General features: G+C 32.1%; 115 protein-coding genes (1 of these 115 running past the window's edge). 33 read left to right on the top strand and 82 right to left on the bottom strand.

Annotated elements, in window-relative coordinates:
* The 35 genes from IU405_RS15140 to rpsL form a co-directional block, all read right to left on the bottom strand.
* Positions 1–1005: the 5' portion of a citrate synthase gene (locus IU405_RS15140; protein WP_197439453.1), read on the bottom strand. It extends 282 nt beyond the left edge of the window; the window shows 1005 of its 1287 coding nt (coding positions 1–1005); its start codon is at positions 1003–1005; its stop codon lies off the left edge, out of view.
* Between the two features lie 184 nt (positions 1006–1189).
* Positions 1190–2479: a phosphopyruvate hydratase gene (gene eno, locus IU405_RS15135; protein WP_197439452.1), complete on the bottom strand. Its 1290-nt coding sequence runs from the start codon at positions 2477–2479 to the stop codon at positions 1190–1192.
* Between the two features lie 193 nt (positions 2480–2672).
* Entirely contained in the window at positions 2673–3788 is a 1116-nt protein-coding gene (gene carA, locus IU405_RS15130) for a glutamine-hydrolyzing carbamoyl-phosphate synthase small subunit (protein ID WP_197439451.1), read from the bottom strand.
* An 88-nt stretch (positions 3789–3876) separates the two neighbouring features.
* On the bottom strand, positions 3877–4350 hold the full coding sequence (rplQ, locus tag IU405_RS15125; protein ID WP_197439450.1) for a 50S ribosomal protein L17: 474 nt from the start codon (positions 4348–4350) through the stop codon (positions 3877–3879).
* 59 nt (positions 4351–4409) lie between these two features.
* A complete protein-coding gene (locus IU405_RS15120) occupies positions 4410–5402 on the bottom strand; it encodes a DNA-directed RNA polymerase subunit alpha (RefSeq protein ID WP_197439449.1) in 993 nt (330 codons plus the stop codon).
* Positions 5403–5500: 98 nt separating this feature from the next.
* The gene (gene rpsD / locus IU405_RS15115; protein ID WP_197439448.1) at positions 5501–6109 is read right to left on the bottom strand and encodes a 30S ribosomal protein S4; all 609 of its coding nucleotides are present in this window, start codon (positions 6107–6109) and stop codon (positions 5501–5503) included.
* A gap of 82 nt (positions 6110–6191) precedes the next feature.
* Positions 6192–6575, bottom strand: coding sequence for a 30S ribosomal protein S11 (rpsK, locus tag IU405_RS15110; protein WP_197439447.1), 384 nt, complete (start codon positions 6573–6575; stop codon positions 6192–6194).
* An 88-nt stretch (positions 6576–6663) separates the two neighbouring features.
* The gene (rpsM, locus tag IU405_RS15105) at positions 6664–7029 is read right to left on the bottom strand and encodes a 30S ribosomal protein S13 (RefSeq protein ID WP_197439446.1); all 366 of its coding nucleotides are present in this window, start codon (positions 7027–7029) and stop codon (positions 6664–6666) included.
* Positions 7029–7145, bottom strand: coding sequence for a type B 50S ribosomal protein L36 (gene ykgO / locus IU405_RS15100; RefSeq protein WP_004568720.1), 117 nt, complete (start codon positions 7143–7145; stop codon positions 7029–7031). The genes rpsM and ykgO overlap by 1 nt, the downstream gene beginning before the upstream one ends.
* A gap of 16 nt (positions 7146–7161) precedes the next feature.
* Entirely contained in the window at positions 7162–7377 is a 216-nt protein-coding gene (gene infA / locus IU405_RS15095; RefSeq protein WP_004568721.1) for a translation initiation factor IF-1, read from the bottom strand.
* A 2-nt stretch (positions 7378–7379) separates the two neighbouring features.
* Positions 7380–8702 carry a preprotein translocase subunit SecY gene (gene secY / locus IU405_RS15090; protein WP_197439495.1) on the bottom strand — a complete coding sequence of 441 codons (1323 nt, stop codon included), beginning with the start codon at positions 8700–8702 and terminating at the stop codon, positions 7380–7382.
* Between the two features lie 13 nt (positions 8703–8715).
* A complete protein-coding gene (gene rplO / locus IU405_RS15085; protein WP_197439445.1) occupies positions 8716–9168 on the bottom strand; it encodes a 50S ribosomal protein L15 in 453 nt (150 codons plus the stop codon).
* Positions 9169–9178: 10 nt separating this feature from the next.
* Complete coding sequence (gene rpmD / locus IU405_RS15080; protein WP_197439444.1) at positions 9179–9361, bottom strand: 50S ribosomal protein L30; 183 nt, start codon at positions 9359–9361, stop codon at positions 9179–9181.
* An 11-nt stretch (positions 9362–9372) separates the two neighbouring features.
* Complete coding sequence (rpsE, locus tag IU405_RS15075) at positions 9373–9897, bottom strand: 30S ribosomal protein S5 (protein WP_197439494.1); 525 nt, start codon at positions 9895–9897, stop codon at positions 9373–9375.
* A gap of 2 nt (positions 9898–9899) precedes the next feature.
* Positions 9900–10250, bottom strand: a complete 351-nt coding sequence (gene rplR, locus IU405_RS15070) for a 50S ribosomal protein L18 (RefSeq protein ID WP_197439443.1) — start codon at positions 10248–10250, stop codon at positions 9900–9902.
* 12 nt (positions 10251–10262) lie between these two features.
* Entirely contained in the window at positions 10263–10808 is a 546-nt protein-coding gene (gene rplF / locus IU405_RS15065; protein ID WP_197439442.1) for a 50S ribosomal protein L6, read from the bottom strand.
* Between the two features lie 10 nt (positions 10809–10818).
* The gene (gene rpsH / locus IU405_RS15060; protein WP_197439441.1) at positions 10819–11217 is read right to left on the bottom strand and encodes a 30S ribosomal protein S8; all 399 of its coding nucleotides are present in this window, start codon (positions 11215–11217) and stop codon (positions 10819–10821) included.
* 161 nt (positions 11218–11378) lie between these two features.
* A complete protein-coding gene (gene rpsN / locus IU405_RS15055) occupies positions 11379–11648 on the bottom strand; it encodes a 30S ribosomal protein S14 (RefSeq protein ID WP_197439440.1) in 270 nt (89 codons plus the stop codon).
* A gap of 3 nt (positions 11649–11651) precedes the next feature.
* Complete coding sequence (gene rplE / locus IU405_RS15050) at positions 11652–12203, bottom strand: 50S ribosomal protein L5 (RefSeq protein WP_197439439.1); 552 nt, start codon at positions 12201–12203, stop codon at positions 11652–11654.
* 8 nt (positions 12204–12211) lie between these two features.
* Positions 12212–12514 (bottom strand): 50S ribosomal protein L24, encoded by a 303-nt coding sequence (gene rplX, locus IU405_RS15045; protein WP_197439438.1) that lies wholly within the window; start codon positions 12512–12514, stop codon positions 12212–12214.
* 11 nt (positions 12515–12525) lie between these two features.
* Positions 12526–12894, bottom strand: coding sequence for a 50S ribosomal protein L14 (gene rplN / locus IU405_RS15040; protein WP_197439437.1), 369 nt, complete (start codon positions 12892–12894; stop codon positions 12526–12528).
* 1 nt (position 12895) lies between these two features.
* Complete coding sequence (rpsQ, locus tag IU405_RS15035; protein WP_105046104.1) at positions 12896–13153, bottom strand: 30S ribosomal protein S17; 258 nt, start codon at positions 13151–13153, stop codon at positions 12896–12898.
* Between the two features lie 20 nt (positions 13154–13173).
* Positions 13174–13365 (bottom strand): 50S ribosomal protein L29, encoded by a 192-nt coding sequence (gene rpmC / locus IU405_RS15030; RefSeq protein ID WP_197439436.1) that lies wholly within the window; start codon positions 13363–13365, stop codon positions 13174–13176.
* Between the two features lie 11 nt (positions 13366–13376).
* Positions 13377–13808, bottom strand: a complete 432-nt coding sequence (rplP, locus tag IU405_RS15025) for a 50S ribosomal protein L16 (protein ID WP_105046106.1) — start codon at positions 13806–13808, stop codon at positions 13377–13379.
* Between the two features lie 21 nt (positions 13809–13829).
* On the bottom strand, positions 13830–14555 hold the full coding sequence (gene rpsC, locus IU405_RS15020) for a 30S ribosomal protein S3 (RefSeq protein ID WP_197439435.1): 726 nt from the start codon (positions 14553–14555) through the stop codon (positions 13830–13832).
* Between the two features lie 11 nt (positions 14556–14566).
* Positions 14567–14971: a 50S ribosomal protein L22 gene (gene rplV, locus IU405_RS15015; protein ID WP_197439434.1), complete on the bottom strand. Its 405-nt coding sequence runs from the start codon at positions 14969–14971 to the stop codon at positions 14567–14569.
* A 6-nt stretch (positions 14972–14977) separates the two neighbouring features.
* The gene (gene rpsS, locus IU405_RS15010; RefSeq protein WP_105046109.1) at positions 14978–15256 is read right to left on the bottom strand and encodes a 30S ribosomal protein S19; all 279 of its coding nucleotides are present in this window, start codon (positions 15254–15256) and stop codon (positions 14978–14980) included.
* Positions 15257–15262: 6 nt separating this feature from the next.
* Entirely contained in the window at positions 15263–16087 is an 825-nt protein-coding gene (rplB, locus tag IU405_RS15005) for a 50S ribosomal protein L2 (RefSeq protein WP_197439433.1), read from the bottom strand.
* Positions 16088–16101: 14 nt separating this feature from the next.
* Positions 16102–16392 carry a 50S ribosomal protein L23 gene (gene rplW, locus IU405_RS15000; RefSeq protein ID WP_197439432.1) on the bottom strand — a complete coding sequence of 97 codons (291 nt, stop codon included), beginning with the start codon at positions 16390–16392 and terminating at the stop codon, positions 16102–16104.
* 9 nt (positions 16393–16401) lie between these two features.
* Positions 16402–17031 (bottom strand): 50S ribosomal protein L4, encoded by a 630-nt coding sequence (gene rplD, locus IU405_RS14995; RefSeq protein ID WP_197439431.1) that lies wholly within the window; start codon positions 17029–17031, stop codon positions 16402–16404.
* Entirely contained in the window at positions 17031–17648 is a 618-nt protein-coding gene (gene rplC, locus IU405_RS14990) for a 50S ribosomal protein L3 (protein ID WP_197439430.1), read from the bottom strand. The genes rplD and rplC overlap by 1 nt, the downstream gene beginning before the upstream one ends.
* 241 nt (positions 17649–17889) lie before the next feature.
* A complete protein-coding gene (gene rpsJ / locus IU405_RS14985) occupies positions 17890–18195 on the bottom strand; it encodes a 30S ribosomal protein S10 (RefSeq protein ID WP_024740605.1) in 306 nt (101 codons plus the stop codon).
* A gap of 18 nt (positions 18196–18213) precedes the next feature.
* The gene (gene fusA / locus IU405_RS14980; RefSeq protein ID WP_197439429.1) at positions 18214–20331 is read right to left on the bottom strand and encodes an elongation factor G; all 2118 of its coding nucleotides are present in this window, start codon (positions 20329–20331) and stop codon (positions 18214–18216) included.
* 5 nt (positions 20332–20336) lie between these two features.
* Positions 20337–20813 carry a 30S ribosomal protein S7 gene (gene rpsG / locus IU405_RS14975; protein ID WP_197439428.1) on the bottom strand — a complete coding sequence of 159 codons (477 nt, stop codon included), beginning with the start codon at positions 20811–20813 and terminating at the stop codon, positions 20337–20339.
* 24 nt (positions 20814–20837) lie between these two features.
* Positions 20838–21251, bottom strand: coding sequence for a 30S ribosomal protein S12 (gene rpsL / locus IU405_RS14970; protein WP_105046116.1), 414 nt, complete (start codon positions 21249–21251; stop codon positions 20838–20840).
* 142 nt (positions 21252–21393) lie between these two features.
* On the opposite strand from rpsL, the gene IU405_RS14965 reads away from it, so the two are divergent.
* The 7 genes from IU405_RS14965 (at position 21394) to rlmB (ending at position 34346) form a co-directional block, all read left to right on the top strand.
* The gene (locus tag IU405_RS14965) at positions 21394–23091 is read left to right on the top strand and encodes a POTRA domain-containing protein (protein WP_197439427.1); all 1698 of its coding nucleotides are present in this window, start codon (positions 21394–21396) and stop codon (positions 23089–23091) included.
* A gap of 125 nt (positions 23092–23216) precedes the next feature.
* Entirely contained in the window at positions 23217–26327 is a 3111-nt protein-coding gene (locus IU405_RS14960) for a SusC/RagA family TonB-linked outer membrane protein (protein WP_197439426.1), read from the top strand.
* Positions 26328–26345: 18 nt separating this feature from the next.
* Positions 26346–27782 (top strand): SusD/RagB family nutrient-binding outer membrane lipoprotein, encoded by a 1437-nt coding sequence (locus tag IU405_RS14955; protein ID WP_197439425.1) that lies wholly within the window; start codon positions 26346–26348, stop codon positions 27780–27782.
* Positions 27783–27934: 152 nt separating this feature from the next.
* Positions 27935–31210, top strand: a complete 3276-nt coding sequence (locus tag IU405_RS14950; RefSeq protein ID WP_197439424.1) for a SusC/RagA family TonB-linked outer membrane protein — start codon at positions 27935–27937, stop codon at positions 31208–31210.
* Between the two features lie 24 nt (positions 31211–31234).
* Positions 31235–32719, top strand: coding sequence for a RagB/SusD family nutrient uptake outer membrane protein (locus tag IU405_RS14945; RefSeq protein ID WP_197439423.1), 1485 nt, complete (start codon positions 31235–31237; stop codon positions 32717–32719).
* A 65-nt stretch (positions 32720–32784) separates the two neighbouring features.
* The gene (locus IU405_RS14940; RefSeq protein WP_197439422.1) at positions 32785–33519 is read left to right on the top strand and encodes a hypothetical protein; all 735 of its coding nucleotides are present in this window, start codon (positions 32785–32787) and stop codon (positions 33517–33519) included.
* A 74-nt stretch (positions 33520–33593) separates the two neighbouring features.
* On the top strand, positions 33594–34346 hold the full coding sequence (gene rlmB, locus IU405_RS14935) for a 23S rRNA (guanosine(2251)-2'-O)-methyltransferase RlmB (protein WP_197439421.1): 753 nt from the start codon (positions 33594–33596) through the stop codon (positions 34344–34346).
* 6 nt (positions 34347–34352) lie between these two features.
* Here rlmB and IU405_RS14930 read toward each other — a convergent pair whose 3' ends face one another.
* Complete coding sequence (locus tag IU405_RS14930; protein ID WP_197439420.1) at positions 34353–35009, bottom strand: rhomboid family intramembrane serine protease; 657 nt, start codon at positions 35007–35009, stop codon at positions 34353–34355.
* Between the two features lie 76 nt (positions 35010–35085).
* Between IU405_RS14930 and IU405_RS14925 the strand changes: the two genes are divergently transcribed.
* Positions 35086–36357: a replication-associated recombination protein A gene (locus tag IU405_RS14925; protein ID WP_197439419.1), complete on the top strand. Its 1272-nt coding sequence runs from the start codon at positions 35086–35088 to the stop codon at positions 36355–36357.
* Here IU405_RS14925 and IU405_RS14920 read toward each other — a convergent pair.
* The 4 genes from IU405_RS14920 to IU405_RS14905 are packed head-to-tail and all read right to left on the bottom strand — an operon-like array spanning position 36354 to position 39750.
* Entirely contained in the window at positions 36354–37109 is a 756-nt protein-coding gene (locus tag IU405_RS14920; protein ID WP_197439418.1) for a hypothetical protein, read from the bottom strand. The two genes, IU405_RS14925 and IU405_RS14920, sit on opposite strands and share 4 nt — an antisense overlap.
* 1 nt (position 37110) lies before the next feature.
* The gene (locus tag IU405_RS14915; RefSeq protein WP_197439417.1) at positions 37111–38484 is read right to left on the bottom strand and encodes a DUF5723 family protein; all 1374 of its coding nucleotides are present in this window, start codon (positions 38482–38484) and stop codon (positions 37111–37113) included.
* Positions 38485–38487: 3 nt separating this feature from the next.
* Complete coding sequence (locus IU405_RS14910) at positions 38488–39033, bottom strand: hypothetical protein (RefSeq protein WP_197439416.1); 546 nt, start codon at positions 39031–39033, stop codon at positions 38488–38490.
* A 33-nt stretch (positions 39034–39066) separates the two neighbouring features.
* A complete protein-coding gene (locus tag IU405_RS14905) occupies positions 39067–39750 on the bottom strand; it encodes a YjjG family noncanonical pyrimidine nucleotidase (protein ID WP_197439415.1) in 684 nt (227 codons plus the stop codon).
* Positions 39751–39814: 64 nt separating this feature from the next.
* Between IU405_RS14905 and IU405_RS14900 the strand changes: the two genes are divergently transcribed.
* Together IU405_RS14900 and IU405_RS14895 are read left to right on the top strand one after the other, a co-directional pair.
* Entirely contained in the window at positions 39815–40951 is a 1137-nt protein-coding gene (locus IU405_RS14900) for a glycosyltransferase family 4 protein (RefSeq protein WP_197439414.1), read from the top strand.
* A 2-nt stretch (positions 40952–40953) separates the two neighbouring features.
* Complete coding sequence (locus tag IU405_RS14895; RefSeq protein ID WP_197439413.1) at positions 40954–42213, top strand: polysaccharide biosynthesis C-terminal domain-containing protein; 1260 nt, start codon at positions 40954–40956, stop codon at positions 42211–42213.
* Here IU405_RS14895 and IU405_RS14890 read toward each other — a convergent pair.
* The 3 genes from IU405_RS14890 to radC all read right to left on the bottom strand — a co-directional run bounded on the left by IU405_RS14890 (position 42183) and on the right by radC (position 45115).
* Positions 42183–43034 (bottom strand): hypothetical protein, encoded by an 852-nt coding sequence (locus IU405_RS14890; protein ID WP_197439412.1) that lies wholly within the window; start codon positions 43032–43034, stop codon positions 42183–42185. The two genes, IU405_RS14895 and IU405_RS14890, sit on opposite strands and share 31 nt — an antisense overlap.
* On the bottom strand, positions 43035–44339 hold the full coding sequence (locus IU405_RS14885) for a polysaccharide deacetylase family protein (RefSeq protein WP_197439411.1): 1305 nt from the start codon (positions 44337–44339) through the stop codon (positions 43035–43037).
* An 89-nt stretch (positions 44340–44428) separates the two neighbouring features.
* Positions 44429–45115, bottom strand: a complete 687-nt coding sequence (radC, locus tag IU405_RS14880; RefSeq protein ID WP_197439410.1) for a RadC family protein — start codon at positions 45113–45115, stop codon at positions 44429–44431.
* Between the two features lie 260 nt (positions 45116–45375).
* Here radC and trkA point away from each other — a divergent pair, with 260 nt between their 5' ends.
* From trkA to IU405_RS14865, 3 genes are all read left to right on the top strand, one after another.
* Positions 45376–46725 (top strand): Trk system potassium transporter TrkA, encoded by a 1350-nt coding sequence (trkA, locus tag IU405_RS14875; protein ID WP_197439409.1) that lies wholly within the window; start codon positions 45376–45378, stop codon positions 46723–46725.
* Positions 46726–48225, top strand: a complete 1500-nt coding sequence (locus tag IU405_RS14870) for a TrkH family potassium uptake protein (RefSeq protein ID WP_197439408.1) — start codon at positions 46726–46728, stop codon at positions 48223–48225.
* Positions 48226–48387: 162 nt separating this feature from the next.
* On the top strand, positions 48388–49461 hold the full coding sequence (locus IU405_RS14865; RefSeq protein WP_197439407.1) for a Fic family protein: 1074 nt from the start codon (positions 48388–48390) through the stop codon (positions 49459–49461).
* A 334-nt stretch (positions 49462–49795) separates the two neighbouring features.
* Here IU405_RS14865 and IU405_RS14860 read toward each other — a convergent pair whose 3' ends face one another.
* Positions 49796–50848 (bottom strand): nucleoid-associated protein, encoded by a 1053-nt coding sequence (locus IU405_RS14860; RefSeq protein ID WP_197439406.1) that lies wholly within the window; start codon positions 50846–50848, stop codon positions 49796–49798.
* Positions 50849–50934: 86 nt separating this feature from the next.
* On the bottom strand, positions 50935–51534 hold the full coding sequence (locus IU405_RS14855) for a ribonuclease HII (RefSeq protein WP_197439405.1): 600 nt from the start codon (positions 51532–51534) through the stop codon (positions 50935–50937).
* A gap of 83 nt (positions 51535–51617) precedes the next feature.
* Here IU405_RS14855 and IU405_RS14850 point away from each other — a divergent pair, with 83 nt between their 5' ends.
* The 6 genes from IU405_RS14850 (at position 51618) to IU405_RS14825 (ending at position 57477) form a co-directional block, all read left to right on the top strand.
* On the top strand, positions 51618–53588 hold the full coding sequence (locus IU405_RS14850; protein ID WP_197439404.1) for a putative porin: 1971 nt from the start codon (positions 51618–51620) through the stop codon (positions 53586–53588).
* A 344-nt stretch (positions 53589–53932) separates the two neighbouring features.
* Entirely contained in the window at positions 53933–54169 is a 237-nt protein-coding gene (locus IU405_RS14845; protein WP_197439403.1) for a hypothetical protein, read from the top strand.
* 209 nt (positions 54170–54378) lie between these two features.
* The gene (locus tag IU405_RS14840; protein ID WP_197439402.1) at positions 54379–54729 is read left to right on the top strand and encodes a hypothetical protein; all 351 of its coding nucleotides are present in this window, start codon (positions 54379–54381) and stop codon (positions 54727–54729) included.
* Between the two features lie 261 nt (positions 54730–54990).
* Positions 54991–55452 (top strand): mobile mystery protein A, encoded by a 462-nt coding sequence (locus IU405_RS14835; RefSeq protein ID WP_197439401.1) that lies wholly within the window; start codon positions 54991–54993, stop codon positions 55450–55452.
* Positions 55443–56045 carry a mobile mystery protein B gene (locus IU405_RS14830; RefSeq protein ID WP_197439400.1) on the top strand — a complete coding sequence of 201 codons (603 nt, stop codon included), beginning with the start codon at positions 55443–55445 and terminating at the stop codon, positions 56043–56045. Before IU405_RS14835 ends, IU405_RS14830 begins: the two co-directional genes overlap by 10 nt.
* A gap of 97 nt (positions 56046–56142) precedes the next feature.
* A complete protein-coding gene (locus tag IU405_RS14825) occupies positions 56143–57477 on the top strand; it encodes a cytochrome P450 (RefSeq protein WP_197439399.1) in 1335 nt (444 codons plus the stop codon).
* 178 nt (positions 57478–57655) lie between these two features.
* Here the strand turns inward: IU405_RS14825 and IU405_RS14820 are convergent, their stop codons facing one another.
* The 6 genes from IU405_RS14820 to IU405_RS14795 all read right to left on the bottom strand — a co-directional run bounded on the left by IU405_RS14820 (position 57656) and on the right by IU405_RS14795 (position 65700).
* On the bottom strand, positions 57656–58180 hold the full coding sequence (locus IU405_RS14820) for a superoxide dismutase family protein (RefSeq protein ID WP_197439398.1): 525 nt from the start codon (positions 58178–58180) through the stop codon (positions 57656–57658).
* Positions 58181–58275: 95 nt separating this feature from the next.
* Positions 58276–59937 carry an MBOAT family O-acyltransferase gene (locus IU405_RS14815; protein ID WP_197439397.1) on the bottom strand — a complete coding sequence of 554 codons (1662 nt, stop codon included), beginning with the start codon at positions 59935–59937 and terminating at the stop codon, positions 58276–58278.
* On the bottom strand, positions 59930–61222 hold the full coding sequence (locus IU405_RS14810; RefSeq protein ID WP_197439396.1) for a GDSL-type esterase/lipase family protein: 1293 nt from the start codon (positions 61220–61222) through the stop codon (positions 59930–59932). Before IU405_RS14810 ends, IU405_RS14815 begins: the two co-directional genes overlap by 8 nt.
* Positions 61222–62682, bottom strand: coding sequence for a GDSL-type esterase/lipase family protein (locus IU405_RS14805; RefSeq protein WP_197439395.1), 1461 nt, complete (start codon positions 62680–62682; stop codon positions 61222–61224). Before IU405_RS14805 ends, IU405_RS14810 begins: the two co-directional genes overlap by 1 nt.
* Before the next feature lie 120 nt (positions 62683–62802).
* The gene (nhaC, locus tag IU405_RS14800; protein ID WP_197439394.1) at positions 62803–64287 is read right to left on the bottom strand and encodes a Na+/H+ antiporter NhaC; all 1485 of its coding nucleotides are present in this window, start codon (positions 64285–64287) and stop codon (positions 62803–62805) included.
* Between the two features lie 207 nt (positions 64288–64494).
* Positions 64495–65700, bottom strand: coding sequence for an aminotransferase class I/II-fold pyridoxal phosphate-dependent enzyme (locus IU405_RS14795; protein ID WP_197439393.1), 1206 nt, complete (start codon positions 65698–65700; stop codon positions 64495–64497).
* A gap of 155 nt (positions 65701–65855) precedes the next feature.
* Between IU405_RS14795 and IU405_RS14790 the strand changes: the two genes are divergently transcribed.
* Positions 65856–66314: an Lrp/AsnC family transcriptional regulator gene (locus IU405_RS14790; RefSeq protein WP_197439392.1), complete on the top strand. Its 459-nt coding sequence runs from the start codon at positions 65856–65858 to the stop codon at positions 66312–66314.
* A gap of 36 nt (positions 66315–66350) precedes the next feature.
* Here IU405_RS14790 and IU405_RS14785 read toward each other — a convergent pair whose 3' ends face one another.
* The 7 genes from IU405_RS14785 to rsgA form a co-directional block, all read right to left on the bottom strand.
* Positions 66351–68315, bottom strand: coding sequence for a DUF3857 domain-containing protein (locus IU405_RS14785; protein ID WP_197439391.1), 1965 nt, complete (start codon positions 68313–68315; stop codon positions 66351–66353).
* Between the two features lie 2 nt (positions 68316–68317).
* Positions 68318–70222: a DUF3857 domain-containing protein gene (locus IU405_RS14780; protein WP_231749783.1), complete on the bottom strand. Its 1905-nt coding sequence runs from the start codon at positions 70220–70222 to the stop codon at positions 68318–68320.
* A gap of 203 nt (positions 70223–70425) precedes the next feature.
* Positions 70426–71064 (bottom strand): YceI family protein, encoded by a 639-nt coding sequence (locus IU405_RS14775; RefSeq protein WP_197439390.1) that lies wholly within the window; start codon positions 71062–71064, stop codon positions 70426–70428.
* A 71-nt stretch (positions 71065–71135) separates the two neighbouring features.
* Positions 71136–71858 carry a ThiF family adenylyltransferase gene (locus tag IU405_RS14770; RefSeq protein WP_197439389.1) on the bottom strand — a complete coding sequence of 241 codons (723 nt, stop codon included), beginning with the start codon at positions 71856–71858 and terminating at the stop codon, positions 71136–71138.
* The gene (locus IU405_RS14765; RefSeq protein ID WP_197439388.1) at positions 71855–72502 is read right to left on the bottom strand and encodes a TatD family hydrolase; all 648 of its coding nucleotides are present in this window, start codon (positions 72500–72502) and stop codon (positions 71855–71857) included. Before IU405_RS14765 ends, IU405_RS14770 begins: the two co-directional genes overlap by 4 nt.
* 68 nt (positions 72503–72570) lie before the next feature.
* Positions 72571–73023, bottom strand: coding sequence for a D-aminoacyl-tRNA deacylase (dtd, locus tag IU405_RS14760; protein WP_197439387.1), 453 nt, complete (start codon positions 73021–73023; stop codon positions 72571–72573).
* 4 nt (positions 73024–73027) lie between these two features.
* Complete coding sequence (gene rsgA, locus IU405_RS14755) at positions 73028–73990, bottom strand: ribosome small subunit-dependent GTPase A (protein ID WP_197439492.1); 963 nt, start codon at positions 73988–73990, stop codon at positions 73028–73030.
* Between the two features lie 90 nt (positions 73991–74080).
* Between rsgA and IU405_RS14750 the strand changes: the two genes are divergently transcribed.
* Entirely contained in the window at positions 74081–74533 is a 453-nt protein-coding gene (locus IU405_RS14750) for a hypothetical protein (protein WP_197439386.1), read from the top strand.
* A gap of 56 nt (positions 74534–74589) precedes the next feature.
* On the opposite strand, the gene IU405_RS14745 is transcribed toward IU405_RS14750, so the two are convergent.
* The 9 genes from IU405_RS14745 to IU405_RS14705 all read right to left on the bottom strand — a co-directional run bounded on the left by IU405_RS14745 (position 74590) and on the right by IU405_RS14705 (position 83668).
* On the bottom strand, positions 74590–75672 hold the full coding sequence (locus tag IU405_RS14745; RefSeq protein ID WP_197439385.1) for a bifunctional 3-deoxy-7-phosphoheptulonate synthase/chorismate mutase type II: 1083 nt from the start codon (positions 75670–75672) through the stop codon (positions 74590–74592).
* Positions 75673–75692: 20 nt separating this feature from the next.
* On the bottom strand, positions 75693–76544 hold the full coding sequence (locus tag IU405_RS14740) for a prephenate dehydrogenase (protein ID WP_197439384.1): 852 nt from the start codon (positions 76542–76544) through the stop codon (positions 75693–75695).
* Positions 76541–77683 carry a pyridoxal phosphate-dependent aminotransferase gene (locus IU405_RS14735; RefSeq protein ID WP_197439383.1) on the bottom strand — a complete coding sequence of 381 codons (1143 nt, stop codon included), beginning with the start codon at positions 77681–77683 and terminating at the stop codon, positions 76541–76543. The genes IU405_RS14740 and IU405_RS14735 overlap by 4 nt, the downstream gene beginning before the upstream one ends.
* Positions 77680–78549: a prephenate dehydratase gene (locus tag IU405_RS14730; RefSeq protein WP_197439382.1), complete on the bottom strand. Its 870-nt coding sequence runs from the start codon at positions 78547–78549 to the stop codon at positions 77680–77682. Before IU405_RS14730 ends, IU405_RS14735 begins: the two co-directional genes overlap by 4 nt.
* A gap of 310 nt (positions 78550–78859) precedes the next feature.
* Entirely contained in the window at positions 78860–79885 is a 1026-nt protein-coding gene (locus IU405_RS14725) for a UDP-glucose--hexose-1-phosphate uridylyltransferase (RefSeq protein ID WP_197439381.1), read from the bottom strand.
* Between the two features lie 17 nt (positions 79886–79902).
* Positions 79903–81051 (bottom strand): galactokinase, encoded by a 1149-nt coding sequence (gene galK, locus IU405_RS14720; RefSeq protein ID WP_197439380.1) that lies wholly within the window; start codon positions 81049–81051, stop codon positions 79903–79905.
* Positions 81052–81069: 18 nt separating this feature from the next.
* Positions 81070–81957 carry an aldose 1-epimerase gene (locus tag IU405_RS14715; protein WP_197439379.1) on the bottom strand — a complete coding sequence of 296 codons (888 nt, stop codon included), beginning with the start codon at positions 81955–81957 and terminating at the stop codon, positions 81070–81072.
* Position 81958: 1 nt separating this feature from the next.
* The gene (locus IU405_RS14710; protein WP_317193382.1) at positions 81959–82948 is read right to left on the bottom strand and encodes a GntR family transcriptional regulator; all 990 of its coding nucleotides are present in this window, start codon (positions 82946–82948) and stop codon (positions 81959–81961) included.
* 78 nt (positions 82949–83026) lie between these two features.
* The gene (locus IU405_RS14705) at positions 83027–83668 is read right to left on the bottom strand and encodes a hypothetical protein (RefSeq protein ID WP_197439377.1); all 642 of its coding nucleotides are present in this window, start codon (positions 83666–83668) and stop codon (positions 83027–83029) included.
* Between the two features lie 186 nt (positions 83669–83854).
* Between IU405_RS14705 and queG the strand changes: the two genes are divergently transcribed.
* Positions 83855–84775 (top strand): tRNA epoxyqueuosine(34) reductase QueG, encoded by a 921-nt coding sequence (gene queG / locus IU405_RS14700; RefSeq protein WP_197439376.1) that lies wholly within the window; start codon positions 83855–83857, stop codon positions 84773–84775.
* Here queG and IU405_RS14695 read toward each other — a convergent pair.
* Complete coding sequence (locus IU405_RS14695) at positions 84772–85788, bottom strand: LacI family DNA-binding transcriptional regulator (protein WP_197439375.1); 1017 nt, start codon at positions 85786–85788, stop codon at positions 84772–84774. The genes queG and IU405_RS14695 overlap by 4 nt on opposite strands.
* A 186-nt stretch (positions 85789–85974) precedes the next feature.
* Between IU405_RS14695 and IU405_RS14690 the strand changes: the two genes are divergently transcribed.
* From IU405_RS14690 to IU405_RS14645, 10 genes are all read left to right on the top strand, one after another.
* Complete coding sequence (locus IU405_RS14690; protein ID WP_197439374.1) at positions 85975–88596, top strand: TonB-dependent receptor domain-containing protein; 2622 nt, start codon at positions 85975–85977, stop codon at positions 88594–88596.
* A 103-nt stretch (positions 88597–88699) separates the two neighbouring features.
* Positions 88700–90010, top strand: coding sequence for an MFS transporter (locus tag IU405_RS14685; RefSeq protein ID WP_231749779.1), 1311 nt, complete (start codon positions 88700–88702; stop codon positions 90008–90010).
* 39 nt (positions 90011–90049) lie between these two features.
* Positions 90050–90988: a carbohydrate kinase family protein gene (locus IU405_RS14680; protein WP_197439373.1), complete on the top strand. Its 939-nt coding sequence runs from the start codon at positions 90050–90052 to the stop codon at positions 90986–90988.
* A gap of 21 nt (positions 90989–91009) precedes the next feature.
* Positions 91010–92734, top strand: coding sequence for an alpha-amylase family glycosyl hydrolase (locus IU405_RS14675; RefSeq protein ID WP_197439372.1), 1725 nt, complete (start codon positions 91010–91012; stop codon positions 92732–92734).
* Positions 92735–92833: 99 nt separating this feature from the next.
* Positions 92834–95110: an NADP-dependent malic enzyme gene (locus IU405_RS14670; RefSeq protein WP_197439490.1), complete on the top strand. Its 2277-nt coding sequence runs from the start codon at positions 92834–92836 to the stop codon at positions 95108–95110.
* A gap of 30 nt (positions 95111–95140) precedes the next feature.
* The gene (ruvA, locus tag IU405_RS14665) at positions 95141–95722 is read left to right on the top strand and encodes a Holliday junction branch migration protein RuvA (protein ID WP_197439371.1); all 582 of its coding nucleotides are present in this window, start codon (positions 95141–95143) and stop codon (positions 95720–95722) included.
* A 16-nt stretch (positions 95723–95738) separates the two neighbouring features.
* Entirely contained in the window at positions 95739–102773 is a 7035-nt protein-coding gene (gene sprA, locus IU405_RS14660; RefSeq protein ID WP_231749777.1) for a cell surface protein SprA, read from the top strand.
* A gap of 22 nt (positions 102774–102795) precedes the next feature.
* A complete protein-coding gene (gcvH, locus tag IU405_RS14655; RefSeq protein WP_197439369.1) occupies positions 102796–103176 on the top strand; it encodes a glycine cleavage system protein GcvH in 381 nt (126 codons plus the stop codon).
* A 58-nt stretch (positions 103177–103234) separates the two neighbouring features.
* Positions 103235–103519: a VanZ family protein gene (locus IU405_RS14650; RefSeq protein WP_231749775.1), complete on the top strand. Its 285-nt coding sequence runs from the start codon at positions 103235–103237 to the stop codon at positions 103517–103519.
* A gap of 64 nt (positions 103520–103583) precedes the next feature.
* Positions 103584–104303, top strand: a complete 720-nt coding sequence (locus IU405_RS14645) for an energy transducer TonB (protein WP_197439367.1) — start codon at positions 103584–103586, stop codon at positions 104301–104303.
* A gap of 342 nt (positions 104304–104645) precedes the next feature.
* On the opposite strand, the gene IU405_RS14640 is transcribed toward IU405_RS14645, so the two are convergent.
* A complete protein-coding gene (locus tag IU405_RS14640; RefSeq protein WP_197439366.1) occupies positions 104646–104999 on the bottom strand; it encodes a toxin-antitoxin system YwqK family antitoxin in 354 nt (117 codons plus the stop codon).
* Between the two features lie 256 nt (positions 105000–105255).
* Here IU405_RS14640 and IU405_RS14635 point away from each other — a divergent pair, with 256 nt between their 5' ends.
* Entirely contained in the window at positions 105256–105612 is a 357-nt protein-coding gene (locus tag IU405_RS14635; RefSeq protein WP_197439365.1) for a DUF1304 domain-containing protein, read from the top strand.
* Between the two features lie 54 nt (positions 105613–105666).
* Here IU405_RS14635 and tsaB read toward each other — a convergent pair whose 3' ends face one another.
* The 13 genes from tsaB to IU405_RS14570 form a co-directional block, all read right to left on the bottom strand.
* Positions 105667–106347, bottom strand: coding sequence for a tRNA (adenosine(37)-N6)-threonylcarbamoyltransferase complex dimerization subunit type 1 TsaB (gene tsaB, locus IU405_RS14630; RefSeq protein WP_197439364.1), 681 nt, complete (start codon positions 106345–106347; stop codon positions 105667–105669).
* A gap of 117 nt (positions 106348–106464) precedes the next feature.
* The gene (locus tag IU405_RS14625) at positions 106465–107796 is read right to left on the bottom strand and encodes a TolC family protein (protein WP_197439363.1); all 1332 of its coding nucleotides are present in this window, start codon (positions 107794–107796) and stop codon (positions 106465–106467) included.
* Positions 107797–107910: 114 nt separating this feature from the next.
* Positions 107911–108057, bottom strand: a complete 147-nt coding sequence (locus IU405_RS14620) for a hypothetical protein (protein WP_317193380.1) — start codon at positions 108055–108057, stop codon at positions 107911–107913.
* 61 nt (positions 108058–108118) lie between these two features.
* The gene (locus tag IU405_RS14615; RefSeq protein ID WP_197439361.1) at positions 108119–108661 is read right to left on the bottom strand and encodes a DUF420 domain-containing protein; all 543 of its coding nucleotides are present in this window, start codon (positions 108659–108661) and stop codon (positions 108119–108121) included.
* Positions 108654–109325: an SCO family protein gene (locus tag IU405_RS14610; protein ID WP_197439360.1), complete on the bottom strand. Its 672-nt coding sequence runs from the start codon at positions 109323–109325 to the stop codon at positions 108654–108656. Before IU405_RS14610 ends, IU405_RS14615 begins: the two co-directional genes overlap by 8 nt.
* Entirely contained in the window at positions 109322–109993 is a 672-nt protein-coding gene (locus tag IU405_RS14605) for a hypothetical protein (RefSeq protein WP_197439359.1), read from the bottom strand. Before IU405_RS14605 ends, IU405_RS14610 begins: the two co-directional genes overlap by 4 nt.
* Before the next feature lie 69 nt (positions 109994–110062).
* Positions 110063–110404 carry a cytochrome C oxidase subunit IV family protein gene (locus IU405_RS14600; protein ID WP_197439358.1) on the bottom strand — a complete coding sequence of 114 codons (342 nt, stop codon included), beginning with the start codon at positions 110402–110404 and terminating at the stop codon, positions 110063–110065.
* 21 nt (positions 110405–110425) lie between these two features.
* Complete coding sequence (locus IU405_RS14595; RefSeq protein ID WP_197439357.1) at positions 110426–111406, bottom strand: cytochrome c oxidase subunit 3; 981 nt, start codon at positions 111404–111406, stop codon at positions 110426–110428.
* A gap of 61 nt (positions 111407–111467) precedes the next feature.
* Positions 111468–112055, bottom strand: a complete 588-nt coding sequence (locus IU405_RS14590) for a heme-copper oxidase subunit III (protein ID WP_197439356.1) — start codon at positions 112053–112055, stop codon at positions 111468–111470.
* A gap of 3 nt (positions 112056–112058) precedes the next feature.
* Positions 112059–112961, bottom strand: a complete 903-nt coding sequence (gene cyoE, locus IU405_RS14585) for a heme o synthase (protein ID WP_197439355.1) — start codon at positions 112959–112961, stop codon at positions 112059–112061.
* A 258-nt stretch (positions 112962–113219) separates the two neighbouring features.
* Complete coding sequence (locus IU405_RS14580; RefSeq protein ID WP_197439354.1) at positions 113220–113774, bottom strand: hypothetical protein; 555 nt, start codon at positions 113772–113774, stop codon at positions 113220–113222.
* Positions 113764–114333 (bottom strand): MOSC domain-containing protein, encoded by a 570-nt coding sequence (locus IU405_RS14575; protein ID WP_197439353.1) that lies wholly within the window; start codon positions 114331–114333, stop codon positions 113764–113766. Before IU405_RS14575 ends, IU405_RS14580 begins: the two co-directional genes overlap by 11 nt.
* A 2-nt stretch (positions 114334–114335) precedes the next feature.
* Complete coding sequence (locus IU405_RS14570) at positions 114336–115106, bottom strand: enoyl-CoA hydratase/isomerase family protein (RefSeq protein ID WP_197439352.1); 771 nt, start codon at positions 115104–115106, stop codon at positions 114336–114338.
* Positions 115107–115343: the final 237 nt, after the last annotated feature.

Below are 115343 nucleotides of genomic sequence, written 5' to 3'. Positions count from 1 at the left end.
ATCATTTACGCCTAAATCATTTAATACATCATCAGCTGCCTTTTTAATGATTCTTGCTCTTGGATCAAAATTCTTGTAAACTCTGTGACCAAAACCCATCAATCTGAAAGGATCATCTTTGTCTTTCGCTTTCGCCATATATTTTTTGGTATCACCATCATCAGCTTTGATAGCTTCCAACATTTCCAAAACTGCTTGATTTGCACCTCCATGCAATGGACCCCAAAGTGCAGAAATTCCTGCTGATAAGGAAGCAAATAATCCTACATGAGATGAACCTGCAATTCTTACTGTAGATGTAGAACAGTTTTGTTCATGATCTGCATGTAAAATCAGTAATTTATCTAATGCATCTTTAATGATAGGATTTATAACATAAGGTTCGTTTGGCTGTTCAAACATCATTTTCATAATATTCTCAATATAATCCAACGATTTTGAGCCATAATTTAACGGCAATCCTTGCTTTTTACGCATTGTCCAAGCCACCAAAACTGGGAATTTTCCCATAATTTTACAAATTGCTTTGTACATATCCTCTTCAGATTTTACATTTACTGAAGAAGGGTTGAACGCAGTCAATGCACTCGTTAAGGAAGATAAAACTCCCATTGGATGAGCTGATTTTGGAAAAGCATCCACAATTTTTTTAACATCCTCATCAACTACAGATTGTGCTTTGATGTCAGCATAAAACTTTTCTAATTGTTCACTTGTTGGTAAATCTCCAAAAATTAATGCGTAAGCAACTTCTAAAAAAGTAGCTTTTTCAGCCAACTCTTCTATATCATAACCTCTATAACGTAAAATCCCTTTTTCACCATCTAAAAAGGTAATACTGCTCTCGCAAGAACCTGTATTTTTATAACCAGAATCTAAAGTTATAACGCCATCAGTGGCTGTTCTTAAGTTTTTGATATCGATAGCAACCTCATTCTCAGTTCCTTTTACTAATGGAAATTCATACGAATTTTCTCCTATTACTAACTTTGCAGTATTTGACATATTCAATCTTATTTTTTATGTTGAAGTGTTTTGCGAAGATACCAATAAATTAAGGATTTTAAAAGTTGAAAATGATAGATTTTTAGATGAATAAAATAAAATTTATTGATTTAACAATTATTTAATAAAACAAAAATCCCCTTAGAAATTCTAAGAGGATTTTAGTAAAAAAGTTGACTAAAAATTATATTTTAAACGCTTTTTCTTGAGGATAATAAGCTACATCTTCTAATTCTTCTTCAATACGCAATAATTGATTGTATTTTGCCATTCTATCTGAACGTGAAGCTGAACCTGTTTTGATTTGTCCACAGTTTAAAGCAACTGCTAAATCAGCAATGGTATTGTCTTCTGTTTCTCCTGATCTGTGAGACATTACTGTTGTATATCCAGCATTTTTTGCCATGTTTACAGCTGCAATTGTTTCAGTCAATGTTCCAATTTGGTTTACTTTAATTAAGATTGAATTGGCAATTCCGTTTTCAATTCCTTGAGACAAGCGCTCTACGTTGGTTACGAATAAGTCATCTCCAACCAATTGCACTTTTTTACCAATTAATTCAGTTAAATATTTCCAACCTTCCCAATCGTTTTGATCCATTCCATCCTCTATTGAAATAATTGGATAAGTACTTGCTAATTCAGCCAAATAATCTGCTTGTTCTTTGCTAGTTCTTACTTTCCCAGTTTCGCCTTCAAATTTTGTGTAGTCATATTTTCCATCTACATAAAACTCAGCGGAAGCACAATCCAATGCCACTTTTACTTCTTCTCCAAAAACATATCCTGCATTTTTAACTGCCAAAGCAATTGTTTCTAAAGCATCTTCTGTTCCGCCTGCTAAATTTGGTGCAAAACCACCTTCATCTCCTACAGCTGTTGACAAATTACGATCGTGCAATACTTTTTTCAAATTGTGAAAAATTTCAGAACCCATTTGCATTGCGTGCGTAAAAGATGTTGCTTTTACTGGCATAATCATAAATTCTTGAAATGCAATTGGCGCATCAGAATGCGAACCACCATTGATGATATTCATCATTGGAACAGGCAAAGTGTTTGCGGAAACACCTCCTACATATCTGTACAATGGCATTCCTAATTCAGCTGCTGCAGCTTTTGCAACTGCCAAAGAAACTCCTAAAATTGCATTCGCACCCAATTTTGATTTGTTGGATGTTCCGTCCAAATCAATCATGATTTTATCAATCAAGTTTTGTTCAAAAACTGAAGTTCCTAACAATTCTTCAGCTAAAATTTCATTCACATTTTTAACGGCATTCAACACGCCTTTTCCCATGTATGCTTTTCCACCATCTCTCAATTCCACAGCTTCGTGCTCACCTGTTGAAGCTCCTGATGGAACAGCTGCTCTTCCTAAAACACCATTTTCAGTTGTTACATCAACTTCTACTGTTGGATTTCCTCTTGAATCAAAAATTTGACGCGCGTGAATGTTTATGATAATACTCATTGTTTTTAAAATTTATAAACTTATTTTTAAAGTTTTGGTTATTATTTATTTTACGGCTAATTTACGAAATGTTGAACGCATTTATTCATTTGAAATTGAATAATTACGAAAACGTTTCCTATAAATCATTTATTATAAAAAAGAAAAATCTACCTTGAGAACAACGTAGATTTTTCTTTTAAAATCAATAAAATTAGGAAATCATTTGGGTTGACTTGATATTCTCAATGAACTGATCAAACAAATATTCAGCATCATGAGGTCCAGGACTTGCTTCTGGGTGATACTGAACAGAAAAAGTATTTTTGTTTTTAAGTCTAATTCCTGCAACTGTATGATCATTCAAATGAACATGGGTAATTTCAATGTTTGGATTGGCTTCAGTTTCTTCTCTACTAATTGCAAAACCATGATTTTGAGAAGTAATTTCGCCTTTCCCTGTAATTAAATTTTTCACTGGATGATTGATTCCTCTGTGTCCATTATGCATTTTATAGGTAGAAATTCCTTGTGATAAAGCAATTACTTGGTGTCCTAAACAAATACCAAAAAGAGGCAAATCTTTTTCTATAATTTGAGCAGCTACTTTTTGAGCATCTACTAAAGGTTCAGGATCTCCAGGGCCATTTGAAATAAAATAACCATCAGGATTGAAAGCACTTAATTCCTCAAAAGTGGCATTATAAGGGAATACTTTAATATACGCTCCTCTTTTTGCTAAATTTCGTAATATATTTTTTTTGATGCCAATATCTAAAGCTGATATTTTAATTTTAGCGTTTTCATTTCCAAAATAATAAGGTTCTTTTGTAGAAACTTTGGAAGCCAATTCTAATCCTTGCATACTTGGAACATTCGCTAATTGCTTTTTCAAATCATCAATATTGTCAATATTTGTAGAAATGATTGCATTCATAGCGCCATGATCTCTGATATAAGAAACTAATGCTCTTGTATCCACATCCGAAATGGCAACCAAATTGTGTTTTTTAAACCAATCAAATAAATTTCCATCAGAATCAATTCTTGAATGTGTAAAACTGAAATTTCTACAAACCAAACCAGAAATTTTTATTCCATCAGATTCCACTTCATCATCATTTACTCCATAATTACCGATATGAGCATTCGTAGTTACCATCAATTGCCCAAAATAAGATGGATCTGTAAAAATTTCTTGATAGCCTGTCATTCCTGTATTAAAACATATTTCACCTGAGGCTGTTCCATCAATTCCAACAGATTTACCATAAAAAATAGTGCCGTCTGCTAATAAAATAAGTGCTTTTTTTCTAGTTTGATATTTCATTGGTTTTGTAAATATTATGAGATGTAAAAATATAAAAAAAGGGATAAACAGTAATGCTTATCCCTTTATATGTGAATGATAAAATCATTTATTCTTCTGATTTTTCTTCAGTTGTTGTTGTTTCTACTTGTGGAGTAGCCGCTTTTTTGCTTCTTCCTCTTCTAGTAGTTTTCTTAGCTTTTGCTCCTTTTGGATTGTAGATTTCGTTGTAATCAACAAATTCAATCATTGCCATTGAAGCGTTATCACCTTGTCTATTTCCTAATTTAATGATTCTTAGGTAACCTCCTGGTCTGTCTGCAATCTTTACAGAAACTTCTTTAAACAATTCAGTAACTGCATATTTATCTCTTAAAACAGAGAAAACAATACGTCTGTTGTGTGTTGTATCTGATTTCGATTTTGTAATCAATGGCTCCACAAAAACTCTCAATGCTTTTGCTTTTGCTACTGTTGTGTTAATACGTTTGTGCTCAATAAGAGAACAAGCCATATTTGCTAACATTGACTTTCTATGTGCAGTCTGTCTTCCTAAGTGGTTTACTTTTTTTCCGTGTCTCATGACGTTTGTTTTATACTTTCATCTTGCTCAACCCATTTTGAGGAGCAAAATATGAAAGATTAATCTCTATCTAATTTATATTTTGCTAAATCCATTCCGAAACTCAATCCTTTTACAATCACTAGTTCTTCTAGTTCTGTTAACGATTTTTTTCCAAAGTTTCTAAATTTCATTAAATCACTTTTATTGAATGATACTAAATCTCCTAAAGTATCAACTTCTGCAGCTTTCAAGCAATTCAAAGCTCTTACAGAAAGATCCATATCGATCAATCTTGTTTTTAATAATTGACGCATGTGCAATGATTCCTCATCATACGTTTCTGTTTGTGCAATTTCATCAGCTTCCAAAGTAATGCGCTCATCAGAAAACAACATAAAATGGTGAATTAAGATTTTTGCTGCTTCTGTTAACGCTTCTTTTGGATTGATAGAACCATCAGTATCAATATCAAAAATTAATTTTTCAAAATCCGTTTTTTGCTCCACACGAAAGTTTTCAATAGAATACTTTACGTTTTTGATAGGCGTGTAAATAGAATCTGTAAAAATAGTTCCGATAGGAGCTCCTGGTTTTTTATTTTCTTCTGCAGGAACAAATCCTCTCCCTTTTTCAATGGTAATTTCGGCATTTAATTTCACTGATTTATCCATATTACAGATAACCAATTCTGGATTTAATACTTGAAAACCAGAAATAAATTTTTGCAAATCACCTGCTTTTAATTGTTCTTGACCAGAAATATTGATAGAAACAGTTTCTCTGTCAGTATCATCAATTTGCTTTTTAAAACGAACTTGTTTTAAATTTAAAATGATTTCTGTAACATCTTCCACAACTCCACTCACTGTAGAGAATTCGTGTTCAACGCCATCAATTCTTAAAGATGTAATTGCAAACCCTTCTAATGAAGATAAAAGTACTCTTCTTAAAGCATTTCCAACTGTTAAGCCGAAACCTGGCTCTAAAGGTCTGAATTCGAATTTACCTTTGAAATCGGTAGATTCAATCATGATTACTTTATCGGGTTTTTGAAAATTTAAAATTGCCATGTTATGTTCTTCGTTTTAATTGTGATTAAGTTGCGCGGTTTATAAGTGTGAAGAAGTACGAATAAACCCTTTGGCTCAATACCAATATTATTAATTGATTATTTAGAATATAATTCTACGATTAATTGTTCTTTGATGTTTTCTGGAATTTGCAATCTTTCAGGAACTTTTACAAAAGTACCTTCTTTTTTATCAGCATTCCAAGTCAACCACTCATAAACAGTATTGCTAGAAGCGATTAAAGAACTTTCGATTGCTTGTAAAGATTTTGATTTTTCTCTAACAGCTACAACATCACCTTCTTTCAATCTAAAAGATGGAATGTTAACGATTTCCCCATTAACAGTAATGTGTCTGTGAGAAACTAACTGACGAGCTCCACTTCTTGATGGAGAAATTCCCATTCTGTAAACTACGTTATCCAATCTAGATTCACATAATTGTAATAAAATCTCACCTGTAATTCCTTGAGCAGCTTGTGCTTTTTTGAATAAGTTACTGAATTGACGCTCTAAAATACCATAGGTATATTTTGCTTTTTGCTTTTCCATTAACTGGGTAGCATATTCAGATTTTTTTCCTCTACGTTTTGCAGCTCCGTGCTGTCCTGGAGGAAAGTTTCTTTTTTCGAAGTTTTTATCTTCGCCAAAAATTGCTTCACCGAATTTACGGGCAATTTTAGTTTTTGGTCCTGTGTATCTTGCCATTTTTGTTGTTTTTATTGATAGGGATTATGAATTAAGGCTAATCCTTCGATAATCGAAATCCTATCAGAATTAAATAATTAACTTATACTCTTCTTCTTTTTGGTGGACGACATCCATTGTGTGGAATTGGAGTAACGTCAATAATTTCAGTTACTTCAATGCCTGCATTGTGAATAGATCTAATTGCAGATTCTCTTCCATTTCCTGGACCTTTTACGAAAACTTTTACTTTGCGTAAACCTGCTTCTTTAGCAACTCCTGAGCAATCTTCAGCAGCTAATTGAGCCGCATAAGGAGTGTTCTTTTTAGAACCTCTAAAGCCCATTTTACCAGCTGATGACCATGAAACTACGTCACCTTTTTTGTTTGTTAAAGAAATAATGATATTGTTGAAGGATGCATTGATATGAGCTTCTCCAATAGCGTCAACTATTACTTTACGTTTTTTTGCACTTGCTTTTGCCATAATTTTTTGTTGTTAAGCTATGTCTTTTAGTAAATTGTATTTAAAATAATACGGCACACTAAACACATACACTAGTTTGATCTCTAACTTATTTTTTCTTGTTAGCAACTGTTTTTCTCTTACCTTTTCTTGTACGAGAATTATTTTTAGTTCTTTGACCTCTTAAAGGAAGACCCAATCTGTGACGGATTCCTCTTTGACAACCAATGTCCATTAAACGTTTGATGTTTAATTGAACTTCAGAACGTAATTCACCTTCAATTGTGAAAGCTCCAACTTGTTCTCTGATTGCTGCGATTTGATCGTCATTCCAATCTTGAACTTTAATGCTTTCATCAACGTTTGCTTTTGCTAAAATATCTTTAGCTCTACTGTTACCTATACCAAAGATGTAAGTTAAAGCAATAACTCCTCTTTTGTTCTTTGGAATGTCTATACCTGCTATTCTTGCCATTACCCTTGTCTTTGTTTAAATCTAGGATTTTGTTTATTTATTACATATAATCTGCCTTTTCTGCGAACTATTTTGCAGTCGGCGCTTCTTTTTTTAACTGATGCTCTAACTTTCATCTGCGTTGTCTTTTATTTAGTATCTGTAAGTAATTCTTGCTTTCGATAAATCGTAAGGACTCATTTCTAATTTCACTTTATCACCTGGTAATAATTTGATATAATGCATACGCATTTTTCCAGAAATGTGTGCTGTTACAATATGTCCATTCTCTAATTCCACACGAAACATGGCATTTGATAATGCTTCTGTAATTGTTCCATCTTGTTGAATCGCTGATTGCTTAGCCATATTTATTTAACCGATTTTCTATTGCTGTTTCCCGCTTTCATTAAACCATCATAGTGACGATTTAATAAATACGAATTTATTTGTTGCATGGTATCAATTGAAACACCAACCATAATGATTAATGACGTTCCACCATAAAACATAGCCCAACTTTGTTGAACTCCAAATTGAACAACGATTGCTGGTAATATAGACAATGCTGCTAAAAACAGAGATCCTGGGAATGTGATTTTTGACAAAATAGAATCCAAATTATCAGCTGTGTCCTTTCCTGGTCTAATTCCTGGAATAAAACCACCACTTCTTTTCAAATCATCCGCCATTTTGTTCGTTGGAATTGTAATAGCCGTGTAAAAGAAACTAAATACAATAATCAAAACCGCAAAAATAACATTATACCACAGACCATTCATGTCTTGTAAACTTGAAATAATAGGAAACTTTTGCGCTAAAGCAACTGGCAAAAACATAATTGCCTGAGCAAAAATGATTGGCATTACTCCTGCTGCATTTAATTTCAAAGGAATATAATCTCTTGAACCTGCAACATTTTGAACATTTCCTGCAACAGTTCTTCTAGCATATTGAACAGCTATTTTTCGAACAGCAGTAACTAGTAAAACAGTTAATAAAATTACTACAAACCAAACAATAATTTCAATCAAAACCATCATTATACCACCTGCACCAGCATTGGTTGTTTTTGAAACAAACTCTTGCAAGAAAGCAGCAGGAAAATTTGCAATAATACCAACTGTAATTAATAATGAAATTCCATTTCCAATTCCTTTGTCAGTAATACGCTCTCCTAACCACATTGCAAAAATTGTTCCTGCAGTTAAAATGATGATAGATGAAACCCAAAATGTAGCACCACTAACTAAAAAAGCTTCTGGACCTAATCCAAATTGAGTTTTGATAGCAGTAATATATGTTGGAGCTTGAACTAAGGTAATACAAATAGTCAACCATCTTGTAATTTGTGTAATTTTCTTTCTTCCACTTTCTCCATCTTTTTGCAATTTTTGTAAATAAGGAACCGCAATTCCCATTAACTGAACTACAATTGATGCAGAAATATAAGGCATAATACCTAAAGCCATCACAGATGCTCTAGCAAATGCCCCACCAGTAAATGCGTTTAATAAACCTAAAAGACCTCCTGAAGTACTCTCTTTCAAAGCTGATAACTGTAATGGATCAATTCCAGGAAGTGGAACTGCAGCCATAAAACGATACACAGCAATTAAACCGATTGTAAGAAGAATCTTGTTTTTAAGTTCTTCAATCTTGAAAATGTCTTTTAATGTATTTATAAAATTCATCATTAACGGGATGTTATAAAGTTACAGCTTCTCCTCCAGCAGCTTCAATAGCCGCTTTCGCTGTTGCTGTAAATTTGTGAACAGTAATAGTAAGTTTGGCTTTTAATTCACCAGTTCCTAATATTTTTACCAATTCATTTTTAGAAACTAAACCTAAAGCAACTAAAATATCTTGGTTTACTGTATCAGTTATTTTTCCACTATCAACTAAAGATTGTAACTTCTCTAAATTGATTCCCTGATATTCTTTACGATTGATATTGGTGAAACCAAATTTTGGCACACGTCTTTGAAGTGGCATTTGACCTCCTTCAAAACCTACTTTTCTAGAATAACCTGAACGAGATTTTGCACCTTTGTGACCTCTAGTTGCTGTTCCTCCATGACCAGAACCTTCTCCACGAGCGATTCTTTTGTCTTTTTTTACAGATCCTTCTGCAGGTGTTAAGTTATGTAAACTACTCATCTTAAATATCTTATTTTAATTCCTCTACAGAAACTAAATGTGAAACTTTATTTACCATTCCCAAAATTGAAGGCGTTGCATCATGCTCAACAGTTTGGTTCATTTTACGCAAACCTAAGGACACTAAAGTTCTTTTTTGATCTTTAGGACGTCTAATTTGACTTTTTACTTGTGTAACTTTTATTTTTGTCATTTTTCTTAGATTTATCCGTTAAAAACTTTTTCTAAAGAAATTCCTCTTTGTTTAGCGATTGAGGCTGCACTACGCAATTGTAATAAAGCATCAAAAGTAGCTTTTACAGCATTGTGAGGGTTTGAAGATCCTTGTGATTTTGATAACACATCGTGAACTCCTACTGATTCTAATACCGCACGTACTGCACCACCAGCAATTACTCCCGTACCAGGAGAAGCAGGTTTGATGAATACATTTGCTCCACCGAATTTTCCTTTTTGTTCATGTGGAAGTGTTCCTTCAACTAAAGGGATTCTAATTAAGTTTTTCTTTGCATCTTCAACTGCTTTTGCAATTGCAGAAGAAACATCTTTAGATTTTCCTAAACCATGACCAACAACACCATTTCCATCACCTACAACTACGATAGCAGAGAAACCAAATGCTCTACCTCCTTTTGTAACTTTGGTAACACGTTGTACACCAACTAATCTATCTACAAGCTCTAATCCGCTTGGTTTAACTCTTTCTACGTTTTTATAACCTTGCATAATTCTTAAAATTTTAAACCAGCTTCTCTTGCAGCGTCAGCTAATACTTTAACTCTACCATGGTATAAATAACCATTTCTATCGAAAGCAACATTTTCTATTCCGTTTGTCAAAGCTTTTTTTCCAATTGATTTACCAACTGCAATTGCTGCTTCTCCTTTCGTCGTTGCTTGAATATCTTTGTCTCTTGATGAAACTGAAGCTAATGTTACTCCATTTACATCGTCTACTAATTGAGCATAGATTTCTTTATTACTTCTGTAAACAGAAAGTCTTGGTTTGGTTGCTGTACCAAAAACAATTTTTCTGATTCTACGCTTAATTCTAGCTCTTCTCTCTAGCTTTGATAATGCCATAATACCTATATATTATGCAGATTTACCTGCTTTTCTTCTTAATTTTTCACCTACAAACTTGATACCTTTTCCTTTGTATGGTTCAGGACTTCTGAAAGAACGAATCTTTGCAGCAACATGACCAACTAATTGTTTGTCAAATGAGGTTAATTTTACGATTGGATTTTTACCTTTTTCAGAGATAGCTTCTACTTTTACTTCAGGAGCTAATTCGAAAATAATGTTGTGAGAAAAACCAAGTGCCAAATCTAATTTTTGACCTTGACTTGAAGCTCTGTATCCAACACCAACTAATTCTAATTCTTTAGTCCAACCTTTGCTAACACCTTCAATCATATTATTAATCAAAGCTCTCATCAAACCATGTTGTGCTGTGTGAATTTTACTATCAGAAGCTCTTTCCAAAAACACAGTGGAATTTTCAACTTTGATGCTAATTCCTTCAGAAATTGTTTGAGTAAGTACTCCTAAACTTCCTTTAACAGTAACTAAATTGTCATTTATGTTTACATCTACACCTTGTGGGATGCTAACGGGATTTTTTCCTATTCTACTCATCTTTTAAGGTTTAATAAACGTAACATAAAACTTCACCTCCAACATTGTCTTGACGAGCTTGCTTGTTTGTCATTACACCTTTAGATGTAGAAACAATAGCAATTCCAAGTCCGTTTAATACTCTTGGCATCTCTTTAGAGCCAACATATTTACGTAAACCTGGTGTACTGATTCGTTGGATTTTTCTTATTACTGACTCTTTTGTGTCTTTGTCATATTTCAAAGCAATCTTAATAGACCCTTGAACTTTATCAGAATTAAACTGATAACTTAAAATATAACCTTGATCGAACAAAATTTTTGTCATTTCCTTCTTCAAATTCGAAGCTGGAATTTCTACAACTCTGTGTCCAGCAGAGATTGCATTTCTTACTCTGGTAAGATAATCCGCAATTGGATCTGTATACATATTTATTTAAATTGCGATTATGGTTTTCAAAATCTCTATTGAAACTACAAGATTAACTTGTGATGTTTGAACCTATAATCAGTTAAAAATTCTACTACTCAAAAAAATAGAGCGTGCAAAGATACACATTCTATTTTATTATATTGAATTTATTTTTGGTATTACCAGCTAGCTTTGGTAACTCCAGGAATTAATCCTTGGTTAGCCATTTCACGGAATGTAACACGAGATAAACCAAACTGCCTCATATATCCTCTTGGACGACCAGTTAATTTACATCTGTTGTGCATTCTTACTGGTGATGCATTTTTTGGTAATTTTTGCAATCCTTCAAAATCTCCAGCTTCTTTTAAAGCTTTTCTTTTTTCAGCGTATTTTGCAACAGTTTTAGCTCTTTTACGTTCACGAGCTTTCATTGATTCTTTAGCCATTTCTTAATTTTTTTTGAATGGTAAACCTAATTCTCCTAATAATGACTTCGCTTCTTTATCAGTGTTGGCAGTAGTTACGAAAGTAATGTCCATACCGTTGATTTTTTTAACTTGGTCAATATTGATCTCAGGGTAAATAATTTGTTCAGTAATACCTAAATTGTAATTTCCTCTTCCATCAAAACCATTAGCTTTGATTCCGTTGAAATCTCTTACACGAGGTAAAGAAGCTGTAACAAGTCTGTCTAAAAACTCATACATTTTATTTCCTCTTAAGGTTACTTTTGCTCCAATTGGCATACCTTTACGCAATTTGAAGTTAGCAACATCTTTTTTAGATATGGTAGAAATCGCTTTTTGACCAGTTATTTTAGTTAACTCATCAACTGCATAATCTACTAATTTTTTATCAGCAATAGCAGCACCAACTCCTTTAGAGATAACAATTTTCTCTAATTTTGGAACTTGCATTACATTTTTATAACTGAACTCTTCAGTAAGAGCACTTATCACTCTTTCTTTATATTCTGCTTTTAATCTTGGTACGTAACTCATGATTATTCTTATTTATTAGTTTTTTTAGAGATTCTAGTTTTAGTATCTCCATCAACTTTATAACCTACTCTTACAGCTACATCACCATCAACCAACATTACATTTGAGATGTGCATAGATGCTTCTTTTTTTACAATACCTCCTTGTGGATTTTGTGCACTAGGTTTTGTATGTTTAGAAACTAAGTTTACACCTTCTACTAAAACTCTGTCTTTGTCTTTGATGATTTGTAATACTTTGCCTTCAGAACCTTTATGGTCACCAGCAATTACTTTTACAGTATCACCTGATTTAATTTTAAACTTCTTCATTGTGTGATGATTTAAAGCACTTCAGGTGCTAATGATACTATTTTCATGAATTGTTTTTCACGAAGTTCACGAGCTACAGGACCAAATACACGTGTTCCTCTCATTTCCTCTGCAGGATTTAAAAGCACACAAGCATTATCGTCAAAACGGATATATGAACCGTCTTTACGTCTTACCTCTTTTTTGGTTCTTACAACAACTGCTCTAGATACTTGACCTTTTTTTACAGTTCCGTTAGGGGTTGCAGCTTTAATAGTTACAACAATTTTGTCACCAATACTTGCATAACGTTTTTTAGTACCTCCTAAAACTCTGATTACTAAAACTTCCTTAGCTCCAGTATTATCTGCTACTTTTAATCTTGATTCTGTCTGTAACATATTATTTCGCTCTTTCTAGGATTTCTACTAATCTCCAACGTTTAGATTTACTCATAGGTCTTGTTTCCATGATCCTAACAGTATCACCTTCGTTGCAATCATTCTTTTCGTCGTGTGCAACGTACTTCTTAGTTTTTAATACGAACTTTCCGTACATTGGGTGTTTAACTCTTTTTACTTCTGAAACAACAATAGATTTTTCCATTTTGTTACTAGAAACAACACCTATTCTCTCTTTTCTAAGATTTCTTTTTTCCATCTTTAAAACTGACTATAGAATTATTGTAATTCTCTTTTTGTTAACTCTGTTGCAATTCTTGCTACAGTTCTTCTTAGGCTTCTTAATTGCAACGGATTTTCAAGCGGTGTAATTGTATGTGCCATTTTAAGATCATTGTAGTTTTTATTCAACACTCCTAGCTTCTCTTGTAGATCTGCTAAGGATAATTCTTTTATTTCTGCTTGTTTCATTTTGTTTAGAATTATGCGTTAAAATCAAAATCTCTAGCTACAATAAATCTTGTTTTCACAGGAAGTTTTTGAGCAGCTAATCTTAAAGCTTCTTTTGCAACTTCAAGAGGAACACCACCTACTTCGAATAAAATTCTTCCTGGTTTGATGACAGAAACATAATGATCTGGTGCACCCTTACCTTTACCCATACGTACCTCTAAAGGTTTTTTGGTAATTGGTTTATCTGGGAATATTTTAATCCACAACTGCCCTTCTCTCTTCATGAAACGAGTAGCTGCAATACGAGCCGCTTCTATTTGTCTTGAAGTTAATAAATCTTGATCTAAAGATTTGATACCAAACATTCCGTTAGAAAGCTGCGTTCCTCTACCAGAGATTCCAGACATACTTCCTTTTAACTTCTGTACCTTACGGTATTTTACTCTTTTTGGCTGTAACATTTTTAATTTCTAATTTAAAAATTATTTTCTTTTACGAGGTTGACGTTTAGCAGGACTTGGAGCACCTCCTTTTGTTGGAGCTTGCTTTTTAGTTAAACCTACTAGAGGAGATAATTCTCTTTTTCCATAAACCTCACCCTTCATAATCCATACTTTAATCCCTAATCTTCCATAGGTAGTATGAGCTTCAGCAAGTGAATAATCAATATCAGCTCTGAACGTTGATAAAGGAATTCTTCCTTCTTTAAAATGCTCAGAACGTGCCATTTCAGCACCATTTAAACGACCTGAAATTTGAATTTTAATTCCTTCAGCATTCATTTTCATGGTTGAAGTGATTGCCATTTTGATAGCTCTTTTGTAAGAGATTCTATTTTCAATTTGACGAGCAACACTGATAGCAACTAAATTAGCATCTAACTCTGGACGTTTAATTTCAAAAATATTGATTTGAACTTCTTTACCAGTAATTTTTTTAAGCTCTTCTTTTAACTTGTCTACCTCTTGACCTCCTTTACCAATAATGATACCTGGACGTGCAGTAGTGATAGTAACGGTTACAAGTTTTAAAGTACGCTCAATAAATATTCTAGATACACTTGCTTTTGATAATCTAGCATTCACATACTTTCTTATCTTATCATCTTCAGCAATTTTATCTCCGTAGTCATTTCCACCAAACCAGTTAGACTCCCAACCTCTGATGATTCCTAATCGATTTCCTATTGGATTCGTTTTTTGTCCCATTTCTACTTAGATTAATTACTTAAATTTTTACTTCCTAACTCTAATGTAACGTGGTTAGAACGCTTGCGAATTCTATGAGCACGTCCTTGTGGAGCTGGTCTTAATCTTTTTAACATTCCAGCGCTATCTACACAAATAGATTTTACAAATAAACCAGCATCTTCAATACTAGAGGTTTCATTCTTAGCTTGCCAATTTGCAATAGCAGATAATAATAATTTCTCTAAATTTTTTGATGCATCTTTTGGGCTAAATTTTAAAATAGCTAAAGCTTTTTCAACTTCAACGCCTCTTACTTGATCAGCTACCAAACGCATTTTTCTTGGTGATGTAGGACAGTTAGTAAGCTTAGCAAAAGCGCGTTGCTTTTTCTCTGCTTTTATCTGATCTGCCATGTTTTTTTTACGAACTCCCATTTCCTACTATTTTTTACCTTTATTTTTAGCACCTGCATGTCCTCTAAAAGAACGGGTTGGTGAAAATTCACCTAACTTATGCCCTACCATGTTTTCTGTAACATATACTGGTACAAACTGACGTCCGTTATGAACAGCAATTGTTTGTCCTACAAAGTCTGGAGTAATCATACTTGCTCTTGACCAAGTTTTAATTACTGTTTTGCTTCCAGCCTCAACATTAGCTAACACTTTTTTCTCTAATTTATAGTGAACGAAAGGTCCTTTTTTTAATGATCTTGCCATAACTTATTATTTCTTTCTACGTTCTACAATATACTTGTTACTAGCTTTGGTTTTAGATCTAGTTTTATATCCTTTAGCAGGAATACCATTTCTTGATCTTGGATGACCTCCAGAAGCACGACCTTCTCCACCACCCATTGGGTGATCTACAGGGTTCATTCTTACTGCATTTACTCTTGGTCTTCTTCCTAACCATCTTCTTCTACCAGCTTTTCCAGAAACTAATAATTGGTGGTCTGAGTTAGAAACAACTCCGATTGTAGCCATACAAGTTAAAAGAATCAATCTTGTTTCACCTGAAGGAAGTTTTACAGTCGCATACTTTCCATCTCTTGCCATCAATTGAGCAAAAGAACCAGCAGAACGAGCCATAACAGCACCTTGTCCAGGACGTAATTCAATACATGAAATTGTAGTTCCTAAAGGAATTTCACTTAAAGGTAATGTATTTCCAATTTCAGGAGCAACTCCACTACCAGAAATAATTACTTGATCAACTTGTAAACCATTTTGAGCAATCACATAACGTTTTTCTCCATCAGCATAAAATAACAATGCTATAAATGCAGTACGATTTGGATCGTATTCAATTGTTTTTACTGTTGCAGGAATACCTGTTTTATCTCTTTTAAAATCGATAACACGATATTTTTGTTTATGACCACCACCGATATTACGGGTTGTCATTCTTCCCTGACTGTTTCGACCTCCAGAACTTTTTTTCGAAGAAATTAAACTTTTCTCCGGCTTATCAGTTGTAATGGTGTCGAACCCATTTACAACTCTAAAACGCTGACCTGGTGTTATTGGTTTTAATTTTCTAACTGACATTGTTGTCTATTTTCTTATAGATTGTTATAAAAATCAATACTTTCTCCTTCAGCTAACTGTACGATTGCTTTTTTGAAACCTCCTTTTACACCAGTAACTAAACCTTTTTTAGTATACTTTGTGCTTTTTTGAACTGGATAATTCAAAGTTTTAACGCTTTCTATAGAAACTCCATAAGCTGATTGAACCGCTGATTTGATCTCTAATTTATTAGCTTTCTTTGCAACTATAAATGAGTAACGATTGTTAACTTCACTGTCGTTTGTTGCTTTCTCTGTAATAATAGGTTTTATTAAAATACTCATTTTGAATCCCTATTTATGTAAGTTTGTATGAATACCTTCCAAAGAACCTTCAGTAAACACAATTTTATTTGCATTTAAAATACCATAAGTATTTAATTCTGAAGCATTGATTACTTTAGAAGATTTTAAATTTCTTGAAGATAAATACACATTCTCATTGATGTCACCTAAAACAAATAATGATTTTTTTGTATCTAACTCTAAAGCTTTTAAAATATCAACGAAATTTTTAGTTTTTGGTGATTCAAAATTGAAATCTTCTATAACTACTAAATTGTGTTGATTTGCCTGAATACTCAAAGCTGACTTACGCGCTAAACGCTTTAAGTTTTTATTCAATTTAAAAGAGTAACTTCTAGGTCTAGGTCCAAAAAAACGTCCTCCACCTCTAAATACACCTGATTTGATTGAACCTGCTCTTGCAGTACCAGTACCTTTTTGCTTTTTAATTTTTCTAGTAGAACCAGCAACTTCTGCTTTTTCTTTAGATTTATGAGTTCCTTGTCTTTGATTCGCAAGAAATTGTTTAACGTCTAAATAAATTGCATGATCGTTTGGTGCTATTCCAAATACATCGTTAGAAAGTTCAACTTTTCTACCTGTATCTTTTCCTGTAATATCTAAAACTGCTACTTCCATTATTTCTGAATAGTTACAAAAGCATTTTTGTGTCCAGGAACAGCTCCTTTAACAACAAGTAAATTCTTTTCAGGAACTACTTTTAATACTTTTAAGTTTTGTACTTTCACATTATCACCACCCATTCTTCCTGCCATACGCATTCCTTTGAATACTCTAGCTGGATAAGATGCAGCACCTACTGAACCTGGAGCTCTTAAACGATTGTGTTGTCCATGAGTAGCTTGACCAACTCCAGCAAAGCCGTGAAGTTTTACAACACCCTGAAAACCTTTTCCTTTAGAAACACCTGATACATCAACAAATTCTCCTTCAGAAAAAACGCTTACAGTTAGGGAATCTCCTAATTTATACTCTTCTTCAAACCCTTGGAATTCAACGACTTTTTTCTTAGCAGTGGTGCCAGCTTTTTTAAAGTGACCGTCTAACGCTTTGTTAGAACTCTTTGCCTTTTTGTCATCGAAACCAAGTTGTAACGCATTGTAGCCGTCAACCTCTTTGGTTCTGACTTGGGTAACAACGCAAGGACCTGCTTCGATTACTGTACAAGGAATATTCTTCCCGTTTTCATCAAATAAGCTGGTCATTCCAATTTTTCTACCTATTAACCCAGACATTTTTAAATTATTAATTATTTTATTTATTGTTTTGTTCCTTTGAATTTCTGTTAAAAAAAAACAGCGTAAAAACACTTTCAACGCTGAATTTGTTTTTACCGTTTTTCCTTCGCGAAACGCTCTGGACATGTATCTATTTCTATGAAATCATAAAAATAGGTGAACCCTACTCTAATTCGGGTTGCAAAAGTATAAAATTATTTCGGTTTACCAAACAGATAAACCGAAATAATAAAAAAAATTATACTTTAATTTCTACTTCTACTCCACTAGGAAGTTCTAATTTCATCAAAGCATCAATTGTTTTTGATGATGAACTGTAAATATCTAACAAACGTTTGTATGCAGATAACTGAAATTGTTCTCTAGATTTTTTATTTACGTGTGGTGAACGTAAAACCGTAAATATTTTTTTATTTGTTGGTAAAGGAATAGGACCGTTCACAACAGCTCCTGTACTCTTTACAGTCTTAACGATTTTTTCAGCAGATTTATCTACCAAATTGTAATCGTAAGATTTTAATTTTATTCTAATTTTTTGACTCATCGTTTTTTATTTAGTAGATTATCCTTTTGCAGCAGCTATTACAGCTTCAGCAATGCTAGTTGGGGTTTCTTCGTAATGTGAAAATTCCATTGTTGATGTTGCTCTTCCTGAAGACATCGTTCTTAAAGCAGTTACATATCCAAACATTTCTGATAATGGAACTGTTGCTTTAATAACTTTTGAACCAGCTCTATCTGACATATCTGACACTTGCCCTCTTCTTCTATTAAGATCCCCAACAATATCACCCATATTTTCTTCTGGAGTCAATACTTCTAACTTCATAATAGGTTCCATTATTTTAGCTCTTGCAGATTTTGCAGCAGCTTTATAACCCATTTTTGCAGCTAATTCGAAAGATAATTGATCAGAATCGACAGCGTGGAATGAACCATCCATTACTGTAATCTTCATAGAATCCATTTCATAACCAGCCAAAGGACCGTTTTTCATTGCTTCTCTAAATCCTTTTTCAATTGACGGAACAAATTCTTTTGGAATATTCCCACCTTTGATTACAGATTCGAATTGCAATCCTTGAACACCAGCATCTGCAGGTTCCATTCTGAAAACGATATCAGCAAATTTACCACGTCCACCAGATTGTTTTTTATAAACTTCTCTATGTTCAGCAGCGGCTGTAATTGCTTCTTTATATTCAACTTGTGGTTGACCTTGATTTACATCAACTTTAAACTCACGTCTTAAACGATCTACAATGATATCTAAGTGTAACTCACCCATTCCAGATATGATTGTTTGACCAGAGGCTTCATCAGTTCTAACTGTAAACGTTGGATCTTCTTCGGCTAATTTAGCTAAAGATATCCCTAATTTATCAACATCTGCTTTCGTTTTAGGCTCTACAGCAATACCAATAACTGGATCAGGGAAATTCATTGATTCTAAAACAATTGGATGCTTTTCATCTGAAAGAGTATCTCCTGTTTTGATTGATTTAAATCCTACTGCAGCTCCAATATCTCCAGCTTCGATATAATCAATTGCATTTTGCTTGTTAGCATGCATTTGATAAATTCTAGAAATACGTTCTTTTTTTCCTGATGTATTGTTCAATACATAAGAACCTGCATCTAATCTTCCTGAATATGCTCTAAAGAAAGCCAAACGTCCAACAAATGGATCAGTTGCAATTTTAAAAGCCAATGCAGCAAAAGGTTCTTTTACATCTGGTTTACGAGAAATTTCTAATCCTGTTTCAGGATCTGTTCCGTAAATATTTTCTCTATCTAAAGGAGAAGGTAAATAACGACAAACAGCATCTAATAAAAACTGAACGCCTTTATTTTTGAAAGATGAACCACAAATCATTGGGATAATTGCCATATCTGTTACAGCAGCTCTCAAAGCAGTATGAATTTCATCTTCAGTAATTGAATCTTCATCTTCCATGAATTTCTCCAAAAGATTTTCATCATAACCTGCTACTTCTTCAATTAACAAAGCTCTGTATTGTTTCGCTTCTTCTTTCAAATCCTCAGGAATTTCAACAACATCAAATGTTGCTCCTAAAGATTCTTCATGCCAAATGATTGCTCTATTTTTTACTAAATCAACAACACCTCTAAAATCAGATTCTTCACCAATTGGTAAAACAATAGGCACTGCATTAGAGCCCAACATTTCTTTTACCTGTCTATTAACCATCATAAAATCAGATCCTTGACGATCCATTTTATTAACGAAACCGATTCTAGGAACTTTGTAATTATCTGCTAATCTCCAGTTTGTTTCAGATTGTGGTTCCACACCATCAACCGCAGAAAACAAAAATACTAAACCATCTAATACACGTAAAGATCTATTTACTTCTACTGTAAAATCTACGTGACCAGGTGTATCAATAATATTGAAATGGTAACTTTTTGAATCATCAGTTGGTTGACCATTTTCTCTTGGAAAAACCCACTCACATGTTGTAGCAGCAGAAGTGATAGTGATACCTCTTTCTTGCTCTTGTTCCATCCAGTCCATTGTTGCAGCTCCATCATGTACTTCTCCAATTTTGTGAGAAACACCTGTGTAGTACAAAATACGCTCTGTAGTGGTTGTTTTACCAGCATCAATATGTGCTGCAATACCAATATTTCTTGTATATTTTAAGTCTCTAGCCATTTCTATTAAAATCTGAAGTGAGAGAATGCTTTGTTAGCTTCTGCCATTTTATGAGTATCCATTCTTTTCTTAACAGCAGCTCCTTCTTCTTTAGCCGCAGCTAAAATTTCAGCAGCTAAACGCTGAGCCATGGTTTTTTCATTACGTTTTCTAGTGTACGTAATCATCCATTTTATTGCCATAGACACTTTTCTATCTGGTCTAATTTGCATTGGGATTTGGAATGTAGCACCTCCAACACGTCTTGAACGAACTTCTACGTGAGGCATTACATTTGACAATCCTTCTTTCCAAACTTCTAATGCTGATTTTTCAGCATCGGTTTTTCTTTGATCTACAATGTCTAATGCATCGTAAAATACTTTAAACGCCACAGATTTTTTACCATCCCACATTAAGTTATTCACAAAACGTGTAACCAATTGGTCATTGAACTTTGGATCTGGTAAAAGCTCTCTTTTTTTGGCTCTTCTTTTTCTCATGTCTTTACATTAAAAGATTTTAAATTACTTTTTCTTACCTTTTGTTGGCGCTGCAGCTGCTTGACCTGGTTTTGGACGTTTTGCTCCATACTTAGATCTGCGTTGCGTTCTTCCTGCAACACCTGCTGTATCTAAAGCTCCACGAACTACGTGATACTTTACACCTGGTAAATCTTTTACTCTTCCACCTCTAACTAATACTATCGAGTGCTCTTGTAAGTTGTGTCCTTCACCTGGAATGTAAGCGTTTATCTCATTACCATTTGTCAATCTAACTCTGGCAACTTTACGCATTGCTGAATTAGGTTTTTTTGGTGTTGTAGTATAAACACGCGTACAAACTCCACGTCTTTGAGGACAAGACGACAAAGCAGCCGATTTACTCTTCTTAGTTATTTTGGTTCTTCCTTTACGAACTAATTGTTGAATAGTTGGCATACTAAATTATTACTGTTTTTCGTTTATAATTAAACTTTCCCCTATTTTTTGGGTGTGCAAATGTACAATTAATTTCTAATTATTCAAAAATCAATAAGTTATTTTTTTATCAGAAATTTTTAAGACCTAAAATTTTATCGATTTGAAGTACATTTACCCTCAAATAAATCAACAATTGAAAGTTACTTTTCTACATTATATATATGTATGTTTTTTTTTGATAATTTCTCTAAAGGGATTTTCACAAGAATTTTCTTTGGAATTGATTTCAAAAAACAGAAACGAACAGCAAATTTTAGATAAGATTAATTATCAAAAAAAAATAAAAAATATTCCTTCCATAAATTCAGAGATTGAAAAAATCTCAACCTTGCTTAAAAACATGGGCTATTTTACAAATACCATTGATAGTATTAAAAAAATAGACAAAAAATACAGTGCATTTTTCTCTTTAAATGATTTGATAGAAAAGGCGATCATCAGAATTGACTCATCAGAAAATGCAACAATTAAAAATATCAAACTAATCAACAACTCATTTGAAATAAAAATTAGTGAATTAGAACCAATGTTGAATTCGATTTCTGAAACTCTCGATAATGAGGGAAAATCTTTTTCAAAAGTGCAGCTGAAAAACATTCAAATTAATCATAAAACTCTTTTTGCTGATTTAGAAATTAATCCATCTGAAAAAAGAACCATTCAAAAGGTGATCATCAAAGGATATGAAAATTTTCCAACTTCATTTTTAAAGAATTATTTTAGAATCAAACCTTCAACCATCTTTAATCAGAAAAAAATAGAAGAAATTTCTTCAAACAGCAAAAACTTACCATTTATCGAAGAAATAAAACCTCCTGAAGTATTGTTCACAAAAGACTCTACACAACTTTTTGTATACATATCAAAAAAACAAAACAACAGTATTGATGGAATTGTAAATTTTAGTTCGAAAGAAAATGGTGGCGTTTTATTTAATGGAATGCTAGATGTCCGCTTTCAAAACATTATTAATACTGGTGAAAGATTTGAAATTTTTTGGAATAGTATCGCTGAAGAGCGTCAAGAATTTAAAATAACTACAGCAATTCCATACATTTTCAATTCGATTTTCAGTCCAGAAATTGCATTTTCTATTTACAAACAAGACTCTACTTTCTTGAATACAAATTTCAAGGCAAATTTGAAATTTAGCCTAGATAATTTTTACAAATTAGGCATTCAATACGAATCAGAGTCTTCCGAAAATTTAGAGCAACTAAAAACAAATAATATTGAAACTTTCTCGAATAATTTTTACGGAATTTACTTTTCTTACACAAAACCAAGAAATGACGTTTTTTATTTTGATAAATTTCATTTTGACATCAATCCTGCATTCGGAAGAAGAAAAACATCAAATGATTTCACAAATCAATTTAAAATTAAAACAACACTGTCTTACATTTGGGATATAAATCCCAGAAATAGTCTTTTCATTAAAAATGAAACAGGATATTTAAATTCTGATACCTATTTAACCAATGAACTTTTTAGAATTGGTGGCGCCAATTCAATAAGAGGATTTAATGAGCAAAGCATCTTTACAGAAAGCTACACTTTTTTCAATATTGAATACAGAATTCTAACAAACTCACGCTCATATTTATATTCAATTACTGATTTTGGAAGATTTTCAAGTCAAAACGAACAAAAAAACGCATTAGGTTTTGGAATTGGATATTTTTTTAATACAATAAATTCACAGATAAATATCAACCTTGCTGCAGGAAAAAATAATAGTAATCCTATTGACTTTAAGCAAGTTAAGTTAATTGTGAATTGGAAAAACTTTTTTTAAAGTTTGATTTTTTTGAATTTTTTTTTGATTTTAATTAGCACTTTTAACGTTTTTTAACAATTTTCGTTTTTTTATTAACAATAAATTAAGATATTTGGTGCAATTAATTCAAACATAACAAAACAATGAAAACAAAGTTAAAATGGATTGTAATGCTATTATTAGCATTGGTTGTGCAAATATCGTTTGCACAAGAAAAAACAGTTTCTGGAACTGTTTCCGATAGCTCAGGCAATTTACCTGGAGTTAGTGTTCTTGTAAAAGGAACCAAAACCGGAACAGAAACTGATTTTAATGGAAAATACACAATTAAAGCAAAAGTAGGTGACGTCCTGAGCTTTAGTTATGTAGGGTACAAAACATCTGAAAAGAAAGTTGGAACTTCCAGTACTATTGACATAGTAATGGTTGAAGACGCTGGATTATTAGATGAAATTGTAATTACTTCTCTAGGTATTAAAAGAGATAAAAAATCTGTAGGTTCTTCTCAACAATCGGTTAAACCAGAAAACCTAGTTAGATCAAGAGAGACTGATTTAAACAATGCACTTGCGGGTAGAGTATCTGGAGTTCAAGCAGTTGGAGCTCCTTCAGCAGGATTTGACAATTCTGGTATTCGTTTAAGAGGTCAAAGTATTTCTCTATACATAGTTGACAACGTAAAAGTAAACAGCATCTCAGACATCAATACAGATGATATAGCTGACTTAACTGTTTTAAAAGGAGCAGCAGCAACAGCATTATATGGGCCTGAAGCGACGGGTGGTATCATTATCATTACAACTAAGACTGCAAAAAAAGGACAGGCTATCATTACTTTAAACCATAGTACAGCTATGGAAAATGTATATGCATTGCCTGAGTATCAAAATGAATATGGAGGTGGTTATTCTCAAGAATTCAATACATTCACTTTCAATCCTGCTCAACATCCAGCTTCATGGTCAGCATTTAATGGACAGCCAATGGTTGAATACTACGCAGACGAAAGTTGGGGACCAAAAATGAATGGACAAATGGTTCGTCATTGGGATTCTTGGATTCAAGGAGACCCTGAGTTTGGAAAATTGAGAGCTTTCTCACCAAATCCAAACAATGTAAAAGATTTTTTCGACACAGGAACTGTAAATAACACTTCTGTAGATTTTACCAAAGGTGGTGAAGGATACAATATCAAAGGAGGTATTGTAAATATTGACAGAACAAGTGTTGTTCCGAATTCATTTAGAAGACAAGTTCAAGCTTATACAAACATTCGCTTTAACATTACAGATAAATTAGAGGCATACGCAAATATCAACTATCAAGATCGTAGAACAAGAAACTTTCCTGATAATGGTTATGGCAATATTGCATCAAACTTCAATCAATGGTGGCAACGTCAATTGGATATGGATCGTGTAAGAAACTACAATAGAAATGGTTCATTCGTTTCATGGAACATCAATAGTCCAACAGACACCAGACCATTATACTGGGATTCTCCTTTCTTTGAAACTAATGAAAATTTAAATTTCCAAACTAAAAATGCTACCTATGGTAGAATGGGTTTGAATTATACTGTGAATGACAACTTGAACGGATATATTGAAATCAGAAAAACATACAACTCTTTTGAATTCAATGACAGATTGGCTTTTGGTGGTGTAAATCCAATCCCATCATACAGCGAAAATGAAAGTTTTGATTACAGAGATGAATTATTTGGAATTGTAAACTATTCAAAAGACATTACTGAAGATTTAGACATGAATGCAAGTGTTGGTTTTGAATTGATTACCTTAGGTGGCGAAACACTTAGATCAAATACAAATGGCGGTTTAACTACATTGAATTTTTATAGTTTAAGCACTTCTGCTGACAGACCAACTGTGGTAAATTCAAGTTATTTACAAAAATCAAAAGGAGTTTTTGCAAAAGCATCTTTTGGATATAAAGATATGTTGTTTTTAGATGGATCTGCAAGATTTGATTGGGGATCAACAGCTTATGATCAGGCAAACCGTGTAGAAACCTATGGAGGTTCATTGAGTTTTATTTTCACTAAATTAATTGAACAAAATGATATTATTTCCTTTGGTAAATTAAGAGCTAGTATGGCTTCGGGGCCATTCTTCCCAGCAAGATATCTTTTAAGTCCTGCTTTTGATATTGGAACTCCTTACGGTAGTTCAGGAACATTAAGTAATCAAGGAAATTTCCCGAATCCAACATTAGAAGGAGGACAAAGAGTTGATTATGAATTTGGTACAGAATTAAAATTATTCAATAACAAAATTGATTTAGACGTAACCTATTTTAACAGAGTTGATAAAAACTTACCTTCAAGAGTAACTCTAGATGGTTCAACAGGTTTTACTCAAACATTTTTGAATAGTGGTCAACAAACATCAAGTGGTATCGAAATTGGATTGAACTTTTCACCTGTTAAATCAGAAGATTTAGAATGGAGTGTTTACACAAACTTCTCAACCTTAAAAAGAACTGTTGATGCCATTGCTGATGGTGTAGATATCAATGTCTTATCAAGCTCTTGGAGAGGCATTCAATTACAAGAGAGAAAAGGTGAAGAATGGGGGGCTATCTATGGTAGAGCTTTCAGAAGAGATGCAGATGGAAATATGATTTTATCTTCAACTGGAAATCCATTATATGATACCAATCAATATCTAGGAAATGTGTTACCTGATTTTACGGGAGGTTTGTCTAACAATATTCGTTATAAAAATTTCAATTTAGGTTTTGATATTGATTTTCAAAGTGGTGGAAAAGTATTTTCTGTAACAAGAATGTTTAACAACTACTCTGGTTTAGGAGTAGAAACTGTTGGATTAAATAACCTTGGAAACCCTGTGAGAGATGCTGTTGCTGATGGTGGTGGTGTTTTAATTGAAGGCGTAGACGCTACAACAGGTTTACCTGTTTCCTACAACGTAGAAGCTCAAACATATTGGGGACGTTTATTCGCATTGCATGAAAGATGGATTTACGATGCTTCGTATGTAAAATTAAGAACTGTTCGTTTAGATTATGAATTACCTGCAAAAATGTTAGAAAAAACTCCATTCAATAAATTAAATTTAGGAATTTTCGCAAACAACGTTTGGTTAATTCATTCAGCAATTCCAGGATTAGATCCTTCTGAAATTGAAACTGCAAATGGGGTAAACTGGACTGAAGGAGGACAATTACCAAACGTACGTACAGTTGGTATCAATGTTAGAATGTCGTTTTAATTTAAAAATAGTAAAAAAATGAAAAAAATTAACAAAATAAAATTACTTATTCTATCTGCAATAATTTCATTTGCAGCCTGTGATACAGTAGATTTTGGAGATACAAATGTAAATCCAAATGCACCAAGTAATGCAGTCCCATCTCTATTATTGACAAGTGTTCAAAGAGGAATGAGTGCTTACATTGCAAATACTACATCTAATTTGTACGTTCAATATTTATCAAACGGACAATATGATGAGGAATCTAGGTACGAAACTTTAAACTGGAGTTCTGATGATGCGTATGCTCAATTGCAAGACATCGCTGAAATCATTAAAATAAATACCAACGATGAAACGAAAGTTTCAGCACAAGCTTATGGTTCCAATGGAAATCAAATTGCAGCTGCAACCATTTTAAAAGTTTGGTATTTCCAATTGATGACAGAAAGATGGGGATATTTACCTTATTCTGAAGCAAATGATGCTGCAAATTTTCTAAAACCAAAATATGATTCTCAAGAAGATATATACATGGGGCTTTTTGCAGAATTGGACATGGCTTTAGGAATGATTAATTCAGGAAATGGACCAGATGGTGATATCCTTTTTGGTGGTGATATGACTAAATGGAGAACATTTGCTAACACCATCAAAATGGTCATGGGCTTACGTTTATCTAAGGCAGATCCTACAACAGGAAGAGCTAAATTTAATGAAGCTAGAACTGGAGCAATCTCTTCAAATGCTCAAAATATTCAATACACTTATTTAACTGAAGACACAAATGACAATCCTTGGCAAGACCGTTTTGAGTCAAGAAAAGATTACTTATTAAGTGATGTATTTGTAAATGTATTGATTGGTTCAGGAACTAATGTAGCTCCAGAAGACCCAAGATTAGCAAAATTCGCAGAACCAGCTACAACTTCAAGTACTTTTGTTGGTGCTCCTTATGGAAAATCAAATTCTGCTACTGCAAATTATTCATTTATCACAGATAATATCATTTTTACAGGAGATGCTCCTTTGATGATTTATACATACGCTGAAGTATTGTTTGCAAGAGCTGAAGCAGCTGCTAAAGGATGGACAACTGAAAACGCAGCATCTTTGTATGGACAAGCAATTACAGCATCTATGCAACAATGGGGTGTAAGTGCAGGAGATATAACAACATACGTTACTGCAAATCCATATTCTGGGATTAGTGATATTGCTTATGAAAAATGGGTTTCACTTTATTTGCAAGGTTATAATAGCTGGGCGGAATGGAGAAGATTCAAGGCTGAAGGAACTAATTCTAAAATTCCATTAGTTATTGCTGCAGACTTACTTTCAAATGCAACTGGTATTCCACAAAGACATGCATATAGTGCAACTGCAAAAGGAAATAATGAAGTAAACTACAATGCTGCTATATCAGCACAAGGTGCAGATGAATTAGACACAAAACTTTGGTTGTTTAAATAGCAACAAAAACAAGTATTTATTATCAAAACCAACCCACTTGGGTTGGTTTTTTTGATTATTTTTCATTGTATGTGAATTTTTTAATGTTAAAAAATTGTTTTTTTAAGTTTAATTTAAGACTTTTGGCATTAATTAATTCAAATAATTATACAATGAAGACAAAGTTTAATGGATTTTTAACGCTATTACTAGCGTTTGTGGTGCAAATTACCTTTGCACAAGAAAAGACTATTTCTGGTACAGTTACTGAAGAATCTGGTGCTTTGCCAGGCGTAAGTGTTCTTGTAAAAGGAACCTTAAGTGGTCAAGAAACAGATTTTGATGGAAAGTATTCTATTAAAGCTAAAGCTGGCGATGTGCTTGTTTTTAGATATTTAGGATACAAAACTGTTGAAAGAACTGTAGGAAGTGCTAACACAATCAATGTTAAGTTAGAACAAGAAAGTAATGTATTGGATGAGATTGTTGTAGTTGGTTATGGTACTTCTACAAAAAAATCCTTTACAGGAACAGCTTCGGTAGTTAGTAAAGAAAAACTAGAAGCTAAAAACTTTTCAAACGTAACTCAAGCCTTGATTGGTGAGGTTGCTGGGGTTACAGTAATTAATGGTTCTGGACAACCTGGTTCTGTTGCTGCAGTTAGAATTAGAGGTTTTGGTTCTGTTAATGGAAACAGAGCTCCTTTGTATGTTGTTGATGGTATTCCTTTTTCTGGAAGTATCAACTCTATCAACCCTTCTGATATCGAAAGTACAACAGTTTTGAAAGATGCAACTGCAACTGCTATTTATGGTTCTAGAGGTGCTAATGGTGTAATTGTAATTACTACTAAAAAAGGTACTTCTGATAAATCTTATATTGAAGTTGACATCAAATCAAGTATCAATGACCAATTAATTCCTAGATATGATGTAGTATCTAATCCTGAGCAATACATTGGTTTGGTATGGGAAGGTCTATACAACAGAGGTGTTGCTACAAATAATGCAAATCCAGTTGCATTCGCAAACGGAAGGTTACTTGGTGCAAATGGAATTGGTAATGGTTACAATATGTGGAATGTTGCTACTGCTGCTGATTTAATTGATCCTGTAACTAAATCTGTAAGACCTGGAGTAACAAGAAAATATACTCCTGAAAGATATGCTGATGAAGCTTTAAATGCTGCAACAAGATACGAAGCAAACTTACGTATGGGTGGAGGTAGTAGTACTTCGAATTACTTCGCATCTTTTGGATTTTTAGAAGATAATGGTATTGTTATCAATTCAAACTACAAAAGATATACTACTCGTTTGAACTTAAACTCTGAAATCAAACCTTGGTTAAAAATAGGCGCAAATGCTGGTTATGCTTTCTCAACTAGTACTAACAATGGTCAAACAAATGGTGCTGAAAACATCTTCGAATTTGCTGATAAAATGGCTCCTATCTATCCAGTTTTTGAAAGAGACGCAAATGGAGACAAAATTCCAGATCCTTTATTAGGTGGTTTCTTATATGATTATGGTATTAATAGACCTAACGCAAACAGTTTAAACCCTGTTGCTTCTGCTGTATTAGACTTAGATCAAACAGACAGACATGAGTTGAATGCAAATTTTGACTTTGATTTCAAACTAACTAGTAATTTGAATTTCCAAGTGAAATATGGTACACAATACTCTACAAGCGAAAATAGAGATTTTATCAATCCTTTTTATGGTTCATTTGCTCCAGATAACGGAAGATTATCTATCAGTACAACACAAAATTTAACTCAAAACTTCCAACAGATTTTAAGATTTAACAAATCTTGGGGTAAACACAGCTTAGATGTTTTAGCGGCGCATGAAAGTTTTGATTTTGATCAAAACTTCATTTCACAAGCAGCAAGAAACATGGCAAGTCCATTTATTTTAGAGTTGAATAACTTTATTGAAATGACTTCTACACCAACAAGTTTTAATCAAGGATGGTCTGTAGAATCATACTTTGGTCAAGTAAACTATAGCTTTGATGAAAAATACTTTTTGTCAGGATCTTTAAGAACTGACGGTTCTTCTCGTTTTGTAAACAATAAATGGGGTACTTTTGGTTCAGTTGGTGCTTCTTGGGTAATGAGTCAAGAGGACTTCTTAAAAGATAATAACTTGATTAAATTCTTAAAATTGAAAGCTTCTTATGGTATCAATGGTGATCAAGGTGGTGTAGGATTCTACTCTGGTTTTGACACTTTCAACGTAACTAACTTAGGTGGACAAGTTTCTATTCAACCAGGTGGTAATGGAAATCCAGATTTAACTTGGGAAACATCAAAAATGTTCCAATTTGGTACTGAATTTACATTAGGGAAATTCTTAGACGGATCTTTCGATTTCTATGACAAAAGAACTGATAATTTAATTTTTAGTAGAAGAGTTGGACCATCTCAGGGTATTGCGATTATTACAGTAAATGATGGTGAATTGATGAACAGAGGTTTGGAATTTGATTTAACTGGTCATTTAGTTAAAAAAGAGAACTTTAGTTTAGACTTATCTGTAAACGGAGCTTTCTTAGAAAACGAAATTATCAATATGCCTTTAGATCCTGCTACAGGTCAACAAAAATTTCTAGATGTTCAAGGTTCATACGCATGGTCAGCTGGAAGATCTATATTTGATTTCTTCATGAGAGAATGGGCAGGAGTTGATCCAGCAGATGGTGCTCCAATGTGGTATCAATACTGGGATGACTTAAATGACAATGGTATTCTTGATGCTGGTGAACCTACTTCAAGTGCTACAAGTCCTTGGTTTATTCAAAATCCAAACGACCCTAATGATACAAACAACAATAACCAAACAACTTCTATTGTTGAGTATCAAAAAAGAGTTGGTAATACTAACATGAAAAAACAAATTACAAAAACTTATGCGAGAGCATCTCAGGTTTATGTAAACAAATCTTCAATTCCTAAATTACAAGGAGCTTTTAGATTGGCTGCAAGAGTTCATGATTTTGATATCTCTGCTCAATTTACTTACAGTATGGGAGGTTATGCTTATGATGGTCAATACGCAGAGTTAATGAGTGATCGTTTTGGAGCTGCAGGTAACAACTATCATACAGATATTTTCAACAGATGGACACAACCAGGTGACATTACTAACGTTCCAAGATTAGCAGACGCTTTAGATGCTCAAGCAATTTCAGCATCAACAAGATTTTTAACAAAAACTGATTTTATTGCATTGAACAACTTAAAAGTTGGATATACATTAAGTAATGACATTGTTGCGAAAGCAGGAATGCAATCAGTAAACATTTGGATGGCTGGAGACAATTTATTTCAATCTACAGCTAGAAACGGATTTTTACCAACAACAAGTGAAACTGGTAACTCAGGCCGTGGATTATATGCACCTATGACAACAATCACGTTAGGTGTTCGAGTAAAGTTTTAACATAAAACATAAAATATTAAAAACATGAAAAAATTATTAAAAATTGGTTTTGCTTCGGCTATATTAGCCCTGTCTTACAGTTGTGAGAAAGACTTTTTAGACAAACAACCGTCTCAGTTCCTAACTGCGGATCAAATTGAGGAAGCTGCTGAGGTAAAACCTGCAATTTTAGAGAGTACAATGGCTGGAGCATACTCCTTGACATTTACTTCAGGAACTGGTGGAACTACAAGTCACACTGACTTTGGTCAAAAAGGAGAAGACATTTTTATGGACATGCTTTGTGGAGACATGGCATTAAGTCAAAGTGTTTACGGATGGTATAGAGCTGATATAACTGAATTTGTTGCTCCTCTTGATTTCACCAGACAAACCAATTACATTCCTTGGAGATATTATTACAGAATCATTAGATCTGTTAACTTAATCATTGATGGATTGGGTGGAAATGATGGGAATCCAGCATTACCAGAAGCAAGACATGTATTAGGACAAGCGAAAGCTTTAAGAGCACATTCTTACTTTTATTTGGCTCAACTATATCAAAATGAGTACAATGCTGATCAAGAGATTTTACCACTTTACACTTCTTTATTAGATGTAAATGGACCAAAAGTGAAAGCTTCTGTTATTTATGATTTAATTGAAAAAGATTTAAGAGAAGCTATTGTTTTCTTAGACGGATTTGCAAGAGATAATAAGTCTCAAATTAACAAACCAGTTGCACAAACAATATTAGCTTATGCTTTAGCTGCTCAAGGAGAGTATGGGCCTGCATACACATTGGCAAATGACGTAATCACTAATGGTGGTTTTACACCAATGCAAGGTGCAGAATTGACAGGTGGATTTAATCAATTATCTACTCCAGGATGGATGTGGGGTATTGATTTAAATACTAACACTGGAGTAGGTTTATTATCTTTCTGGGGTCAAGTTGATTACTTTTCATACAGTTATGCTGGTGTAGGTGACTACAAAGTAATGGATCAAAATTTGTTTAACCAAATGCCTGCAAATGACAGACGTAGAACTCAATTCTTTAACAATCCTGCAAGTGCTTTAAACTTATTACCTATTAATAAGTTCTATAATCCACGTAGAGTTGCTTTTGGAGGTGGTACACCAATCCAAGATGATATTCACTTCTATAGAATTTCTGAAGTACACTTGTTAGCTGCTGAATGTGCTGCAAAATCAGGAAATGAAGCAAGAGCAAAAACTATTCTTAAGAACTTTATGGGTTTAAGAGTGCCAGATGCTAGCTACGTTGATGGATTAAATGGTACACAATTAACAAACCACATTTATTTACAAACAAGATTAGAATTGTGGGGAGAAGGAAAAAGTTACTTAGCAATGAAACGAAACAAAGCTACTATCTCAAGAGGACCAAACCACTTATCTTTTGTAGGTGTTCAAATTCCTCACAACGATGAAAGATTAACTTTTGAGATTCCAGTACAAGAGCTTCAAGATAATCCATTTATTTCGACTCAAAATCAATAATGTATGATTTAAAATGGACAAAAAATAGTAAACTTTTTTGTCCATTTTTTAAAAATTTTTAAAATATGAAAAAATTTAAACTTATATTACTTACTGTTTTAACAGTATTTGCATTCACTAGCTGTGAAGAAGAAATGCCAGCTGGACAAAATGCTAATTATATTACGTTTGCTAAAACAACATATTCAACAGGTGTTGATGTTGGAGGTACTAAATCAGTTGATATTCCTGTATATACCGCAAATGTAGTTGGTACTGATCGATCTTTTGATATAACTGTATTACCAACTTCAACGGCTGCAGCTGGATCTTATACAGTGCCTACTTCTGTATCTATTCCAGCAGGTTCTAACGAAGGAACATTAACAATTGTTTTAACTGATACTAATTTAGGTATTGGAGTGAATGCTTTAAGATTAAAATTCGCTGATGTTGAAGGTTTATCAATTGGTGCTAATACAACTTTAAGTTACATTCAAAATTGTACAGAAGTTACTGCTACTTTAAATATTACTTTTGATGGTTATGGTAGTGAAACAGGATGGAGAGTTACTGACGCTTTAGGAGGTGTAGTTGCATCTAAAGCTGCAGGTACTTACTCTGATGGACAAGCATCTGCAACTGAAACTATCACTTTATGTGCTGGTAGAGATTATACTTTTACAATCACAGATTCTTATGGTGATGGTTTAAGTTTCCCTGCAAATGGTTCTTATTCACTTACTATTGGTGGTGTTGTAAAAGCTACTGGTGGTGGAGATTTTGGAGCAAGTCAAGCTACTGCTTTTGACACAAAATAATTAAAATAGTATTCTAAAAAGCCATCTTTTATAGATGGCTTTTTTTTGCTCAAAAATTACCCTACATTTGCATCATGAATTCAGAAAACACGATCATTTTTGGACTAAGAGCTATCATTGAAGCTATTCAAAGTGGCACTATCATCAATAAAGTATATCTTCAAAAAGGAGTGAGAAGTTCACTTCATGTTGAATTGGAAAAATTAATTAGTGAACATAGAGTAACTACTAGCATTGTTCCAGTTGAAAAACTGAATCGATTGTCAAAAAACAACAATCATCAAGGTGCAGTTGCTCAAATATCTCCAGTTTCTTTTTATGATTTAGAGCAATTGATAGAAAAAACTTTGGAGGAAAACAAAATACCACTTTTTTTAATTCTAGACCAACTTTCTGATGTTCGAAATTTTGGAGCCATTATCAGAACAGCTGAATGTACTGGAGTAAATGGAATTATAATCCAAAAAAATGGAAGTGCTCCTGTAAATGCTGAAACAGTAAAAACTTCAGCAGGGGCTGCATTTAAAATCCCAATTTGTAAAGTTGATCATATTAAAGATGCCTTGTTTTTATTACAAGCATCCAACATAAAAACAGTTGCTGCTACAGAAAAAACCGAAAACTCAATTTATAACATCAATTTGAATCAACCTATAGCAATCATAATGGGTTCTGAAGATAGAGGTGTAAATCCTTCTATTTTAAAATTGGTAGACTTTAAAGCTAAATTACCATTGCTCGGTGAAATAGAATCATTGAATGTTTCTGTAGCTTGTGGTGCTATATTATATGAAGTTGTGAGACAGAGGATGGTTTTTAGTCTTTAGTTAAAATTAAACTTTTTCATTTAAATCTTCGATTAAATTTCCATTTTCATCAAAAAAATCGTCTATTTCTGAAGGTGAAAATTGGTATTCATTGTTTACTATTCCTTTATTTCTATATAGAAGAGATAAAATTCCTCCAACCAAAAAACCGGATAAATGTCCTTCCCAAGACATCCCCTCCTCTATTGGCAACACATACCAAATCATGCTGCCATATAAAAAAATTACTATAAAAGAAAATGCCATCAAACGATATTGTTTTCGAATAATTCCGCTGAATAAGATAAAGCTAAACAGCAGATAAATGATGCCACTCGCCCCAATGTGATAGGATTCTCTGGCAATAATCCAAGTTAGTAATCCTGTAAAAAAAGCACCAAAAACCAATACTTTCGTAGCAATTTCCCGATAAAAATAGAAAACCCCAGTCATTAGGACAAATAAAGGAATTGAATTATTGAAAAGATGTTTTGCATCTCCATGAATAAAATGTGTTAAAAAGACTCCTCTAAATCCTTGAAATGTTCTCGGAAAAATACCAAACTTATTAAAATTGAAACCAAATTGAATTTCAACCCAATAAATAATCCAAATAACCAACACAAATAGGGTTGGGATGATGATTATTGAGGATTTAAATTGTAATTGTTGTTCATTTTCCATAACAATAAAAATAACAAAAAATAAACCATTTCTTGATTTTACAATTTCTGTCAGAAAACTTTATTATTTTTACTGTATGAATGAACCTTTGGCAGAAAGAATCCGTCCCAAATCATTGGATGACTATATTAGTCAGCAACATTTGGTGGGAAAAAATGGCATATTGACAAAATTAATTCAACAAGGAATTATTCCTTCATTGATTTTATGGGGTCCACCTGGCATAGGAAAAACAACTTTAGCAAACATCATTGCAACAACTTCTAAAAGACCTTTTTATACCTTAAGTGCTATCAATGCTGGTGTAAAAGATGTGCGTGATATAATTGATAAAGCAAAACAAAGTAGAGGTTTATTCACGTCCAAAAATCCAATTCTATTTATTGATGAAATTCATAGATTTAGCAAATCTCAACAAGATTCTTTGCTTGCTGCCGTAGAAAAAGGTTGGGTTACATTGATTGGCGCAACTACTGAAAACCCAAGTTTTGAGGTAATTCCTGCCTTATTATCTAGATGTCAAGTGTATATTTTGAATTCATTTGATAAGGAAGATTTAATTGAATTACTTGAAAGAGCGATGAAAGAAGATGCGTTTTTAGCATCGAAAAAAATTAGTTTAATAGAAACTGAAGCGTTGATTCAAGTTTCTGGAGGTGATGCTCGAAAATTGCTCAACATTTTTGAATTGCTTGTTTCATCAGAAAATGAGATTGAAATTAATAACAAATTAGTATTAGAAAAAGTTCAAAAAAATACTGCTAGATATGATAAAACTGGAGAACAACATTATGATATTATTTCCGCTTTTATCAAATCGATTCGTGGAAGTGACCCAAATGCGGCAGTGTATTGGTTGGCAAGAATGATTGAAGCTGGCGAAGATGTAAAATTTATTGCTCGAAGAATGTTGATTTTAGCGTCAGAAGATATTGGAAATGCCAATCCAACAGCATTGATTTTGGCTAATAATACATTTCAAGCAGTCAATGTAATTGGAAATCCAGAATCGAGAATTATTTTGAGTCAATGTGCTATTTATCTAGCGAATTCTCCCAAGAGTAATGCTTCCTATTTGGCAATTAAGAATTCGCAAGAATTAGTTCGAAAAACAGGTGATTTATCAGTACCTCTTCATTTAAGAAATGCACCCACAAAACTAATGAAAGACTTAGATTATGGGAAAGAATATAAATATGCCCATGATTTTGAAGGAAATTTTGTGGCACAAGAATTTTTGCCTGATGAAATTTCTGGCACAAAATTATACGACCCTGGTGAAAATCAACGAGAAAATCAATTCAAAGAATTGCTAAAAAATCGATGGAAAAATAAGTACAATTATTAGAATTTAACTTTCAATTCTTTTGTTACCAACATTTCATTTTGATAAAATTCAACAAACCATTTTTCTGCTGATTTATAGACAATTCCCATTTTATCTTTTAATAAAAAGATATCCTTTACTCCTGTTTTGAGCAACACATACACTACTTCTGGAGTGGTATTTACCAATTGAAAACCATTTGGAATTGGCTGAGCATATAAATTTTCACTAGGCAAAATTTCTCTGACAACTTCCTTTTTCTGAGTTACAGAATCTGGAATTACAACAATTTTATCAATTTTTGTAATTTCAGGAGTTATCAAAGATTTCTCTGATGTTTTATACGAAAAAATGAAATCTGTCATAGAATCAAAAGCACTTCGGATGGATGCTTGATACGCTTTTTTATATTCTTTCAACTTACTTTTACCAACTTTTGAAGTGTATATATTTTTCCCTTTACAGTCATTCAACACAATGATAGACTTGGTTGTCAAAAAGTCAGATTCATCTTTTACATCAGCAAATAGTGCGTTATTACATTTATTTTGAGATAACTCATCTGGAAAATTTTCATTGCTTAAAAAAACTTGAAAACCCTTTTTCTCTAATAAAAATTTAGTCAATGAACTTGTTTGATATCCGTCAACTTCTTTCACAAAGTGAAATTTATCAGAAACTATAATGTATTTATACTTATCTAAATTTATTTCTTGTCCTACTAAAATAAGTGACGTAAAAACCAAAAGTATTGTTACCCTAAATCTATGCATATCAATTCATTATAAGATTAATTCCTAATTGTAAAGATACAGAATTTGCAGATGATAAATTTTCGTAAGATAAAATATTATCAAACATCGTATAAAAATTGACTTTCCCGATTTGAAATGACATCCCTGCTCCAATATTTGAATAGGAAAAATCATCCATCGTATACGTTACTTTAGCATGTACTTTTTTTGAAAATGATTTTTGATAAAAAGCGGTCAATGCTACATTTGTTGATAACGGTCTAAAAACAGAAAAAAGTTGTGCGCCAACAGCATCCGTATAAAAATCTTGATAGCTATTGTCATAACAAATTTCACTTCTTCTCTCTCCAAAACTATATTTTAAAGCCATATTTATTTTGGTTGGTCTCCATGAAATATACGAATTTTCGTTTTCAACTGTTGGTAATTCTTTTTTAAAACGGTTATTGATTTCTCTCCAAAAATCACGATTAGTATTTGGATCAAATTCATATTCAAATCCCTCATAAATAAAACTACCCTCCTCTATATAGTTTTTTACATTTTTTTTATGTTTGATAAAACCAATATCTATTAGGCTTGCCGAAAATTTTAATTGCTTGTTAAAGTGATAAGTAATCCCTAAATCAAATCCAATACCTAAATTTCCACTCAAAAAAGTTCTGCGTATATATTCATCTTTATCATCTATAATTTCATCATTTGTATCAAATAATCCTGCTGATCTTTGCTCCATTTTTACATTAGAAATATAATGAGTATAGATATTATTCGTTCCTTGAACTGTAGTAAAAGTCCCTCTGTTGTTGGTTGACTCTAAATTTAAAGCCGCTGAATAAATTTTAAATCTTCCTCCAAGTGTTAGTTTTTCATCAATTTTTTTGGTAATTCCAGCATGTAAAACGCCTAAAACATCCAATTTATAGGCAATTTGTGAGGCGCTAAAACTTCTGTTGAGAAATGCATTATTTCCTTCAGAAAATAAAATAAAAAAATCTTTTGGATAATATCCAATTGCATCAATTTCTTGATAAAAACCCGCACTTAAATACGTTTTATCGTTCAAACGAAAACCAATGCTTAACAATTCAACTTGTGTATTGATCATCATAAAATCATCTGAAGTTAGTGTATGTAATACTTGAGAAATTTTATCATTGATATTCTGATTATCAACAGCAAACAAATCTGTTAACACCACTCCAGAAGAGCCAATTTGTGTTGAAAAACCTGATAATATGGGAATTCCCACATGAAGTTTGTAATTGTTCTCCAAAGAAGGATTGAGCAATAATGATTGTGGTAATTCACCAAAATCATACAAAACTTGTTTGTTTTGAGAGAAAATGGTCGTCGATATTACGAAAACAACAACTACTATAATATTCTTCATTCTTTAAAAACTAGATTCAATGTACATTGTCACAGACGATTTGAATTCAAATTCACTTGGGTCATTTAAGTTCAATTGAATTCCTGTATTTTCTAGTTCAGCAGTTATTTTTACTTGTGTTGTATTGAGAATTGCTGAGTTTGAAGCAATTTCAATTTCCTCTAAATACTTATAATTAAGTGTATTACCTTGTATAATGATGGGTGTAAATGTGTAAACAGTCACATTATTATTTAAAAATTCAACTCGTATTTTAACTTCCCTATCAAACTCATTTTTAATTGCTACATCCAAATCAAGTTTGACTAAGTTATCCTTAACAAACTTTGATTGCAATGCGTCAAAATTGGTAGTTTCTGAAATACTATTTTGTTGAATTGTCCCTGTGGAATCAAAAAAATCTGCAGGAACAACTGTAAAATAAGTCAATGATGCTTTAAAAATGGGTTTGTTCACATAATCATCTATCTGATTAAAATCCAAAGATTCTGCACACGAAAAAAACAAAAAAATACTTGCAATAAATGCAAATTTAGAAGAGGATTTCATAAAATAAAGTATTTACACTACAACGTTATTTACTCAAAGATATTGCTTGATTTCCAACAAAGAAGTGATGCTTTTAAAATTTGTAGGCTCAATTTCTTCACCTTCAAAATTGCAGTGTATGGCTTGCATGCCAACTTGTAAAGCTCCCTCAATGTCAGCTTCAATACTATCTCCAATCATGATTGAATTTTCAATTCTTGCATTTGCCACTTGGATTGCATGTTCAAAAACTTTGGGATTTGGCTTTTTAACTCCCACTGATTCTGAGGTGATAATTTTATCAAAATAATGATGAATATTGGAGGATTGCATTTTTTTTGTTTGGATTTCCTCAAAACCATTCGTAATAATATGCAATTGATATTTTGGCTTCAAATAGTCCAACACTTCAAAAGTATGCTCAAAAAGATGATTGAAATGCGGCAAATATTCAATATATTCTATAGCAACTACATCAATTAAACTATCTGAAATTGAATAATTTACAGTATCAAAAGCTTTTTTTAAACGCTGATACCTCAAGGCTTCTTTGCTTATTTTTTCTTCTCGATACAATTTCCAAAATTCTCTGTTTAAGGGTTTATAAACGGATAAAAATTCGGATAAATTTGTATCAATAGCGTGTTTTTCGAAAAGTTTATGGAATGTTAAATCTGAGTTTTTCTCAAAATCCCAAAGTGTGTGGTCTAAATCAAAAAAAATGTGTTCAATTTTCATGTGCTAAAAATAAAATAAAAACGAGAGAATACATTTATATTTGTATGAATTATATACTATTTTTTTGAACAAGCAATTACACATTCTTTTTCTTTGTGGTTGGTATCCTTCTAGAGTTTTACCCACAAATGGCGACTTTATTCAAAGGCATGCTGAAGCTGTCGCTTTGAAACATAAAGTAACTGTTTTGCACATCATTACTGATGAAAATCTTGCCATTAAAAAACAAGTCGAATTTGCAAAAATCAACAATATTGAAACCTATATTGGTTATGTAAAAAAAACAAAAAATCCATTCTTAAAATGGAAAAGATTTATTTCCATGTTTAGCGAATTATCATCTAAAATTAGTGATTTTAACGTCATTCATGTCAATACTCTATTTCCTTTTGGACTGTTTGCCTTGTATTTAAAATTGACCAAAAATAGTCCTTATATCATCTCTGAACATTGGACAGGTTACCATTTTCCACAGTCAAAAAATATAGGAATTATGCAAAAGATGTTGTCAAAAATGATTGTTAAAAATGCTTCATTTGTGTGTCCTGTAAGTGATAATTTAGCAGATTCCATGCAACAATTGGGTTTCAAAGGAAACTATGTCAAAGTGCCAAATGTAGTGGATACTGAGCTATTTGTTCCATCAAAAAAATCAAACTCCATCTTTACAATTATCCATATTTCTAGTTTGATTGATGCGCATAAAAATATTTCTGGAATGCTGGAAGTTGCCAAAAAACTAGAAGAAAAAATTGGAGATTTCAACTGGAAATTTATTGGTGGAACTGAAGATCAGTATAAAAATCAACTGAAAAAACTCGATTTTAGAAAAGCAAAAATCGAATTTATCAATCATATTCCGCAACAAGAAATGGTAAATCATTTGCAATCAGCTTCTGTTTTTGTGCTATTTAGCAATTATGAAAATTTACCTTGCGTAGTTTTAGAAGCTTTTTCATGTGGAATTCCTGTAATTTCCACCCATGTTGGAGGAATTTCTGAATATTTTCCTGATGATTTTGGAACCCTTATTGAACCTAAAAACGAACATGAATTACTGGAAAAATTGATAAATTATACTACAAAAACAATTGACAATAAAGATAAAATGCATACATATGCCATCCAAAATTTTAGCAAAAAAGCCATTGGAAATGCATTTTCTGAATTGTACTACACATCTCTAAAAAACAATTCTTGACAATGCTAAAAAATTACCTACAAAATTTTTTGAGTAGAGCTGGAAGCTATGTTTTTACAGCAACTTTAGCCTCCAAAGGATTGTCATTTTTAGCCTCTTGGATTGCCTTGCAATTGATAGATCATAAAGAATTGGGAGTTGTACTTTTCGCTTATAACTTCATCGTTTTTCTAATTCCAATTAGTGGTTTTGGATTGAACCAAAGTTTGATTCGTTATGGAGCTCTTTTACAGACCCAGGAAGAAAAAGATACACTTTTTGTGTATGTCACCAAAAAAGGTTTTTTAGCTACAATCATACTGATTTTATTGATTATTTCTGGAAGTTTTTTAATTGATTTTCAGTTTGAAAACACTCAATTATATGTCATTCTTTTGTCTTTTGTATTGATTCCAACATACTTTTTTGAGGTTACCAGAGCTCAATTCAGATTGAAACACGACAATAAATCTTTTGCGTTTACCGAGTTTTTTATGAGCCTCTTTTTAGTCATCAATGTATTTGTATTGAGTTACTTTTTTCAAGAAATTGGCTATGCAATTGCCATGATTGTGGCTCCTTTAATCACTTCACTCCTATTTATCAAAAAACTAAAAATTCAATTTACACCTTCAAAAAAAGTAAATGACATCAATTTTGAGTTTTGGAAATATGGATTTTTCGCAAGTTTATCAAATGTAGTTACTCAATTGCTTTTTGTGATTGACATTTTATTGATTGGATACTTGCTAAAAGATACTGAAATGGTGACGAATTACAGGTACATTTCGCTGATTCCTTTTAGCTTGCTTTTTTTGCCAAGAGTATTTATGTCCACTGATTTTGTGGTTTTTACTGAAAATATTTTTGATAAAAAATACATCGTCAATTATATGAAAAGTTACATGCTTTTTTTCCTGATTGTCAGTATATTGATGCTCCTTATAAGTTTTATATTTGCGGATTTTATACTCGCGCTTTTAGATCCAAATTTTGTAAAATATTCAGATAGTTTTTTGATTTTGATGATAGGAATTGTCGGGATTTATATTTTTAGAGGGCTTTATGGCAATTTGTTGTCATCCATTGGGAAAGCTCATGTTAATTATTATATCGCCACTTTTTCTTTGATTCTCAATATTGTAAGCAATTACTTTTTGATTCCTGTATATGGAATTTTGGGTGCCGCAATTACAACTGCCATTTTAATGTGGATTTCAGGAATTATTAGTATGATTGTTTTTTGGAAAATTTACACTAAAGTCCTAGTAACCAAAGTATAAATTTCTTCTTCAGCACCAAAACTCCTGTAAAATTTTCCCATATTTGGAATATTTCCTCCTTCAAAATCAAAAATAAGTTGGGAGTTTTCGTTCTTTTTGAACATATAATTTAGCAAATAACTTGCCGCTTGCAATTCTCTTCCTAACTCCGTAAATGCGGAAAACAAATACACAATTCGTTTTGTTGAGAATACAAATAAAGCACCACCCAAAAGTACCTCATCTTTAAAAATTCCGAGTACTTTTCCCTTTTGTTGTTGCAATAGTTGATTGGAAAGTTTTTGTAATTTTTCTTCAGAAAACTCATATTGATACAACTTTTTTTGAATATCAATCAAACTTTGTAGGGAAGTTTCTGCAACTATCAATTGATTTTTTTCGGCAACTTTTATAGCGTGCTTTCTGCCTTTCGAATAATTTTTGCACAATGTTTCATGATTTTTTGACAATTGCACAAATAAATTTTTCTTGAATTGCTGACCAATCAACATATTTTGAGAATTCAAAGCAAGTGAAACTTTCAAAAATTTTGATGGAATTTTTTTGATAAATTCAAGTTGAGTTTCCTCTGAAATTGTTGTCAAAGAAAAAATCCCCAATTGCTGACAAAAATAGGGTTGCGTAACATATTTCAAGCCTAATTTTTGTTTCCAAGGAATGGGCATCACAGCTTCATAATCATTCAAAACCAAAACATCCCAATGGTCAGCAACCATATCTAAATACCAAGAAAATGCATAAACCCTAGATTGTATAGAATTTTCAATACATGAATCGTATTTTTTTTCATCCAATAATTTTCTTGAAACGTACTGAATCATTTATTGTGTCGCAATTTTTAACATGGATTCATACAAACGTTTCCATCCTTTCCAACGCAAATAATCGCTCAAACTTTCATTGTGAAACAGGGTGATAAAAGTGCCATTTACTGCTTTTACAGCATCTTTCAATTCTTTGATTTTTCCTAAAGATTGTTTGGGAGTCAGCTTCATATAATCATTCAACGTAGTATCCATCAAGGCAAAAGGAAATATTTTTAAAGGCGTTTGAATTTCAAAATCCAAATCATAAAAATAAAAAGGTGTACAAGTACTTGCTCGAAAACCAACATGACTTGCATACCCCATAGAATAATCTTCTTCAATTTCTAAATCTATCAAAATTTGATAGGTTTCAGGCAAATTAAATCGCAGATAATGTTGTCTTGTGCGTTGAACTGGCATATTCGTGATGTTTTCCAATCGCTCTTTTTCTTTTTTAATCATGGCAGCATCTTGAGAAGAATAATAGGAAGGATGCAATCCTACTGATGCATAATCAACAATATCTTTTATTAGCAATCGAAACTTCTTCTTAGAGGCAGAAACATTGGTATCAAAAGAGGTATAATTACCAATTAAAAAGAAAAAAATAGTGTGAACATTCATCTCTTTTTTAAGGTGCAACAACTTGGGGAAAGTATCAAATGGATCATTTTTCAAATTGAGCAACACAATCAATCTCGACCAAACTTCGGGTAATTTCAAATGAACAAGGTCTGTGAAAAAACCGCCAACACTTCTTATCAAACTTTTGTGTTTGTAAGCATATGCATTGTCAATATCAATCGTTGAAATGAATTTATAGGTTCGTTTTTTGTAAGTGTAATTAGGAAATTTTTCTTGCAAAATTTTCAACAACTTGTATGCCCAATTATCAACTACTGGTTTTTCTAAAAATCGGTATTTAAATGCCAAACTTTGTGTGGCTGCATAACGCCCATGAACATCTTTTACATGTGGCAAATATTCTTCATAGCGCGTTATCAAATAAAAACTGGCTGCAAAAATGTCAAAAGGAATCGCAGATTTTGTGTTGGTTGCAAAAAAACAAGGAATATCATCCCATTTTTGCATGCTTATTTCCAAATCATTCACCCCTTGTTCAAAAAGCAAGTCGTTACTTTTGATAAAAAATTCGTTTCCCAAAGGTATTTTCGAATACGAAATTTTAGGTCCATCATGTGCCACAAATTCCTCTACTTTTGATGTAAAACTAATAGGAATCAGTAATATTCTCGACAAAATATGCCTAAAAATATAACGAACTCTTGGTGTGATTTTATGAGTGTAAATTAGAATCAAAGTTGATTATGAGTTTTTAGTGTTTGGTTTTTAGTGTTTCGTAAAATAATAACCAAGTTGGTACATTTTTAAATTGCTACATTAATTCATTATAAAACCCCTTCATCTGCAAAGCTAAAATACGCTTTTTCTGTGATTATCAAATGATCCAATAATTTTATATCCAACGTTGTTCCTGCATTTTTTATTTTTTGTGTCAATTGCAAATCAGCATCACTGGGTTTTAATTTTCCTGATGGATGGTTATGACACACAATAATCGCAACAGAAAACAACTCCAAAGCTTGCTTAAAAAGCAATCTCACATCTACCACTGTTGCTGTCATTCCACCTTTACTGACTTGATGTTTTGCCAATACTTTGTTGGAATTATTCAGGAAAAGCACCCAAAATTCTTCGTGAGACAAATCGCCAATAATGGGTTGCATCAAATTAAAAACATCTTTACTTCCTGTTATTTTTGGTTTTTCGAGCAAGTTTTCTAACTGTCTTCTTTTGCCTAATTCTAATGCTGCAATGATATTTACAGCTTTTGCTTCGCCAATACCTTTGAAAGTCATCAATTTTTCGATGGATAACTTTGCGAGTTCATTGATATTCCCTTCTACGGATTGCAACATTCTTTGCGATAATGCCACTGCTGATTCTTGTCTATTTCCTGAGCCAATCAAAATTGCAATCAACTCAGCATCTGATAAAACCGTTTTTCCTTTGGCAACTAATTTTTCGCGAGGCCTGTCATCCAATGCCCAAGATTTTATTGATAATTTTTCCATTTGAAATTTTTTTATAAAAGTAAGAGTTTATTTTATGTAAACGCAAAGGCGCAAAACCAAATTAATATGAATAATCGCTAAGTCAGCGAAGAATTATTTATTCAAAGCATTGCGATCTTTGCGAAAAACCTTTGCAAACTTTGCGGTTAAAATAATTGTCAGCTTGAAAATCAGCGAATTTAAAATTCAAAAGAAATCAATTCTCAATTCCTAGTTGATAATTCTTTCTATCTTTGCATCCTTATTTAGAACTTTTTTAGATGAAAATTATCATTGCAGGTGCTGGAGACGTGGGTTTTCACTTAGCTAAACTGCTGTCTTACGAGTCTCAAGACACGTATATTATCGATTTTGATGGCGAACGCTTGAACTACATCAACAATCATTTGGATGTTATTACTAAAAAAGGTGATGCAACTTCTATAAAATTATTGAAAGAAATAGGCGTGAATTCTGCTGACTTGCTGATTGCTGTTACCGAAAGTCAAAATACCAATTTTACAATTTCAGTAATTGGAAAATCTTTGGGCGCCAAAAAAACAATTGCTCGAATTGACAACCCTGAATTTTTATGCGAATGCGAAGTTGATTTCAAAAAAATGGGCGTAGATTTTATGATTTCTCCCCAAGAATTGGCAGCAAACGAGATTAAAATGCTGCTAAATCAAGCGTCATTCAATGATACTGTGGCTTTTGAAAGTGGAATTTTTAATGTGTTGGGTGCTACACTCACTTACAAATCTCCGCTGATTGATTTAACCGTGAAAGAAGCTCGTCAAACGTTTCCAAATATTGATTATACTGCCATTGCAATCAAAAGAGAAAATGTTTCTCAAACCATTATCCCAAGAGGAGATACTACCTTCGAAATCAATGACCAAGTGTATTTCTCTGTGCCCAATTATAGCATGAAAGACCTCTATCCTATTATCGGAAAAGAGCAGTTTCACATTAAAAATGTCATGATTTTGGGCGGAAGTAGTATTGGCGAAAAAACGGCAAGAAACTTAGGTAAAGAAAAATTCAATGTAAAACTCATTGAAAAAAACAAAGAAAAAGCAGAAGCTTTAGCTGAAGAATTATCTGATACGTTAGTCATCAATGGTGATGGTCGAAATCTAGAATTATTAGAAGAGGAAAACATCCGCGAAACAGATGCTTTTATTGCAGTTACCGGAAATTCCGAAACCAATATTATGTCCTGTTTGGTTGCCAAATCAAAAGGAGTGAAAAAAACAATTGCGCTGGTTGAAAACATGGATTATATTGATATTTCTCAAACCATAGGAATTCAATCGTTGATTAATAAAAAACTGATTGCTGCAAGTAATATTTTTAAACACATACGTAAAGGAGAAATCCTTGAAATGGCAAATTTGCACAATATTGATGCTGAAGTCTTTGAATTTGAGGTGCCTGAAAATGCCAAAGTCACCAAAAAACCTATCAGAGAATTGCGAATTCCTCAAGAAGCTGTTTTTGGTGGAATTATTAGAAATGGCAAAGCGTTGATGTGTGCTGGAAACATGCAAATCATTGCTGGTGATAAAGTAATTGTATTTTGTTTGCCAGAAGTCATTGATACTGTAGAAAATTTATTCAAAAAATAAATGGCAACCCTCAATCTAAAAATCATTTACCGTTTTTTAGGCATCACAGCTATTTTGAACGGAATTTTCATGTTTCTTTCCTTTCCGTTTAGTTTTTTTAACGACGAAAAAGTAGCTTGGGGAATTTTAAATGCGGGTATCATTACCGTTTTGATTGGGGTGTTATTGTACTATTTTAACAAGCCTAAAAACACCAACATTCAAAAAAAGGAAGGATATCTCATTGTTACTTTAGGTTGGTTAACCCTCACTTTTACAGGAATGTTGCCCTATTTATTGTCTGGTGCAATTCCGAATGTGACCAACGCACTTTTTGAAACCATTTCTGGTTATTCAACCACAGGATCTTCTATTTTGACCGATATTGAATCCATGCCAAAAGGTATTTTGTTTTGGCGTTCTGCCACTCATTGGATTGGTGGCATGGGAATTATTGTGCTTACCATTGCCATTTTACCATTGTTAGGCATTGGAGGAATGCAGCTTTTTATGGCAGAAGCACCTGGACCCTCTGCTGACAAATTGCATCCACGAATTACAGATACTGCAAAACGATTGTACCTCATTTATGTGACGCTTACACTTGCTGAATTTCTACTGCTAAAAGTGGCAGGAATGACTTGGTTTGATGCCATCAATCATGCCATGGCAACTGTCAGTACAGGAGGTTTTTCGACCAAAAATGATAGTGTCGCTTTTTACAATCACTTGCCTTTGGTGCAATACATCATCATCTTTTTTATGATGGTGGCAGGAACCAATTTTGTCTTGACCTACTTTGCATTGAAAGGAAAAATTCAAAAAGTATTTCAAAGTGAGGAATTCAAATATTATTTATTTGGGATTATTGCTGTTTCATCAATCGTAACTGTTATTATTTACCATTTTCAAGACCCTAATTTGCAATCTTCTATTGTGCACCCAAAAGTTTTTGGCGAACTGGAATATGCCATTAGGCATTCTTTATTCATGGTTACTTCTGTAGTTACCACAACAGGATTTGTCTCTGCTGATTATACTACTTGGAATCTTTTTGCCACCGGAATTTTCTTTGCCTTGTTTTTCACAGGAGGCTCAGCAGGCTCTACAAGTGGGGGAGTAAAAATAGTGCGACATATTATCATGCTAAAAAACAGTTTTTTAGAATTTAAAAAAGCTTTGCATCCCAGTGCGATTATTCCTGTACGTTATGACGGAAAATCCGTGAATCATCAAATTGTATTCAACATCTTGTCGTTTTTCATCATTTACATGTTGATTTTTATGTTGGCATCTGTGGTATTGACGCTTTTTGGGATGGATTTTTACTCAGCAATGGGCGCAGCAGCCTCGTCTTTGGGGAATATTGGCCCTGCTATTGGCTCCGTAAATCCTGTTGCCAATTTCAATCACTTGACAGATGCTGCCAAACTGTTTTGCTCTTTCTTGATGTTGATAGGGCGTTTAGAACTTTTTACGGTATTGATATTATTTACGCCTTTCTTTTGGCGCAAGAATTAAATGGTTGTTTCTTTTTTTTAAAATTACAATTACTAGAGCTTTAGTCACAAAAACTTAGGCAACAACAAAAGTTATGCTGAATGTGAGACAAAAAGGCGCACATTATTTTTAATTGAACTATTTTTTATATTTTTGGTACATATTCAAATCTTGAAAGACAAAATGTTCCAAATCAATAAACTTGCAAAACTTCCTCCAAAAAGAGAAAAAGTAGAAACAATTGAAATTTTACGTCAATTAAGTAAATCTACAAATTCGTTGGGTGAGCTAAAGGGAATTGCTAAAACAATTCCTAATCAAGAAATGTTGATTAACGCAGTTGTTTTACAGGAAGCTAAGGACAGTTCAGAAATAGAAAATATTATTACAACTCAAGATGAATTGTATAAAGCATTAGCAACAAACAGCAAACAACCCACTCAAGTTAAAGAAGTTATCAACTATAGAAGTGCTATTTTTTCTGGTTTTGAACTCATAAAAAAGCAAGGATTTTTAAGGTTAAAAGACATTGAAACCATTCAAAAAACCATTATCGAAAATAACGCAGGAATTCGCTCAATGGCTGGAACTGTATTAAAAAATGATAAAACTGGAGAAATTGTTTACACACCTCCACAAGAGAAAAATGATATTTTAGAGTTACTAGGTAATTTCTTAGAACATTTTAATGTTAAACAAAACGATTTAGATCCACTCATTAATTTAGCTATTTTACATTATCAGTTTGAAAGCATTCACCCTTTTTATGATGGAAATGGAAGAGCAGGAAGGATTCTGAACATCTTATACCTAATTTTAAACGACCTTTTAGATATTCCAATTCTATATTTAAGTTCATACATTAATGAAAACAAAGCAGATTATTATCGTTTATTAAATACCGTTAATACGAAAGATGAATGGACTGAGTACATCATTTATATGTTAAAAGCAGTTGAAGAAACCTCAAACAGAACTATTGAAAAAATAAATTCAATAAAAGAACTTTTGAGTGAAACAATACTATTTGTTCAAGCAAAAGAACCAAAAATGTATAGAAAAGAATTCATTGAATTACTCTTTGAGCAACCTTATTCTAAAATAGAATTTGTTGTAGAGAAATTGAATGTAGAAAGAAAAGCTGCTTCCCGTTATTTAAAAAAGATGGAAGAAATTGGAATACTAACCTCTCAAAAGATAGGAAGGGAAAGCGTTTACGTGAATACTAAATTGATTGAAATATTAAAAAAGCATTAAGTAAAACAACTATAAGCTGAATAAATACCTCTTTATTCAAACTGTTTTGCTCTTTCTTGATGCTCATAGGGGGTTTAGAACTTTTTACAGTTTTGATTTTATTTACGCCTTTCTTTTGGCGTAAGAATTAAGATGATTTTTTATTAAATTTTTTGGAGGATTTTTTTTAAAAAAAATCAATTTACAACTATACTCATTCTAGTTAAAGCATTAATTTGTAGCCAAAAAAACATATTGATTGTATTAACCATTTCAAAAAAAATCTGTAAAACGCTCAACTAAACTTGAGCTAATTTTAGAAATTCCGAAAGTCTAAGATAACAAGATTCTTTCCCTATTTTTCCTCATTAAAATACACCTTATAAAACTGCATTTTTTTCTCCTCATCATAACCTCTTTCCAAATATTCTGAAGCAGCATCTGGTGCATCAACATCCAATTTGATGATAAAATGAGTATCTAATTTGATTTCTGTTTTGAGTTTATTTTTTTCTTTTTTCAAGACAACATCAGAAATGTTGAAGTTATTTCTAATCAACACATCATTGAGCGTTTCGTAGTGTTTTTTATATTCTTCAAACAACTCTTTGTGCTTTTCATCATCAAATAGTTCGTCTTTAAATTGATGATAATTAACAGATTCATGTTCTTTAAAATAATCAACAGTACTCGCCAAAAAATCTCCTTGTTTGTGTTTTCCGAATTCAGGTTTGATCACTTCTTCCGAAAATTCTTTGCACAAATCGAGATAGTTTTGGGTGTGTGAATTAAAATCATCCGCCAATTTGACACCTAAAAAATTTTTAATCCAATATTGCGCATCATAATTGTTGTTATCCACAGAAAAAACAATTGTTCCTTGAGTATCAGCCGTATTTAAAATCAAACACCCTTTGTCAATTTTTTTAGTAGATATTCCTTTTTGAACCACCACATCATAACTATTTTCATCATCCAAATACGTCTGAAAAAAATCTACTTTGTTTTCAATTTTAAAGATGCCAATTCCCTCTGTCAACACATTATTGAATTCCAAACCTTCTATAAAAACGACAATGACGTCACCTGTTTTTATTTGGGCTGAATTGGATTGTTCGTACAAATGATTCACGATGTTTTTGGAATACTCTACAAACAAAGTTTCATCAGCAAAAATAGCAGCACTATAATTATTCAACTCATTCAAACGAACATCTGCATGATGCGAAAAACGGTAACTTTGTGTTACAGAACCAAAAGGTCTTAATAGAAAACTTTTCATCAAATCATAACTTTCTTGATCAAAACGAATCGTGTTTTCTGAAAAAACATTGTGTCCGCTATTGAATTTGTTGGCTACTTTATGAAGAATACATTTGGTGATTTCTGCTCGTGTTTTTTGAATCATTTTCTCATAATTTTAAGGACGTAAAAGTACTAGAAGTTTTATGAAACTTATGGAAAATATCTTATTTTTTGAGCTCAAAAAGGAATTTACAATTCCAATTTCAACTGCTCAGGCAACAACTTAAAAGTTTTTCGGTGATGAATGGTTGCACCAAATTCACGGATTGCATTTCTATGCTCAACAGTTGGATATCCTTTGTTTTTATCCCAAAAGTAGTTTGGAAATTCCTGATGAATTTTCTCCATATAATCATCCCTGTAGGTTTTTGCTAAAATAGATGCAGCTGCAATACTCCTATATTTTGAATCTCCTTTTACAATGGTTTGATGCGGAATTTGTTGATACTTTCGGAACTTATTGCCATCAACAATGATAAATTCAGGCGATATTTTTAGTGCGTCAATTGCACGATGCATGGCTGTAATAGAAGCTTGTAACACATTGATTTCATCAACTTCTTGTTGCATCACAAACGAAACTGCAAAAGCAATGGCATTTTCCTCAATAATGGGACGCAAATCAAGTCGCTTTTTTTCGGACAATTGTTTGGAATCATTCAAAAAAGGATGAGAAAAATCAACGGGCAATATCACAGCTGCAGCCACAACAGGTCCTGCTAAGCAACCTCTGCCTGCTTCATCTGTACCAACTTCTAAAGAAAAACCGCTAAAATTAATTGCTAACATTTTACAAATTAACCAATTTCACAATAATTAAACACAATAATTTTCGTTTAATTATTTTACATTTGTCGCTGTTTAAATTCAATATGAATAAAAAAATAGTTTATCCATTTTTATTGCTAATTTTCTCACTTAATACTCTTTTTTCTCAAAGAAAACTTAGTGGAGGCGAAAAAGTTGACAATATTACTATTGGAATGGATGGAAGAATTGATACGCTGTCAAATACTGGCTCAACCAAAGTAATTTTATCAGGAAAAACAAAATATACAGATTACAAAATTTTCTCTCACAAACGCGATACTGCATATATTGATACCACACTTTCCATCAAAAAGGAATATATTTTCAATTATTTACGAAAAGATAATTTTGAACTGCTTTCATTTCACAATCAGGGACAAACATTTAATAATTTAGGCTATAATTTCAATAATATAAGTCATTTTCCTGACATTGGTTTCAGCGCAAAACAAGTGAGTTATTTGGAAATTGAGGACATCAAATATTACGAAGTTCCTACACCAACCACCGAAATTACGTATAAAACAGGTTTGCAACAAGGACAAGTAGTGGATGCGATTTTCACGTTGAATTTTTCTGAAAGATTCAATGTTTCCATGTCCTATAAAGGACTGCGTTCTTTGGGAGCATACAGAAGAGCACTTGTGAGTAATGGAAATTTTAGAGGCGCTTTTCATTATCGAACGAAAGAAAATCAATACGAAATAAGAGGTCATATTGCTTCACAAGATTTTTTTCATCAAGAAAATGGTGGATTGACCGCAAATGCGTTACAAAATTTTATCAATGAAGACCCCAATTTTGAACAGCGTCAACGTTTGGATGTGAATTTGAATGATGCAGAAAGTCAATTTGATGGGAACAGAGTATATGTGGATCACAGTTATAAATTGCTGTCAAGCAGAGATACTTTGAACAATCGTGATTTTGGAAATATCAAAATTGGGCATGTTTTTACCAATGAAACAAAAAGCTATCGATTTATTCAAAACACGGTAACTACTGCTATTTTTGGAAATTCAAATCCTACAAATGCTTCTAATGACGAAGCAGTTAGCAAAATAACAGACAACGAATTCAACCTAGAATTCAACTCAAAATATGTGTTAGGACAATTCAAAGCCAAGTTGCATTTAACGCAATATTCTTATGGATATGATTCGATTATGAATAGTAACAATTCCGTAAACAATTTTAAGTTTGATGGAAATGCGTTGTCATTTGGCGCAGATTGGAATGCAAAAATCAAAAACTTTTTCCTTTTTGCGGAAGGAAGAATCACCCCTGGAAATACTCGCATTTCAGGAAATTTTTTAAGAGGTGCAGCAAGCATCAAAAAAGACAGCTTGTTTACCTTGACAGGAAGTTTGTTATTAAGTTCAAAATCTCCTAATTTCAATACGATTTTACATCAAAGTAGTTATGATGATTATAATTGGGAAAACAATTTCAGCAACATCAATACCAGAGATTTAGGATTTGCTGTTGATTCTAAATGGTTGAATGCCAGTGTGAATTTCACCAATATTGATAACTACACCTATTTTGACGAAAACAATGCACCTCAGCAATTTGGTAGTCAAATTACCTATTTGAAAGTCAAAGCAAATCGTGAATTCAGGTATTGGAAATTGGCTTTGGACAACACTGTCATGTATCAAAATGTAAGCAGTGGAAGTTCAGTTTTTAGGGTGCCAGAGTTTGTGACGAGAAACACGTTTTACTACACAGATTATTGGTTTAAAGGAAAACCGATGTTGGTGAATATTGGGGCAACTTTTAAGTATTTTACCAAATACAGCATGAATGCTTACAATCCATTATTGGCGGAATTTACACTTCAAAATACGGAAGAAATTGGATTTCCTACTGTGGATGTTTTTTTCAATGCACAAGTGCGAAGAACACGAATTTATTTTAAAATAGACAATGTTACTTCAGGATTTTCATCGAAAAACTATTTTTCAGCACCCAATTATCCTTATCGTGATATGACCATTCGTTTTGGATTGGTTTGGAATTGGTTTATTTAGCCATATTTAAGTATCAAATAATTTTGTACATTACTTAAAATTTAAAAACATATTTAATATTATTCAATTCCAATGGATTTGATATTCATCATTACTATACCATTATTTTTATGGTTATTTAGTTTAGTATTATTGATTAAATGGAAGCACTTTTTTAAATTTTTACTTTGGAACTTCCTATTTACAATAGTATATTTTAGCATCATAAACTTTGGCGGAAAATATATTTTTGGTCATGATGAATATGGCTTAAAAGTTTTTTTTTAGTTTAATTATTTGCGTAATAATACATGTTGTTATTGGATTTATTTTTGCAGTATATAAAAATTATCAACTTAGAAAAGATGAAAACACAAATCAAAAATAATTGGCTTCTTTTTTTAATAGCAAGTCTTACTTTAGGTTTAGCTCCTTTTAATCCACCACATATTGTTGGAAAAATACAATGGATTTTGGGTGGAAATGCTTTTTCAGGTGAACATGCCATGCAAGGTCAAGATTGGTTTGATGTGTTGTTGCATGGAACACCTTGGGTATTATTGATGATTTCAGTTGGCTTGAATCTTTTTAAGAAAAAATAAAATCAGATTTTTTTTGGACACGAATTGCACAAATTACTCAAATGCTTTCGTGTGAATTTGTGAGATTAGTGTCTGAAATTTTAGAATGTGAAATTGAAAAAATAAAATTCTTTTCCGTTTATAAAAAATTATTATATTTAGCTTAAACTAAGTTGGTTGCACTTTCGCCATCTTTCTTTGTACATTAACGGCACCAAAAATATTAAATAATGGAAAATAATGATTATCTACGGAATAAAGCCTACAAAGAAGGTCTGAAATTTAAAAATTCCGAAATTGAAGAGGAAGTAATTTATGCTAAACTTGAAAAACAAGGTATTCCTTTACATTTCGCTAAAGAAGTAGCCATGAATGTAATAATAGAGAGAAACAAATACAAAAAACATAATCTTTTTGATTTCAAAACAATTGGAGTTGTAATGATTGTAATGTGGGTTTTAGGATCAATTATAGCGTATATTATTACTGCAAATATTTTTGTTGTAATTGCATTATTTTTTGTTTGTATTCCCCCTTCTATATTAGGTTATTTAATGACAAAAAAGAAAAATCTATGCTAACAACTGGCTGTAATTCATTATGTGAATTTAATAAAGGTTGCTGAATTAAAAATCTTTAGTGATTTTTTTATTCTAAAATTCTTTAAAAAGGTTTGTGTAAAAGTGCTTATTCAGCTATATATTTTCACTTTCATTCATCTAAAGTAAACTCATCTGTTTACTTTTTTTTAATTTTGTAAACATATATGTTTACTTTTATTTATATTTGTAAATGCATAAGTTTACATATTTTAGAATGTGTAATCTTTAAAATTTAAAAAAATGAGAAATAAAAGAACACTATTGATAGAACAACTAGACCAAAAACTTGAAGCATTTTCAAAAACTAAAGAAATCATTATTCCAGAACGCGGCTGGATAAATACAATTCGCACTACATTCAATATGACAATGGCACAACTTGGCAGTAAACTAAAAATCACTAGACAAGGTGTAAAAAGAATTGAAGAAAGTGAAGCTAATGGAACAATAACAATAAACTCTTTAAAAGATGTGGCGAATGCTTTAGAGATGAAATTTGTGTACGGTTTTATCCCAAAAGAGGGTAGTATTGAAAACCTCATCAACTTGAAAGCTGAAAAACTTGCTCGGAAAATTGTTTTAAGAACCAACCAAAACATGAAGTTGGAAGACCAAGGAATCAGTGAAGATAAAATTAATGCTTCCATAATTGATTTAGCCAATGAAATAAAACGAGAAATGAGAAAATCGTTATGGGATTAAATCTAACATATTCAGATGGACAAACACCTTTAGACGAAGATGAAAAAGAAGGTCTAAAAATAAAATCAATAACCATGCAGAAAGAACTTGATGAGTTTGAACAGTTAACTATTGAAAAAGCTGTAGAATGGACTATCAGAACGAAGTTTAAACCTGAAAAAATACTAACTGAAAAGTTTATAAAAAATCTACACAAAAAAATGTATGGTGATGTATGGAAATGGGCTGGCGAATTTAGAAAGACTGAAAAAAATATTGGCATACAATGGACTCAAATCGGAATAGCACTAAAAAATCTGATTGATGACACAAAGTATTGGATAGAAAACAAATCGTATCCACCTGAAGAAATTGCAATACGATTCAAATATAGAATTGTTTCAATACACTGTTTTCCGAATGGAAATGGAAGGCACTCAAGAATCATGGCTGATATCATTATAGAATCCATTTTTAGAAAAGAAGTTTTTGATTGGCAAAAATCGAATATGGTAAAGGCAGACGAAACAAGAAAAAAATATATTCAAGCATTAAAAGATGCTGACAATGGAAACATTTTACCTCTTATACACTTTGCTAAAAAGGATTCGTAAAACTCCCTTATTCAAAATCAAATCTCCGTAAATTTGCACAAAACAAATTGAACAAACCAATTAAAAGGTTTAAGTAAAAGTGCAAATACCATAAAAAATGAGTGTATCCCAAAAAATTCCGGAAGTTTCTTTTTTCAAGTTTCTAAATCATGCACGTGGTATTTTGCACAATCCTTTGCCTTTTCATGCCAAAAACTTTGAAACTTTAGGAGATATTTTTCGTTTAAACATAGGGTTGGGAAACTCGGTATTGTTTTGCAGAGATGCAGGATTGTTGCAACATGCGCTTCAAAAAAATCAAAAGAATTATACCAAATCGTATATCCAAACCAAAGATTTGGCAAAATATATTGGCAAAGGATTGTTAACTGCCGAAGGCGAACATTGGCAAAAACAACGAAAATTAATTCAGCCCGCTTTTCATAAAAGCCAACTTCAATTGTTGGTTGATACAATTCAAGAAACCATTTTAAAGGAATTAAAGAATATTAAAACTGGAAAACCAATGGATATTTTTCCTGTTTTTAATGATTTGGCTTTTCAAACAGTGATTAAATCTATTTTCAATATCAACATTTCTGAAGCTGATGTTGATTCACTGCAACACACCACAGAAGCTACTCAAAAAATGTTGGTGCAAGAACTAAGACAACCCTTTTTGGTTTGGTGGTTCAACCTTTCTGGAAAAACAAAAAAGCATTTAGATTTGACTGAGAATTCGAGAACAATATTAAAAAGATTGGTCGAAGAAAGAAAGCAAAGCAACAGCAATCATCATGATTTATTGGACATGCTATTGACTGCAACCTATGAAGATGGCACCTACATGGACGAAAATCAATTGGTAGATGAAATTTTGATTTTGTTTGCAGCTGGTCATGAAACCACTTCAAATGCGCTCACATTTACCTGCGAATTGTTGGCTCGAAATCCGGAAGCACAATCAAAAATACTAGCTGAAATCAATACTATCAAGAGTGAATCTTCAGATTGTATGCATTGGATAAAAAATGCGCGTTATACAAAATTGGTCATTGAAGAATCCATGCGTTTGTATCCTCCTGCCTATTTTATGGATCGTGTAAATATTGAAGAAGATATTTTTAATGGAATTGTGTTGCCAAAAGGCTCGAATTTGTTGTTTTCGATTTATGAAATTCATCGTCATTCCGATTTTTGGAAACAGCCAAATGAATTTATTCCTGAGCGTTTTTTAGATGAAACCATCAAATTTTCAAAACACTATTTCCCTTTTGGTGCTGGACCTAGAATGTGTATTGGCAATAATTTTGCCATGTATGAAATGATTTTAGCGATGATTGCATTGGTAGAACAATTCGAAATTGTTGAAAAGAAAACTCCAATTGAAATCAAACCATTGATTACGCTGAAACCTCACAATGCTATTTTGGAGTTTAGAAATAGGATTTGATGAAGAGAAAAAAAGAAATGAATTTTCTTGATGCTATTTTTGTACCTTTTGTGTCTTCTTTGTGAATTTTGTGCAACAACTTTTTTAGCTATGACACAAAATTCACAAAAAAAGCCTCAAAGTTTCACAAAGAAAAAATATGTAAGCAATTGAATTTCTTTTCAATATACGAACTGTTTTAGCGAATAATTCCTGAGCAAGCCACTCTTCCTCCTGCATTTCCTGTAGGTTGCGTTACAAAATCATCAGGATTTGCGTGAACAATGATGCTTTTATTTAAGATGTTTTTGGTTTCGTCTTCACAACCAATGCACCATTCATCTGTTTTTAGTGAAATTGTTCCTTTGCCATTTTCATCGGCTGTAAAATTGCCAATATCACCTTTATGGTATTCAGCTTCACCCCATTTTCCATGTTTTTTAAATAACGGATTCCAATGACCACCTGCAGAAGTTCCGTCAGCAGAAGAACAATCTGATTTTTCATGAATGTGAATTGCATGAATTCCTGGCGTTAAACCAGTCATGATAGCCTCGAAAGTTACCACACCATTTTTTTCAGAAAAAGTGGCAGTTCCAGCAACTGTACTGTTGCTTTTTGCTTCTAAATTGATTTTTAAAACAGTTGATTTTGAATCCATTGCTGATTTACAAGCTACTACAACTGCTAGTACAATAAGAGATATGAATAGGTATTTTTTCATGGTTTTCATTTTTAAGAACCAAATATAAGGATAAAAAAGGGATGCGTTTTTGTTAAAAAAGTTAATTATAATTCTTGAAGATGAAATGACTCTTATTAAAACTGAAAATAAATAAACGGTTGGAAATCTGATGAAAATGCTTGATAACACAACATTCCAATCATAGCTCCCAATATAATTTTTATGAAAACTGGGCTTTTAGCATAAAGATTTTCAATGAAATTTTTGGAGGTTTGTGGGAGCCAATGTGAAATATATCCTATCAATATCACCCAAAAAACTAATTGATAATGAGTTAAAATACTCCATGCACTTTGCAAATCAAATCGATTCCAAACTTGAAAATACCATTTCGAAATGTGTTCCATGGTTTCTCCTCTAAAATAAATTCGGGTAAATGTGATGAACAAAAAGGTAATTCCGATTTTCCAACAACGAACATACCACTGATTTTTTAGTTCGTAAGGACTTATTTTTCGCCAATATTTATAGACTAAAATCCCCAATCCATTCAATCCTCCCCAAATCACAAACTTCCAAGAAGCTCCATGCCAAAGTCCGCCAATCAGCATGGTCAACATCAAATTGATATTCGTATTGATGTGATTTTTTACAGATGAATTATAGAAACCTGCAACAAAAATCCCAATTGAAGCTATCAAAATGATGCTAATCAGAAAGAAATTTGATCTGAAAGCAATCAATAAAACCAACAACATCAACCCTAAAATAATATAAGAACCTGAAGAACCTTTTCTATTTCCACCTAAAGGAATGTACAAATAATCGCGCAACCAAGTGGAAAGTGACATGTGCCATCGTTTCCAAAAATCTCCTGCATTTGTAGCTTTATAAGGAGAATTGAAATTTACAGGAAGTTTGAAACCCATCAATAATGCCAAGCCAATGGCAATGTCTGTGTAGCCAGAAAAATCTCCGTAAATCTGCAAAGAATACCCAATCATTGCCATGATATTTGTGAAACCAGAATACATTTCTGGAGCATCAAAAACACGATCTAAAAAGTGCATGGCTATAAAATCAGCAAAAAGCATTTTTTTTATCAATCCTTTTAAAATCAAAAAAGTACCTGCATCAAAATCAGCTTTCGTTAAAATGGTTGGTTTTGATATTTGTGGCACAAAACTTTCTGCTCTTACAATAGGTCCTGCAACCAATTGTGGGAAAAAACTCACGTAAAAACCAAAATCAAGAATAGAATCTAAAGGTTTTAATTTTCCTCTGAAAATATCAACACTATAACTGATGGTTTGAAAGGTGTAGAATGAAATTCCAACAGGCAAAATGATTTTATCTACCGAAAAATAGTTTTGATCCCCAAAACTATTGCCCCATTTTGCGAGCCAATTTACTACTTGGTGATTGGTATCGAAAAGTAAATTGAAGGAATCAGTAAAAAAATAGGCATATTTAAAATAACAAAGCACCAGTAAATTGATACAAACGCTGAGTGTTACTAGAAAATAGCGCTTCTTTTGATGTTCCGTTTTATAAATTTTTTTCCCAATAACAAAATCAACTAACGTGCTGAACAATAAAATTCCGACAAATAATCCACTTGTTTTGTAATAGAAAAACAGCGAAATAAAGAACAAATACGAATTTCTAAGTGAAATTTTTTCATACACAAATGCAAAAATAAAATACACAATTGCGAAGAAAATCCAGAAATTTACTTGCGTAAAAATCAACGGATAGGATTCCGAAAGTGAAAATATTTCCTCTAGCCTATTCATGGATGTTTTTATAATGATGTAGCAATTGTTCTTTATCGCGATTTGTGGCTGTTGACCAAGCATCAATCAGTGCATTTAGCAATAAATCCGCTTTGATTTGATATCCCAAATAACTAAAATGAACACGATCACGTGGCATTAATTTTCTCTGATACCATTTGTTTGATGAACCAAAACCACCCATAATTTTATAAAAATCCCACACAGCCATTTGATATTTTTGGGCAATTTCATAAATAATTTTTTGCTGTGTTGCAGTATTTGGATTTGGAATTTTTTTTCGATAATAACTGTCATTAGGCACTGTCAATAAAATGGCACAATTGGGATTGACACGTTGAATCATTTGAATAAAAGATTCGTAATAACTCCTGAATTTATCGCTATTAAATTGAGATTTAAGCATGTATGCATCGTTTGTACCAATCGAAATAATAAACAAATCAGGTTTGTATAATTGCAATTGTTTTTCAAAGTAAGCGCTTCTGTTGTAAAATGCAAAACTTGCCCCATTTACCCCAATACTTGTATATTCAATTCCTGGATTGTTGTTCATCAATTCAGCTCCCATGAACAAAAACTCTGGATTCACAATTGTGGAGTCTTTCAACTGTAATGTTATCGCAATGGAATCAACTTTCGATTTAAAACGATATTCTTTATAAAAAACATCTGTATTTAAAGTATCAGAAATCACTAAAGTACTGTCTAAAAAACGGATGTTATAATCCTCTTTCCAAGTGTTATAAAACAATCGAAACTTATCAAATTTATAAGGATTTTTAGTATAATTTTTATGATTTGCTTTGATGTAAATAGTATCCGATTTTTCTCTAAAAGCAGCTGAAATTCCTGATAAACCCCAAGCAACACTGTCAGTTACTGAACAACGATATCCTTTCCATTTTTCTCTTGTTCCAGATATTTTATAATTGCTAGGATTGTTTGTTTTTGCCAAATGAAATGGAAAAACAAAACCACGTTGTGCCATAGAAACATCATTCGTATTTTGAAAATAAGTACGTAATTTATTTGAATAAATATCTGCCTGAATATGCGAACCACCAATATGAAAAATATGAATTTTGTCTTTTTTACCTTCAAAAACACTATCCATTCTTTTGAAAAAAGAATTGAAATACGGAGATTCTGAAGCAAACTTCAATTGATTTTCTTCTTGATGAATTACTTTTCCGTGAATGGGTAAAATGCTATCTAAAATATAGCGTTGTGCACTAAAATTTGCTGCCCAAAATAAGGCTAGTATCAATAGTTTACTTTTCATCATTTTCGTATCAAATCCATGTATAAAGCCACAAAAAAGAGCTCTGAAGCTACTTTTGTTCCACTAGGTGAAAAGTGTGTATAATCACTTGCAGCCAATTTTTGGTCAACCCAATGTTTCATGGAATTTATTCCTCCCATTGCTTCAAACATACTCCAATAAGCAATCCCGTTTTCAAGGCAAGTTTCTTTTAAAACTTGATTCAGGTAAGGTAATATTTTATACGTTACTAGCTCACCATTATCTGTAGTTGTCATATCAGAAGGCCCAATAAAAATAACGCTTGCATTGTTTGTTTTGCTTCGAGTCCAATTCAAATGATTTTGCAAATTCGATGCGTAATTTCTTACTGAGGAGGAATCTTTTAAATAAGGAACTGTATTTCCGCCAAACTGAAAAATAAGCACTTTTGGTTGCAATTGTTGATACATTTGTGCAAAGTTTTCACTATTCATAGCTGCAAAAACAGTTCCTGATGCACCACGCATTGCGACGTTATCCATGGAAATTCCTTTAGCACCATCTAAAGTCAAACCATAAAAATCTGGACTAATTTTAGACTCCATTTCAATTTTCAAATTGGTAGGTGCTACTGAAAGATTGATTGTAAATTTATGATAATTTCCGTCAGCAATTAAAGAATCTGTTTTTATCAATTCTCCATCATTATACACCTGAATACTTGTGGGTGATAGGGCATTTCCATAATGCAACCCAATAGAAGTCACATTTCTTAAAAGCGCATACGAACGTTGAGAAACGCCAATATCAATAGTTGCTTTTGTCGTTTCAATATTTTCTAAATTGATGCTATCATTTTCAAAATCATACACTTTTGTAAACCTAGAAATAGACGTAAAAGCGCCATATTTTTTATGAGAGAATCGTTTGTGAGTGGGATCAAAAGCAGCATAACGTCTCCAATTGTTTGATGGGGTAACATTGGCACTAATTTGCTGATAGGCTTGCACAATTGGAATAAATCCAGGCCCACTTCCTCCATAATATCCTTGCAATCTATTTCTGATATACGCAGACATTCTATCGCCTTCAATTTGTGAATCGCCATAATGTATAATGCGACATTTGGGGCTTTGCAAATTGGCTTTCAATTGATTTAAAAAATCTTTGCCATCTTTTGGATAATATAAACGCTGTATTTTAGAAGTATCAATATGTGAAAAATCAGGTTTTATTTGAGCCTGAAATTCATCTTCACCAACAGGAGTCCCAACATTCTCAACAATACTGTCTAGGGCTTTGATTTTATTAAAATCTTGTTTTTTTTCTAAAAAGAAAGTAACTGTTTTTGGATATTTGAAAAACCATTTCTTTATGTATATGCCTTCTTCTACTTTCCCATTTTCTAAATAACGGTATTTGCTTCGAAAAGTCATAACATACATCACCAATAAAGTTGCGCAGATATAAAGGCATATTTTTATTGGAGAGTATTTCATAAAAAATTAAAATGTGATTTTTTTTAACCCGCAAAAGTAATTATAAATCAAATACATTTGAGAAAATTACATCAATTTAACAACGAATTTTTAGGGCAAAAGAAATAGTGAAAAATGAGTTTATTTTTCAACTAATAGCTTAATTTTTATCTTAAATGCCGCAAATATCAATGTCATAAATGGGCTTAACCAATTGAAAATGGCATACAACCCAAAATCAAAAACGGAAACGCCTAAAACTCCTGAATGATAGGCACCACAGGTATTCCAAGGAATTAAAACAGAAGTTACTGTTCCTGAATCTTCCAATGTTCTACTCAAGTTTTCTGGCGCTAATCCTTTGTCTTTATAAGCTTTTGCATACATTTTTCCTGGTACAACAATGGCTAAATATTGATCAGATGCCGTGAAATTCAATCCAATACATGTAAAAACTGTACTTGCAAATAAACCAAAAACAGAATCAAACAAACTCAACATAAAACTACTAATTCTGGCCAAAGCTCCAATAGCATCCATAATTCCACCAAAAACCATCGCACATAAAATCAACCAAATTGTTCCCATCATTTTTGACATTCCTCCTGCAGTGAATAAATCAGCCAAGGCTTTATTTTCAGTAGCTACAGAAGTTTCAACTGTGATGGCTTTCATTACTCCTTTGTATGCTGAACTAAAATTCAATTCTTTAACCTCAGCAATTTGAGCAACAACTTCAGGTTGAAAAATCAACGCAAAAACAGCTGCTAAAAGAGTTCCTGCTAATAATGCAATCAATGGAGATGTTTTTTTAACGATCAACGTAATTACAATAATTGGAACTAAAAATAACCAAGGTGAAATGTGAAAGGCTTTTTCAATATCAATCAATAATGCTTTCGAATCAACTTCTCCAGAAATATCTTGCGTAAAACCTAATACGATAAAAAAGAGCAAAGAAATAGCAAAAGTAGGCACTGTTGTGTAGGTCATATATTTGATATGCGTAAACAAATCTGTACCAGCCATTGCAGGAGCTAAATTTGTGGTATCGGACATTGGTGACATTTTATCTCCAAAATAAGCTCCAGATAATACTGCTCCTGCAGTCATTCCCATTGAAATTCCAAGAGCATCTCCAATACCGATTAATGCAATTCCTACAGTGGCTGAAGTGGTCCAAGAACTTCCTGTTGCAATGGAAATGACAGCACAAATGATCAAACAAGCTGCTAAAAAAATGGTGGGATTCAACACTTGCAATCCATAATAAATCATGGCAGGAATCACTCCACTAATCAACCAAGTACCTGCCAAAGCGCCAACCATCAATAAAATTAAAATGGCACCCGAAGTTGATTTGATATTTTCAGCAACTTCTTCCATCATGGAATCGAAAGAAACTTTATTTCTAAAACCTACAAAAGCAGCAACTGCTCCACCCAACAAAAGGATAAATTGATTGCTTCCACTCAATGCATCATCTCCAAAAACAAATACATTATAAGCCAACATTCCAACCAAAGCAATCACAGGCAGCAGTGCTTCCCAAATGGATAATTCCTTATTCTCTATGATTTTTTGATCTTGTATATGAATTTCTGAAGTGTTTTTTTCTTGCTGCATCGTTTGAAATTTAGATTTGTAATGTTACGATTTTACAGAAAGTTATGCAAATCAAAATTTAGGCACATATGAAAAAAGAATCTTTTCTAAAAAACAACTTTTTTATAACACAAAAAAGACCTCATAGTCACGAAATTTCGTGACTGTGAGGTACTAAAGATATTACGTTTTTTATTTTTATTTACAAGGGTTGAAAACCTTGCAAGGCTATTGCTTCAAAACACCAATTTCAATCATGCAATTTTTCATCATGTGGTATGTGCGTTCAATGTCATTGTCCAATCCAATTGAAAAACGAATCAACCCTTCAGAAAGTCCCATGGCTATTTGTTCTTCTTTCGGAATTTCTGATGAAGTGGAACTTCCAGGTGCGGAAAATAAGGTTTTGTAAAATCCTAAACTTACTGCCAAATACCCTATTTTTTTAAGTTGCATTAATTCCATCAATTCATTGGCTTTTTCTAATGAACCAACATCAATAGTTAACAATCCCCCAAAACCATAATCAGCATTCATCATCGATTTAAAAATTTCGTGTGAAGGATGAGAAACCAATCCTGGATAAACCGTTTTCAATCCATCAGCTTCGAATTTTTCTGCTAAAAATTGAGCATTCTTGCTATGTTGTGTCATTCTGATATGCAACGTTCTCAGATTTTTAAGGATGGATGCTGCTCGCAAACTATCCATAGTGGAGCCCAATAACATGCTTGCCCCATCATTCACATTTCGTAAATTATTGATGAATTCTTGAGTACCACAAACCACTCCACCCAATGTATCAGAAGAACCATTGATGAATTTCGTTAAACTGTGAATCACCACATGAGCACCTAATTTTGCTGGAGAAATTGACAAAGGAGAAAAGGTATTGTCAACCACTAATTGCAAGTTGTATTTTTTTGCCAATTCAGTCAAAGCAGGTAAATCAGCCACTTCCAACAAAGGATTGCTCACAGATTCACAATATAAAACTTTGGTATTTTTAGTGATTGCAGCTTCTACAATATCCAATTTTGTGATGTCAACGAAAGTAGTTTCAATATTGAGTTTTGGTGTGAAATTTTTCAAAAAAGCATAGGTTCCTCCATAAATAGTTCTACTTGAAACTATGTGGTCACCACCTTTGCACAATTGCAACAAAACTTGTGTGATTGCGCCCATTCCTGAAGCTGCAACATTGGCAGTTTCTGTTCCTTCTAATGCAGCCAAAGCCTCACCCAAATATAAATTGGATGGCGATGAATGACGCGAATATAAATAACAACCATCTGCATTGCCTTCAAAAGTGTCAAACATGGTTTTTGCGGACAAAAAAGTGTAGGTTGAAGAATCTGAAATGGAAGGATTTACGCCTCCAAATTCACCAAAATATTGTAAATCTTGAATGTTTTCTGCTGGATTGAATTTCATAATTGATGATTTATTTTACACAAATAAAGACTATTTAAGAAATATTATCAATTGAAACTAATTATTATAGATTATTTGTCTATTTTTATTTCATTATATAGATTTATAATCTAATCTAAAAACAAAAAATAGTCATTTTTAGAAAATTAAACATCATGATTTTAGACGAAATAGATAAAAAACTACTGAATTTATTACAACAAAATGCCAAACAAACTACCAAACAATTGTCTTTGCAACTGCATTTGTCAGTAACTGCAGTTTATGAACGCATTAAAAAATTAGAGAAAGAACAAATTCTAGAAAAATATGTTGCCATCATCAATAAAAATAAAATTGAAAAAAACTTTTTGGTTTTTTGTCATATCAAATTGATGCAACACACCAAAGAATATGTGACTACTTTTGAAAAAGAAATTCTAAAATTAGAAGAAGTTTCAGAATGTTTTCATGTGAGTGGTGATTATGATTATATCTTGAAAATTTATGTAAAAGACATGGAATCGTTTCGTGATTTTATGATTACAAAACTCACTGCCATCAAATATATTGGCAGTACACATAGCAGTTTTGCGATTGAAGAATTAAAAAATACGACAGCTATTCATTTGTAAAATAAAACCCAAAACTAATAGTTTAGGGTTTTAAATTTATTGTTTCACTAACACAACTTTCTCAGTTTCTTTAAGCACTAACTTGCTGTAAAAATCTTTCAAAAATTGATAATTTTCTGGCAAAATCATTGGAGCGTTGAACTCTAAAACAGCAACTGTACTTATTTTGTTGGCGTTTTGGGTAACTTGATATTTGAAAACCCCAATGTTTTCTGGGAGTGCAATTGCCAAAGGTTCAGGCAATTTTTCTACTGAATAACCTGCAGGAATTTCAATTGTAACTCTGTGAACATCTTTCCAAGCAGTAGCAAAATCTACAGGATATTTTCGCTCTTCCAATTTGAATGGGTTATTTCTGACGGTTAAAAACAACAATGGTTCAAGATAAATTTTGTCATTGATTTGCTCCACTAAATCTTCACTTGAAAACTTTATAGTTCTTGTCAATGCCAAATTTACATCCTCTTTATTCCCAATTTTATACTCTTCAATTTCTATTTTATACGCTTCTTCTAACTTTGCTTTTAAATCTTCTTCTTTCAAATGATTCTCGTTTCTCCTTATGGTTAGGGCATTTAAGTTTTCGTTTTTAGTTCTTAACAATCCCTCAATTGATAAATCGTCAGTCAATTTTACCATCATAAAATTTTCTTCCAAAGCGTGTTTTGAGGCTGTTAAAGTAACCCAATCTGATGTTCCATCTTTTTGCACAATTCTCCCTTGCCAATTTAAAGCTCTTACAGGTAAAAGATTTGGAGAACTGAATGGCTCAGTAGCATCTAATAATACATAAGAATTATCTGAAAATTGAACAATTCCAATTACATAATCAAATCCATTTAAGGTTGGAAAAAGAGGAATTCCATTACCTCTTGAACTAACTAAAACTGGATCTGCATTCAACCCAGCTTCACGCAACATTGCTATCAAAATTAGATTGATGTCTGCCACATTTCCAACATTTTCTTTGTATGCTTTTCGGACACCATTATCAGTATATTTACTATAGAATCCATTCCATTTCATTTTATTTTTTAGAAAATTAAAAATGGAACCAATTTTTTCAGAATCTGATTTCGCAGTTTCTAAAATTTTATTCAAATCATCTGAAAAATATCCTGATTTATTCAATTCAGATCCAAAAGATTCATACTCAAAAATCTGTTTACTAACTTCTTCCCAAGTTCTTGTGTATGATTTGAATTGTCCTCCAACACTCATAAAGTTGGTTTGTGCAAGTTCAAATTTAGCTCCTCCTCTATAATTATCAATGTTTGCAACATACGATTCATTATTTTTCAATGGTGGAATATTTTCAGCATCATAGCTGTACGTATTACTGATATATGTGGTGCTGCCTACTAAAAATGTTTTTGAAGCTTTTTTGAATGGTACAGAATAATATCCTTTATTGATAATGTTAAACGCATAAAACTCTGGAATTTCTAATTTTGTTTCCATTTTCTTTACAGGAATTGACATCTGAAAACGAACATCATCAATAGAAGTCGCATAAGGAGAGGAAACCGTGTACTTAAATTCAATAATACATCCTTCACTTATTTTAGGTAAAGTGAGCTTTACAACCGTATTAAATTTGTCTTTTTTCTCTCTAAAAATTCCATCTTTTGATAATTTTTCTTTTTCAATTTTGCCATTTTCCAAGTAATATGTATAACCACTTATATCATAAACTGATTCAGAATCACCTGAATCCGGATTATAATAATAAACACTTTTGTTAGCATAATCAAACCCTTCTTTGTTATAAATTTTGATTCGTTGATGAACTTCGGTTATCAAATCAAAACCTCCTTTTGTTTGATTAAAATCAAAATAGGAACGTCTGTAATTGAATAAATAAGCTGCTTCTGCAGTAGAATCAATTGGGTGAAATTTTTCTTCCAATTCTTCTTGTGAAATTTTTCCGAATTTATAATCTTGGGAAAAAGTAATTGTTTGAAATAATACAAACAGAATAAGTGCGGTTTTTTTAATCATTTTTATTGTTTTATAATGGCGATTCGTAGGTTTTCTAATTTGGCTATTGTTCTTCTAAAATTCCGATATTCTTCATAATCTTCCTTTGGATACAATCCTTCTTTGATAAAAAGTTCTCTTGAATACGAAAATGATGTTTCATCTATTTTGTTAAATTTCAATTTGTATTCCCCAAATTTTGTAACTAAAGCAGTTTCTGCAGGAAGACTTTCTATTTTATAGTTTTCAGGAATTTTAAAAATATAATCGTCAGTGTCTTTATATCCTCTTTCAATTTTTAAAGGTAATTTTCTGTCTTTATATTTATTTGGCACAAAACTGTTTCTATTAAAAACGTTCACTCTAAAAAGAAACTCTGTTTCATTTACTGTGGCAAAATTTTCAACAGATACTTCTAAATTTTCAGTAAATTGAACCGTCTTTTTGTTGTTTTCAAGACCAGCTTTGTTAATTTCAAGATTATTGATATAGTCCCAAACGTCTGTTTTATAGCTTTTTATAAGTTCTTCTTGCGAATATCTTTCTAAACCAACACTACTATCATACTGAATTCCTGTAGATACTTTTTGGATAGTTGCCGTTAAACTTCCATTTTCTGATAATTGGATTGTGGCTTTGGAGGCTTGTAAATTTTGTTCGTTTTTGTATGAAGCTGTGTGTTTAATAATTCCACCTTCAGGAGTTACCACCAAAACATCTCTGTCATCAGTAAAATCTCCTAAAAATCCAAAAGGCATGGTTTGACTGGTACATTCTAACCAAATATCATTGCCATTATTAGGAATATTTAAAATGACATGGTTTCCTTGTAACGAAGAAAAATCTTTATCAATATTTATTTTATCATCAGCATAAACTACTGTATAATAAGACGTTACATCAGCAGCGTCTAATAAAGCTTTCGTATAATTCGTCAAGCCTTTACAATCTCCATAACCAACATCATCTACCAAATTTGCTGCAATTGGTTCCCAACCTCCAATTCCTACTTGAACACTGATATACCTAGTTTTCTGTTGCATATATTGATACACCAATTTTGCTCTTTCAATTGGGTCAGTAACACCATCAATCATATTTTTTACGATTGCAATAGTTTCGGGACTCAATACATCTCTTCCTTTCAGTAACTTTTCGTGCATCCATAATCCAAAGTCTTTCCAATTAGGATTGTTTCCTAAAGTACCTTTTAGTGAAAAGGACTCTAAAGCAAAAATTGTTTTTGGAGCAATATCTCGAAAATTAATTGATACATTTTCTGGTTCAAATGCAGGTTGATTTTTTATTGAATATGTAATGTTATTCTCTAACTCTTCTATTTTAATATTGAAATTTGAAAAATTAATATTCTTTTTTCTCCATGGTATTTTAGGAGTATTTAGTATTTTATATTCACTATTTTCAACGGCAACAAAATAACGGTTTATAGGAACCCAACCTGGAATAAAACCAGTTGATGAAGTTTTATATTCCGACTCAAAAACCAATGTGTATGGATATGTAGTTGGTGTATATTCTAAGTATTTTACTCTAGAATCCGAATATAAAGTTCCACCATCAACTGCACTTGCATCAGAAAATTTTCCTTTTGGGTATTTCTGAATTTCCTTTCCAAAAGCATCATAAATTATAGCAGAAAGTTTGGTGATTTTTGTATCATTATCATAATGTTGATACATAGCTGCACTCGAATTTCCCAGTTTGTTTAAAATAGTAATGGTTCTTTTTTCTGAGACAACCATCTCATCAACTGCCAAAATGTTAATGACAATTTGTTCATTTCTGATGACTGCATTTGCGTTTTCTTTTAATTCTTTTGGAATTAAAAGTGCTGATAGTGAGATATCTTGAGCGTTACAAACAATGGAAAAAAATGCAAAATAAAATAAGAGGGATAATTTTTTCAAAACAATTTTTTTTTAAAAACCAAACATATAAAAATAAAAAGCCCAAAACAAACTGTTTTGGGCTTTTTTTAAAAATATTTTTACTTTTTATACTCTATTTATTCAAATGTGATCCATCACAATATCCTTCAGTATTTGATGTATTTCCACATCCACATTTTGGTCTATCTGCTTTCATTTTTTTATATTTTTAAAATTATTGATTATGCTTTCGTTTTTACAACAAATGACATTTCCATCATATCATCAATAAACTTGTCTTTTAAGTTATCAAAAAATGATTTAGAACCATATTTTACATTGAAATCTGCTCTATTGATAGTAAATACTTCGCTTGTAAAAACTGATAACTCATTTTCTTTTGTCAAAACTGCAGGAATGGTTATGCTTTTCGTAACATCTTTAATTTGTAAATTTCCTGTTACATCTAATTTCGCTCCATTATTTTTCACGCTTTTGATGGTAAAAGTAGCTGTTGGATATTTTGCAACATCAAAGAAGTCTTCTCCTTTTAAGTGTCCTTCCAATTTTCCTGCACCATCAGTTCCTGCCAAATCAACACATTTAATTGTATTTAAATCTACTACAAAAACGCCTGATTTAATTTTACCTTTTACAATTTCTAAATTTCCACTTTTCAAAGCCACAGTTCCATTGTGTGATCCTGTTGGTTTTGAACCTTTCCATGTCAATACTGATGAAATAATATCAACATTATTTTCGTCATAATTGTTTACTTCCACTGTTGTTGCTTCGTTTAAAGCTGTTGTTTCTTTTTTTTCGGATTTGCAAGCAGTAAATACTGATGCTACTATTGCAACTAATACTATTGATTTTTTCATTTTTGGTTTATTTTAAAATTTGATTTGAATTTATTTTCCATGGCAAATATATAAACTATTTTCCATGGAAATTATTTTTTACTTTTTTTTAACAAATAATTAATAACATACGCTGCTGCATGCAATCCAAATGCGGCAGGCATGAAACTGATTGTCCCATAAAAAGAGCGTTTGTATTTGGCATGTTCAACCAATTTTAAACTAGCTTCTTGTTGCATTTCCTCTGAAAATACTACTTTTATTCCTTTGTGAATTTGTTCTTTTTTCAATCTTTTTCGAATCACTCTTGCCATTGTGCAATTATTGGTTTGATTGATTTCTGCAACTTTCACTTTTGACACATCCATTTTACCTCCTGCTCCCATTGAACTGATAATTTTTACTTTTTTTCGTTTGGCAGCTATCAATAAATTGAGTTTTGGAGTAATGCTATCTATACAATCCATCACAAAATCGAACTCATTTGTGACGATTTCAAAAGCCTTTTCTGGAGTCAAAAATTCCTCAACAATTGTAATTTCAATTTCAGGATTGATGTCTTTCAATCTATCTGCTAAAACTTGCGATTTTGATTTTCCAATGGTAGATTGCAATGCCGTCAATTGCCTATTGACATTGGTAATATCAAAAACATCACCATCTACCAATGTCAATTTTTGAACACCTGCTCTTGCAATAAATTCGGCTGCAAACGAGCCAACACCACCCAAACCTACAATTAAAATATGTGCTTTTTTGAGGGTTTCAATTCCTTCTTTTTGAATTAATAATTCTGTACGTTCTAACCAACTCATTTTTTAAATATAGTATTAAAATTCGCTTGTATTTTTTCTTTTAAGACTTCAATTTCGATATTTTTAATTGCTGCAATTTTCTGATATATCAATGCTATTGACACTTCTGAATTATCGGTTTCAATCAATAAATATTCCAAAGGAAAATCCAAAATTACATTTTGCAAATCACTTTTTGACAACACAGCTTCGCCAAAAGAAAGAAAAATTCCGTTGAAAAGGAAACTTTCTGCCAATTGTTTGCTTTTTTGAAATCCGTGAAGAATCCAAGTTTGCTTTGGCGAAAACTGTTTTTTGAGTTCAATAATTTCTTGAAAAGCGCGCACACAATGAAGAATCATTGGTTTTTGATATTTTTCCGAAAGATGAATTTGCTGTATAAAAACTTCCTTTTGAAAATCGAAATCAACGTCAATTGCTTTGTCCAAACCACATTCGCCAATTGCATAACAATTTTCATGTTGCAACTTTTCTTCCAGCAAAAACAATTCGATTTCGAAAGTTTCTTTTTTCAAAAACCAAGGATGAATTCCCACAGAAAAAGGTGTTGAAAGTTCATCTGAACTTGGATATTTATTTTGAATCGCAAAAACCTGATGTGAACTTGACGTTGAATGTGTGTGAATATCTAAAAAAAGGCTCATTTCAGATTTTAAAGTAACTTTTTGAATTCTTATTTCTTATTTCTTTTCTCTTGATTCTACAATCTCAATCACTCTTTATTCTTAGAATCAATGACAATCGTTACAGGTCCATCATTTAAGATTTCCACTTTCATATCTGCACCAAATTCGCCAGTTTGCACTTTTTTCCCTAATTCTTTTTCTAAACAAAAAACAAAATTTTCATACAAAGGAATGGCAATTTCTGGCTTTGCAGCTTTGATATAACTGGGTCTGTTTCCTTTTTTGGTGGATGCATGCAACGTAAATTGGCTCACCACAATGACGTCTCCTTGAATGTCAATGAGTGATTTGTTCATCACTTGATTTTCATCATTAAAAATTCTGAGATTTGAAATTTTTCTGACTAAAAAATCAATGTCTTCTTGTAAATCTTCATCAACAATTCCTACTAAAACCAACAATCCATTTTCAATGGAAGCCACTTTTATTTCGTTAATGGTAACACTTGCTTTTGAAACTCTTTGAATGACAACTTTCATACTTTTAATCTTCTTCTTCTTCCCAAGTATCCGTTCTGTAATGCTCAGATTCGTCTTCACCATCTAAAATTTGAAGGTAACTTTTATAACGAGACCAAGAAATTTTTTCTTCTTCTAAAGCTTGTTTTACGGCGCAATTTGGCTCTTTCAAATGCAAACAATTATTGAATTTACAATATTGTTTCAACTCAAAAAACTCAGGAAAATAATCATTCAGCTCATATTTATTGATATCCACAATTCCAAAACCTTTGATTCCAGGTGTATCAATAATTCGTGCATTGAAACTCAAATCGAACATTTCCGCAAATGTTGTGGTGTGTTGACCTTGTTTGTGTTGGTCAGAAATTTCTTTGGTTTTCAGATGCAATGTAGGCTCAATAGCATTCACTAAGGTTGATTTTCCAACTCCAGAATGACCCACAAACATCGCTGTTTTATCCAACATGATTTCCTTGATGGTATCAATATTGATATTTTTAGTTGCAGAAACCTCCACACATTGATATCCTATAGCTTCATAAATATCTTTTAGATATAAAATTTCTGCCCTTTGCTCAATTTCATAAATATCAATTTTATTGAAAATCAATACAGTATCAATTCTGTAAGCTCTTGTGGTCACCAAAAAACGATCAATAAAAGTGGTGAACGTTGGTGGATTATCAATCGTAATTAGTAAAAAAACGACATCAATATTTGCGGCAATAATTTGTATTTGTTTGGAAAGATTTACAGATTTTCGTGCAATAAAATTTTGACGATCGTGAATGGTTTTGATAATTCCAATTTCTTCATCGCCAATTTTCTCCAAAAAAAAAGAAACTTTGTCACCAACTGCAATTGGATTGGTGCTTTTAATTCCTTTAATTCTGAATTTCCCTTGGATTTTACATTTGTGAAAAACGCCTTTTTCGGATTTCACTAAATACCAACTTCCAGTAGATTTGTAAACGATTCCAGTTATCATAATTGACTTCAAAAGTAAAATAAATATTCAATTCAAAACGTGAGAATATTTTATATTTGTTTAAAAAATCATTTAAAATTAATAAACATGAAAAAATTTAGTATCCTTTTTAGTTTCATTTTGTTAGTATTCGTTGAGGCAAATGCCCAAGTAGAATATAAAGTTATTACAAGTGTGGAATCTATTGTCCCTGCTGGACTCGGTCGTTCAAGGCTTATCAGTGCTAATGAAGAAAAAAATTATAAAGATTTTACTTCCACTCAAAGTGATGAGGATAACTCTCGTAATAAATCAAATAGAGATGAAATACGTGTGAAAAATTTTGATGAAACCAAGCTTTTAAATTTTTACAACCTTGGAGGAATTCGCTTTCAGAATATTGCTGCTAATGATGCTGTTATTACATCTAAAATAAATGCAATGGTTGAAGAAGGTTGGGATTTGGTTTTTGTAAATAGTGGTGTGGAGAGTGATGCTGGAGAAAAAGATGGTCAAGGAATTTTCATCACAAGATATATTTTTAAAAGAACTAAAAAATAAATAAAAAACTTCACATTCCTGAAGTTTCAGGAATGTGAAGTTTAAATTTTATAAAATTATCCGTTGATAATTTTTTCTTGATGATTGATAGATTCTTGGTGAATTGCTTTGAACATTCTCAAAATAAACTCTTCACTCAATCCTCTTTGTTCTCCTTCTAAAACCATATTACCCAAAATTTCGTTCCAACGTTTTGATTGTAAAACTGCCACGTTTTTCTCTTTTTTAAGTTGTCCTATTTGGTCAGCAACTTTCATACGTTTTCCTAACATATCAATCAATTGATCATCAATTACATTGATTTGTGCACGCAAATTTTCTAAAGAATCTTTAAATTTAGTATCCGTTTCTGTTTCTTTTCTGATTTTTAAATCCTCCATAATTTGCTTCAATCTTGTTGGTGTTACTTGCTGTGCAGCATCACTCCAAGCATTGTCTGGATCAATGTGAGTTTCAATCATCAAACCATCAAAATTCAAATCTAACGCAGTTTGTGAAACATCAAATATCATATTTCTGTTTCCTGTGATGTGTGATGGATCACAAATCAATGGCAAATCAGGAAATTTATGTTGGAATTCAATGGCTAATTGCCATTCAGGAATATTTCTGTACTTTGATTTTTCATAGGTTGAAAATCCTCTGTGAATGGCGCCTAAATTTTTGATTCCTGCTGTGTATAAACGCTCAATTCCACCCAACCACAAAGCCAAATCAGGATTTACAGGGTTTTTTACCAACACAATTTTGTCAGTTCCTTGCAAAGCATCTGCAATTTCTTGCATGATAAATGGCGAAACTGTTGAACGCGCTCCAATCCAAAGTAAATCAACATCATTGTCCACTGCTAACTTTACGTGTGCAGCATTGGCAACTTCAGTACAGGTTTTCATACCAGTTTCTTCTTTTACTTTTTTGAGCCATCTCAACCCAATTTCTCCAACACCTTCAAACATTCCTGGTCTTGTTCTTGGTTTCCAAATTCCTGCTCTATAATAGTTTACATCAGAATCTTTTAATTCGTGTGCAATTTTCAAAACTTGTTCTTCAGTTTCTGCACTACAAGGCCCTGCTATTACAAGTGGATGGCTTAAATTCATTTCATCCAACCATGTTCTTAATGCTGTTGTATTTTTCATTTTTTTGGTGTTTTTGGCGATTATTTGATGCCGTTTAATATTTGTTTTATATAATTGGTATTTTCCATTTCGTTGTAAATTTCATCGAAATTTTCTTGTTGCATCAACACTTTAAAATGTTGCAAATTGCTGATGTATTCTTCTAATGTTTCAATAACATTTTCTTTATTTTGTTGAAAAATAGGTGTCCACATTGCTGGAGAACTTTTCGCCAAACGAACTGTTGACGCAAAACCTGAACCTGCCATGTCAAAAATATCACGTTCATTTTTCTCTTTTTCCAAAACTGTTTTTCCTAACATAAAAGAACTAATATGTGACAGATGAGATACATACGCAATATGTTTGTCATGAGCAACAGGATCCATATATCTGATTCGCATGCCAATTGCTGTGAATAATTTCAATGCTTTTTCTTGCAATTTGAAGGTTGTTTTTTCAACTTCGCAAATGATATTGGTTTTACCAACATACAAATTAGGAATTGCTGCTGAAGGTCCTGAATTTTCTGTTCCAGCAATGGGATGACAAGCCAAGAAATTCCTTCTTTTCGGGTGATTTTCAATCACTTTGCAAATGGCTTCTTTGGTTGAACCTGCATCAATTACTAAAGTATTGTCAGAAATTTTGTCTAAAATTGTGGGTAATATTTTGACAGTTGCATCCACAGGAATTGAAATAATCACCAAATCTGCATTTTCCAAATCATCTAAAGTGGCTTTTTTATCAATCAAATTTAGAGACAATGCTTCCTCTAAAGTAGCTTCTTTTCTACTAATTCCATGAATGACCGTTTCTGGAAAATGTTTTTTGATATCAATCGCAAAACTTCCGCCAATCAAACCAACTCCTATTAAATAGATATTTTTCATATTCTTGAAATCGCTTCTTTGATAATTTCAGAAGTCACACACAATGAAAAACGGATATAACCTTCTCCTTGCGAACCAAAAACAGTTCCTGGCGTGATGAAAATATCTTTGTTATATAAGATTTCATCTGTCACCTCTTCTGATTTTTTTCCTTCAGGAATTTTCGCCCAAACAAACAAACCTGTGGAATCTTTTTCATACGTGCAGTCTAATTTATCTGCCAATTGCCAAATTAAATTTCGGCGTTCTTCATAAATTTTATTTTGCTCAAAAAACCATTCATTGCTCATTTCCAATGCTTTGATGGCTCCTTTTTGAATTCCGTAAAACATTCCAGAATCCATATTGCTTTTCACTTTTAAAACTTCGTTGAGATAAATTGCTTTTCCTAACACCATTCCAACTCTCCAGCCAGCCATGTTGAACGTTTTGCTAAGTGAATTTAGCTCTAAAGCCACTTCTTTTGCGCCTTCAACTCGTAAAATGCTCAACGGATTTTCGTTCAAAACAAAACTATAAGGATTGTCATTGATGATCAAAATTTGATGTTTTTTACCAAAAGCAATCAACTTTTCAAAAGTTTCTAAAGTAGCATTGGTGCCTGTTGGCATGTGAGGATAATTGACCCACATGATTTTTACGCCTGATAAATCTTGTTTTTCTAATTCTTCAAAATTGGGTTGCCAATCATTTTCTTCACTCAAATTGTAAAAAACAGGTTTTGCAGCCAATAAATTTGTCACAGAAGTATAGGTTGGATACCCAGGATTTGGAATCAAAACACCATCACCTTCATTCAAAAAAGCCATTGAAATATGCATAATTCCCTCTTTGCTTCCCATCAAAGGCAAAATTTCATTTTCAGGATTTGAATCAACTTGGTACTTTTCTTTGTAGAAATTTGCCATCGCTTTTCTCAATTCTGGCAATCCTTGATACGATTGATATTTATGAGCTCCTGCATCAAATAAACTTTGTTGCATTGCCTCTAAAACCGCTTTTGGCGGATCTAAATCAGGGCTTCCAATTCCCATATTGATAACGGGTTTTCCTGCCAATTGCAAATTGCGAACTTCTCTTAATTTATGCGAGAAATAGTATTCTTCAACAGTATCTAATCTTTTTGCTGCGCTAATCATATACTTTCATTTTTTTCTTGAAAAGGATTCAAGGTTGATGGATGTCTGCCATTTTTATACACGCCTAACACTTTAAAATTCTCTGCCATAATCGCAATTAATGAAATGGCTTTTTGATATTCTTTGTATTCTTCAAAAGTAACATCAACAAAAAAAGAATATTTCCAAGGAGTTTCAATGACAGGCAAAGATTGAATTTTGGTTAAATTCATTTTACAATCGCTCATCGCATTTAAAATCGCTGCCAAACTTCCTCTTTTATGATTCAATTGAAATTTGATGGATGCTTTGTTGCAATTTTCGTCTATTGATGGCACATCCGTTTGCACAATTACAAAACGAGTTGCATTGTCTTTGATGGTTTGAATATCATCTTCCAAAATTGCCAAACCGAAAATTTCGGCAGCTATTTTGGGAGCAATGGCTGCAATTCCTTTGAGTTGTTTTTGTGCAATTCTTTTGGCAACCTCAGCTGTATCCACATCTTCCACCATTTTGATGTGAGGATATTTTTTAAAAAATTCTTTGCACTGCAATAATGCCATTGGATGTGACCAAACCTCTTGAATATCATCAATTTCTTGTCCTGCTAATGCCATTAAATGATGATGAATATTCAAATATTCTTCGCCAATAATTTGCAAATTGTTTTTATCAATCAACGCATAATTGGGAATAATGGAGCCAGCAATCGTGTTTTCTAAAGCCATAATTCCAATATTTGCTGATTGATCAATCAAACTATCTACCAAAATATCAAAAGACATGCACTCTTTCAATTGAATGTCATCTCCATAAAAATCTTGTGCAACTTTATGATGATTGGAACCTTCTGCTCCTTGAATGGCTATAATATTTTTGTTCATATATCCTCTAAAAAAAAAGCCTCGAAAATTTCGAGACTTTATATTTTATGTATTTTTTTAGCTTAACAACACACTACAAAGTCTCTTCTTTTATTGTAAAAATAAAAGTAAAAATAGAAACCTGTCCAAGTATTGCAAATCATTTGTTTTCGTGTTTTAACGCGACAAATCTAACTATTAAATTTAAAATTGCAAATAATATGTAAAAAGTTTCTAAACTTTTATCAAATAGCTAATTTTCAGTTGATACAGTTCTAAAAATTCAACAAATTGATGGTTTTGTTAGCTATCTGCTAATTTTAAAAACTTTTTACCCCACTAAATCTCTCAGCCTTTGCGCTGCAATTTCAGCGGTAATGTCTCTTTGTGGTGAACCAAACATCTCATAACCCACCATAAATTTCTTCACAGTTGCACTTCTTAACAATGGAGGATAAAAACTCATGTGCCAATGCCAATGATTATTTTCCAATCCGTTAGTTGGTGCTTGATGAATTCCACTTGAATATGGAAAAGAAGTATTGAATAATTTATCATAAGTACTTGTAATTACAGAAATTGCCTCTGCAAAATTTTTAGCTTGCTCAGCGCTCATTTCCGTGATATTTTTTTGTGATTTTTTAGGAGCAATCATGGTTTCAAAAGGCCAAACTGCCCAAAAAGGAATCAATACTACAAAATCATCATTCTCAAAAATAATGCGCTCTTTGGTTGCTAATTCTTGATGTAAATACGTTTCCAACAAACTTTTTTGATGTTTTTCAAAATAGTTAAACTGCTGATTGTCTTTTTTTTCCACTTCATTTGGCAACGTTGATTGACTCCAGATTTGTCCATGAGGATGAGGATTGCTACAACCCATTACTGCCCCTTTGTTTTCAAAAATTTGAACGTAATTAATGTTTTCGTTTGCGCCTAAAATCGTGTACTCATTTTGCCAAGCCACTACCACTTTCTGAATTTCATCTACAGACATTTCCGCCAAACTTTTAGAATGGTCAGGACTAAAACAGATTACTTTACAAATTCCTGTTTCGCTTTGCGCTTTGAATAAACCATCATTTACTGAAAATGAAGGCGAATCACTTTGCAGGGCTGCAAAATCATTATCAAAAATAAAAACATCCTGATAATCAGGATTTACCTCACCATTAGCACGTGTATTTGAGGCACACAAATAACAAGTTGGGTCATAAGAAGGCCTTTTCTCTTTCGAAATTTCCTCATTTTGACCTTGCCAAGGTCTTTTGGCTCTGTGAGGAGACACTAAAACCCATTCTCCTGTTAAAATATTAAGACGTTTATGTGAATAGTCTTGTAAATTGGTGTTTTCCATGATTGATTGGTTGAATATTATTGTACGATATGAGTTCCATCAGAAAGCTCAATAAAATAAACTGAACATTCTTTATTGAATTTATTTTTATACGAAGTTGCTACTGAATCTGCAAAAGCTTTTGCTTCGGATTTAGCAATTAAATTGATGGTACAACCTCCAAAACCTCCACCCATCATTCTTGCACCCAAGACTTTTTTATTCTTTTTTGCTTGAGCAACTAAGTAATCTAATTCTTCACAACTTACTTTATATTGATGCTGCAATCCATTGTGAGAAGCATAAATCAAGGCTCCTAAAGTTTCCAAATCATTTTTTTCAATCGCTTTTGCCGCTTTTTGAGTGCGTTCAATTTCTTGAATCACGTATAACGCTTTTTGGTAATTTTCAGGCGTAATTTTGTCAATAATCTTTTCTAAATCTTCTTCAGATACTTCACGCAACGTGTCCACTTTTAGCAATTCAGCCACACTTTCGCACGCTGAACGTCTGTCATTATAGGCGCTATCAGACAAACTGTGCTTTACATTCGTGTTAATCAACATCAATTGATGCTCTTTAAAATCAATTTCATATGGTTTAGATTCTATGGTTCTACAATCCAACAAAAGTGCATTGTTTTTGATGCCAAACATGCTTGCATATTGATCCATAATACCACATTTTACCCCAACATAATTGTGTTCAGCTTTCTGAGAAATTAAAATCATTTCTGTTTTGGTCAAACCCAAATCAAACAATTCGTTCAAACCAAAAACCACACTGTTTTCTAATGCTGCTGAAGAAGACATTCCTGCTCCAGCCGGAATATTTCCTTTAAAAACGATGTTGAAATCGCCAATAATTTTGTTCCTATTCTGAATTTCGGCAACCACACCAAAAACGTAGTTCTCCCAACTTCCTTCTTTGGATGGTTTTAATTTGTCCAATTCAAACTCAATGGTACTGTTTAAATCCATTGCAATTGCAGTGGAATGACCAGCATCGCTCTTTTGAATTGCGGCTGCAATTCCCTTATCTACAGCTGCAGGAAATACAAATCCACCATTATAATCTGTGTGTTCGCCAATAATATTGATACGACCTGGAGAAAAAATGGCAATGGGTTCTGTTTTAAAAATCGATTTGAATTTCGATGTTACTTCTTTGATTAGTTGTGCACTCATATTGATTTGATTATTTTTTTAAATGATCGATAAATTCCAAGTGATTTCGTACGTTTTTTCAGGTGCTAAAACTTGCAAACCTATCTTATTATTAAAACTATTTGAAATTCCGGTCATGGGTTCAATAGCAATCAGATTTCTGTTTGGTGGCGTGTACATCTGCAAGAAATTATGAGCTGAATCAGAAGTTATTTCCAACTGATATTCAGCAGTTTCAAACTTAATTTTGTTGTCATCCATCACAAAACAATCATCTAATTGTTTGTCTTTGATTACAAAGATTTCGTCATTTTCATACGGAATAATTTCTTTAGTAATCAACTTTTCATCAAAAGCAATTTGTTGATTGCTGTTGAATTTTACGACAGCTTCTGCCAAATTTTCGGTATAAAAATACGGATGCCAACCAATGGTAAATGGAAATAGATGTTCATCAATATTGGTTACTTGGATGTGAATTTCCAAATTGGTATTTGTGCATTTATACGTCAATTCCAATGCATATTTGAATGGAAATCCAACAGGAGGATTGTTTTCAATATAACCCAACGTTACAGAAGCAAAATCCGATGTAACTTCTTGATTTTTAATTACAAACACTTTATTATACACTAAACCATGCAGGGCGTTAATTCCTGCTTGATTGCAATCTAGTTGGTATTTTTTATACTCAAATTCATAGATGCCATTTTCAATTCGACTTACAAAAGGAAACAAAATTGATGCAGCATAAGAATCTTTATAGTCAAAATTGGGAATTTCTTTAATGATGGTTTTTGAAGCCAAAATCAATGATGAAACACGAGCACCTTCGTGCAATGAAATGACAACTTTCGAGCTTTTTGAAGCATTTTCTAGTGTCAAAATGACGTTGTTTTCTGATTGTTGTTGATGTATTGTAAACACTTTATAGAGATTTTCTTAGAATTAATTTACTTGGATTTTCAATTTTTTGTTGGGAATTTTGCACAATCATTGTTGCCAAAGTAGCGCCCATTTGTGTAAAATCAGTGGAAATTGTGGTGATTCCTTCAGCAACAACTTCTTTCAATAAGGTATCATTATAGGAAATAATTCCAATATCTGACGCAATTTCAAGTGATTGCTCTTTGATTTTTTTGATAATTCTTATCAAATTTTTATCATCCAAAACCAAATAAATTTCGCCTTTTCTTGGAAGACAATCTTTTAAAGATTCTAAAACAATGTATGAAATTTCATGGTCAGTGCAAAATGACGTAAAGCCATTCAGAATTCCATAAGGTTGCTTTTCTGGAGTATAAATGAGTACTAATTTTTTATATTTTTTAATTTGTATCAAACCTTCTAACAAACCCTCGTACACATTCTTTTCAAAATTTTGATAAATGGCAGGATATTGTGACAAACTCTCATTGGTTTGATCTAAAATAAACACTTTATCTGGAAGTAAATTCGCAATTACTTGATGTGTATTTGGCAAATTAGCTGGCATGATTGCGTAATAATTATAATTGCCAACATTTTCCAAAATCAATTTGCTGAAGACAGTAGCATTAAAATGATGAAAGTAAATTTCTACTTGAATGTGATTTCCTAAATTTTCTAAAAAAGCGTTGTACAAATCCTCTTTGAACGAATTCAACTCATCAAAAAGCACAAATATTTTTTGTTGAATCGCTATATTTTCAGAAGAAACATAATAACCTTTCCCAACCACAGAATGAATAATTCCACGATTTTTAAGCTCATTAAACGCCATCAAAACAGTATCTCTTGACAGTTTAAAAGTGTCTTTGATTGCATTTAAAGAAGGCAATTTGTCGTCTTTTTTTAATGAACCTTCCGCAATGGCTTCCTCGATTGAAGAAACAATCTGTTTGTATTTTGGAATTTTAGATTCGTTATTTAAGGACATGAGATTCATGCCACAAATATATAAAATTATTTTAATACTGGTAGGTACTGGTAGGTATTATAAAAAATTATTTATTAATCAATCAATAATAAAACTCCCAAAGAATCCAGTTTTAACATTATAAGTAATTTCATTATTAGCATTCAAAGATATAACTGTCTGAAATTCAACTGTATTTAAATGCCCATTGTAATTAACAGTACATTTATTGTTCATTTTTACAATTGAGTCAAAAAAAATATCATTATAATTTTTCAATTCTTGAATTTCTTCAAATTTGTCTAACTGATAATAAAATATTAAACTAACATTCAAATCATTACTAGATATAGTATAGCTAATATCTGAGTTGTTTAACCCAAGATATTTTTCAATTATAACAAGAGTGTTCATTTTTGAAGGGAAAATATCAGCTTTTTCTTTTAATTTATTTAAAATATTTTCTCGGTTTTTAACATAAAAGTTTAAATGTTTTTCTAATGAATTAATTGTATCATTTGTATGTTCGTCCACAAAATAATTTTCTAAAATCTCTTTGTCATTATAATACTTATAAACTTCAATGGAGCATTCTTTATTTACAAAACGATGAGTTTCTTTATTCCATTCATTTAAACTTATTTTATTTAAAAAATCTCTAGTATGAATAGATTTTTTTGAACAAGAAATTATCATAATCAAAACGAATATTACATTTAAAATTTTTAAGCATTTTTTCAATTTAACCAATTTAATTTTACTCTAAGTTCAGTTTTATATAACTCTACAAAAAAATTTCTATTAAGCTAAAATAGTATAATCCAAGCATATTGAAATTTTTTATCTGAAGATTTTAGATTATTTTATATTTTACAAACTTTCAAATACCATAAATCTATCAAACTCTTTTAACTTATTTTTGCTTCCATGAAAATCAATCCTACACAATTCATCAAACAAGAGGCCAAACGTTTGGGTTTCTTGGCTTGCGGAATTGCCAAAGCCGAATTTTTAAGTGAGGAAGCTCCTCGTTTGGAAAAATGGTTGCAGCAAGGTTTTCATGGGGAAATGAGTTATATGGAAAATCATTTTGACAAGCGATTAGACCCACGTTTGTTGGTAGATGATGCAAAATCAGTGATTTCATTAGCCTATAATTATTATCCTCAACAGCAACAAAATAACGATTCGTATAAAATTTCCAAATACGCTTATGGTGAGGATTATCATCATGTCATTAAAGAAAAATTGCGTGAATTATTAGCCAATATTCAGCAAGAAATTGGAGAAGTTTCAGGTCGTTGTTTTGTAGATTCTGCTCCTATTTTAGAACGTGCTTGGGCAGAAAAAGCAGGGTTGGGTTGGAATGGAAAACACTCTTTATTGATTCAAAAACAGCAAGGTTCGTTCTTTTTTTTGGCTGAATTGATTGTTGATTTAGAATTGGAATATGGCCATCCAACAACCACCAATCATTGTGGCACGTGCACCAAATGCATTGATGCTTGTCCAACAGCCGCTATTTTGCCCAACAATACTGTGGATGCAAGCAAATGTATTTCTTATTTTACCATCGAATTGAAAGAAAATATTCCCTCTGATTTTAAAAACCAATTTCAAGATTGGGTGTTTGGTTGCGATATTTGTCAAGATGTGTGTCCTTGGAATCGATTTTCAAAAGCCCATAACGAACCTTTATTTCATCCAAAAGAAGCAATTTTGGAATTCACCAAAAGAGATTGGGAAGAAATTACGGAAGACACTTTTCAGAAAGTTTTTAAAAAATCGGCTGTAAAAAGAACAAAATTTTCAGGATTACAGCGAAATATTTCGTTTTTAAAAGATTAATTTTTGGTAGAATCTCTAATGACCAAAGCTGTTTCTAGAATTTCTTCTCGGTAAACAATGCTCTTTTTCTCTTTTTTATCTTTGATTTCATTGTATAACAATTTGAAGGCTTTTTTCCCCATTTCAAATCCTGGTTGATTGATGGTGGTTAATGAAGGTGAAATCACAGATGCCATAAACCAATTACTGAATCCTACAATATTGATTTGTTCAGGCACTTTGATTCCTTGTTTATTGAATTCTGTAATGGCACCAATCGCCACCAAATCTGTATTGATAAAGATGCCATCCACATCTTTATGGTCTTGCAACAATTGATTTGCATAAAATTTTCCCTCCTCAAAACTCATATCATTTAAAAGATATACGAGTGAAGAATCGTATGGAATTTGATTGTCGAGCAACGCTTGTTTGTACCCCAAAAAGCGGTCAATCGAATTTTGGGGTAACAATGGCCCTCTAAAATGGGCAATTCTTTTACACCCAATATCAATCAAATGTTGGGTTGCTTTGTAGGCAGCTTTTCTGTCGTCAATGATTACTTTCGAGCATTTCACCACTTTTGCAATTTTATCAAACATCACTAAAGGTGTTTCATTTTCGATGATTTCCATCAGATGTTTATAATCTGCAGTGCCATTTGCCAATGAAATTAAAATTCCATCTACTCTTTTATTTAAAAGGAGTTCTATTTGTTGTTTTTCCAATTCATACGACTCATTTGATTGCAATGTAATTACCAAATAGCCTTTTTTTTCTGCTTGAGAAATAATGCCTTTGATGACACTTGAAAAGAAATGATGTACAATTTCAGGAATAATCAATCCAATTGTTTTTGATTCTTTTGTTCTTAAATTTACCGCAAAAGAATTGGGTTTATAATGCAACATAGAAGCAGTTTCTCTGACTAATTTTCGTGTTTTTTTACTCACATCAGGATAGTCTTTCAATGCTTTTGAAACGGTTGTGATAGAAATATTGAGTTGTTCCGCTATTTGCTTGAGTGTTACCATAGTTCCCTATAAATTTGGAATTGATTATGTGTTAAATTACCTCACAAATATAGAAAATTATCTGAATCGAAAACGTTTTTGGTAAATCGAAAACGTTTTCGATTTGCTTATTTGTAAAATTAATTATGTTAAAATCTACATTTACTCAAAATAATAATCAAATTTTTATCTAATTTACAATTTAACATGAAAAAACATTTACAATTTAGGTTTGCTGTTCTGATGGTTTTACTGCTATCATCAACAGTATTTTTTGCCCAATCCACCATTTCTGGGATTGTGAAAGACAATAACAATCAGGCAATTCCTGGTGTTAATATCATTATTAAAGGAACTACAATGGGAACAACATCCGATTTTGATGGAAATTATTCTATCGCAAATGTTCCAAATGGAGAGTACACATTAATTGCATCATATGTGGGTTATGATAATTTTAAAAAACAAATCAGTGTCAACTCAAAAAATATGACCGTTGATATTGTTATCAAAGAAAACGCAGAATCACTTGATGAAATTGTAATTACTGGAGTTACAAATCCGAAATCTAAAATCGCTTCTAGTATTTCTATTACAACTATTAAACCAAATGTTATTGCACAATCTGCGCCAAGAACTACTGCAGAAATTTTCAGAACCATTCCTGGTATTCGTTCAGAATCTTCTGGTGGTGAAGGAAACTCAAACATTGCTGTAAGAGGTGTGCCAGTTTCTTCTGGAGGTTCAAAATATGTGCAACTACAAGAAGATGGTTTGCCTGTATTGTTATTTGGAGATATGTCTTTTGCAACTGCAGATATTTTTACAAGATTTGACAATAGTATTGGCAGAATTGAAGCAATTAGAGGAGGTTCTGCTTCTACTCTTTCGTCAAATTCTCCTGGAGCAATCATCAACTTAATTAGTAAAAATGGCAAAAACGAAGGAGGAAGTTTAGGAACTACTTTTGGATTGGATTTTGATTCTTTCAGAACTGATTTTGATTATGGAGCACCTATTTCAGAAGGATTGTATTTTCATGTTGGTGGATTTTACAGAGTTGGAGAAGGCATGAGAGAAACTGGTTTCACTGCAAATAACGGTGGTCAATTCAAATTTAACTTGACCAAAGAATTTAAAAATGGCTACGTTAGATTGTATACAAAATTATTAAATGATAGAGCAATTGCTTATTTGCCAATGCCAATTGCGGTTTCTGGCACAAATAGCAATCCTTCTTGGGCTAATGCTCGTAATTTTAGCGCAACAAGAGGTACATCTCACACACCTTATTTAATGCAAAATGTTGGATTGGGAGCAGATGGACAGTTAAGAAGATCTGATGTTTCTGACGGAATGAATCCAATGTCAAAATCGATAGGACTAGAAGCGTCATTTGATTTGTCTGAAGGTTGGAAAATAAATAATAACGGAAGATTTTCTGTTAATAATGGAAATTTTGTTTCGCCTTTTCCTGCGCAAGTTGCTACTGCAAATGATATTGCTTCTTCTTTTGGGGCTGGTTCTACATTGCAATTTGCCAATGATGGTTCAGCAGTTTCTGGAAATAGTTTGGTATCAAGGATTCACATGTTTGATGTGGAATTGAACAACTTCAACAACTTTATGAATGATTTTAAATTGTCAAAAACTTTTGACAAAGTAAATGTAACATTGGGTTATTTTAAATCGATTCAAAATGTTTCAATGTCTTGGTTATGGAATTCTTATTTGCAAGAAGTAAATGATACAAACGCAAGATTGATCAATGTTTTTGATGCAGCCAATAATCCTTTAAGTGAAAATGGATTGTATGCTTACGGAACTCCTTTTTGGGGAAATCTTCACAGAAATTATGATACAAAATACAATGTTTCTGCACCATATGCAAGTGTTTCTATTGAAGCTTCAGAGAAATTTAATATTGACGCAAGTATTCGTTTTGATAACGGAAACGTGGATGGTTCATTTGCTGGAGGTTCATCAAGAGAGTTTGATGTAAACAATGATGGTGTGATTTCTGTTCCTGAGCAAAATGTTTTTGCTGTTGATAATTCGAATGTGACTACTGTAAATTACGATTACAATTATGTTTCATACTCTTTGGGATTAAACTATAAATTACAAGACAATCAAGCAGTTTTTGCAAGATTGAGTAAAGGTGCTGCTGCAAAAGCGGATAGAATTTTATTTTCAGGATTAGAATATACCAATAGTGACAGAATCAATGCGCTTGATTTCATAACACAAGCCGAATTCGGATATAAAAGAGGTTTTGAAAAAGGGTCTTTATATGCAACGTTATTTTTTGCAAACACCAAAGAAGAAGGTGGTTTTGAAGCTACATCAAACAGCATCATAGAAAATGATTACAAATCTGCAGGTATTGAATTGGAAGGAACGTATAAATTTTCTGATAAATTTGATATTAGAGGTGGTGTAACTTATACTAATGCTTCTATTGAATCTGGCGCAAACAAAGGAAATGCTCCAAGAAGACAGCCTGATTTTATTTATAGTTTTATACCTACTTACAACTTTGGAAAAACCAATCAAAATGCTATTGGTTTAAGTTTTATTGGACAAAGCAAAGCTTTTGCGCAAGATAATAATGAGTTGATCTTACCAGGATTTACCATCGTAAATAGCTTTGTAAATGTTGGAGTTACCAAAAATTTAAATGCAAATTTATCCGTAAATAATTTATTCGACAGCTTAGGAATTACAGAATCTGAAGAAGGAAGCATTGTTGAAAACCAAGTAAATATAGTAAGAGCAAGACCAGTTCCAGGTCGTTCTATCTCAATGGGATTAACGTATAGTTTTTAAATTAAAAGTGAATTATTAAGTGTAGTTTTGAATTGATTGAAAAGAGTCAGTGATACTGAATCGTTGACTCTTTCATTCATAAAACAAGTAAAACAAATCCATCATGAACTCGAAACCAAGTTTATCTTTTTGGCAAATATTCAATATGAATGTTGGATTCTTGGGAATTCAATTCAGTTTTGGATTGCAACAAACTGCCGTAAATCCTATTTTTTCATTTTTAGGCGCACATCATGAAGATTTGCCTCTGCTCAATTTGGCAGGCCCAGTAACGGGTTTGATCATTCAACCAATTATTGGAGCTATTTCAGACAAAACTTGGTCACCGCGTTTTGGTAGAAGAAAACCATTTTTTTTGATTGGAGCATTGATAGGAAGTTTGTGTTTATTCGCTTTTCCTTATAGTCCTTCTTTATGGTTTGCAGTTGGATTACTTTGGATTTTAGACGTTGGAAACAACATGGCAATGGAACCTTATCGCGCTTTTGTGGGTGATAAATTACCCAATCATCAATTGAGCTTTGGATACCAAATGCAAAGTTTGTTTGTAGGTGCAGGAATTGTACTTGCAAATGCGTCTATTTTTATTTTTCAGGATTGGTTTTCACAACCAGAAACTCTTGATTCAGTCTCTAATAGCATTCCAAACTGGCTGTATTATTCCTTTTTCCTAGGAGCTATTTTATCAGTTGCTACGATTATTTGGTCTGTTTTAAAAACGCCCGAAATTCCTCCATCTGACAATGAATTAAAAGAAATTGAAAAACACAATGCGCTGCCAATTTTAGAGAGAATAAAAACACCTTTTTTAGAGATTACAAACGCTATAAAAGACATGCCAAAATTTATGTGGAAATTGGCTGGAGTATATCTTTTTCAGTGGTATGCATTGTTTATTTATTGGCAATTTATTTCTCCAATGTTTCAAGAAAGTATGGGTTTTGACAAATCAGAAGCATTGAGTCAAGCTGCAAAAATGAATACAACTTACAATATTTCAACCATCATTTTTGCGCTTGCTTTAGTGCCTTTGGCTTTAAAATGGGGTGGAAAAAAAGTGTATGTCACTAGTTTGTTTTTAACAGGAATTGCCATGATTTCAATTCCGTTTATTGAAAATTCGATGCTGGTTTTACTTCCAATGGTGTTATTTGGAATTGGTTGGGCAGCCATGATGGGAATTCCATATTCCATGGTTTCAAAAATTGTACCTCAAGAAAGACGAGGCGTTTACATGGGAATTGTAAACATGATGATTGTAATTCCAATGGGAATTCAAACAATCACTTTTGGCCCAATTGTAAAAAATTTGCTCAATAACAGTGCTGTAAATGCCATTTTATTGGGAGGTGTGTTTTTTATAATTGCTGGACTATTGGCATTGCGTCTCCAAGAACCAAAAAGTGAAAAATAGAAAAAGTGAAAAGTATATAAATTTAGAAATAAAATCCCATTGAAAAAAGTAAGTAAAAATATTGATGTTTTATGTGTTGGTGAAGTCTTAGTTGATTTTATAGGACATCAAAATGATGTATTTATCAATCATACAAGAGATTATCACCGATATTTAGGAGGTTCTCCAACCAATGTTTCTCTAAATTGCAAAAGACTTGGATTGAATTCCCAATTAGTTTCTGCAGTTGGTAAAGATGGTTTTGGAGAATATATCATCAACAGATTGCAGGAAGTTGGAATTGAAACAACTCATATCAATCAACTTCCAGAACATAATACGAGTGTTATTTTTGTATCAAAATCAAATGCTACTCCTGATTTTATTCCATATAGAGATGCTGATTCTTGCATTTTTGAAAGTCAAATTAGTCAAAAAACACTTTTAGATACGAAGATTTTTCACACAACTTGTTTTGCGCTGAGTAAAAATCCTGCACAAACCACTATTTTGAAAAAAGCTGCAGAGGCTTTTGAGTTGGGCTGTAAATTGAGTATTGATGTCAATTACTCAGGGAAATTGTGGGATAGTAGAGAAAATGCCATTGAAACTATCAAAGCGTATTGTAAACTGAATCCTTTGGTAAAAATTAGTGAAGATGACATGGCAAGGTTGTTTCACAAAGGCATTTCTCATCAAGAAATATTTGATTTTTTTCATCAAGAAGGTGTTGATATTGTATGCCTTACTTTGGGTAGTAAAGGCGTTATTTTGTCGGAAAGAAATCAGAAAATCATTCAATTTCCAGCTATAAAAGTCGAAGAAGTTTTAGATACAACTGGAGCTGGAGATGCATTTTGGTCAGGATTTTTGTTTGCTTACATCAACAAAAAAAGTTTAGAAGATTGCTTGACAATTGCGCTAAAATTAGCCGCATTAAAACTTCAAAATGTGGGTAGATTGCCAGAAAACATCAATATTCTTTCAAAAATTTTATAAAATTTAAAGACAGCCAATTTTATGAATAATCCTAAAAATAGCCTTAGAAATGGAGTAATGTTCAATGCATATCCTGATAGTATTGGAACAAAACTGAGTGATTTGGTCACTTTTTTTCAAAAAAAAGAATTGGAAAATACATTTTCATTTTGCTATTTACTACCTACTTTTTTCAACAGTGATTTGGATAGAGGTTTTTCGATTATTGATTATAATTTGAATGAAGAATTAGTAACTGCTGAGGATGTAACTGCGCTTAAAAATCTAAATATCCAACTAAAATTCGATATTGTTCTCAATCATCTTTCTGTGGCTTCTCCTCAGTTCAAAGACTTACTTGAGCATGGAGAAAAGTCAATTTATAAAGATTTTTTTATCAATTGGAATGACTTTTGGGAAAACCATGGAATCATAAATGAAGAGGGAATTGTTATTCCAAATTACGAATTTCTTCAAAAATTATTCATGCGTAAATCTGGATTGCCAATTCTGAAAGTTCCTTTTCCTGATGGAACAGAAAAACCGTATTGGAATACTTTTTATCAAGAAATAACCTACAAAAAATTCACAAAAGATGATTTTTCAAAGATTGATGGAATTCCTGAAAATCAAACTGCTTTTATTTGTCAAAAAATAAATGATGCTATTGACCAAAAAATGGAGATAGAAAACATTGATTTTGAAGAAAACAACTACTTGAAAGAAAACATTCTTCAAATCATCCAAAAAAACAAATGCTTTTTAGGGCAAATGGATGTGAATGCAAAAAGTGAATTGGTGTGGGGTTTTTATGAAGAAACTCTGAAAAAATTAAAAAAATTCGGTTGCAAAATTTTACGACTAGATGCATTTGCCTATTTGCATAAAGAGGTTGGGGAAACTAACTTTTTCAACAAACCAGGAACTTGGAATTATTTGGATAGAATTCAACAAATTGCCACCAAAAATGATTTGATTGTTTTGCCCGAAATTCATGCAGAATATGGATTGCATCTTCATGAAGAAGTTGCACAAAAAGGATATCATTTCTACGATTTTTTCCTGCCAGGATTGCTAATTCACACACTTGAAACAAAAAACAATTCAGCATTAATTCACTGGATTGACGAAATTATTACCAAAAAATACAACACCATTAACATGCTTGGTTGTCATGATGGCATCCCAATTTTAGACCTGAAAGGCAAAGAAAATCAAAAAGGATTATTAAATGACACTGAAATTGATGATTTGATGGAAATCATTCTAAAAAGAGGAGGAAGAATTAAAAATTTATATGACGCTGCTGGAAAAAAATTATCCTATTATCAAATAAATGCGACATTTTTTAGCGCTTTAGGTGAAGATGAGCAAAAACTATTACTGGCAAGAGCCATTCAATTATTTATGCCTGGAATTCCACAAGTTTGGTATTTAGATGTATTCGCAGGCAAAAACAATTATGAAGCCGCAGATAACGCAGGAAGTGGAGGCCACAAAGAAATCAATAGAACAGCGATTTCTATGGAAGAAATTGAAAAATCTATCAATAAAAATGTGGTTTCAAATCAATTAAAAATCATTCAGTTACGAAATAATTTATCTGCATTTTTAGGAAATATTGAATTTCAAAATAGTTCAAAAGAACAATTACAAATTACTTGGAGAAATGAGACATCCTTTGCTACTTTGGATGCAAATCTCAAAACAAGTTCATTTTCTATTTCGTATGAAGAAAATAAAACTAAGAACACCCTTTTTTTCTGAAAAATCAACAAGTTTGATTATTTAAAAGATTAAAAACTTCCTTTGCTCTTTGATTGAAAACTATATATTTGTATGCTTAAACTAGCAAACAACCAAATTATGAGCGATTCTAGAAAAAGACATGAAGCTTTATTGTATCATGCAAAACCAAAACCTGGGAAAATAGAAGTAGTTCCTACCAAAAAATACGCAACACAACATGATTTAGCCTTGGCATATTCGCCAGGTGTTGCTGAGCCTTGTTTGGAAATTGCGAAAGATAAAAACAATGTTTATAAATATACTTCCAAAGGAAATTTGGTTGCTGTAATTTCTAATGGAACAGCCGTTTTAGGTTTGGGTGATATTGGCCCTGAAGCCTCAAAACCCGTGATGGAGGGAAAAGGAGTTCTATTCAAAATTTTTGCTGATATTGACGTTTTTGATATTGAAGTGAATGAAACCGATGTTGAAAGATTTATTCAAGTAGTCAAAGCGATTGCACCCACTTTTGGTGGTATCAACTTAGAAGATATCAAAGCTCCTGAAGCGTTTGAAATAGAACGCAGATTGAAAGAGGAATTAGACATTCCTGTGATGCATGATGACCAACATGGAACTGCCATTATTTCAGCAGCAGCTTTAAAAAATGCGATTGAAATTGCCAAAAAAGATTTTTCTAAAGTAAAAATTGTAGTGAATGGTGCTGGAGCTGCAGCCATTTCTTGTACACGTTTATATCTAAGATTGGGAGCAAAAACCGAAAATATTGTCATGTGTGATAGCAAAGGTGTGATCAGAAAAGACCGTGATAATTTGACTTCGGAAAAAGCTGAATTTGCGACTTCACAAGATTTATACACGTTAGAAGAAGCCATGAAAAATGCCGATGTTTTTATTGGCTTATCACAAGGAAATGTGGTGACTCCTGAAATGTTGCTAACAATGGCAAAAAATCCGATTGTTTTTGCAATGGCAAATCCAGTTCCAGAAATCAATTATGATGTAGCAATTGCCACCAGAAAAGATATTATCATGGCAACAGGAAGATCTGATCATCCTAATCAGGTGAATAATGTATTGGGTTTTCCATTTATTTTCAGAGGTGCTTTGGATGTGAGAGCAACCAAGATCAATGAAGAAATGAAAATGGCAGCTGTGCATGCTTTGGCTGATTTGGCAAAAAAATCAGTTCCTGAACAAGTAAATATTGTATATGATGAAGTGAGTTTGACTTTTGGTAAAGAATACATCATTCCAAAACCTTTTGACCCAAGATTGATTTATGAAATTCCACCTGCGATTGCAAAAGCGGCCATTGAATCTGGTGTTGCTTTAGAGCCAATCACTGATTGGGAAAAATATCGTGAAGAATTGATGGAACGTTCTGGTTCAGGAAGAAAGGAAATTAGAATGATTCACAACCGAGCAAAAAGTAATTTGAAAAGAATTGTTTTTGCAGAAGCTGATTATTTGGATGTGCTAAAAGCAGCACAAAGAGTGCATGATGAAAAAATTGGTTTACCGATTTTACTGGGAAGAAAAGAAGTGATTTTAGCACTCAAAGAAGAAATTGGTTTTACAGCTGAAGTGCCCATATTAGACCCAAAAACAGATGAAGAAGATGATCGTAGAAATCGTTATGGAGAATCTTATTGGAAAAGCCGTCAACGAAAAGGAAGAACACTTACAGAAGCCAAAAAATTAATGCGTGAACGCAATTATTTTGCGGCAATGATGGTCAATGAAAACGAAGCTGATGCCTTAATTACTGGATATTCAAGACCTTATCCAAGTGTGGTAAAACCCATTTTAGAATTGATTGAAAAAGACAAAGGAATAACAAGAGTTGCAGCATGTAATTTGATGATTACCAAACAAGGTCCGTTGTTTTTGGCTGATACAACAATCAATATCAATCCAACTGCAAAAGATTTGATAAAAATTACGCAAATGACTTCCAATTTGGTAAAAATGTTTGGGATGAAACCGAATGTTGCCATGGTATCATTTTCTAATTTTGGTTCGTCAAAATCTGAAAGTTCAGAAAAAATCAGTGAAGCTGTTGCTTATATTCATAGAAATTATCCAAATGCAGTGGTAGATGGAGAAATTCAATCGGATTTTGCTTTAAATCCTGAATTATTGGCAAAAGAATTTCCATTTTCAAAACTGAATGGAAAAAAAGTAAATGTGTTGATTTTCCCAAATTTAGAATCTGCAAATATTACCTACAAATTGTTTAAAGAAGTGCATGGTGCTGATTCTATTGGTCCCGTAATTTTAGGATTAAGCAAACCTGTACACGTTTTACAGTTAGGTGCAAGTGTTGATGAAATGGTAAATATGGCAGCTTTGGCAGCCGTTGATGCACAACAAAGAGAAAAGAAAAAATAAATTACTACATTAGGCGCTGAAAAAGAGGATATGATTACACAAATTAGGGGGAAATTGGTTGAAAAAAATCCAACAGATGTTGTCATGGATTGCAATGGTGTTGGCTATTTATTACATATTTCTTTGAATACTTTTACGGCTTTGCCATCAGATGAAAATGTTACGCTATATTCGCACTTGGTTGTAAGAGAAGATGCACATATTTTATACGGATTTATCACAAAAACAGAAAGAGAGGTTTTTAAATTGTTGATTTCTGTTTCTGGAGTTGGACCAAGCATTGCAAGAACAATGCTTTCTTCGATGACATCAGAAGAAATTCAACAAGCAATTGCATCAGAAAATGTACATGTTATTCAGGCTGTAAAAGGAATTGGTGCCAAAACTGCGCAAAGAGTCATTGTAGATTTGAAAGATAAAATCATGAAAACCTTTGATATGGATGAAGTTTCTGTACATACAAACAATACCAACAAAGATGAAGCGTTATCTGCTTTGGAGGTTTTAGGTTTTCAAAGAAAACAATCAGAAAAAATTGTGAATGCTATTGTAAAAGAACATCCTGAGGCAAGCATTGAAAAAATCATTAAACTCGCTTTAAAAAATTTATAATCAATTGATTAAAGTTTTGAAAAAAATACTTTTAACCACTTTTTTTACTTTATTAGTAAGTCAATTTGCAGTTGCACAAACTGCATCTAAAGATAGTACTAGCATAAAAAAAGATACTATTCCATTAAAATACGACTTTAAGCACACCCAAAAAGGGGGACTTTTTTTAGATGATTTGGCAAAGAAAGTTGTCATTTTTGATAAAGAGTTAAATATGTATGTCATTGTTGAAAAAATTGGAGATTATTATACCAAAACTCCTATTTTTTTAACCCCAAAAGAATACGAACAATATCGCTTAAAACGAGATATGTTGCAGTATTTCAAAGACAAAGTTGGCGCAACCAATAGCAAACGAAAAGGGGCAAAAGAAGCACAAAAAGATTTATTACCTGATTATTACGTAAATTCTAAATTTTTTGAAACTATTTTTGGTGGAAATACCATCAAATTTACTCCTTCTGGAAATTTGAATTTGAAATTGGGTTTTATCTATCAAAATACAGAAAATCCACAAATTTCAGAAGAAAATAGACGTAGTTTTACCTTCGATTTTGACCAACAAATCAATGCTAGTTTGCGTGCAAAAGTGGGTGAAAGGCTTGAGTTTACTGCCAATTACGACACACAAGCCACATTTGATTTTCAGAATTTAATAAAACTAGATTACACTCCTACTGAAGACGATATCATCCAAGGAATTGAAATCGGAAACGTTTCTATGCCTATCAAAAACTCGTTGATCAATGGTGCACAAACGTTATTTGGTGTTAAAACAAAATTACAATTTGGAAAAACTACAGTCACAGGGATTTTCTCACAACAAAATTCAGAAAGTAGAAATATCATTGCGGAAGCAGGCGCTTCTATTCAACCTTTTGAATTAAGAGCAACAGATTATGACAATGATCGACACTTTTTCTTATCACAGTTTTTTATTGATAATTATGAAAATTCTTTAAAAAACTATCCTTTGGTAAGCAGTCAAGTAAACATCACTCGAATTGAAGTTTGGATTACTAATAGAAATGCTGCCACTGACGATTTTAGAAGTATTGTTGCTTTTGCGGATTTGGGTGAATTGAATAATACAAATTCGACTTATCGAAATTTAGTAGATGATTCTGGCACAGTTTTACCTGCAAATGCAGTAAGTATCAATTCTAATGGGCAAGTGCTTTTTATCCCACAAAATGAAGCAAATACTATTTATGACCCAACAGTTTTAAGTGGAATCAGAGATATTTCATCTGTAGATAACACCTTGATTTCTCGTTTTCAGATGGATCAAGGAACAGATTATTCGATTTTAGAAAATGCCCGAAGATTGACAAGCAATGAATATACATTGAATCCACAATTGGGATATATTTCATTAAATAGAAGATTGAATGATGGTGAAGTTTTGGCTGTTGCTTATGAATATACAGTTGCAGGAAGTGTGAATGGAAGCACCAAAAGATCTTTTAAAGTGGGTGAATTTTCAAATGATGGAATTCAAGCTCCTCAAAATTTAGCGGTAAAATTATTACGTTCAGAAATCTTACAAACGTTTCGTAGAAATACAATTACGAATCAAGATGAATCTTTTCCAACTTGGCGTTTGATGATGAAAAACGTCTATGCTTTAGGCGCATTTCCATTGACTCAAGACGGATTTCGATTCGAAATTCAATACAGAGATGATGATACAGGAATTCCTTCAAATACCCTACAAAATGCACAAACTGCTGGAATTCCAAACATCCCTTTGATTCAATTATTTGATTTGGATCAATTAGACCAAAGTCAGTTCAGAACTGCTGATGGTTTTTTTGATTATGTAGAAGGAATTACTGTGAATTCGCAAAATGGTTATGTAATTTTCCCAACAGCGGAACCTTTTGGAAATGGCTTAGAAAATGACTTAACAAACCCTGCAGATTCGAAATTTTTATTTAAAGAATTGTATTTGAATACCAAAATCAATATTCAAAATAACTTTCAAAACAAAGACAAATATTTTCTAAAAGGATACTTCAAATCAGACAATGCAGGTGGCATTCCTATTGGCGCTTTCAACGTTCCACAAGGTTCTGTAAAAGTGACTGCAGGTGGAAGACAATTGGTAGAAGGTGTAGATTTTGTGGTAGATTATCAATTAGGAAGAGTACAGATTTTAGACCCAGGTTTGCAAGCTTCAGGAACACCTATTAATATTTCAACTGAAAATAATGCTGTTTTTAATCAGCAACGTAAAACCTTTATGGGAATTGATGTTGAACATCGTTTTTCAGAAAATTTTATTCTTGGTGGAACCATTTTAAATGTGATGGAAAGACCATTGACTCCAAAAATAAATTTCGGTTCAGAGCCAATTGACAACACCATGTTTGGTTTGAATGTTGATTTTTCAACAGAAGTTCCATATTTTACAAAATTGGCAAACAAATTACCATTCGTTGATACTGATGCTCCATCAAACTTATCTGTAAGAGCAGATTTTGCGTATTTATTGCCTGGATCACCTAAAGGAATTGACGTTACAGGAGCTGCAACAACCTATATTGATGATTTTGAAGCATCTCAAATTCCCATCAGTTTAATTTCTCCTTTGGATTGGTATGAAGCAAGTACACCTCGTTTTTTCAATGGTTTTAATGGCGATCAAAGCGATTTATCTTACAATTACAAGCGTGGAAAATTGGCTTGGTATAGCATTGACCAAATTTTTTATGGAATTGGGCAAACTCCTACAAGTGTAGATGCTGACGAACTTTCAAGAGCCGAAACGAGACAAATTAATTTTAGAGAATTATTTCCAAATCAACAATTGGACATCACTCAAAATGCGCAAATCAGAACCTTAGATTTGGCATATTTTCCTGAGGAAAGAGGTTCCTATAATTTTAATCCAAATGCAACAATTGTAAATGGTGTTGCAAAATTACCAAATCCTGAAACCAATTGGGGTGGAATTATGCGTGCGTTAAACACCAATAATTTTGATCAAGCAAACGTAGAATACATCCAGTTTTGGGTAATGGACCCGTATCAAAATTATTCCATAACGACTGAAGAAGGACTACCAAATGGAGTAAATCCTGCTGATATTTCCAATCAAGTAGGAGATTTATACATCAATTTGGGAAATATTTCTGAAGATATTTTGAGAGATAATCGCAAAATGTTTGAAAATGGATTGCCTGAAGACGGATTAAAAATTGATGGAAACAACATCAACAAAACAACTTGGGGAGATGTACCAAGAAATCCATCTATCATTTATGCTTTCAGCGAACAAGATGCAGCAAGAACCAATCAAGATTTGGGCTTTGATGGATTGAATGATTTGGAAGAAAAAACATTGCCAGGCATTGGAATTTATAGCTCTTTAGATGATCCTGCTGCTGATAATTTTTCTTTTTTTAGAAGCTCTCAATTGGATGCGTTGAATGCCTCTATCATCAGAAGGTATAAAGATTTTAACAATACTCAAGGAAACTCACCAACCTTAAACCAATCAACTGAACCCTACCCTACTTCATCAACCACATATCCTGATGTAGAGGATATCAATAGAGATCAAACCATGAATACTGTTGAAAGTTATTTTGAATACAAAATTTCGATGAACAGAAATGATTTGGTAAAAGGAAGAAATTTTATTGTTGATGAAAAAACAACTTCTGTAACTCTTGAAAACGGAAATACGCAAGAAACAAAATGGTATCAATTTCGTGTTCCAATCAGAAGTGGAACTCCTGTAAATGGCATTACAGATTTTAATAGTATTCGTTTTATAAGAATGTTTTTAACGAATTTCAAAATGCCTGTTGTGATGCGTTTTGGTGAATTTGACTTAGTAAGAGGTGATTGGAGACGTTATGTAAGAACGATCAATCCTACTATCAATCCTGATAGAGATTTGAATCAAACTGAATTAGAAGGTTTTGAAGTGGGTGTTGTAAGCATTGAACAAAATAACGGAAGTTATATTCAACCTCCAGGAATTGAAAGAGAGCGTTTGCAAGGAACAACCACTGTACAGTTACAAAACGAGCAATCAGTTAGCTTAAAGGTTACGAGTTTAGAACCTAATAATACACGTGCTATTTATAAAAATATCAGTGTTGATTTGCGTCGTTTTAAAAACTTAAAAATGTTTATGCATTTGCAAGGTGATGAAGGTTTTGCGGCTGTAATTCGTTTAGGAACAGATTTGGGTGAAAACTTTTACGAACTAGAATTGCCTTTAACGGTAAGCAGTGGAGGTGGAAGTCAATTAGATGTTTGGCCCGAAGAAAATAATTTAGATGCCTTTTTAGAAACCTTTGGAAAAGTAAAACTAGAAAGAGATGCTATTGGAGCTCCTATTAACGAAATTTTCACATCTGCAACGCAAACTGATGGTCTTCCTTATAAAATAAGTGTGAAGGGAAATCCAACTTTAGCGCAATTAAGAACTATTATGTTGGGTTTAAAAAACACATCAGTTACCAATAAAACCGGTGAAGTTTGGTTCAATGAATTGCGTTCTTCAGGTTTTGATAACAAAGCAGGATGGGCTGCTGTGATCAATGCTGATGCAAATTTTGCAGATGTTGCCAATGTCTCAGTATCTGGAAGCATCAAAACGATTGGTTTTGGAAATGTAGAAGATCGCATCAATCAACGAAGTTTAGACGAGACAAAACAATATGATGTTGCCACAACAATCAACTTAGGAAAAGTGTTGACTCCCGAAAAATGGGGAATTCAATTGCCCATGAGTTATAGTGTTGGAGAACGTTTTATCGATCCAAAATTCGATCCTCAATATCAGGATGTTTTATTGGCAGATGCCATTGACCAAAATCCAAATAGTGAATTTTCGAGAGATTATACCAAAAGAACTAGCATTAGTTTTATCAATGTGAAAAAGAATCGAAATCCAAATTCAACTAAAAAGCCTAAGTTTTATGATGTAGAAAATTTGGCTGTTTCTTATTCTCAAAACAGTGAATTTCATAGAGATTATAACGTTCAAAAATACGTTAACGAAAATGTGGCAGCTTCAGCAGCGTATAATTTTAATTTTGATTCAAAACCGATTGAATTTTTCAAAAATAATGACTCTATTTTTAGAAGTAAATATTTGAAATTTATCAAAGATTTAAATTTCAATCCTATTCCAAAAACCATTGCCATTAACTCTAGAATTAACAGAAGTTACAACGAACAACAATCGCGAAATTTAGTTCCAGGATTGTCTGCTCAGCCAGAATTGATTCAACGTAGGTTTTTATTTGATTGGGATTATACCATTGGTTTTGACTTGACAAAATCCTTGCAATTAAATTTTAATGCCACCAATAATTATATTTTTGACGCTTTTGGAAGTGGTGAAGAATTGCAAATTTTTGACAATTTCTTCAATACTGGAAGACCCAATCATTATCATCAAAAGTTGAATGTAACTTATAATATTCCATTAGATAAATTTCCATTTTTGGATTTTATCAAAGCTGATTATGGTTATTCAGCTGATTTTGATTGGCAAGTTTCTTCACAAGATCAAACCATTTTAGAACAAATTGGAAATGTGATTCAGAATGCAAATACGCACAATATCAATACCGATTTTTCTTTCGATAAAATCTATAAAAGCTTCAATTTTGAAAGACTTTTATTAACAAAAGCGCAACGTCAAAATGCGAAAGACAAAAACATCCGAATCAATCCACCAAAAAAACTATCCTTTGGAAAACAACTCTTAAAAGGAACTTTTGATGTGTTGACTTCTGTAAAAAAAGCAACCATTAGTTATACCGAAAATAACGGACAATTTTTGCAAGGATATAATGAACCCATAGGATTTTTGGGTGGAGCTCCAACTGCATTTGCTTTTGGAAGTCAGGTAGATATTAGAAATAAAGCCCTTGAAAATGGTTGGTTGGTAACGCGAGTTGATGGTGAAGAATATTTCAATAAAACGTATAGTAGAACACAGTATAATAAATTGGATTATACATTTATTGTAAAACCTTTTAATGATTTGGATATTGATATTCGTGGAAATAAAATTCAAACTACAGATATTTCTCAACAAATTGATTTGATTGAAGGAAAAAACACTTTTGAAGACACTCCAATATTTGAAAATGGAAATTTCAGTACGAGTTTTTCAATGTTTTCAACTGCTTTTACTGACGGAGATGCATTATTTCAACGAATGAAAGATTACAGAAGTATTGTTGCAAACAGATTAGCCGCAGAAACTGGCGCACCAATTTCGGGATTTGGAGAAAATAGTCAACAAGTAATGTTGCCTGCTTTTATTGCTGCCTATTCAGGAAAAAGTCCAACAAAAGTGAGCACAGGATTATTTCGAAATATCCCTATTCCAAACTGGACTTTACGCTATAATGGATTGATGAAAATGGATTGGTTTAAAAAGAATTTTTCGTCATTTGTAGTTTCTCATGGATATAAATCATCCTACACAATTTCAAGTTTCACGAATAATTTACAATTTGACGCAAACAATCCTTATGCAACCACAAATGCAGCTGGCAATTATGAGTCACAAAGATTGGTGGCAGCTGCAACTTTAGTAGATGAATTTTCGCCATTGGTAAGAATTGATATGAAAATGAAAAACTCATTTTCTTTTCGAGGCGAAGTAAAAAGTGACCGAACTTTGACTATGAACTTCAACAATAGTACTTTAACAAATATTGAAGGAATTGAATATGTTGTTGGATTAGGTTATGTATTTAAAAATGTAAAAATGAATTCACGTTTTACAGGAAAAAAAGTAGAAATGAAAGGAGATATTAATTTGAGAGCAGATGTCTCATTGCGAGATAATTTAACTCAAATTCGATATATTGATGAAGATAATACGCAAATTAGTGGTGGACAACGATTATTTTCTATTAAATTTACAGCCGATTATAGATTGAGTGCAAATCTTACTGCATCCTTCTATTACAATCATCAATCGTCAAGATATGCTATCTCAACCACTTTTCCGAGACAAGCTATCAATGCCGGATTTAATATTATTTATAACTTAGGAGGAAATTAAAATTAAATTAGTTAGTAAAAAAATGAATATACCAAGTAACTTAAAGTACACAAAAGACCACGAGTGGATTAAAATTGAAGGTGAAACTGCCATTGTAGGAATCACTGATTTTGCACAAGGAGAATTAGGAGATATTGTTTATGTAGATGTTGATACCTTAGATGATACTGTTGAAGAAGGTGCTGTTTTTGGATCTGTTGAGGCTGTAAAAACAGTTTCAGATTTATTTATGCCATTAACTGGAGAAGTTATAGAGTTTAATGAAGCATTAGAAGATGAGCCAGAATTAGTAAATTCAGATCCTTATGGAAAAGGTTGGATGATCAAAATAGCCATCTCAGACAGTTCACAAATAGAAAATTTATTAGATGCTGAGGCGTATCAAAAACTTATTAAAGGATAAATTAGTACTAATAGCAATTGTTATTACACTTGTTATTTTGGGATTAAGTCTCATAAAAATGCCTGAAACTGGAGTGAACGTTGCAAATATTGATAAAGTTTATCACAGTTTTGCATATTTTACATTAACCATTGTTTGGCTACTTAGCTTTTATAAAATTCCACAAAAAAAACATCTCGTTACGTTGAGTTGTATTATTTTTGGCATTATTATTGAAGTTTTGCAAACTGTGTTAACAGAACATAGAACAGGAGATATTCTAGATGTTTTTGCAAATTCATTGGGAAGTCTGTTAGCTCTTTTTGTATTTAGTATGATTTTTAAAAAAAAACAAATTAATTAACAATTAGGCTTGTAATTAACACAATAATTTAATTAAATTAGCAACCTATTAAAAACGTTTTACCATGGAAATTAAAAAAAGTCCAAAATCGAATTTAGAAAATTTCAGCAAGATTTTTATGCAAATTGGTTTGGTGCTCGCATTATTTGTTACTTATGTAGCAATTGAACAAAAAACATATGACAAAGTCTATGGTGATTTAGGGACTGTCAATATGAATGCAGAAATGGAAGAAGAAATTCCAATTACTGAAAGAATCGAACCAGAACAACCTAAAACACCACCACCACCAACTCCTGATAAAATAGAGATTGTTGAGGATAAAAAAGAGATTGTAGAAACAGTAATTGAATCTACAGAAACAGACCAAACTAAGAAAATTGTTGTTTCAGAAATCGTTGAAGTAGAAGAAGTAGAGGAAGTAGTGGAAGACGTAAACTTCATGATTATTGAAGACGTACCAACATTTCCTGGATGTTCAGGTGATAACGAAGCAAGAAAAACTTGTTTTAGCCAAATGGTTCAAAAACACTTCGCTAGAAAATTCAATGCTGATTTACCAAACGAATTAGGTTTATCACCAGGAAAGAAAAAAGTATTTATTGGATTTAAAATTGACAAAAGTGGAAATATTGTAGATATCCAAGTTAAAGCTCCTCATCCAAAAATTAAAGATGAAGTTGATAAAGTTATGGGGCAGTTACCTAAAATGAAACCAGGAAAACAACGTGGAAAACCAGTTGGTGTAAAATATAGCATTCCATTTACTTTAGTTGTAGAATAATAATTTTCAATAAACATTTAAAAACGTTTAGAATATAAAATTCTAAACGTTTTTTTTTGCCTAAAAATATGTTTTAGAAAATAAATAGAAAGAAATACCTTATCTATTTACACGTTATAAATAAATAATAATAATCCCTAAGTTATCAATTTATTGATTTTGGAGAGTTCAAAACAGTATTGTGTAAGCTTAAAATAACTTCAATCAAAAATTAAAAAATAGAAAAGTAATAAAAAGACATTTAAATAGAATTTGTATTGAAAACTATTTTGAATAAAAAACCTCTAAGAATCCAATTCTTAGAGGTTTTTCGAATGTTAGAAAAATATTTTAAGTATTGTATTACTTATTATTAAAAGCAACTTTTGAATCATTTTTAAAAACATTCACTGATGAAATTACATTATCCTTATAATTGATTTCTTTGATAGTGTCTTCAGTCCAAATAAACCATTTTCCAACTTTTTTTCCTTCGTTATAATAGGCTAATTGAGTTTTATTTCCTGATTTATCAAATTGAACCCATTCTCCAGTTAATTTTTTATTCTTGAAAAATCCTTGAGTTTTTATTGAACCATCCTCGTAATAATAAGTAGCTTTCACCAAATCTCCTTCAACAATATATGTAGGATCTATTTCTTGAGAAAATCCTAAAGTTGCCATAGCCAACATACAGATTGTGATTAATTTTTTCATATTGATTATATTTAAGGTTAACATTATATTTACAAATATACATATTAATTAACACATAATATACATTTTGGTAACATTAATTTAACATTGTAATAAATTTTAACATATCAAATCATTAGAGGTTTGAAAATAAAACAATTAAATTGATATGTAAATGATTAATTATCTACTAATTATCTTCAAATATCCATACTTTTTTACGAAATTCGCTTCTGTTAACATCATCAAAATCAACGAATAAATAAACCTTAAAATCATGAATACCTATCATTTTTTATCAATTGGACTTGTTGCGATCATTCATTCCTATATAATGCATCTAGAAATGGTGCTTTGGACAACAGAAAAAGGAATAAAAATATTCGGATTAAAAAGCAAACAATTTGCTGAGGAAACTAAGGTTTTAGCTGCAAATCAAGGTTTATATAATGGATTTTTAGCAGTTGGATTGTTTTGGTCTGTGCTTATAAAAAACAAAGAAATTGCGCTGTTCTTTTTGAGTTGTGTTTTTATTGCTGGAATTTATGGTGCGTATTCCACAAAAAAAATTAATATTCTATATATTCAATCTTTACCAGCAATTATTGCTATCCTAGTTTGTATATTTATTTAAAGAAATTAAAGAATACGTTTGATTGGCATAGGTAATGAAAAAAATCAAAAATATTTATTGGATTTTCTTTTTTTCTGGAACAACAATAAAGTCTTTTAAATAAAAAGGTTCAAAATAAGCGACATCTTCAAAGTCGCTTATTTTGTATTTCTCAAAAGCTAAAATACCCATTTCTTTTGCTGATGGAAAAATATTATCAATAAAAATGGCATTTTCATGTTTGATAAATTCTTGGCATTTCATAGCTCCATCACCTAAAAAATAGACTTTTTGAGAATTTAAAAATTCATAAAAAGAGTTTTCGTCTATAATTTCTGCTTTGATTTCTCTAATTTGTTCGTGTTTATAATTGAATACTGACGCATAAACTTCCATTCTTCTTGCATCTAACATTGGGATAATAACACCTTCTTCAATAGAAACTGCATGTGATAAGGAAGTTAAAGTGTCAACAGAAATTAAAGGTTTTTGCAATGCAAAACAAAATCCTTTTGCAGCTGAAACTCCAATTCGCAATCCAGTATAGGAACCTGGACCTTTGCTTACAGCAATCGCATCAATATCATTTAACGAACTATTGGCTTCTTTAATGACATCAATAATAAATGCATGCAACACTTCTGCATGAGAGTAATTTCCATCATTAAATTCTTTTAATGCAGTAATTTCTCCATTTTTTGAAATGCTTACTGAGCAGTTTTTAGTTGCTGTTTCAATGTTTAAAATCGTTGCCAAAAAAATAGTTTTAAGTTTGTAAAATTAGAAAGATTTACAAAACAAAGATACTATTTCAAAAAAAGAAACCTCTACTAAAAAAGGAGAGGATTCAAAAATATTTTTATAAAACATTTATTAATCTAACGTTAAATCGCCAGAATAAAATTGCAATACTTTTGTTTTGAAAACATAATCGTATTTTGAACGAATCAAAGTTGCCTCAGCATTTACCAAACGCGTTCTTACCTGATCAAAATCGAATAATGTCATCGCGCCAAAATTATATCTTTCTTGAGCATTTTTAAATGCTTCTTGTTGAGAAACTAAAGATATTTTTGCAGCTTCATACGTTTTTAAAGCCGTTTTAACATCTAAAAAAGCTTGTTCAATAGTCTGTTGTAACGTCAATTTTTCACTTGCTAAACGTGTTTCAAAAATCTCTTTGTTGATAACAGATTGAGCAACTCTATTTTTTGTTTGAAAACGGTTGAAAATGGGAACATTCATATTGAAACCAAACCCATATCCAAAGTTATCACTTAATTGATCTGCAAGTGGCGCATTAGAAAACCCAGCTGGTAAATTCAAGTTAAAACCATAATTGGTTGACAAACCAACTTGTGCAGAAATTGAAGGTAAAAATGCTGATTTTGATATTTCAATTGTCAAAGCTGCATTGTCAATTGCTAATTTTGCTCTTGCTATTTCTGGCATTCTTTCCAGTGATTTTTCATATACTGAATTGGAATTTTTATAAAATAAATCAGCAGTAGGAGTTCCTACATCTACTGGAGAAACATCAAAACCTTCAGCTGGAACTTGTAATAATTGCGCTAAATTTAAGATTGCCAAATCCAAGGCGTTTTCCTGAGCAATCAATGTTTGTAAATTGGTTGCTGCTGTTGATTCAACATTCAATAAATCTCCTTTTGGAATTACGCCAGATTTAAAACGACTTTCAGCAGCTTCAATTTGATTTTTACTGATTTCATATTGAACTTTTGCAACCGTTAAATTTTCTTTTGCAAATAACACATTCAAATAACCATTGACAACAAATAGCGAAATGTCATTCTCGATTTTTTGCAAATCTAATTTGCTAGATTCAACTCCTAATTGCGCTTGTTTATAAGTATTTGTATTTCTAAAACCATTAAAAACAGTAATTCCAGAACTCATATTTAAAGAACCTCCAAAAAAACTTGTGCTTACACGACTATTTGTTACCGGGCTAAAACCAGTACCAAAGTTAAAATTTCCACCTGTACTTGCATTTAAGTTTGGGAGAAAATTTCCTTTAGAAATATCAACATCTTTTTTTGCAGATTCAAGATTTAATTTGTTTTGCTGAATAGTGATGTTTTTTTCTAGAGCGCGATCTACGCATTCTCTTAATGTCCATTGCTTTTGTGAAAATGTAGTTGCTATTGATAAAATAGCAATACAAAATGAGAGTTTTAATTTCAAAACTTGATATTTTTTGGTTGATTAACATACTATTCCCAAAATAAAACTTTTGGAAATATCTTAATAAGACGAACAATTGAAAAAATTGTTACAGATTTTGCGTGTAAAAAACAGCTATTTTTGAAGTTTCTTGTTATATCTATATAAAGAATACAACAAAACGCCTACCAATAAGTAAGGAAAAATCATCAAATAGGTAATTCCATCATTGACTCCTTCAGCCATTTTATTGTCACCACTTTCCACAACTGCTTTACACATTGCACATTGCGAATAGTTAAATTGATACACTAAAAAGAAACAAATACTTAAAATTATTTTTTTAGTGCGCATAATAAGGGGAAATCATAAGGTAAATAATCACGCCAGTAATTGCGACATACAACCATAATGGAAATGTTTTTTTTGCGATTTTTTTATGATTTTCAAAATCACCCAATTTTGCTCTCATATACGTTGTTAAAACGAATGGAATGATGATAATTGACAATAAAATATGAGAAATTAAAATAAAATAATATACATATTTGATAGCACCTTCACCTCCAAATTTTGTAGAATCAGAAGTAATGTGATAGGCAATATACATCAATAAAAATGCTAAAGAACAAGCAATTGCAAAGGTATTTAGTTGCTCGTGTAATTTTCTTTTTCCATTTTTAATGGCAATAACTGCAGCAATCAATGCAATAGCAGTAATTCCATTAATTGTTGCATAAATAGGTGGCAAAAAAGACAAAGGTTCCACATCAAAACCCAATCTTTTTAAATTGATACTAAACAATGCTGCTACTGCAATTGGAATTACAATGGATAATGCAGTGATTAATTTCTTATATTTTTGTTCTTGTACTAAATTATTCATCTAATAGTTTTTTAATATCTTCTGTTAATTCTTTTATTTGGTCAGGAAATCCTTGCTCTTCAATGGCTCTGTAATACATGATTGGATTGCCAAATTCGTCTTTTCGTGAGCGAATAAATCCATCTTTATCAACCAATGCAAATAAGCCAGAATGCTCAAAACCTCCATGATCTTCATCTCCTTTTCCTGCGTATAATTTAAATCCTTTGTTGGACAAATCATAAACTATTTCCTCTGATTTGCCAGTTAACAGATGCCAATTTTTGTGAGTAATTCCATTGTTTTTAGCATACTCTCTTAAAATTTCTGGTGTATCAATTTCAGGAGTAATAGAAATAGAAGCGATTCCAAACTCAGGATTTCCAAAAAAAACATCTTGTAAAACCAACATTTTTTGGTTCATAATTGGGCAGATTTTTGGGCAAGTAGAAAAGAAAAATTCCACCACAAAAACCTTTCCTTCGTAATTTTTATTAGAAATTGTTTTCCCTTCTTGATTGATGAATTCAAAATCAGGTACTTTTATTTTGGTACTTTTTGTTTCATCTTTATACAAATATGATAAATCTGATTTTTGAAAACGTTTTACAATTTTTGGAACACTATAAATTCCAAATAGTAAAATCACAAATGAAATGCCAATATATGAAAATTGTTTTCTCATAATCCTACCTCTTTTCTATCAGCTTTGTTTTTATTTTTATCCTTAAATGCAGCATAATATTCGTAATACAACACGTTGATATCGTCTTTCAACTTGTCTTTTAAAACAGCAACAGCATTCATATCATAACCATACAATTTTCCGTTTTCAGCATCTTTATCATCAATTCTTCCTCTTAAATTGCCATTTTTATCGATAATAAAAGCATTAGAAGAACCAAAATTTTCCAAAAATTCATCCGTTTTAAAACTATTAAAAAGTGTTTGAATCATTTCTTTTTCTGACGGAACAAATACCCAATTTTTCATATCGGTAAAGGCGCCAATCTGCTTTTTCAATTCAGCAACTGCCACTTCTTTTTCTGACGGGTAAATGGCAATAATTTGGAATTGTTTAAAATCAATGAATTTTTTGTAGATTTTTTCGTTCACATTCAACAATCTTGTTTTGCTTTTTTCAATGTCTTCTCCTAAAAAACAAACCACAGAAACACGCTCTTTAAAAGTACTTGTTTTTGATTCTGAAATTTCTGAAACATCCAAAACATTCTCAGTTAAAATAGGCAATTTGGTAAAATTATTTTGCCCTGTAGAAAGAATTAAAAAACAGATTAATGGAAAAATAAACAATAAAAACAGAACAACTCTTTTTTTTGTAAGGAATTTCATTTTGCTAAAAATGTGATGTTATCAGTAAAAAAAAGGTGGTTAAAACCACCTCAAATATTGTTATAAAAATTACCAATTTACGAGTGGTCCAAGTGTATCAAACAAATAACCACCTTCAATTAATAGTAATGTTACTAAATAGCAAATTAAAAATACTGCTGTCCAAACAACAGATCTTCTAAACCATTTTTTTTCTCCTTCCATGTGCATGAAAGTCCATGTAATATAATAGGCTTTGAATAAAGTAAGTATGATGAAAATCCAGTTTAAAGGACTTGTTCCTAAAAATCTAGTTAAGTGTAAAGAATCTGGTTTTACAATTCCTAAAGCTACTTCAACAATCGTAACAACAGATAGTAATCCAAATACCATCCATATTCTTTTAACATTTGATTCGTGTGCGTGTGCCATTTTTTATAAAACTTTTTAAAATTATACCAAGTAGAAAAAGGTGAAAACGAATACCCAAACCAAATCTACAAAGTGCCAATACAATCCCACTTTTTCAACCATTTCATAACTTCCTCTTTTTTCATAAGTTCCTAAAATTACATTGAAGAAAATAATGATGTTGATTAAGATTCCAGAGAACACGTGAAATCCGTGAAAACCTGTAATGAAGAAAAAGAAATTAGCAAAAATGGTATTTCCATATTCATTTACTTGCAAATTCGCACCTTCAACAATTTGAGTTCCTTTCAATAATTCTTCCAAACCTTTTTCTCTGGATAAAACAATTTTTTGTTTTTTATCAGCGTCTATCAATTCACTTTTAATTTGGATTGAAGGGTCTGCTTTGTAAGAAGCAATAACTTGATTTACAGAATATTCAGGAACAGTTTGCCCACTTTCAAACCATAAACCATTTTTCTTTGTGTGCGTTATTCTTTCATCACCTCTATCACCTACAACAAAATCAGCAAAACCAACTTGATGTCCATCTTTAACGAATTGTAAAATTTTATCATCTGAAGTTTTGATTGCTCCATAAGAACCTTTGATAAATGTATTCCATTCCCAAGCTTGAGAACCAACGAAAATCAAACCACCAATAATAGTTGCAAACAAATACCAAGTTACTTTATTTTTTTTCATGTGATGACCTGCGTCTACAGCCAAAACCATAGTAACAGAAGAGAAAATCAGTATGAATGTCATGAAAGCCACATAATACATTGGATAATCACCATGAATAAAAGGGATGTGAGTAAAAACTTCATCAGCAATTGGCCATGAATCAATGAATTTGAAACGAGTTAATCCGTATGCGGCCAAAAATCCCGAGAATGTCAACGCATCAGAAAGGATAAAGAACCACATCATCATTTTACCATAACTTGCGCCAAATGGTTTTACACCACCACCACTCCAAGTTTCTTTACTATCAGAAGGTATCGCAATATTTGCTTCCATAAATTATAAATCTGTTAATTTAAAAATTCGATTTTTGTTTGCCAAAATTAAACTTTTTTTATCATCTAATGAAATAGAAAAACAAAATTAAATAAATCCATAATACATCTACAAAATGCCAAAAGATAGCACCCAGCTCAAAACCTAGTAAATCATTTGGTTTGTATTTGTATTTAAAATGATTATAAATAACAACAAAAAGCACTATTATACCAGCAAACAAGTGCAAAACGTGCATAAAAGTAATTCCAATGATAAAAGAAGTGGATACTGTACTCTCTGGTCCAGTAAAAAATAATCCAACACTTTTCAGTTCATTGAAACCAACATATTGTTGCCACACAAAGCCAATTCCTAAAAGAAAAGTGGCTACAAGAAAAGCTAAAGACAATTGTCTTTTATCTTGTTTTAAAAAATGTTGTGACAACATCAATAATAAACTACTTATTACAATCAACAATGTGCTGATATAAAATGCATTTGGTAAATCAAAAGAAACCCAATCTTCTCGCTTCATACTAATTACGTAAGCGCTTGTCAATCCAGCAAAAAACATCACCATGCTTATCATGGAAATCCACAACATAGGTTTTGCAGATTTCTTTTTTGCTGCTACATACTCTCCTTGCAATATTTGTTCTTGAACCATATTTTAATGTAAAAATTTATCAACTACATAAACAACTTGAACCAAAGTGATGTATAAAACACTTGCTAACATCAACTTTCTTGCATCTATATTTTCTTCAGATTTGTGCAATCTCACAGCATAATATAACATTACAAATCCTAAAACTGCTACAATAATGGCTGTTATTGGATGAATATAAAAGACTCCTGAAAGTTTGAACACAGGAATAATGGACACCAAAATCATAATTGAAGTGTACAAAATAATTTGTTTTACAGCTCCTTTATCTTTAGTGTTCATAGGAAGCATGTTGAAACCTGCTTTTTTATATTCTTCAAACTGCAACCAACCAATTGCCCAAAAATGTGGAAATTGCCAAAAAAACTGAATCATGAATAACATCCCTGCTTCAATTCCAAAATGATTTGTAGCAGCAACCCAACCCAACATAAAAGGAATGGCTCCAGGAATTGCGCCCACAAAAACTGATAAAGGTGTTACTGGTTTTAAAGGTGTATAAACACTTGTGTATAAAAAAATTGAAATCGCTCCAAACAATGCCGTTTTGGGATTGATACTATACAAAATTGCAATCCCAGAAAGTGTGAATAGAATTGCAATTGTCATGGCAACATTCACACTCATTCTTCCAGTAGGTAAAGGACGATTTTTAGTGCGTTTCATTAACGCATCAGGCTCTTTTTCAATAACTTGATTGAAAGCATTAGAGGCACCAACCATAAAATATCCTCCTAAAGCTAATAAAAATACAGTTGGATAATGAATGACATCAACAGCCAAAAAATATCCTGCAACAGAAGAGAAAACAACACTCAATGACAAGCCCATTTTTGTGAGCTGTTTTAAGTCTGATAATAAAGTGTTTTTTGTGATTTTTGTTTCTGTAATTACAGTTGAATCCATATTATTTCAAATCGCTTGCAAAGATATTTGATAAATATGAAAATACCATAAAATTTAACCTATATATAACAAAAAAAACCCACTCAATAAATTGAATGGGAAAATTGCTATGAAAAAGAAAAAGTGTGATTTACTTAAAAACCACATGCAAATATAAATATTATTTTAAAACTAAAACTATGAAAAATCAATTATTTTTTAAAAAGTTTGATTTTTAACATTATTTTAAAACTTGTCAAATTTTTAAGTTTTTTTTATTCACTTCAGCCCAAAAATGGGATAATTTGCTGTTTTAGGAAAAAGTTTTTTGTGATTCTTATCAAAAAAATAGACTGAATCAAAAATTTCAGGTTTTTTTATTGAATGATTTAATTTTAAAAACAAAGAATCGTTTTTAAAAAAGTAGTTTCCATTCTTTTTGCAAGACTCTGTTGCCAATTTTGTTTTAAAAATAAATGTTGAATCATCATATAAAATGATTTTCGCAGTATATTTTGAATTCTTTTTATGAGAAAACTCATAACTGACTTTTTTAAAAAAAGTAAAATCTGGAAACTTTATACCAAAATACAATGCAATCGAAAAAACCACAAAAATCAATAAAGGTCTATAATTAAACAATTCCTTGTGAATGGAAATTTGATATAAATTATAAAATAAAATGGCTATAAAAATTATTAAAACAATTATCGACAAAAACGCAATAACCAAATAATCAACATCATTGATACAGTAATCATCAAAATGAATGATTTTATAAAATGGTAAAAGCGAAAGAATAATAAGTAAGATATATCTTTTTCTAATTTTCATTTGTGATCCTTTTTTCTAATTTTTCTTTATGATATAAGTCTGCAATGGTTGGATTTACTGGATTTGTTTTCACCAATTCAAATACATCACCCACTTTTACATATCCTGTTTGAATCACTTTGAAATACACTCCGCAAAAAGTAGTGTTCCAAAATTGCTTTACAATCTTCATATTATCAAAACGAACACCCAATTTATAACATGGATTTCTTTGCAAAGTAGCCTCTAAAATAGCTTCGCCAACTTTAAACGTATCACCCACATGAATTTTGGTTTCATCTAAATCTTCAATTGTCAAATTTTCGCCAAATATTCCAAATTGCCAATCCAAATCTGGAAATTTTGGTTTCCAGAAATCATAGTGTTTTGCTGAATAACCATAAATAGCTTGTAAAATTCCTCCATGCCATTTGGTATCGCAAATAGCATCATTTTTCACTTTTTCCACATCCAAAAAAACAGGAACATCTACTGGAAATTTAAAAATTCCTGTAGTAACTTTTTTTTTCTTGTAAACGATTTCTTTGGGTTCGCCTAAATTTGTTGCAATGATTTTCATAATTATTTATTTGAGAAGTTTGCCAAAGCATTTTTTGTAAAATCCGACAACACCAATTCTCCAGTTATTGCGGCTCTTTGAATCAATAATTCATCCCAATGTTGGGTATTTTCCCATAAAATTTTCTTCATTGATGCTAATGCTTCAGGATTATAGGAAGCTAATTTTGATGCTAGTAATTCCACTTCAAAATCCAATTCTTTGGTGGTTTCAAAAACCTGCGCATACAACCCTTTTTCTTTTGCCCAATAGGCATTTTTCCAAGAAGTAGCATCCAATGTCAATTCGCTCAAAGCAGCAATTCCCATTTTACGTTCAATGGCTGGCGCAATCACAAATGGACCAATTCCAATCGTCAATTCAGATAATTTTATAGATGCAAATTCAGTTGCCAACACATAATCACAAGCTGATGTCAAACCAAGACCACCTCCTACAGTTTTTCCTTGAACACGTCCAATAATTATTTTCCCACAAGCTCGCATGGCGTTTATGACATTGGCAAATCCTGAGAAAAATTGTTTTCCTTCTTCTATATTTTTGATGGCAATTAACTCATCAAATGAAGCGCCTGCACAAAAAGCTTTTTCTCCTTCCGATCTTAAAATAATCACAGCAACTTCGTTATTTTTTGAAAGAGAATTTAGCTCGTTTGTTAACCTTGACAACAATTCACTTGGAAATGAATTACTTGCTGGATGCCCAAATTCGATGGTTGCAACTTTCTGTTGAATGTTAGTAAATAAGCTTCCTTGCATTCTTGTTGTTGACATAATAAGGTAAATTTCACCAAAAATAAGTCTTTATTCTCAAAAATTCAATGTAAAAATTTGAAAAGAAAAAAACCACATTTTTTCCATACACTTTATTATAAATAAATTTTCTGTTGGATATTTCAAGTCCTTATAAAAAAAGCATTTTTGTAGCTGTTTTTATAGCATTATACAATCTTCACAAAAAGTTACTAAAATATTTATTGGATTTTAGCTTAGGGTTTTTCTACTGCCATT

This window comes from Polaribacter sp. BAL334, assembly GCF_015767435.1.
Classification (GTDB): Bacteria; Bacteroidota; Bacteroidia; order Flavobacteriales; family Flavobacteriaceae; genus Polaribacter.
The sequence above is the reverse complement of the archived record's forward strand: the minus strand, read 5'-3'. Positions and strand labels throughout refer to the sequence as shown.

Excerpts from the sequence above, each read along its gene's own strand:
- IU405_RS14810 (WP_197439396.1), bottom strand. The coding sequence starts at position 61,222 with ATGAAAAGTAAACTATTGATACTAGCCTTATTTTGGGCAGCAAATTTT.
- IU405_RS14645 (WP_197439367.1), top strand. The coding sequence starts at position 103,584 with ATGGAAATTAAAAAAAGTCCAAAATCGAATTTAGAAAATTTCAGCAAG.
- rpsQ (WP_105046104.1), bottom strand. The coding sequence starts at position 13,153 with ATGGAAAAAAGAAATCTTAGAAAAGAGAGAATAGGTGTTGTTTCTAGT.
- IU405_RS14895 (WP_197439413.1), top strand. The coding sequence starts at position 40,954 with ATGCTAAAAAATTACCTACAAAATTTTTTGAGTAGAGCTGGAAGCTAT.
- IU405_RS14915 (WP_197439417.1), bottom strand. The coding sequence starts at position 38,484 with ATGAAGAATATTATAGTAGTTGTTGTTTTCGTAATATCGACGACCATT.
- IU405_RS14580 (WP_197439354.1), bottom strand. The coding sequence starts at position 113,774 with ATGAAAATTAGAAAAAGATATATCTTACTTATTATTCTTTCGCTTTTA.
- IU405_RS14955 (WP_197439425.1), top strand. The coding sequence starts at position 26,346 with ATGAAAAAAATTAACAAAATAAAATTACTTATTCTATCTGCAATAATT.
- IU405_RS15120 (WP_197439449.1), bottom strand. The coding sequence starts at position 5,402 with ATGGCAATTTTAAATTTTCAAAAACCCGATAAAGTAATCATGATTGAA.
- IU405_RS14860 (WP_197439406.1), bottom strand. The coding sequence starts at position 50,848 with ATGATTCAAAAAACACGAGCAGAAATCACCAAATGTATTCTTCATAAA.
- eno (WP_197439452.1), bottom strand. The coding sequence starts at position 2,479 with ATGAGTATTATCATAAACATTCACGCGCGTCAAATTTTTGATTCAAGA.
- rplQ (WP_197439450.1), bottom strand. The coding sequence starts at position 4,350 with ATGAGACACGGAAAAAAAGTAAACCACTTAGGAAGACAGACTGCACAT.
- IU405_RS14730 (WP_197439382.1), bottom strand. The coding sequence starts at position 78,549 with ATGAACAAAAATATTATAGCCATTCAAGGAGCAGAAGGTTCCAATCAT.
- IU405_RS14840 (WP_197439402.1), top strand. The coding sequence starts at position 54,379 with ATGGAAAATAATGATTATCTACGGAATAAAGCCTACAAAGAAGGTCTG.
- rplN (WP_197439437.1), bottom strand. The coding sequence starts at position 12,894 with ATGTTACAGACAGAATCAAGATTAAAAGTAGCAGATAATACTGGAGCT.
- IU405_RS14640 (WP_197439366.1), bottom strand. The coding sequence starts at position 104,999 with ATGAAAAAATTAATCACAATCTGTATGTTGGCTATGGCAACTTTAGGA.
- IU405_RS14695 (WP_197439375.1), bottom strand. The coding sequence starts at position 85,788 with ATGGTAACACTCAAGCAAATAGCGGAACAACTCAATATTTCTATCACA.
- IU405_RS14740 (WP_197439384.1), bottom strand. The coding sequence starts at position 76,544 with ATGAAAAATATCTATTTAATAGGAGTTGGTTTGATTGGCGGAAGTTTT.
- IU405_RS14820 (WP_197439398.1), bottom strand. The coding sequence starts at position 58,180 with ATGAAAAAATACCTATTCATATCTCTTATTGTACTAGCAGTTGTAGTA.
- carA (WP_197439451.1), bottom strand. The coding sequence starts at position 3,788 with ATGAAATATCAAACTAGAAAAAAAGCACTTATTTTATTAGCAGACGGC.
- IU405_RS14710 (WP_317193382.1), bottom strand. The coding sequence starts at position 82,948 with ATGTCCTTAAATAACGAATCTAAAATTCCAAAATACAAACAGATTGTT.
- IU405_RS14635 (WP_197439365.1), top strand. The coding sequence starts at position 105,256 with ATGAATACCTATCATTTTTTATCAATTGGACTTGTTGCGATCATTCAT.
- rpmC (WP_197439436.1), bottom strand. The coding sequence starts at position 13,365 with ATGAAACAAGCAGAAATAAAAGAATTATCCTTAGCAGATCTACAAGAG.
- rpsM (WP_197439446.1), bottom strand. The coding sequence starts at position 7,029 with ATGGCAAGAATAGCAGGTATAGACATTCCAAAGAACAAAAGAGGAGTT.
- rplX (WP_197439438.1), bottom strand. The coding sequence starts at position 12,514 with ATGAAGAAGTTTAAAATTAAATCAGGTGATACTGTAAAAGTAATTGCT.
- IU405_RS14850 (WP_197439404.1), top strand. The coding sequence starts at position 51,618 with ATGAATAAAAAAATAGTTTATCCATTTTTATTGCTAATTTTCTCACTT.
- IU405_RS14830 (WP_197439400.1), top strand. The coding sequence starts at position 55,443 with ATGGGATTAAATCTAACATATTCAGATGGACAAACACCTTTAGACGAA.
- IU405_RS14890 (WP_197439412.1), bottom strand. The coding sequence starts at position 43,034 with ATGATTCAGTACGTTTCAAGAAAATTATTGGATGAAAAAAAATACGAT.
- IU405_RS14600 (WP_197439358.1), bottom strand. The coding sequence starts at position 110,404 with ATGGCACACGCACACGAATCAAATGTTAAAAGAATATGGATGGTATTT.
- gcvH (WP_197439369.1), top strand. The coding sequence starts at position 102,796 with ATGAATATACCAAGTAACTTAAAGTACACAAAAGACCACGAGTGGATT.
- IU405_RS14590 (WP_197439356.1), bottom strand. The coding sequence starts at position 112,055 with ATGGTTCAAGAACAAATATTGCAAGGAGAGTATGTAGCAGCAAAAAAG.
- IU405_RS14910 (WP_197439416.1), bottom strand. The coding sequence starts at position 39,033 with ATGAAATCCTCTTCTAAATTTGCATTTATTGCAAGTATTTTTTTGTTT.
- IU405_RS14770 (WP_197439389.1), bottom strand. The coding sequence starts at position 71,858 with ATGAGTTGGTTAGAACGTACAGAATTATTAATTCAAAAAGAAGGAATT.
- rplP (WP_105046106.1), bottom strand. The coding sequence starts at position 13,808 with ATGTTACAGCCAAAAAGAGTAAAATACCGTAAGGTACAGAAGTTAAAA.
- IU405_RS14575 (WP_197439353.1), bottom strand. The coding sequence starts at position 114,333 with ATGAAAATCATTGCAACAAATTTAGGCGAACCCAAAGAAATCGTTTAC.
- ruvA (WP_197439371.1), top strand. The coding sequence starts at position 95,141 with ATGATTACACAAATTAGGGGGAAATTGGTTGAAAAAAATCCAACAGAT.
- fusA (WP_197439429.1), bottom strand. The coding sequence starts at position 20,331 with ATGGCTAGAGACTTAAAATATACAAGAAATATTGGTATTGCAGCACAT.
- rpsS (WP_105046109.1), bottom strand. The coding sequence starts at position 15,256 with ATGGCAAGATCATTAAAAAAAGGACCTTTCGTTCACTATAAATTAGAG.
- IU405_RS14945 (WP_197439423.1), top strand. The coding sequence starts at position 31,235 with ATGAAAAAATTATTAAAAATTGGTTTTGCTTCGGCTATATTAGCCCTG.
- IU405_RS14620 (WP_317193380.1), bottom strand. The coding sequence starts at position 108,057 with ATGTGTAAAGCAGTTGTGGAAAGTGGTGACAATAAAATGGCTGAAGGA.
- rplC (WP_197439430.1), bottom strand. The coding sequence starts at position 17,648 with ATGTCTGGGTTAATAGGTAGAAAAATTGGAATGACCAGCTTATTTGAT.
- trkA (WP_197439409.1), top strand. The coding sequence starts at position 45,376 with ATGAAAATTATCATTGCAGGTGCTGGAGACGTGGGTTTTCACTTAGCT.
- rplB (WP_197439433.1), bottom strand. The coding sequence starts at position 16,087 with ATGTCAGTTAGAAAATTAAAACCAATAACACCAGGTCAGCGTTTTAGA.
- rplD (WP_197439431.1), bottom strand. The coding sequence starts at position 17,031 with ATGGAAGTAGCAGTTTTAGATATTACAGGAAAAGATACAGGTAGAAAA.
- IU405_RS14905 (WP_197439415.1), bottom strand. The coding sequence starts at position 39,750 with ATGAAAATTGAACACATTTTTTTTGATTTAGACCACACACTTTGGGAT.
- rpmD (WP_197439444.1), bottom strand. The coding sequence starts at position 9,361 with ATGACAAAAATAAAAGTTACACAAGTAAAAAGTCAAATTAGACGTCCT.
- rpsJ (WP_024740605.1), bottom strand. The coding sequence starts at position 18,195 with ATGAGTCAAAAAATTAGAATAAAATTAAAATCTTACGATTACAATTTG.
- rpsN (WP_197439440.1), bottom strand. The coding sequence starts at position 11,648 with ATGGCTAAAGAATCAATGAAAGCTCGTGAACGTAAAAGAGCTAAAACT.
- cyoE (WP_197439355.1), bottom strand. The coding sequence starts at position 112,961 with ATGGATTCAACTGTAATTACAGAAACAAAAATCACAAAAAACACTTTA.
- IU405_RS14940 (WP_197439422.1), top strand. The coding sequence starts at position 32,785 with ATGAAAAAATTTAAACTTATATTACTTACTGTTTTAACAGTATTTGCA.
- rplV (WP_197439434.1), bottom strand. The coding sequence starts at position 14,971 with ATGGGAGTTCGTAAAAAAAACATGGCAGATCAGATAAAAGCAGAGAAA.
- rpsK (WP_197439447.1), bottom strand. The coding sequence starts at position 6,575 with ATGGCAAAAGCAAGTGCAAAAAAACGTAAAGTAATAGTTGACGCTATT.
- IU405_RS14670 (WP_197439490.1), top strand. The coding sequence starts at position 92,834 with ATGAGCGATTCTAGAAAAAGACATGAAGCTTTATTGTATCATGCAAAA.
- IU405_RS14920 (WP_197439418.1), bottom strand. The coding sequence starts at position 37,109 with ATGCATAGATTTAGGGTAACAATACTTTTGGTTTTTACGTCACTTATT.
- IU405_RS14650 (WP_231749775.1), top strand. The coding sequence starts at position 103,235 with ATGCCTGAAACTGGAGTGAACGTTGCAAATATTGATAAAGTTTATCAC.
- IU405_RS14750 (WP_197439386.1), top strand. The coding sequence starts at position 74,081 with ATGAAAAAATTTAGTATCCTTTTTAGTTTCATTTTGTTAGTATTCGTT.
- IU405_RS14605 (WP_197439359.1), bottom strand. The coding sequence starts at position 109,993 with ATGAAATTCCTTACAAAAAAAAGAGTTGTTCTGTTTTTATTGTTTATT.
- secY (WP_197439495.1), bottom strand. The coding sequence starts at position 8,702 with ATGAATTTTATAAATACATTAAAAGACATTTTCAAGATTGAAGAACTT.
- IU405_RS14595 (WP_197439357.1), bottom strand. The coding sequence starts at position 111,406 with ATGGAAGCAAATATTGCGATACCTTCTGATAGTAAAGAAACTTGGAGT.
- IU405_RS14930 (WP_197439420.1), bottom strand. The coding sequence starts at position 35,009 with ATGGAAAATGAACAACAATTACAATTTAAATCCTCAATAATCATCATC.
- IU405_RS14685 (WP_231749779.1), top strand. The coding sequence starts at position 88,700 with ATGAACTCGAAACCAAGTTTATCTTTTTGGCAAATATTCAATATGAAT.
- IU405_RS14950 (WP_197439424.1), top strand. The coding sequence starts at position 27,935 with ATGAAGACAAAGTTTAATGGATTTTTAACGCTATTACTAGCGTTTGTG.
- rplR (WP_197439443.1), bottom strand. The coding sequence starts at position 10,250 with ATGGCATTATCAAAGCTAGAGAGAAGAGCTAGAATTAAGCGTAGAATC.
- IU405_RS14785 (WP_197439391.1), bottom strand. The coding sequence starts at position 68,315 with ATGATTAAAAAAACCGCACTTATTCTGTTTGTATTATTTCAAACAATT.
- IU405_RS14610 (WP_197439360.1), bottom strand. The coding sequence starts at position 109,325 with ATGAGAAAACAATTTTCATATATTGGCATTTCATTTGTGATTTTACTA.
- rpsC (WP_197439435.1), bottom strand. The coding sequence starts at position 14,555 with ATGGGACAAAAAACGAATCCAATAGGAAATCGATTAGGAATCATCAGA.
- dtd (WP_197439387.1), bottom strand. The coding sequence starts at position 73,023 with ATGAAAGTTGTCATTCAAAGAGTTTCAAAAGCAAGTGTTACCATTAAC.
- rplE (WP_197439439.1), bottom strand. The coding sequence starts at position 12,203 with ATGAGTTACGTACCAAGATTAAAAGCAGAATATAAAGAAAGAGTGATA.
- IU405_RS14790 (WP_197439392.1), top strand. The coding sequence starts at position 65,856 with ATGATTTTAGACGAAATAGATAAAAAACTACTGAATTTATTACAACAA.
- rplF (WP_197439442.1), bottom strand. The coding sequence starts at position 10,808 with ATGAGTAGAATAGGAAAAAATCCCGTTAGCATCCCACAAGGTGTAGAT.
- IU405_RS14690 (WP_197439374.1), top strand. The coding sequence starts at position 85,975 with ATGAAAAAACATTTACAATTTAGGTTTGCTGTTCTGATGGTTTTACTG.
- rpsL (WP_105046116.1), bottom strand. The coding sequence starts at position 21,251 with ATGCCAACTATTCAACAATTAGTTCGTAAAGGAAGAACCAAAATAACT.
- rpsH (WP_197439441.1), bottom strand. The coding sequence starts at position 11,217 with ATGTATACAGATCCAATTGCGGATTATCTTACCAGAGTAAGAAATGCA.
- IU405_RS14805 (WP_197439395.1), bottom strand. The coding sequence starts at position 62,682 with ATGAAATACTCTCCAATAAAAATATGCCTTTATATCTGCGCAACTTTA.
- IU405_RS14845 (WP_197439403.1), top strand. The coding sequence starts at position 53,933 with ATGAAAACACAAATCAAAAATAATTGGCTTCTTTTTTTAATAGCAAGT.
- rpsD (WP_197439448.1), bottom strand. The coding sequence starts at position 6,109 with ATGGCAAGATACACAGGACCAAAAACTAAAATTGCCCGTAAATTCGGT.
- rlmB (WP_197439421.1), top strand. The coding sequence starts at position 33,594 with ATGAATTCAGAAAACACGATCATTTTTGGACTAAGAGCTATCATTGAA.
- nhaC (WP_197439394.1), bottom strand. The coding sequence starts at position 64,287 with ATGCAGCAAGAAAAAAACACTTCAGAAATTCATATACAAGATCAAAAA.
- rplO (WP_197439445.1), bottom strand. The coding sequence starts at position 9,168 with ATGAGTAGTTTACATAACTTAACACCTGCAGAAGGATCTGTAAAAAAA.
- IU405_RS14865 (WP_197439407.1), top strand. The coding sequence starts at position 48,388 with ATGTTCCAAATCAATAAACTTGCAAAACTTCCTCCAAAAAGAGAAAAA.
- IU405_RS14835 (WP_197439401.1), top strand. The coding sequence starts at position 54,991 with ATGAGAAATAAAAGAACACTATTGATAGAACAACTAGACCAAAAACTT.
- IU405_RS14735 (WP_197439383.1), bottom strand. The coding sequence starts at position 77,683 with ATGATTAGCGCAGCAAAAAGATTAGATACTGTTGAAGAATACTATTTC.
- IU405_RS14675 (WP_197439372.1), top strand. The coding sequence starts at position 91,010 with ATGAATAATCCTAAAAATAGCCTTAGAAATGGAGTAATGTTCAATGCA.
- IU405_RS14925 (WP_197439419.1), top strand. The coding sequence starts at position 35,086 with ATGAATGAACCTTTGGCAGAAAGAATCCGTCCCAAATCATTGGATGAC.
- rplW (WP_197439432.1), bottom strand. The coding sequence starts at position 16,392 with ATGAGTATTTTAATAAAACCTATTATTACAGAGAAAGCAACAAACGAC.
- rpsG (WP_197439428.1), bottom strand. The coding sequence starts at position 20,813 with ATGAGAAAAAGAAGAGCCAAAAAAAGAGAGCTTTTACCAGATCCAAAG.
- IU405_RS14570 (WP_197439352.1), bottom strand. The coding sequence starts at position 115,106 with ATGTCAACAACAAGAATGCAAGGAAGCTTATTTACTAACATTCAACAG.
- ykgO (WP_004568720.1), bottom strand. The coding sequence starts at position 7,145 with ATGAAAGTTAGAGCATCAGTTAAAAAAAGAAGCGCCGACTGCAAAATA.
- IU405_RS14775 (WP_197439390.1), bottom strand. The coding sequence starts at position 71,064 with ATGAAAAAATCAATAGTATTAGTTGCAATAGTAGCATCAGTATTTACT.
- radC (WP_197439410.1), bottom strand. The coding sequence starts at position 45,115 with ATGGAAAAATTATCAATAAAATCTTGGGCATTGGATGACAGGCCTCGC.
- queG (WP_197439376.1), top strand. The coding sequence starts at position 83,855 with ATGAAAATCAATCCTACACAATTCATCAAACAAGAGGCCAAACGTTTG.
- IU405_RS14765 (WP_197439388.1), bottom strand. The coding sequence starts at position 72,502 with ATGAGCCTTTTTTTAGATATTCACACACATTCAACGTCAAGTTCACAT.
- IU405_RS14615 (WP_197439361.1), bottom strand. The coding sequence starts at position 108,661 with ATGAATAATTTAGTACAAGAACAAAAATATAAGAAATTAATCACTGCA.
- IU405_RS14825 (WP_197439399.1), top strand. The coding sequence starts at position 56,143 with ATGAGTGTATCCCAAAAAATTCCGGAAGTTTCTTTTTTCAAGTTTCTA.
- galK (WP_197439380.1), bottom strand. The coding sequence starts at position 81,051 with ATGAGTGCACAACTAATCAAAGAAGTAACATCGAAATTCAAATCGATT.
- IU405_RS14870 (WP_197439408.1), top strand. The coding sequence starts at position 46,726 with ATGGCAACCCTCAATCTAAAAATCATTTACCGTTTTTTAGGCATCACA.
- IU405_RS14745 (WP_197439385.1), bottom strand. The coding sequence starts at position 75,672 with ATGAAAAATACAACAGCATTAAGAACATGGTTGGATGAAATGAATTTA.
- IU405_RS14855 (WP_197439405.1), bottom strand. The coding sequence starts at position 51,534 with ATGTTAGCAATTAATTTTAGCGGTTTTTCTTTAGAAGTTGGTACAGAT.
- IU405_RS14815 (WP_197439397.1), bottom strand. The coding sequence starts at position 59,937 with ATGAATAGGCTAGAGGAAATATTTTCACTTTCGGAATCCTATCCGTTG.
- infA (WP_004568721.1), bottom strand. The coding sequence starts at position 7,377 with ATGGCTAAGCAATCAGCGATTCAACAAGATGGAACAATTACAGAAGCA.
- IU405_RS14795 (WP_197439393.1), bottom strand. The coding sequence starts at position 65,700 with ATGAAATTCAATCCAGCAGAAAACATTCAAGATTTACAATATTTTGGT.
- IU405_RS14725 (WP_197439381.1), bottom strand. The coding sequence starts at position 79,885 with ATGGAAAACACCAATTTACAAGACTATTCACATAAACGTCTTAATATT.
- IU405_RS14960 (WP_197439426.1), top strand. The coding sequence starts at position 23,217 with ATGAAAACAAAGTTAAAATGGATTGTAATGCTATTATTAGCATTGGTT.